The organism is Legionella bononiensis, assembly GCF_016786215.1.
Classification (GTDB): Bacteria; Pseudomonadota; Gammaproteobacteria; order Legionellales; family Legionellaceae; genus Legionella; species Legionella bononiensis.
In genome coordinates this window covers 287,494-402,836 of sequence record NZ_JADOBG010000002.1, presented here as the reverse complement: position 1 = coordinate 402,836, position 115,343 = coordinate 287,494, and the positions used below count along the sequence as shown (strand labels likewise).

The window sequence follows — 115,343 nt, the reverse complement described above, 5'->3', positions numbered from 1 at the left end:
CAACCAACAATGAATTCAATGCATGGAATTTAAAAAAGCAAGTAGCAACTGTTTTGACTTAAAAATTCAAGACAGTTACTACTCTAGCTATAGTGTAGATTTTCTATGTATCGAAAAAAGTTAATTATTGAGATAGATGGTGGTCAGCATAATGAGTGTAGGCAAAATGAATAGGATAATAGAAATATTAAATATTTTAATAATTTAGGCTATGAAGTTTGAAGGTTTTGGAATAATGAAGTAAAGCAGCAATTTAATTTAGTTATGGATGCTATCTATAACTATTTAATGAATGATGTTTGATCCCCTCATCCGCCTGTCGGCACCTTCTCCCTGAGGGAGAAGGCCATTTTTGCGAGATCTCGATAATGTTTGGTCTTTAGTCAAGAAAACATAAGGCTAGTTTCTCGAAGAGGGCGTATAAAAGGGATACGATGTGACACGTAGGTGTGAGGAACAAGGTAATAAACTATAGCCTTGTTTGACATATAAGTTCCAAGGTGTATTGATGTATAAAAGTGTACCAAGAAAAAACACTGTTTAATTTATGGTGGGTTAAAACCCACCAAAAATTACTTAATTAATTACCATTCGTAACTGTAATTTCAGAGGCTGCGCCTTGAGCTTTAATCATTGGGTTATACATTGACTCTGCAAAAGCTGGAGGAACGATGTATTTTCCAGGATTGACTGCCTTGATTTTGTATACGATTTCTTTGGCTGTAGAGTCGATACTTCCAAAGTAATTTACTCTATCTTCTCGGGCATCAGAATAATCCATAGTGTCGGTTTTGACAGAGTCTCTAACTACCTCAAATCCACCAGGCAGCAGATCTTCTATTACAATATTGGAGTGATAATTGTCATCCAGAGAGCGAATTTGAATATGAACCTCGATTTCACTGCCCAAAGCTGTTGACTGGATCACATTACCTTTATCATCTCGATATTCCCGATAGAGTTCCATGCCTTGTTTTACAGGTGTTGAAGGTAAGGATTTATCAAAACCCGCCTGTACCAGTTGATAAAAGAACGTGAGCTTATCAGGATTATTAAAACTGATTTGTTTGACGTCAGAGTCTATAGCCAGTTTTTGATAGTTAGCCTGTTCAGCCGGTATGGACTTGGTTTGATTATTTGTTAATAGCTCGCTGATCGTCAGGGTCGGTGTGGTGTTTGAATCTACCTGAGGATAAGCTGCCAAAGCCAGGCTTGCATAACCGGATAATACTGTATTGATGTCATCATTACTTATTGCCTGCACCAATTGCATTAATAGCTTATCGCCCACTTGTGACAACAGGTTGGGGAAGTGTTTTGCTACTATATATAAATATTGTGCGTCTGCAATATTGCTGTCATAGAAATCAGTATCATAAGGTTTCTTGTTTTGCGGTTGATACAGACTAATTAAGCGAGATGCATCATTGTAGCTTTTTAGTATTTGATAGGCTCCTGCAATATAGACTGCGGTAATGTCTTTTTTCCAGGCTTGAGAACTGTCCTTTTGTAAGTACAGTTGCAGATTCGCCAGATAATTGGTTGTAACAATCTCATTCCTGGTTAAAATGTAGATGGCATAGGCTTGAATTCGTGCCGCATCCATATCAGATACATTTTGACTGGCCAGTTCTTTCAGATAATTGATACCATTAAAGAATAGTTCATTCGGAACATTGAATCCTTGACCTCTAGCTTCAGTCAAAAAGTGCATGGCATAGACTGATGCAAAACTGTTGCCTTGATTATCGCCCAATCCTGGCCAATAACTAAATCCACCGCTGGACATTTGCCTTTGGCTCAACATCTGAATGGTTGTATTCACCTTTTCATTAATTTGACTGCTGTCCTTGGTAAACCAGCTCTGACTGTTCATTGCAATTAAAGGCAAGGCTTTGCTGGTTAACTGCTCAGTACAACCGTATGGGTAATTATCCAGATAGCGTTGCAATCCAAATACAAGAATTAAAGGACTAGTCGACATTGTCGCATCAACAGTGCGGTATTCTGGATATAGGGTTTGCATGATATCCAGAGTTTTTACAGCGTCTTTGGATTGACCGCTCTCTATATGTGTAAAAAATGGTGTTGCTGGTCTTACACTCAACGTTGCATCCATTGAGCTGGTTTTATCACCGGCACTGGCTGTAAAAGTAACCTTGGACGCGCCCAATGCTGATTTTGCACGCAATTTAAAGTGCACTGATTGTTCATGTCCTTCCCTGATTTCCAAGGTTTTTTGGGCGTCACCAATAATTTCCAGTTCAGGGGTAGCGGTTAAACTGACGGTAATTTTAGTATGATCACCTGAGTCCTTGATATTATTTGCAACACTGGAGCTGATTTCAAATTCGTCACCGGGTGCAACAAATGTAGGTACATTGGGATTGATAATAAAATCACCTCTGACTTCTGATGTAGCATCATTTGCTCCAACGGAATCCGCTGAAACGGCTACAGCCATAACTTTTATTGCCCCATTAAAATAATTGGGAACCTGATAAGTTAACTGACGACTGGTTGTGTCCGTATCAATTATTCCTGACCAGTAGACTACTGGTAAATCAGTTTTTCTTTTGAATGGATTGAGACGGCTGGCTAAATCAGCTTCGCCGTCATCTCCGCCTGCAGCAGACAACTCTCTATCTTGTATAAATTTAGGCAGGATTTGATCTACTGTTTGCTGAGTAAATACCTCCAACGCATGCTTTTGAAAAAAGAAAGACAGGGGATCAGGGGTAATGTATCTTCCAACCTGTAAAATGCCTTCATCAACAGCATAGACGATGATTTTGCCGGGTTTATCCGTATGATAGTCAATAGTTAAGGCTTCACCAGGACGAACTACCTTAGGGGTGTTCAGTTCTATTTTAATGTCATGATTATCATGGTTCACTGTGAAAGGTACTACGCTGTAGCTTAGCGGGCTGATAAATAATTCTGGAGATTCCCAGTCCCTAACAAATGCGACATTGATGTACCCATTTCCCTGGAAGTCTGCTGGAATATGAATGGTCTGCACTGAGTTTGTTGTTTCAGTTTTAAACCATTGTGTCGCATACACTTTATCTCGCTCAATGGTGATTAAGCCTGATCCCGTGTAGGGAGCAGTAATTTGAATTTCAATATCTTCATTAGCCAGATATTCATCTTTGTTCAGTTTTATTGATAACTCCGCATTTTTCGCAAGAGGTTGTTGGCTTGAGCCTACAATACTGAATTTTAATTGGCTCAGAACAGTATTGTCTTTATCAAGAATATTTAATGAATAATCACCGATCTGTTGTGTAGGCAAGGAATAATCTGTTCCTTGCTCATTTACAGTGAATGGTTCTGTGCTGACAACAGTCGACTGAATAATGGATTGATATTGATAGGTACCGTCTGCTTTTTTAACCAGGGTTGTAACTGGATGTAACGAAACGAGCTGAACTTTTAAATCCTTAACTTCTTCTTTGGTTAATTGAGGATTAATGGCTATATAATGTACCGTTCTGGTACCATTTTGTTTGATAAACGATAAGTCACCATCAGGTTTGTACCCAATAAAATAGGCGAGGGGGCTGATTAACGCTTTTGACTGAGTGGTTACACTTCGACCGCCTTCAGCTTCAAAACCTTCGGCAAAAAAGGTCAGTTTATAGGTTGCCTTGTCAAATCGTTCAAGATTTAAATCAAATTCTGCATCACCTTTATCATTGGTTGTTACATCAGGCAAGGATTCCGTAAAAACCTTTGGCGGTTTTTTGGGGTCGAATAGTGGATCTGCGAAGATATAGTCTGGATAGTCATCAAAATCAATTTCCTGTGGGGTCAACACAATTTTCGCACTGATTTTTCTATCAGTTGCAGGAGCACCATATAAATTCCAGAGGCTGACATGGGCTTTCAAATTATCGGGTGAACTCCAGCCATCCAGGGGTTTGGGTGTTAGCTCCGAGCTAATCCGCATCCTGTCAGGTTGAAACTCTGACACATTAATACTAGTTGAACCCAAAAGATTCTGTGGATGTCCGTCTTTTACGAGGAACAGATTAACCATATATTGTCCCGTAGGGGATGTTTGTGAGGTTGTGAAATCAAGTTCCATATACCCTGTATCATTCAGGATCAAGTGTTCATCTTTTATTGTTGTTCCCCGCGAGTCCACAATGGTTGCCTGTAAGGGAAGACCTGCTGGTTGTGCCTGAGCATAGGCTTGTTTGACTATCATGCCCACATGCACTGTGTCACCAGGTCTGTAAATACCTCTGTCTGAGAATAAATAAGCGCTTAAGCTTTGCAAATCCTGATTGTAGGTATAGATACCACCGATATCAAATTTCGAAAAATTCAATTGACGATTGTAATTATTGTATGGAATAAACGAAACATCGTTATTGAGGTTAGCAAGGTATACGATGGGTTCTCTGTCTTCCACAAAATCCTTCAAAGAGGGGAAGTTGACTCGTCCTTGATCATCACTAACCCGGGTCAAGATAGGTAAACCATTTTTACCTAATACCGTGACTGTGGCTCCAGCTACAGGAGTTCCTTGAGTGATGGAGTTAATAAACACATCATGAGTTCCATCGTTGTTATCTTTTACTATCATTCCCATATCAGTAATTAAGATTAAACGACTGGCTTTTACATCAAGGGCATATTTATTAGCAACATCCCATCCAGTTGCCTGTAATAAAAAGAGACCCTGTGGACCAGTAGCGTTGGTATCAACAGTTAAATACTTACTCAAATCAAGAGCGGTGTATTGTTGTTTGGTTAAATCGCTGCTATCAAATTGTTGAACTTCAGAAAAGATCTGGCTGATATTCTGCTGATTGAACGTTGGGTTAATGAAGTAGGGATTATTAAAATCACCTTGAGTTTGTGTCACTAATTGATTGATGTTGTCAGGTAATACTCGGGCAAAGTCAAACTTTACAGCGGGTACACCACGAATGAGGACGGATAATTTTTTCTCTCCTGCCAAGGCTAACAAAGATCCTTTATGAAGAAAACTGATTTCTTTAGGGTATTCTGGAACTGCGATAACGGCTGAATAGTCAGTGTTTAAGGTGAAATCACCAAATCCTTTCATTCCTTTATCTATTTTAATATAGATATATCGAGGGGTTTGCGCTGCAAATTTGAAACTGTGCAGGGTTGAGTAATTTTGCTCTGAAGGTATGGCTACTTTTGATAAAGGGGTTGCCAGAGAGAGGATGCTATTGGTTACTTCTCCTGGATTCTGCCATTGATAGTTGGGTTTGGACGCTTCTAAAGAGGTTGCTGGATAATCTTGTGGAAGCAAATACATGTGAACTGATTTATTGAAGTCATTTTCATTAACCCCCAGGCTTGTTTCTACCGTGAGGACCTGTTCAGGCCGATCTTTCTCATTTCTGATGATCGACGCTGATGCTGAAAGTACTTTGAGGAAGTTGCTTGCATCGGGAATAATCAGACTTGAGTCCAATTTAGATTCAAGTGTTGCTGAGTTGGTCGAAGAGGCTACTTTTTTATCTAAAGTTAAAATCACTAATTGTGCATTTTTTTTGATTTTAATATTTTCAGAATGCAGATAAGCTATGCGTTTGTGCTCATCATAAGTATAGGTGAATTTAAGGGGTTCACCACCTTTGACTGCAGAACCTTGTTGATTATCCTGAATTGTTAGAACAGTATTTTGTTCAAGACTTTCCGGGTTGACTGGAAAATTAAATTGCAGGGTCGCTTCTGCTGTTCTATGTTCGGAATTGACTGGATCCTGGTAAAATCTTAACTCGGAAATTGAAGCTTCAAAAGGTTTTGTTGAAAAAGATACATCATAGTGTTCCATTTTTGTATTGGTCGAGAAGAAGTTTTTAGCAAAATGGATGGTGTATTTTTGACCTGCAGGCCAGTCTTCTGATGGAATAAATACTAATTGACTGTCACTATTCCAACTCCATTCACCAGGCATTGCTGGAGTCATTTCTATACCTTCTGTAACTGTTTTTCCTATCAAGTTGATAGGTGCCACAGATTGGGTAATGAATTCATTGGTTTTGATACCGAAATCGATGATAAGATTATTAGGTACCAGTGTTTCTTCATTTGCAGTGATATCAGGTATCGTAATCGATGCAGTAGTATAAACGGGCTTAGGCAGGTTTTTATACCAATAAGTTGCATAGGCGCCTGTACCGATTAACGCGACAATGATGACGGTTGTTCCCCAAAACGACTTGGGTGATTTTTGGGCTTTTTGGTGTAGGTTGACCAACCATGGTGGACTATTCCAGTTCAATTTACCGAATACAGTCGTAAAAATTGAACCTATAACGTTCAAAACTGAAGAAATTGGATTTTTGTTCATGATTTAAGTTTTTCCCACTTGGTCTTTCTGGTCGTTGATTTGGTATAAGCAATGTGTATAAATTAATTCCCATTTGACTTTTATTTGGTCTAGCGGGGTTCTATTTCGTGTAATCGATATAAAAATTGATTATAATTCAACCTTTAAAATGCACAATATCAATTATGAAGAAAATAATCAAAATTATAAGCATAATCTTAGTTTCACTGTTTGTCAGTGGCTATTTGATATTATTTTTTTCACCCAAGCCTTTATTACTTGATGGAATCAGTTTTTCAAACGCGGTGTACGATGATCACCATCAATTATTGAGATTGACTTTGAGCAAAGATGATAAATATCGTCTGTTCACTCCTTTGTCTGATATCTCCAATGAATTAGTTGAGGCTACTTTATTACAGGAAGATCAGTATTTTCGCTGGCACCCTGGAATTAATCCGTTTTCATTATTCAAGGCTGTTTGGCAGACTTATGGTGTTCAATCGCGTCGAGTTGGCGCTTCAACGATAACCATGCAGGTAGCTCGAATGCGATTTGGAATCAACTCCAGAAACATTTCAGGTAAGTTAATGCAAATATTCAGGGCATTACAACTTGAAATGAACTACAGTAAGGATGAGCTGCTCGAAGCTTATCTGAATCTGGCTCCCTATGGAGGAAATATAGAAGGAGTAGGGGCGGCCAGTCTGGTTTATTTCAATAAGTCAGTAAACAAACTCAGTCTACCAGAAGCATTGACTTTAAGTATTATCCCTCAGAATCCAGGGAAAAGAACTCCCGATAATAAAAGCTTGAAAACTATTCGGGATCATTTATATGCCAGATGGCTGCTCAAACATCCAGAGGACGGTAATAAAAGAGAGACTTTTGGTCTGCCCCTGGTGATGCAGCAGTTAAGTAATTTACCATTCAGTGCTCCACATTTTGTAAATATGGTATTGAGTGATCCGTCAATACACCAACAAAGTATCGATACTTCTCTAGACTCAAGAGTACAAGTCATTATTAATCGAATTACCAAAAATTATTTGGCACGGAAAAAATCAATCGGTGCTTATAATGCCTCTGTATTATTAGTCGATACACGAGATATGACCGTTAAGGGCTTGCTGGGATCTGCTGATTTTTTTAATAAAAATATTAGTGGACAAATCAACGGTATCGACATTAAACGTTCACCAGGCTCCACATTAAAACCCTTTATTTATGGTTTGGCTTTAGATCAAGGATTAATTCATCCTGATACTGTTTTAAAAGATGTTCCTCACAGTTTTAATGGATATAATCCGGAAAATTTCGATTATGATTTTATGGGGCCAGTTAAAGCCAAAGATGCCCTGGTATTCAGCCGTAACATTCCTGCTGTTTATCTATCCAGTCAATTAACCAATCCAACCTTACACCAATTATTGGAAAAAGCGCAGGTAAGTCATTTAAAACCGGAGTCTTATTACGGCTTATCACTTAATCTCGGTGGTGTCGAATTAACTATGAGAGAGCTGGTAGGACTTTATGCCATGCTCGTAAATGATGGGGTGTGGTATCCAATTCGTTTTCACAATAAGGAGCAAAAAGGCTCTGGTCGTAGATTATTAAGTCCTGAAGCAAGTTTTCTGGTATTGGATATGTTAAAAAGTACTCCTCACGGAGATTTTGGCAATAAATCGGCTCTACATCTCCCTGTATCGTGGAAAACAGGTACCTCATCAGGGTATAGGGATGCCTGGGCTGTAGGTACCTTTGGACCTTATGTCCTGGCTGTATGGATAGGTAATTTTGATAATAAAGCCAATCCGGCATTTGTAGGTAAGGACATAGCGGCACCCTTATTTTTTGAGTTAATTGATGCAATCAAGCATGAGCGTGGTCCTTTATCCATCATTCCTAAAAATACGGCTTCGATGAATCTCGAGAAAGTAGAGGTGTGTAAAGCTTCGGGGATGTTACCTACACGTTATTGTCTCGATACGGAGTGGACCTGGTTCATTCCGGGGAAATCACCTATTAAAACAGATACAATTTTTAGAGAGGTGGCAATTAATAACAGAACCGGATTGCGTACTTGTCATATTGATGAAAATACGCGCTTTGAAATATTTGAATTCTGGCCTTCTGATTTATTAAAAATTTATAAACGGGCAGGCATACAACGTCGTACCCCTCCATTTTTTGAAGCAGATTGTGCTTTATCTGGCAACTCTGGAATTAATCCGCAAATCACATCACCGCAGGCTGGAATCAGTTATGTGATTCGCGCCAATTCGCAGTTAAATAATAAAATCCCCCTGTCAGCAGTTAGTGATGCGGGGATCGCTCATTTGTACTGGTTTATTAATGAAACATTTGTAGCCAAGACCAAAGCGGGACAAACTTATCTTTGGGATGCGAAGCCAGGTAAATATGTAGTGCGGGTTGTAGATGATCATGGTTTATCCGATGCGCGTGATATCCATGTTCTGTTGGATACATAAAATAGTCCTGGCAATTGCAAAAAACAAAGGTCTGATGATCTGAGTTTTGATATGCAGCTTCTTTTTGTTATCAAGAACGATCCCGATTCATTCTATAGCATAGGGCTTTCAATTGGGAGCAACGCTGTTTGAGCATAGGAGTATCTCACATTGAAATGCTCATTATGTTCATCGAACTCAATTGATTGTTCTGAGATCGTTTTAATGAATTCTACCATTGCAGTTGACAATGGAGTTGGTTTCGACATTGCATCAGTATGATTCTGAATGTCCTGAACAAGCGAATAGATCCCTTTAATTGTTAGTATAAAGGCTATAAAGTCCAGGACATAACCAAGTTTAGGTTCGATCATCGCAAAAAAAATGAACCAACGAGCCATTTCAATAAAAGCAAGAGTATCTATTGCTCGGCCAATATAACTTGCTGGAAGAGACTCTATTCGATGTCGAAAAAAGGACGACTGCTGAAGATACATTTTGTAATCTGACTTATCAGACTTTTTTGTAAGTAAATTTTGAGTCGTATTCAGTAGGTCTGTACACATTTTTAAACGGTGAGGGCGTTTATCGACGCGACGGAGCGCTTCTTCAACGATGGTTTGAGTATGAACCCGCAGTTTTGGATTAGTTTCTTCATCAATGTGAGTGTGTAATTGATTAACCAGGTTGGTAAAATGAGTGGTTATCGGACTGCTTTGCAGTTGCAGCACTTTATATCGTCTGGCAGCGTCAAATAAGGTGAGTGGCGTCAAAGTTACACCTGGAATTCTTAAAATGTAAGATGTCTCAATAAATCGTCCAAATTGAATTAGAGGTAAATCCAGTTTAATGCCCGCCAATTGTAGTGCGAAATGAGCCCCATTAGCGCAATTATGAGTCATCTTGCGATACATTTCAGGATCATTGAATTCTGAATCAGCAAATTGTTCGCAGAATGTTTTAAACGGTACTGAACTTTCAAAAGTGACGCAATTATCATTATCGTATTGGTGCTTCGGTAAAGTGCCCGGACTCAGACTGGGCTCGTCCTTATTATGCCATATTTTAACCATATCCAGATCGTTATATAATGGCTCTTTGGCATCGGCTTGAGCATAAATTTGTGCACAGGTACCCTGACTTACAACATTCAGCATAATATACAATGAATAAATCCTTCAGCTATGAAAATAAAGGGTCGCATAATACAAAAAAAGCTCAATTTAGTCAATTTTTGTAGATTTAAATGGGGTTCGTTGATTTAATGTTGAGTTGGAGATGAATTATTCTTCAGTACTTGGCTCTATCCGTTGAACTGATATGAGCCAAGTAGGTGCTTTATATTCAAGTTAAAATGGCTAAAGTCCATTGAACTTGATAATGATTATACTGCAGGCGCGGGCAATGGATCGTATGGTTCTTTGGAGAATTCACTCGGAAGCCAGCCGGCACCCAAGGTACCATCGTATAATACTTCCAAATACAATGCAGCCAAACACAGATCTCTATGAGATGATAATTCACAGGTTGTGCCATTAAAGAGTAGCGCGGTTTGAATCCCTAGTTCTGCGCCAGCTATAGCGAATTGTAAAATATGGATAACTTTTTCAGGAATTTTTGTATCAGCACGAAACAGGGAATAGAAGGAAGCGATGCATTGTCCTAATTTTGTAGCAATCATGGCATAGGGTTGCTTTTGAAAGGTGTATGACGCCAGCTGAGCACCCGCATTTACACGTTCTGCATTGCGATGACCAGTAGTTGAGGTATAGGGGTTAATCGACATAGCTCCTAAACAATCTGTTAACCATTGGGGCATATTAATCCTTAAATATGTATGTAAAACGAATTGGCACATTATCATATTGGAGTAAGTTTGCAAGATCAGATGATAGGTAACTTGTTTGTTTATTCAGTTCTTTTTAGAAAAGGAAATTGTGTATTTTCTATTGAGTCGGCGTGTACTTTTTAAGTAATTTATTCAGGTTGAAACGACGAATAACTTTAGGCTTTTCCAGATAAATAAGCCTGCTTACATAAATCGTAGCGATGAGTTGAATTATTCCCATAATAGTAAACAACATTTCGAAAGAGCTGTTCGCTATGATCAATCCCCCACAGAGCAGAGCAATACCTGTATAGATGCTTGCCAGTCCATTTGCCAGACCCCAGGTTAAGCCTTCGTGTGTTTTATCTTCGCAGCGAGCATATAAGGCATACCAGGTTGTCGTAGATAATCCCCCCGAAATTCCCAAACCAATTTGTAACAGAGCCAATTGATGTTTTGTACTCACAAAGACATAGCAAAAAGTAAAAATAGTTTGTAGCGCGTATCCAACAATTAACAGTTTTTCTTTATAAATAAAATCAGACACATAACCTAAAGCGATAACTACTATCCCGACTGAAATTAAATAGAGTGCCCATACCCAGGAAATATCCAATGGGGACGATTGAAATTTAGCACAGAAAATTCCAAAGAGTGGTCCTAACATTCCCTCGGATAAATACCAGAGATTATTAGCAAATAATAAGGTACGTTCTTTTTTATTAAACATGTGACTAAATCAAAATTATAGTTAATCTTAACATACAAGGTTCATTTCGTTTTTTATATAGTATTTTGAAATTAAATTCCGGCTCTATTGAGCCTGGCTTTTTATCTGATCTTTATAGTGATAATCTATTCATTTTTAACATGCTCAGGACTTGCGAAAAATTCTAAGGTCGAAGTAAAGATTATTTTTAATAAGGGAGGATAGGTTGACTCCGGTGTATTGACAATTACGAGATCGACGTCTTGCGATGTTGGAAACAATTAATCAATAGCCATATCCCTAAATGACCGAATTTAAATGTTCTCTTAACGAAGAGATCGGACTTTTTTCCCCAAGTATTGACTTTGATTAAACTGTAACGAGAGCTTATGACTGTCAAATCAACCTCAACGCATCGAATTGCATCCCTGGATGTGTTTCGTGGTCTCACGATTATTTTGATGATTTTAGTAAACAGTCAGGGAAATCAGTATCCGTACCCGATCCTTGAACATGCATCATGGAATGGTTGTACTTTGGCTGATCTAGTATTTCCCTCGTTTCTGTTTATCGTTGGTTTAACCAGTGTTATCAGTTTAAACAAGTATAGAGCGAATCAGGATAACCATGTGTATAGGGCTATAGTTCGGCGTAGTCTTTTATTGTTTGCGTTGGGCTTATTTTTAAATATTTTTCCGATTCATATTTATTTAAGTTCTCTCAGGGTGTATGGCATTTTACAGAGAATCGCCTTGTGTTATCTGGTGAGTAGTATGATTTATTTAAAAACCAGTACCAAAACACAAATTCTGATTTTCCTCGCAATTTTGTGGGGTTATTGGTTTATGATGACTCAGGTACCCGTACCCGGATATGGAGTGAATCAATTAACAGTAGAGGGGAATTGGGTTGCCTATTTGGATCAAATGATTTTTTCAAGTGCACACCTGCTTGGAAAGGTTTATGATCCAGAAGGTTTTTTTAGCACGATCCCATCAATTGCAACCACTTTATCCGGAGTGTTAACGGGCAGTTTGTTGCTCGCTTCAATGTCCAATCTAAAGAAGTTTTACTTGATGATGATGCTTGGCATTATTTCTTTACTGTTGGGATGGTTTTGGAGTTACAGCTTTCCAATTAATAAAAATTTATGGACCAGCTCTTTTGTTTTATGGACCAGTGGTTTTGCTCTTGTCGTTTTTGCATTATGTTTTTTGATTATCGACATTTTGAAATATAAGCGTTGGTCACTACCTTTTAAAATATTTGGCATGAATGCGTTATTTGCTTTTACTGTTCATGTTGTTTTATTAAAGCTCCAGTTTGTTTTTTATTTTCCTTTAAATGATGGCAGCAAAGGTAATATGAAAGCCATGCTTACAGAGTATTGGTTTGGTAGTTTCAGCAATCCCAATGCGGCATTATTTTATTCTATTCTGTTCTTATTTATTAATTTTCTGATGGTTTTATTTTTATATAAGAGAAAAATATTTATTCGTTTATAGGATCTGTTGGTTATTACGTTACTTCATCGATCTGGAACGGCTTGATACTGATACTTCCTTGAACACTATACAATAGTACATTTCAAAAATTCACGAAATCTCAGTAAAATTGCCTTCTCCCTCAGGGAGAAGGTGCCGTAAGGCGGATGAGGGGAGCAAACATCGTTCATTCAATAATGAGTCATAAATGCATGACTAAATTACTGTTGTACTCGATTGTGCTCTAAGTGAGTACATATTTTAATTTCCGTACGGGTATTGTTTTTACTCATGTTTTTTGCTTGGTCAAATAATTTCAAGCATTTAACTCTATGTTGGTGGGGTTAAACCTTTTAATGGTTTTAAGATCCCCTCATCCGCCTTCGGCACCTTCTCCCTGGGGGAGAAGGCAATTTTTATGAGCTTTGGATAATATTGTCGATGTCATATTGTACATTTTGCTAAGAACAACTTAAGACTAATAGCAAGGAGCCGTGAAGCGTTTCGTGAAGATGATAGGCTTATACAAATCGCAAATTAAGATTAATTAATGAGCATTTTTAATTAGTAACATTTTCTCCTGCTTGTTATGCCGCATGCAGAGAATGAATCTTGTGATTAAAATTATCACAAAATCACTTGTTTAGTTTAATTGTAGCGAAGACTGCTCGCTATCTGCATTCTCATCCTTTTTATCTATGCTTTGATTGGGAAAAAAGCCATCTTCCAGGTTGATAGTTGTTTGACTAGATGGTTTATTATCAGGCAATGGTTCCTTGGGGCTTGCGTTAATCTGTTCATAGAATTTAGCAATCAGAGGTTGCAGTCCATCAATATGTTCCTGAATTTGAATTTTATAAATGATTCCAAATATGGTGTCCAAATGGAAATTAATATTAACAGAAACCAAGCTTGAATTGGCCATTATCGCGTCGCCCAGCATTTTGAATTGTTCAATGTTGGTTTTCTGAACAAATCCGAGCTCCTCCAATTGACACTCAGGATCTTCTAAAAATGAACAAAGAGCGCTGATTGTTTCATTTGAAAGACCGTATCTGCAATTATGCGACATGCTGATGGAAGTAATTTGCCTGTTGGTTTTGAGTAGTTCGATAATTGATTGCAATCCTTCGTTTTCAATATAATTGTAATCAATAATCAATTTTTGGATCTTTTTATTATTGGCCAACGCTTCAGCCAGTTTTTTAGCATCACTGGCCATATACGTATTATGGGTCAGATCAAGTTCAACAAGATTTTCGGGAGCTTTGGTCAGATAGACGCATAAATCATCGATATTCAAACGACTCAGATTATTTTTTGATAAATCAAGATAAGCCAGATTAGTGCAGTATTTGAGTGAGTTAACGAGCTGAGGACTGGCAATTTGGCCAATATTGGTATTTGACAAAGCCAGTAGGGTCAAGTTTGCATTTGATTTGAATACATGTTCCAATAAGGGAATATCGCTTGCTTCAAATAACATGTCATCCAGTACCAAGACTCGTAGCGCCTGGGTACTTTGAAGGCACTGCACAATATCTTTGCCATACGACATACTCCGTAGCTTTAAATCAACCAAAGTAGTATTTGGAACTTTTTTATTCAGAATGGGCAGCTCTGCATTTTTATCCACTGCAAAGTTTAAATCCAAAAATTTTAACGGCGACTTTTGCAGATTTTTAGCGAAGTTATAACATTGGCTAGTACTTGCCGAAGTCTCAATTAATTCTAAATTAACAAATAGTGTTTCAAGCTGTGGTTTGTCCTTAACCATATTCACCAGTGCATCATAGACTATGCCGTTCATCGTTCTTACTTGGCTGTTACTAAAATAATTTAAAATACTAAGAATAAGATTATCACGAGATCTGAGATGAAATTCTGTGCCTTCTACAGTGAATTTAAGTTTGGTCAACTGAGTATTTTGACGGACTACCTTGCTTAACTCACTTAATCCACTTACGTTTTCTCCCGTTACATCCAGAGACAGATCAAGTTCAGTAAGCGGTGTAATTCTTAAATACTCAGATAAAAAAACCATATCATCATAAGTTAAGGGAGAGGCCAGTTTTAGATCAGATGTTTTGAACGAACCATTTTTAGTCGCATTGAGACACTTGGCAATTGAAATCGTTAACATAATTACTCCTCACAAATCCTTTTGAATTGAAATAATATAGAACAGATCTATCATCTACTTGGAAGGATGTGAATGTAAATAGCTGGTAAGTATTTTATCAGTATTTATTTTTTGAGAAGAGGAACTCTTTAAATAGAACGAAATCAGCCATGAGACTATAGATTGGGTGTTGAAAGGTGGCTGGTTTGTTGTGTTCAAATACAAAATGGCCTATCCAGGCCAATCCATAACCTGATATTGGACCTGCAATAAGCCATATAACATTTGAAGTGATTAAGAACATGATAAGACACAGAATAAATAAAGAAGTGCCGGTGTAATGAAGGGCTTTACACACCGGATTCTGGTGTTGGCTTAGATAGAAAGGATAGAATTCTGCAAAATTCTTAAATTTAGTCTGCTCAGGCGATGTTTTATTCATTTTCATCTCTTGCCTCGAGTAGCTCCTGAATTGGTTTTGGAAGTATGGTTCTTATTTTATGAGTTAGTATCTTTTCATTTTTTTGCCACAAAATGCCTAAATAAATAATTCCAAATCCTATTGCGGTTAAGGCGACTGGGAATAAATAACTCAAATTAAATACTTGAAAGGCAAGATATCCTAAATAAAAACAGAATCCTAAAGCTCCAAAAATAACGAATACTTTTCTGCTGAGTATGACGCCAATCAGAATCATGAGCACATTGATGCACATATATAAAAATTTTGACAATTCACTATCTGAGTGTTGGCAGGTAAGTCCACCCCAGAAAGTCATCACTCCAAAAATATAAAGCCAGAATGCATAGTCTGCTGTTTGACTGGATCGGACATCTACCCAAAAAGCGATTAATACGGTAATAATGCCAAAATACATAGAGACCATGGCACTGAGCTCATAAGTATAATGATCCCCACCAATCATACTGGTCAAATCCATAGTCATATACCAAAGCGTCACTGCTATGGGCATGATCATAAAAGGGTAGCGGTATATCCATGCCAGAATAACGCCGACAGCCAAAGTACCCAGTTCCATAAAAATCCAGTTCCATTTAATATAAACATTATAATCATGATAAACGCTATTATCAGGCCACCACCCCATGCCTTGTTGTAAACCGTATATAGCCAGCGGAGTAAGACAGATGACAAAGGTTGCGCATATACCGGCGGGTATATAATATTTTTTTTCATCCAATGAATGGGTTAATGCTATGCCCAGAATGGCATAAGATACAGATAAAAATAAAATTCCCCATCCTCCATACATTTCCCAGCCCAAGTTCATGAACAAGGTCATGGCTCCAATCGCTATGAGACCGCCAAAATAATACAGCACATTAGTCAGGTTAAATCCGGGGCTTTGTTCGGGAAGATTTTTTACGAATTCAATTAATTGTTCCGCTTGTTCCTTGCTGATAATATGGGCATCTACTGCTTTGTCCATCATAGTCCGTGATATTTTCATCGTAGCTCCGTAAGATGCAGTATCTAATGTATTAATTATATTATAGATGACACATTTGGAATTAGAGATCCTATCTTGTTGATATTGCACTCATTGTGCGTTGTTCATGCTTCCAACCAGCTGAATTTTTTTCTTTGAGTCCAGACAGGGATTAAAACGATGAGAATTAAAAATAACCCGCCAGAGAGCGCATAGATGAATTGAGATTGAAACTGTAAGGACGGAGGTGGTGTGAGGCTTACAATAAGGGCTATTATCACTCCGAACAATCCAAAACCAGCAGAACCAATTATTTTAATTTGTGAGGAGAGTTCTTTTGTAATGACCAATTTAATTGCGCTGATAAAAAGTAACAAATACATGAGTAAATTAACCTGAGTCGCCGCATTGAGCATGATCCAGTATGAGGCGTTCAGTGAAGGTACTATTAAAAATAAAGTACTGATAATCGAGACGCAAAGAGCCTGGATGATCAACAATCTCGCCGGTGCTTTATTTTTATTAACCTCTGTAAGCCTACTGTCCAGGAAGCCTTCTCCTGCAGCAAATCCTAAGCCTTTGATTGGAGCGATCAGCCAGTTGTTAGCCGCGCCTATGCAGCCTATCGCAATAAGTCCATTGATAATAACCGCCAGTTTGCCACAATGCATTTTAGTAAAAAATAATTGAATTAATTGGGGAATACTGCTGATGAAACTCAATTGTTGTGGTGGAATGATCATAGCCAGTATTATGGAGCCGAACAGCATGGAAAGGAATACCACAAAAACTGAAATAATTACTGCTTTGGGAAATGCACCTGGTTTACTGTCTTCGGCATGAACGGCCGCTAATTCTATGCCGCAAAATGAAAGAATTATAGCCGTTAAAGAGGTCCATGAGTATGAGGTATTCTGAGGAAGAATGGTTTGTTGAGGATGTGTTTGTGTTAACCACCAATACAATCCCATAATGATGATGATACTGAAAGGAACCAATAATCCCGTGATGGAACAAAACGAATTAAAGCGACTGGAGAGTTGAATCCCCTTTAAATTAATCCATGTTAATACCCATATAAGCGAAATAATAATGATAAAAAGTACGGTTTTATTATCAACCAACTCGGGGGAGATGCTGTAGAGCAGGGTACCTGCAATAAAGCTCAATAAAGTAGGATATATCAATACGTTTTGAATGCATTGAAACCATATGGCTAAAAAAGCCGAACGTTTTCCCAGACCCTTTTTAACCCAACCATAAACACCTTGTTGTGATTGATTTGAAAACCACATCGATACAATCGCGCAGGGAATTAAGAAAAAAATTAAAGCCAGAGTAAAGTAATTGACTAATTGACTGCCAGCCAGAGCGGCAGCTGGCAAATTTCGTATGCTATCAACAGAACATACGGTGATAAGCGTCAGGCTAAGTACCGATAATCTTTTCTTCATTAAAATCTCAAAGACAAACAGCTTAAACCACCATCAATTTTTTTGAATTCACTGACGTCGAGTTCAATACAGGGAAATCCAAGCGCATGGATTTGTTCTTTTGTTTTTGGATAACCTTGTGCCAACAGAACCGTCCCGTTAATCATGATGCAATTGGCGGCATAAGACTCATCTGGATCGATGATGATCTGTTTTAAATGATTGAAGGCAGGATGATTCACTAATTCACCACTGACCAGCAAATACCCCTGATCCAGGTAACTTACACCGGTTTTTAGATGAAGAAATTCAGTTAATTGTATGGTGGAAGCCGAATACCCTCGTTGGGTCAGCTCATGAATCATTTGACTGGCGCCATCTTTATTCGTTCTGGCTGACAATCCTATATAGAAATGATTATTCACATTGAGGATATCACCAGCTTCAAGTGTTCCTGGAGCTTCAATTCGAACACTGGCACTTTTGTAAAAGGCATTGATGGTTTGTTCTATTTCTTTCACTTCTCCTTGCCTCGACACAGCTCCTGGTCGTGTAAGAAACGCTGTTTGATGCGTTAACAAAGCAACATCTTCAACAAAACAACTATCCGGGAGGTGATCAATCGGAGGTAGCACGGTGACTTCAAGTCCACATTGAGCTAAAGCATTAATGTAGTTTTGGTGTTGAATGAGCGCTAACTCATAATCAGGGACTCCTAGTGTCGCGGAGGTTGTTAAACCATGAATCAATGACGCCGATGGGGTTCTGACAATAGCATTATGAAACATGATTAACTCCCGGAAGTAAAAAAAATATCTTATCATATTTTTTAATCGGTTAAACAGTGTGCTTAATAATTAGTTTAATTGCCAGTTAAAGAGCGAGAAATTGAGAATTCTTTGTTGAGTATGGATTTAGGTCTAAAAGATGGTTATGCTAATTTTTTTGCTGAATGGATTTCGTCAAATGACTGCCAGTGCTTATGATATTGTCTTGCTGACTCAAAGAGCGTACGTCGATCCTGTTGAAATAACACCTTATATTAATAATGTGCTCATTGAAGACAGGCTATTAACCGAAGCGCTCGAGCAAAGAGGCCTTCGGGTTACGCGAACTTTTTGGGATGATTCTGATTTTGATTGGAGTAATACTCAGTTTGCACTGTTCAGGGCTACATGGGATTATTTTCATCGATTCACGGAATTTCATCAGTGGTTGAATAAGCAGTCCAGGAATATTAAATTCATAAATCCCTATTCAATCATCGGTTGGAATATGGACAAACATTATCTGGGTCTATTGCACAGCAGAGGAATCAATATTCCTCCAACCATTTTTCTAGAGAAAGGAGATGCAACTTCGTTAAAACATCTGCTGCAAAAAACAGGTTGGGCTAAAGCCATTTTAAAACCCGCATCACTCGGTGCGATCTCCCGTCACTCGGTGCGATCTCCCGTCACTCGGTGCGATCTCCCGTCACTCGGTGCGATCTCCCGTCACTCGGTGCGATCTCCCGTCACTCGGTGCGATCTCCCGTCACCCGGTGCGATCTCCCGTCACCCTCCGCGAAGGCGGAGGGTCCATGAATGGTAAGTCCAATACTAAAAAACCAGAAACAAATATTCATACCAGTACATTGCAACATATAAAAAAGGGAACCTTATATTCTGGTATAACATCAAGTCTCATCAAAAGTGTTGGGGAACACACGAATAATGTGATTATGAAATTCACAAACAAAATAATAAAGATTGGACCCTCCGCCTTCGCGGACGGTGACGGGGATAGCATGCGGGACGTTGGGAATCATTTGATGAATTGTCGCCCCCTCTGGTATTCAATAATTTTAATTACATTATATTTTTATTGGAACCAGACAGTGATAACATCCTTTGCGTTAACGCTATAAATAGGGATATCAGATCACATGAATAAGGGAATGAATTCTTTTGTATTGGTCGTCGCCGTTATCGCTGGTTTTGGTGGCTTTTTATTTGGTTTTGACTCCAGTGTTATAGCTGATGTAAAAGATCAGGTGATGGGACAGCTGGCACTTTCTGAACTGCAATGGTCAGTGGTAGTGAGTATCAGTTTATTGGGTTGTATATTCGGGATTCCGTTAAGTGGGATTTTTGCGGATCGTGTGAGCAGGCGATCTTTATTAAAAACGGTGGCTTTGGGGTTTATTGCAGGAACCGCGATTTGTGCTTTAACGCATAGCCTTTATCCTTTATTAATCGGTCGCTTTATCATTGGCGTTTGTATCGGTATCGCTTCTTATATTGCTCCTTTATTTATTTCAGAAATTGCTCCACCTCATCGTAGAGGGACTTTGGTTTTAATCAATGGATTAACGATTACTTTTGGTCAGGCAGTAGCCTATTTAATCGGCTATCTACTCCATGATTATTCATCAGCCAGTTGGCGTTATTTATTTTGGATGGGTAGTATTCCCGCCCTGATCTTATTTCTTGGAATGTTTTGTGTACCCCACTCGCCACGATGGATTATGAAAAAACAGGGCAGGGATGAAACTTTGAAGGCGCTCAGTCGCATTAGACCAGCAGAGTACAACATTCATAAAGAGCTGGACGAAATCAATATCCATTTAGGTAGTAGTAAACCCAACTTCAGCCTCCTTTTTAAGGTTCCAATTGTATCTGTTTTATTAGTAGGCATAGGTCTTGGTATATTTCAACAGTTCTCCGGTATCAATGCAGTGATGTATTATGGCCCGGTTATTTTTGAATCCGCAGGTTTTTTTCCTGTTAAAAATGCAATCCTGGCAACTTTTTGTATGGGAGTAATTAATTTTCTGTTTACTCTAATTACCTTGTTTTGCATTGATAAATTAGGCAGAAGATTTTTACTTTTAAGCGGCACCTTTATTGCCGCTCTGAGTTTATTTGCGGTGAGCATTGTTTTTAATTACAGCTTACCGGGTCAAAAATTCTGGATACTCGGTTTATTCTCCACCTATGTTATCGGTTATTGCATCAGTGTTGGTTCTTTATTTTGGGTATTAATCTCCGAGATTTATCCTCTTCAGGTTCGGGGGATCGCTATGAGTATCGCAACAGTAGTGCAATGGGGCGCCAATTTTGTGATTTCTATTTCTTTTCTGGCGGTGTATCAATCGTTTGGTCAAGTTCTTACTTTTTCCATGTTTGGTTCGTTTTGCCTGCTTGCATTCGCGTTCGTTTATTATTTTGTACCCGAAACAACCGGTATTTCTCTGGAGAAAATCGAAGAACAACTGATGGCTGGCAAAAAAGTTAGAGACATTGGACAACCGGTGTCAGATAAAAGAAAAACCAAACAATTTGAACTACTTATGGATTAATAATGATGAATAATAAATTATGTCGTATTGGGATAATCGGGGCGGGAAGAATAGGTAAACTGCATGCTGAGCATATTAAGTATCATTTGCCACAATTTGATTTGAAAGTAATTGCTGACCCCTGTTTGGATAAACAGTGGGCTCAACGACTCTCTATCCCCAATTTATCCCATAAAGTAGAAGATGTTTTGTTTCATCCAGATCTGGATGCGGTTTTGATTGCATCACCGTCTACCATGCATTTGGAACACATCAAGGCGGCGAGTGAGTCCGGTAAAGCAATATTTTGCGAAAAGCCTATAGGTTTGGATGAGAATGAAATTATTGATGTGCTTCAGCTGGTCAAATCCAATAAAACTTTGTTGCAACTTGGTTTTAATCGTCGATTTGATCCCAGTTTTGCCAACTTGCAAAAAAGAGTCCATGCAGGTGAAATTGGAGCAACTCATATCGTCAAGATTACTTCGCGTGATCCGGCCTGCCCGCCCAAAGAATACGTTGCTACATCTGGCGGTATGTTTATGGACATGACCATTCATGATTTTGATATGGCGCGGTTTTTAGCTCAATCTGAGGTTACTGAAGTCTATGCAACAGGAGCTGTGCTGATAAACCCTGATTTTGCAGAATATGATGATGTCGATACTGCAATTATCCAGTTACGCTTTGCCAATGGCACGTTGGCCGTTATCGATAACAGCAGACAGGCTGTTTATGGTTATGACCAAAGAATAGAGGTTTTTGGTGAGAAAGGCATGTTATTAGCTGCCAATCAACTGGAACACTCTGTACATCATTATTCTAAAACGGATACAGGTCATGCTAATCCCCAGTATTTTTTCCTGGAGCGATACCATCAGGCGTTTATTGGTGAGCTGGCTTCATTTTATGATGCCTGGGCAAATAATAAACCAAGCCCAGTTTCTGGAGATGATGGCTTACAGACATTGCGTATTGCCAAAGCGGCAAAGCAATCATTGGAAACCCGATTGCCAGTATGTCTTGATTGAGGAAAAAAGATGTATAAGAATTTTTACTATGACTCAAAACGACCTGTAGACCTAATCTGCATGGGGCGCGTTGCGGTTGATCTTTATTCTGAACAAATTGGTAGTTCATTAAAAGATGCCAGCAGTTTTAAAAAGTATTTAGGTGGTTGTGCAGGGAATATTGCGGTAGGAACTTCGCGACTGGGGTTAAACACCATGATGTTTTCTTGTGTTGGCCAGGATGAAATGGGTGCTTTTTTAAAACAGGAGTTAAGCAAGGAGGGAGTGAATATCGACCTGCTGTATGAAACCGCACAGCATTTAACGGGACTGGTTCTTTTGGGTGTTAAACCACCGAATGATTTCCCGCTGATATTTTACCGTACTCAGTGCGCCGATATGCAGTTGATGCCACACCACATTTCCAAATCAGATTTGGAGAAATCCAAAGCGATTTTAATTACTGGAACAGGATTATCTACGGTCTCTATGCGAAAAACCACAAAACAGGTTATCAATCTCGCGAGAAATGCTGAAACCTTAGTGATCCTGGACCTGGATTATCGACCGGTTCTGTGGGGTTTAACCGCTTTAGGGAATGGCGAGACACGCTATTGTCATAGTCTTGAGGTAAGTAAAACCTATCAGGAGATACTGACTCATTGCGATTTGATTGTTGGAACTGAAGAGGAAATTTGCATCGCAGGAGGACACGATGATCTTACTGCTTCACTGAGTCACATCAGAACATTTACTCAGGCACCTGTCGTAATTAAACTGGGTGAACAGGGTGCCTCCGTGGATTTTGGCAGAGATTCCAAGGTTTTAAAATCGCGATCATTTCCGGTAGAGGTACTCAATGTACTCGGTGCTGGCGATGGATTTATGTCCGGCTTATTGTCAGGACTATTGCAAGGGAAATCCTGGGAAGAGGCAACTACTTTTGGTAACGCCTGTGGTGCATTGGTTGTTACTCGACATGGATGTGCTCCTGCCATACCTTTTAAAGAAGAGTTAGACTACTTCATTAAGGAATACGACAAGGATCCTTTCGTTTGGAAAAGCAGTTATTTATTGCAACTGCATGAACAGCATAACCCGGTGGAACCGTCCTCTTGCCTGATAAAAAAACCGCTTGGTTTTATCAATGGCCGAAATTCTATAGTGAGCATGGATCAGTCCCAACACAATACTGGAATGAATTTTAGTTCAGTCAAACTCACTATGGGGCAACAGTTTCATTTTAATAGTCACTATGAATTTGCCGCCTTATTGCTTACAGGCAGAGTACTATTTCAGTTTGATAATCAAAGTATCGAAGCAGAACGATCTGACTGTTTTTCACAGGCACCTATGGTCCTGCATTGCGCAACAGGTGAAATTGCTTCTGTTGTCGCGCTAAGTGATTGTGAAGTGTTACTGATTGAAACAATCAATAATCAATATTTTACACCAGTACTTTTTAATGAGACCAATCTATTGGAACTGGATGATAGAGGAAAAGATATTCTGGATGATACCTCGTATCGCATTGTCAGGACCGTATTTGATAAACGGAACAGACCTGATTCAAATCTTGTTGTTGGAGAAATTATTACATTTCAAGGGCGATGGTCGAGTTATCCTTCTCATTATCATGATCAGCCAGAAATATATCATTACCGATTTTCTGAACCACAAGGATATGCTTTTGGGGAAAATGGGAAAGAGGTATTGCGAATTGAGCACTATGATACATATCAAATCGCAAATGGTCAGGAGCACGCTCATTGTACTGCTCCAGGTTACGCTTTATATACCCTGTGGTTCATCCGCCATTTAAAAGATAATCCTTATGGTATACCTACTTTTAGAAAGGAACATGAATGGACCAGGACAAACAGAGCCAATCAAAGAGTATGGAACAATAAATAAGATTCAGGAGTTCAGATAATGAAAGTCAGATTAACTATGGCTCAAGCTTTATTGAAGTTTTTAGCGAATCAATATGTGGTTCTTGATGGAAATGAGTTTCAGTTCGTTAATGGAATGTTTGGTATTTTTGGTCATGGCAATGTAACAGGACTAGGTGAAGCGCTGGAATACGGTAATTATGGAATTACTTATTATCAAGGTCATAATGAACAGGGAATGGCCCATGTTGCAACTGCTTATGCCAAACAAAAAAATCGGTTGGGTATCATAGCCTGCACTTCTTCTATAGGTCCTGGCGCTACCAATATGATTACGGCTGCTGCCACAGCGACAACCAATAGAATTCCTTTATTATTATTACCTGGAGATGTGTTCAGTTGCAGACAGCCTGATCCGGTATTACAGCAATTGGAAGTTCCTCATGATTACACCGTTTCAGTGAATGACTGCTTTAAACCAGTGAGTAAATACTGGGACAGGATTACACGACCTGAGCAATTAATCACTGCGTGCATGAACGCAATGAGGGTGTTAACTGATTCAATAGAAACGGGGGCCGTAACCTTATGTCTACCTCAGGATGTGCAGGCTGAATCCTATGAATATGATAGTTCTTTCTTTGAAAAGCGACTTTGGCATATTGAACGAGAGAGCTTAAGTGAGCGAGCACTTGTTGAGGCGACCCAACTCCTATTGAACTCTAAAAGACCGCTGATTATCTCAGGTGGTGGAGTACATTATTCTCTGGCTACACAGACTCTATCTGAATTTGCCCTGCGCCATGCCATTCCTGTTGCTGAAACGCAGGCAGGTAAAAGCAGTTTATCAAGTGAGCATCCCATGAACGTAGGGGGTATCGGAGTAACCGGATCTGAAGTTGCAAATTTATTGGCTGCGCAGGCTGATGTTATTTTGGTAGTTGGTTCCCGCTTACAGGATTTTACTACCGCGTCAAAATGGGGATTTAAAAATACTCAGTGCCGATTGCTTCATTTAAATGTATCACGACTTGATGCGATGAAAATGAATGCATTAATGTTAAAAGGGGATGCCAGAACCGGATTGGAACAGTTAGACATCTCCATGGGCAATTATCAAACTCCTTCAGAATATCAACGAATAATTCAACAGTACAAGTCAGAATGGGAGCAAGAGCTGAAACGTCTGTGTACGCCACCTGATTCGGGCAGCAAAGGCTTACATCAAACTGCTGTGTTGGCTGAATTGAACCGTTTTGTCACGGAAGACGATGTCATTATAGGTGCAGCTGGAAGTTTACCAGGTGATTTGCATCGAATCTGGAAATCAAGGAAACCTAAAGACTATCATTTGGAATATGCTTATTCGTGTATGGGTTACGAAGTTGCGGCAGGTTTAGGCGTTTCATTAGCTAAAGAAAATTCACCTGGTGAGGTTTATGTATTAGTAGGTGATGGCAGTTTTATTATGATGCATTCTGAATTATTAACCTGTATTCAGGAGCAAAAGAAAATTACGATTATTATTTTTGATAATCATGGGTTTCAGTGCATCAGAAATTTACAGGAAGGTAATGGCAGTAATGGATTTGGTAATGAATTTCGTTACAGAAACTCAGAAACTAACAGTTTAACAGGTCAGTATTTACCTATCGATTTTTGTCAATATGCTGCCGGATTAGGCGCTAAAACGTATTTTGCAGATACCTATCAGCAGCTGGGAGAGTCTTTAAAAAAAGCAAAAGAAGAACCGGTCGCTACCGTTATTGTTTTACCGGTATTACCAAAGACTATGAGTCAGGGTTATCAAACCTGGTGGCGAGTTGGAGTTGCGGAAGTATCCAGTTCCGATGCTGTGACTAAAGCTCATCATCAAATGAATGAGCAGATCGATCGTGTTAGGTTCTATTGAAATTAATGCACGGAAATGGGTGGTTCAACCTGGAATGATCTGTATGGGTCACTCATGTCAGGTGAACGTTATATTATGGGTTGATAAACTGAATTTGTGAGCTCAGATCTCTATTGTTAAGGAATCTAGAATGAATATTAAATTAGGTATTGCTCCAATTAACTGGTGCAATGACGACGACCCCAATTTAGGTAAAGACATCAGCTTCGAGCAGTGTATCAGGGAAATGTCTTTGGCTGGATATGTTGGTACCGAATTGGGAAATAAATACCCACGAGACGTCACAATGTTAAAAAATGCTTTAACAGAGCAAGGACTTCAGTTATCGAGCGCATGGTTCAGTACCTTTTTTACCGAGCCTAATCAATACCAAAGTACCTTATCTCGATTTTTGGATCATTTGAGTTTTATGCGCGCTATGGGTGCGTCTTACATCAATGTGTGTGAATGCGGTCATGCAATACAGGGAACACAATTAGCAATAATGAGTCCTTATAAACCAGAATTCAGTCAGGAACAGTGGGGACATTTAATTAATGGACTTCATGCAATAGGTCGAATAGCCTATGATTTTAATATGAAAATTGTCTATCATTATCATGCCGGAACCGGTGTTTATAATGAACATGAGATAGATTACCTGATGCAGAATTCCAGTCCTCAATTGCTTTCTCTTTTACTGGATACGGGTCATGCTGTATTCGCAGGGGTAGATCCATTAAATTTAATCGCCAAATATGGAGACAGAATTCGCTATGTGCATCTTAAGGACATACGTCCAGAAGTATTAAAACAAACTGAAGTAGAACAGTTAACTTTTATGGATGCTGTCAGAGCAGGGGTATTTACGGTTCCGGGAGATGGATCTATTGATTTCGCTCCAATTTTTAGAGCATTGAATAGTATTCACTATGAGGGATGGATGATAGTTGAGGCAGAGCAGGATCCTGTGAAAGCACCGCCATTGGAATATGCCAGAAAAGCTTTTGACTATTTAAGCGCTATTCTATAACTTAAATACCGTAGTAACTTTATAAAGTTGTAAGGATTTTTTGATTCAGGTACAAAGAGGCATTATTAATTTAATCAGGAGGTTAGGGATGACACAGTTAGATAAAATTATTCATACAGCCATGGCAGCATTTTTTGTACTGGTCTCAGCAAATAATGCTTCGGCAGATAGTACAGCTGCGGCTCCAGCTACTGAAAAATGCTACGGAATCGTCAAGACCGGTATGAATGATTGCGCGACCGCTACAGCATCCTGTGCTGGGTCAGCAACGAAGGACAAACAAAAAGACGCGTTTTTACTCATGCCAAAAGGATTATGTGAAAAAATCGTTGGCGGCTCTCTTGAAGCTGGAAAATAAATCACATTCAATTTTATTTTAATAATATATAAGGAAATCCAAATGAAAAGATATCTGTCGTCTTTAATCCTTTCCATCCTATCTATGTGGACTTGTTTTAACGTAGCTTATGCAGCTCCAGAGACTTTTACTTTAGATAATCAACATACCTATATATTATGGACTATCAAACATTTGGGTTTTTCTACTCAAGCCGGCAAATGGTATGCTAGTGGGGAACTTGTTCTTGATAAGGAGCATCCCGATCAAAGCAAGGTTAATGTGACGGTCAACGTGGCTGATGTTGTTACGGGAATTCCTGAATTGGATAAACATTTGAAAGGGAAGTTATTCTTCGATGTGGCGCAATTTCCCAAGGCAACTTTTGTAAGTAATAAAGTAGATGTATTAAGTGATACAACAGCAAAAGTAGAGGGTACATTGACTTTACATGGAGTAAGTAAACCACTAACTCTTGATGTGACGCTTAATAAAGTCGGTGTGAATCCGATTAATAACAAAAATACAGTAGGGTTTACTGCAACGGGGACTATCAAACGTTCTGATTTTGGTATAAACACCTTACTGCCTGATCTGGGTGATGAAGTCACCTTGCAAATAGGAGCTGAGGCGTATCAGGATAAGAAATAAGGGAATGTTATGCACATTAAAAACACCAGTTCAGGTTTTGGAATAGTTGCGATCTCATTACACTGGATTATCGCATTTCTTATTATTGGATTATTGATATTGGGTTTGTATATGGTCAATCTTCCAATCAGTCTGGAAAAGCTGAAGCTCTATGGATGGCATAAGGAATATGGATTTCTGGTACTGTTCCTGGCAATAATCAGAATTATATGGCGTTTGAGCAATCAGATGCCTGAGTTAGCATTACCGTTATTGGAAAAAATAGCTGCACGAAGCATGCATTGGGCTTTTTATTGTTTTATGTTTGCCATGCCAATAACCGGATGGTTAATCACTTCTTCAGCTGGATTACCCGCATCATTTTTTGGTCTGTTTACTTTGCCAAATCTAGTAGCACCAGACGAGCACAATAGAGTATTGTTTGAATGGATACACGAATGGTTAGGGTATGCTCTTATCGGTGCGATAATGCTGCATACTGCCGCAGCTTTAAAACACCATTTTATAAACAAGGATGATATATTAAGGAGAATGTTGCCATGAAATCAGGTTTATATAGGCTTTTAGGACTATTGTTTGTTTGTTTCTCGTTTACTATTAAGGCAGCAACTCCACCTCAATGGGACATAATCCCCTCCGAAAGTGAGCTGACTTTTACTGGTACACAAAATAATGCTCCTGTGACAGGCTCATTTAAAAAGTTTACGGGCGAGATTTTCGTTGATCCTGATAATTATAAGGCAAGCTCAATTCATATCGTTATTGATATGACTTCAATCACTGCTTCATATGCTGATATTACTACCACCTTAACTGCTCCTGACTGGTTTGATGTGAAAGCGTTCCCTAAAGCGGAGTTTAAAGCGACCAAATTCAACAAGATTGGTGAGAAAACCTATGAAGCGGATGGTATCCTGACAATTAGGGATAAATCATCTCCAGTTACTTTAACATTCACTGCGGAAGAATCACCGAAAAACCATGCTGTGGTGAATGGTAGTACCTCTATAAAGCGAAGTACATTTGGTGTGGGGCAAGGTGAATGGGCCAGTACTGATCAAATCAAAGATGAAGTGACAGTAAAATTCAAAATAACTGCAAATCGTAAAAATTAGAGTATTGCTTGTATTGGGGACGTTGCCAATTCATTGCTCAATAGTTCATCTCAAAATGTATTGAGATCTTGCTACAATGTCCTTCTCCCTCTGGGAGAAGGACATTGTAATGGGATCTCGATGCATTTTGAACGAACCATTGCGTCTAAAACAACTTAAGGCTCATGGGAGATCTCTAGTTTTCTCACACCATAACCTGAAATCGCGCCACGCTGATCAATGTTCAATACACTACCCTATGAATTAGGAACTATTTAATTAAATAACTAAGCTAAACTTTAAGAAACAGAATGAGAACCAAGAGTGTTATTATGACTGTTGTAAATAAGCTTGGTGGAAGTTGCTTGCGTTCAGCAGAGGATTATCTAAAGGTTGACCAAATAACCACTTCTACGCCCTGCATCCTAGTGGTTTCGGCATCTAAAGGTACTACGGATGCTTTATTAGAGTGTCTTCGATTAGCTGCTACTGGCAAAAATTATCTGACCAAATTGCTCCAATTGATCACCTTTCATCAGTCACTAAACAAAAAAATAACCGATGACGTGACGATTCAGAATTTATTGTTAAAAGACAAAGAAGATATTGCGTCCTTACTGCATAGTGTATCTCTTTTAGGGGCTTATTCAGAAGAACAAAAAAACTGGTTATTGGGCTATGGCGAATACTGGTCAAGCAAAATAATTGCCGCTAAATTGGCTGCGCCATGGATTGATTTAGGACAAATTATAACGGTTGATTTTCATGAAGGGCTTATTAGCATTGATTGGGTAGAAACTAAAAAAAGACTGCATCGACTGATGAAAGGAACTGATGCACCCATCGTAGTAATGCCAGGATTTGTCGCTCGCACCCATAACGGGTTGAGGGCTTTGTTAGGTTTCAATGGTACTGATTTTAGCGCGGCGATTATTGCCAAACTGGTGATGGCAGAACGATTGTATAAATGGACGGATATTGATGGAATCTTTACCGCGGATCCTAAATGGGTAAAATCCGCATTTGCTATTCCTGATTTAAGCTATCAGGAAGCATCTGAATTAGCCTATTTTGGCGCAACGGTACTTCATCCTCAATCAGTTCAACCCGCTATTGAAGCCAATATTCCTATTCATATTAAAAATTTTTTTAAAGTAAACAGTCCTGGAACGATAATCAGTTCTTCTTCAGAGTGTTCTGAATATCTTATTAAAGGATTGAGTTCTATATCTGATTTGGCACTTATTAACATTGAGGGTACTGGGTTAGCCGGGTTGTGTGGCGTAGCGGGGCGCTTATTTCAATCTTTGGCTAAAGGCAATATTTCAGTAATCCTTATCAGTCAGGCAAGTTCTGAGCATTCAATCAGTATTGTTGTGAATGGAGCACATGGGAGTCACGCTGTTAAACTCATTCAACATGAATTTATATTTGAATTAGCTCATGGAGTAATGCAAAGCGTTGAATTAATCGAGCATTGTTCTGTGGTGTCAGCTGTAGGAGATCGGATGTCTGGTACTCCTGGAGTAGCAGCCAAATATTTTGAAATGTTAGCTAAGGCCAATATCAATGTTCTTGCGATTGCACAGGGGTCTTCTGAACGAAATATCTCAGCGGTAATTAAAGCAGAACAAACCCAAAAAGCCCTGCGTGTGTTACACGGCGGCTTCTATTTATCGAGTAAAACCTTATCGATTGGTTTAATCGGCCCCGGCGGAGTTGGAGCAGCCTTGTTAAGCCAGATAAAAAAAAACAGAGTGCGATTAAAAAGAGAAATAAATGTTGATTTGAAAGTCAGAGGTTTAATGAATTCCCAACATATGATAATTCATGAGCAATCCATAGACTTAAAAGATTGGGAGGAGCATTTAAAGTCACACTCGGTAACTAAAAATATAATCGACTTTGTGACTCACATAGCCAGTCCGGAGATTCCCCATGCGGTAATCGTTGATTGTACTTCATCAGCAGAGATAGCGAGTCAATATACTCGATTCATTGAATTTGGTTGTCATATTGTGACCCCAAATAAAAAAGCAAATTCCTCGGAATTACAGAACTACAAGCAGTTAAAAGACATAATTAAATCGAATAATCGACATTATTTATATGAAACAACAGTCTGTGCCGGGTTACCCATATTAAAAACCATTCAGGATTTGATCGCGACGGGTGACAATATTAAACGCATCGAAGGTATTGTATCGGGAACTTTATCCTATATATTTCATCAGTGTGCCAAAGGATTTTCTTTCGCGGACAGTGTGATTCAGGCTTATGAATTGGGATATACAGAACCCGATCCAAGAGAGGACTTAAATGGTCTTGATGTTGCCAGAAAATTTGTCTGTCTGGCTAGAGAGTTGGGCTATGATTTAGTCCTTGAGGATGTAAAATTATTGGATATGGTTCCCAATGCCTTAAAAAACGTATCAATACCCGATTTTTTAAAGAATTTGGCACTTCATCAAAAAACAATTGAAAACAAGATTAAAAGGCTGTTAAAAAATAATGCGGCCCTTGCTTATGTTGGCATAATTGAACATGGGAAAATAAGTATTCAATTAAATGCATATCCGGCTTCACATCCCTTTGCAAATACAACAGGAACAGATAATATTCTGTTAATTCAAAGCCGAAGATACAATAAACAACCTTTGATAATCCAAGGACCAGGGGCAGGTAAATATGTGACTGCAGCTGGAGTTTTTGCAGATTTGTTAAAACTGGCGTCAATGCTATGATGAATCAATTAAAGACCGTAAAAGTTTTTGCCCCTGCAACCTGTGCTAATGTGATTGTAGGATTTGATATCCTAGGATTTGCAGTGGATGGAGTAGGTGATGAACTTACTTTAAAAAAATCACACGTGCCTGGTCTTGAAATTGAATCGATCACTGGTATAAAAAACATTCCTTTTACAGTAAATAAAAATACAGCAACAGTTGCTTTGAATGCGATGCTGGAATTTTTAAAAATGGAACAAGGCTTTAAAATTAATATAAAGAAAGGCATTCCATTAAGCTCTGGCTTGGGAGGATCCGCCGCAAGCAGTGTTGCCGCATTGATAGCCTTAAATCGTTTCTTAATCAAACCTTTGCCGATTGAACAATTGGTTGAGTTTGCATTATTAGGTGAGCAAACGGCCTGTGGAGCGAAACATGCTGATAACGTGATACCTTGTCTTTATGGCGGGATGACCTTGATTGAATCTACTGATCCCCTGCGGTCTATAAATTTACCATTATTACCCTTGCATGTCGTGTTCATTCATCCTCACATTCAACTAGAAACACGTGATTCCAGAGCTGTCTTACCTGAGTCAATCAGTTTATCTTTATTTACAAAACAAAATGCGCGCATGGCATCATTTATTAGCGCTTTATATGAAGAACATTATGAACGATTAGAATTGTCCTTGGTTGATGAGTTAATTGAGCCGATGCGAGCTCATTTGATTCCTTGTTACTATGATGTTAAATCAGTGGCATACCAATATGGAGCATTGGCTTGTTCTATTTCAGGATCTGGACCAACACTTTTTGCCTTTGCTAGAACAAAACAAATTGCCCAAAAAGTAGCAGATAGAATGGTGTGGAAATTTAAAACAAATGGGGTTCAATGTGATTCCGTTATCACTTCCATAGCTAAAATTGGGGCTAGAGTAGTTGATGAAGAAGAATAATATGCGCAGTACCCGAAAAAAAGATCATGCAACAATTGACGAGGCCATTTTGTGTGGATTAGCTCGGGACGGAGGGTTATATGTACCAGAGCAATTTCCTAAAATACCCATTGAAGAGTTTTATGGATATTCTGATTTAATTGATTTTTCATTACATCTCTTGAGGCCATTTTTTGGGAATAGTGTACTTAACATAGACTATGAATTCTGTAAGGATGTTTTTTCATTTCCATTGCCACTTAAGGCATTAACAGAAACTCACTATGTACTTGAATTATTCCATGGTCCTACTCTTTCCTTTAAAGACTTTGGAGCACGATTTTTTGCTCAATGTTTGCAGTATCTTTCTCAAAACAAACCAACCAAGGTGCTGGTGGCTACCTCTGGTGATACCGGTAGTGCTGTAGCAAGTGCTTTACATGGAAGATCAGGAATAGAAGGTTATATTTTATTTCCAAAAGATAAAATCAGTCTAAGGCAACAGGCTCAAATTACGTGTTGGGGGGATAATATTCATGCTCTGGCCGTTAAGGGTACTTTCGATCAATGTCAACAATTAGTCAAAATGGCGTGTTTAAAATATGAGTTCAAGGGTGAATTGACTACAGCGAATAGCATTAATATAGCCAGACTACTACCACAAATTGTGTATTATGCTTACTCCAGTATAAATCTGGCGAAACGTCATCAAAAATCCGTAAATTATATTGTGCCAAGCGGTAATTTAGGAAATGTTACGGCTTGTTATTGGGCTAAGTTTTTAGGCTTTCCAATCGATGAAATATTGATAGCCAATAATGCGAATAGAGTGTTAACTGATTACTTGACTTCTGGGACATATAAGGCGAAACCGAGTATAAAAACTTTGGCAAATGCAATGGATGTAGGCGATCCAAGTAATTTAGAGCGTTTAATGGATTTATTTGGAGACTTTAATCAATTTAAAAAGAGCATCAATGTCCAATCCGTATTAGATAATGAAATTATACAAGCAATTGTGGACTGTTATAATCGGCATCAGTACATTCTTTGTCCTCACACAGCCACATCCTATTATCGATTGAATGAAGTTGATTCATCTAAAATATGGGTACTTGCAGGAACGGCACATCCAGTCAAGTTTAATGAATTGATTGAACCATTATTAAACATCAGTATCCCTGTTCCTGCTCAATTAAAGTCGATGCTTGAAAAAAAGCATTGTTTTAATGAAATACAGTTTGGCTTCGAGTCATTTTGCGAGATTTTAAATCAATAGTTCGTTACCATTATTCATTAATTAACTGTTTCAAGGTTTGGGTTTTGAATTCTGGATGCTGTCTTCGATTTCGTCCAGCTTTTTGGATGAGTCGGTTTGATGTACGGCCAAAAAGCTTTTATTATTTGCCAGATTGACGGCACCTTTTATAAGCAATCCAATCCCTAAAGTTGTGACCCCTATTGCTAAATTAACTAGAAACTCAGACCACCCTCTATGTTGATCGAGGACTGTTCGAGCGGTATTTATATGTTCTTTGCAGTTTTTTTCAAAATGCTCATAGCTTTCAGGTGTTATTTTTTTAAGGTATGTATTTTTTTCTTCATTCAATTTGTTGTAAAGCGTATTGGCACTGAATCTTGCATTCTCTAATAATCGGTAATCCTTTGAGTCAGGCTTATGGTGATCTCGTCGCGCTATAAGATTATCAATTTTATCCTTAAACAGATTCATTTTTTTGTTAAACTCTTCTAATACAGGGGACTCCAATGTACTTTCAGTCCTTTCTTGCAATAAAGAAGAGTTCGATGGGGTTGTAGTATTTAATACTACTTTTTCTTGACGCATAGTGGATAATATCGGGATGTTTCGTTGTAATTGCTCTATCAGAAATGTTCTGTGTCGATGATGTTCCACACAAGGAAGCAAGTGATCTATCATGTTTTTGTATGTCGTGTCCTTTTTATAGATATTTGCTCCACGATCGACAAGATTATTAATAATCGCACATGTTTTTTTTAATTCTTCTAAATCTTGTGTTGAACCTATTAGACGCGCTGCCTCAATCAGAGCGGTTGTTTGAGGTTGATTCCGTGAAGGAATACTTGGTCGGCCGGGTAAGTAGACATTATGTTCCTGATCTAAATTAACCCTTTTTCCAATAAGATAGTTTACGACATCGAGTCGATTATGTTGGACCGCTTCAACCAGGTAACTTTGAGCTTTAGAATTGAGTTTTGAGATATCTATAGAACCCCGCTGAATTATATTTTTAATTTCATTAATGTCTTTATTCAACTTAATTGCCAAAGATAACTCTAATTCTGGATCTGTTTGTGGAGCTGAGGTTGATTTAAGTGTTTGTTTAGAAGGAGAAGCATTGGTTGATTTATTTCTCACTACGTGTAATAAATAGTTTATTACTTGTGGATTTCCTTCGTTTAGGGCTTGCTCCTGTGCAGTGCGATTCAAGCTATCTTTCATCATGGGATCGGCTCCATGAAAAATTAAAATTTTGATCATATTTAAATCATCAACTTCAATGGCACGCATTAATGCGGTTGCACCATTCTCATATCGCTTGTTGATTATCTTGGCTTTTTCTGTTGAAGGGATTGACAATAAAACCTTAGACAATAGTTCATGATTTTTATCCAATAATGCCTTTAAAAATTGTTGTTCAAATTCACTCAAAACCGGTTTGCTTTGTGATTTTGTTTTAGGGAAGGGTGGAGTTATTGTGTTGTTTAATGGTGCCTTAGGGGCTTGTTGAAGGCTTTGTGGTGTAAGGGTAACTGAAGATGAAGAAATTGTATTCGACTTAGTGGTATGAACCGCAGTTTTAGCGACTGGTTGGGGTTTTACTAATATCTGGGGTAGTAGAGAATGCCCCGTATTATTTTTTTCTAATGCAGCGTGTTCTGCAGACATTAAAATACTTAAAATGTTTGAATGCTTTTTTGAGCTTGCCCATTCTGACGCTTTCAAGCTTGGTATTGGAGGCATACGAAGTTGCGCCTTATTTTTATGCAGAGGATCTGCTCCTGCTTTCAGAAGATCTCTGACCATGTGTTCATTTCCTATGACTGCAGCAGTAATTAATGCATTGAAACCTTTATTATCAACATGATTAACATTAACGTCCTTTGACATTAGTTTATCAAATAAGGCGTTATTATTTGCAGCAATTACAACCATTAAGAGAGAAATACCGTGATTTGAAACACTATTAATATCCGCTCCAGCATCAATGAGACTGTTAATTTTGTTTAAATCAAGAGGTTCTTTTACCATTTCCGTTCGCAGATCTTTATCGAGAATTTTTTGATTTTCTTCATTTGGTTTATTACTGTTTAGCCCGTTATAAAATTCTGAAGAGGTTTGATCGTTCGGCATTTCTCATTGCTCCTGATAGGAATCTTAGCACCTTTGTTTAGTAGGCCACCTTGGTTTTTGTGTTGCGTCTATGTATTTGATGTCAACAGTATCAGGATAAATTCTGCTGATTGACTGATGACTGCTCATACATCAGGCGTAAAAATTCAAGTTGCTATGACTCTTTGTTAATGAAGTCCTTATAAGAATTATAGACGTTTTGGTTTTATATTCGGGTCTGTTCACTCAAAATTTATTGCAGTAAGAACTGTCATGTAATTTAGCAACAAAAGTCCATTTGAGAGGATTTATAGATAAGGAATGATTGAGATTATTTTCGATGCAAGGAGAAAAGCTCAATAATAACCTATACTTTTTAATATCAGATCCCGTCATTTCAAAAATCTATGATGAGCTACAGGGAATTGTTGACATGAAGCGTACTGTTTTATGTATCATTTTTTGTTGTGTTATTAACGAAAATGGATGGACTGAAAAAAGAGTTCCGGAACTCAATGACCTTTATCGTATCGCTGATGTAAGCGAACCAGCTATTTCACCCGATGCCCAATGGGTGGCTTATAGCGTTTCTCAATTAAATGCGGAGACTGATTCGTCATTTAGTAATATATGGCGAGTATCTATAGATGGAAAATTCACGCAACAACTTACTGCGTCTCGCGAATACTCAAATTCTCTTCCTAAATGGAGTCCCGATGGTAACTGGCTTGCCTATCTTTCGGACGCAGGTGATCAAGAAACCAGCCAAGTTTGGTTAATGCCTGCAAAAGGGGGAAAGGGACATCAGTTAACTCATACTCAGGGTGAAATCAATGATTTTATCTGGTCACCGGATTCTAAAAGCATTGCTTTTGTTGGTAATGAATCTCAAAGTTCCGATGATGAGATAGTGGATAAACCGATTGTAGTTAACCGATTTCAATTTAAAGCCGATGGCAGTGGTTATCTCACGGATGTTTATGACCATTTATATGTAATCAATATTGCAACGGGAACTACAACACAACTTACTTCTGGAGAACATGATGAATACTTACCTTCCTGGTCTCCCGACGGTAAATACATCGCCTACGTAACTAAACGAGGAACAGATGCTGACAGGCATCTTAATTATGATATTTACATTATTGAACCGACTTCCCATGCAAAAGAGCGACAACTGACTCATTACATGGGTAGTGATATGGATCCCGATTTGGAGTCCAATTTATCATGGAGTCCTGATAGCACGAAAATTGCTTACCTACGTAGTAAAGAAGATAAATGGATTTATTATTCACCTACACAACTGGCTGTTGTTCGTGTCGCTGATGGGAGTGAATCGGTTATTGCACCTATGGATAAATGGTTTTATAAACCAAAATGGTCGCCAGATGGATTAACTATTTATGCCTTGATAGAAGAGAGTAGAACGACTTATTTGTATAAAATAGACAGTACAACAGGACAAGCAACCAAAATAACGCAAGGCCTACGTACCGATATCGATTTTGCATTAGGTAAAGATAAACTAATTGTGTTAAGTACTGATGATGTACATCCCGCGGAATTGTTCCTGGTCGGTACACGCCTGACTCCTTTAACTCAACACAATAAAAAACTATTGAGTGAAGTCACATTTCAACCAGCAGAGGACATCCAGTTCAAGAGTTTTGATGGAGTCCTTATTGAGGGTTTATTAGTAAAGCCTATTCAGTACCAACAAGGTAAATCCTATCCTGCACTTTTAAATCTTCATGGGGGTCCAGTATATCAATTCAGTCATGAGTTTAATTTTGAATTTCAATGGTTTGCTGCAAATGGGTATGCAGTTATTGCGCCTAATCCTCGTGGCAGTTCGGGTCGAGGATTTGATTTTGCCAAGGCTATATATGCTGATTGGGGGAATCTTGATGTTAAGGATGTTTTGGCAGCCGTAGATTATGTCGTTGCTTTAGGAGTTGCTGATCCGGCACGATTGGCGGTAGGTGGCTGGAGTTATGGTGGAATGCTAACTGATTATGTCATAGCCAGTGATACTCGTTTTAAAGCTGCATTTTCTGGTGCAGGAACTGCAAATATTTTATCGGGTTATGGGGTTGACCAATATACTTTGGAATACGAATTGGAATTAGGGAAGCCATGGGAACGTACGGATTTATATATGAAGTTAAGTTATCCTTTTATGAAGGCGTATCGGATTAAAACAGCTACCTTGTTTTTGTGCGCTAAGCTTGATTTTAACGTACCTTGTGAGGGTTCAGAACAATTATATCAGGCATTAAAATCATTAAATGTTCCTACCCAATTAGTTATTTATCCTAATGAATATCATTCTCTATCTGTTCCCAGTTATCTGATAGACAGACTGCAACGATATAACGATTGGATGAATAAGTATCTGAAATAGACATCATTTATTGTATTGATAACTTCGTAAAATGAGTGAATAGATGAACCCGGAGCAGCATTTAGAATGCCTGGCTTCTCAAGGAACAATGCTATGAATGGAAGTCGCGAGCCTCATAATACTGTTGGTTTGTAAACATTATGCAAAAAATAATAATGTGATCTAGACTAAATTATATACTTACAGGGATTGTGAGCATTGATATGGAAGAACTGCAAAATAAATATCATGAATTGAGCAAAACAGAATCTAATGTTCCCCACCATCATATTTTACCCTCATTATTCGAAGAACAGGTAACCAATAACCCAAATCATACTGCACTTATATTTAATAAAGAACATCTGACTTATTCTGAGTTGAATGCAAAAGCCAATCAACTCGCCCATCATCTACGTCAGCTGTGTGGTAATAAAAAATCAGTGATCGTCCTGTGCATGAAACCTTCCTTTGATTTGCTCATTAGTATATTGGCTATACTAAAAGCGGGCAGTACCTACGTGCCCTTAGATCCTGACAACCCCGTTTCACGCATCCGATTTATTTTGGAGGATACCAAGGCTGATGTGATTCTTACTCAATCCACTGAGAAAAATCTGTTTGATGACATTAATGCGCATATCTGGTGTTTTGATAAACAACGTTCCGAATTAAGTAATTATTCATTAAATAATCCGGTTCCTATTAATCAACCCGATGACTTGGCTTATATAATTTATACCTCTGGCTCAACTGGAGTTCCTAAAGGGGTCATGATTACACACAGTAATGTTTTGTACTTTATTCACTGGTTCAGTAAAGCATTGGGAGTACATCATGATGATATTTTTGATTTTTCTTCTTCCATTTCATTTGATTTTGCCGTAGCCAATACTCTTTTTCCCATGATGCAAGGGGCACAAATAGTAATATGTCCTTCTCAAACGAAAAAGGACCCGTATTTATATAGGGATCATTTAGCGCACCATCGTGTGACTATTATGAAAACGACTCCAGGTCATTTTAGAAATTTAAAAGAGGCCGTTTTAAATGAAAAAACACACTTGTTTTTAAGGTATATCGTATTTGGTGGCGACTCACTTTTTGTTAAAGATCTTGAAGATTGGTTACAACAATTTCCTGAACAAATCATGTTTTGTGAATATGGACCAACAGAGGCAACCGTTGCGACATCATGGCTTAAAGTCGACATAAACACTATTGATCAGTTTAAAGATAAAATACCTATCGGCAGGCCGGCTTTGAACACGCAACTGTATATTCTTGATGATCATCTCAATCCTGTTCCACCAGGTGAAATAGCGGAGCTGTATATTGGTGGAAAAGGTGTAGCAAAAGGGTATTTAAATCGTAAAGAGAGCACTGAACAAAATTTTATCAAAGATCCTTTTAGTGATAATAGTTCCGATCGCCTCTATAAAACAGGGGACTATTGTCACTTTTTGCCCGATGGAACTATTGAATTTATTGAACGTAAAGACAATCAAGTTAAAATTCGAGGTTTTAGAATTCAAACAGAGGAAATTGAAGCGTGTTTGATGACTTATCCGGGTATGAAGGAAGTAGCTGTTGTTGCAAGACAATTAGACAATACGCCAACCTCTGAAAAGCAATTGATAGCCTATTGTGTTCCGCAAAATTCAATCGAATTAAAGCAGAGCAGTTTACGACTTTACTTGAACGAACATCTTCCTGAATACATGGTTCCTTCATTCTTTGAGATTTTATCGGCGCTTCCATTGTCTTCCAATGGTAAAATAGAACGGCAAAAACTGCCGGAAATTAACTCAACAATCACTCATCAGAACTTGTTTACTGGTACCGAGTTAGAGTTCGGTCTTAAAACGATCTGGGAGCAGGCGCTTCATGTAACCAATATTCGTATTGATCATAATTTCTTCGATTTGGGTGGGAATTCGCTGGTTGCTGCACGTATTCTTACCAAGATAAGATCCAGCTTAAAAAAGGATATTACATTAAAGGATATTTACACGTTTCCAACCATTGCTGAATTAGCTCAGTGGATTGAAAAAGCAAATCCTACTTCTGACCCAGATGAGATCAGCGCTGATGCAGCATCAGATTATCACATCATTCCTTTAAGTGAATTACAGTTTTTATTTTGGTTAATGAGAGCATTTTATCCTAAAGCCAAAATACTCAACATTATTGATAGAAAACGTTTTCGAGGTGCACTCAATATAAATTGTTTGAATGCCGCTGTAGGTTTTGTATGTAAACATGATCCAATTCTTGGGTATCGTATTCCCCGTTTTGCTCCAATCCAGCAAGGACAACAATTGCCTCCTCCTAAAATTGAGGAAATTGATATCAAGGATTTGTCTCCAGAGCAACAGGAAGATGCCTTAATTCACTCTCTGGATGTATTGCAGCATTGTTCTTGGAAAAAAAATAATCATCTATTCAGACTTCGATTATTTCGATTGGGGGATGAACGTTTCGAACTGCAGATAGCGCTGTCGCATTTAATCAGTGACGAAGTATCTCCCGGAATATTTTTTAGTACTATGTCCAATTATTATTTAGCCTCGTTGCACAATAAAGAGATACCAATATATTCGGATAGAAGTCAGTTTAAAGATTATGTAGTGAAGGATATTCACAGAACCCAAAATGAAATGAAAAAAAATATGGACTTCTGGGAGCGCTATCTGGACGATATACCGTACTTATATTTTCCTGAAGAACACATCATTAAAAAAGGGAATTCGGTAAATACCTGTCAGTTTGAGATATCTGATGCACTGATTGAGCAACTGGAAGCATTCTGTTCTCAACATCGTCTGTGTCTGACGGATAGTTTGACTGCGGCCGCTTCTTTTTGTGTAAAACCTTATATATTAAAAAACAAGAACCAACTGGTATCTATTAATCTTGTTAAATCCACACGTGATAATGAAGAATATGATAGGGCTATAGGTCTTTTTGTCCGTTCAGATATCCTCAAGATCAATTTGAACCATGCCCCTGATTTTCTTGCATTATCACGGGAAGTACAACAAGCAATTACTGATACATCGCCTTATCAATCGTGCCCAATCATAGTAAAACTGGGGTGTTTATTAAAGAAAGGATGGAAAAATAATAAGATAAGCAATGCATTATCCAGTGGTTTATCCAGGATCTATACGCGATTTTTCTCAAAGTATCGATTGGATTATCGAGTATTGAGAATGTTCTTCAGAGTGTTCACAGCCAGTAAAGCGAATTGTTTTTTTATCAATGTTAATATTATGAATAATTTTATTGCAAATCAGAACGATACAAAAATATTTGCTTTAGATTTGGAACCAGTACAATCACATCAAGGTGATAGAATGGTCGATAAAAATATTTTAAACATTTGGTTCGAACGAGATAAAATGAATAAAGCACTTCTGATTATTTCAGGTAATCTTAGCGCTCCGTTTTTAGAAAGTCTGGGGCAGGATATTATTCAGATCATGACACATGCTAAGCTATAAAAGCATACTAAATGGTCAGGGAAGTTAAAATTCGGCGTTTGCCTTTAAAAGGTGCTCTGCCATGCATTGCAAGAATATTATCCAATACCATTACATCACCATTTTGCCAGGGATAGGCAACGGTTTTTTTATCTAAAACATCGAGAATATGATACAGATAATGACGAGGAATAGGGCTACCGTCTCCAAATCGTATTTCATGTAGTGATGTTGAGGGGCGACAATAGAGAATTTTCGCTCCAATATAATTCAACAAACCGAGTAATCTGGGATTGAAATCAAAAAGATGTGCCTGATTAAACCATACCGTTTCATGAGTGGTGGGATGAGCCATCACTGCTGGTCTATTTTGTTTTAACTCAATCCAGTCAGAACGTAACCATTGGAAGGAAACCTCATTATTACGACAGATGTCTTCAACCTCAGATTTATCATGTGTCTCAAATACCTCTACCCAAGATTTGTGTGAACGGGCAAATCGATTAATCGTTCTCATTAATCTGTCTTTGTAGTAGTAATGTGATACATAGGTTAAGCCCTTTTCCTGAAAGCACTGGATAATCTCTGGATTAAGGGACTTATAAACCTCTCGTGCATCGGCAATAATGGTCTCCCCCTGATGCTTTGGGGCAATTTGACAAAAAAAGTAAATATGTTTAGGAAACTTTTTAATATATGAAAGCTCTTGATGCAGGGGGAGATGGATTGCTGCCGGAGTTTCTGTAGAGGTGTAGACTTTGTTTATTACCTTATCGCGAGGGCTGTCCCCAAGGAGGTAATTTACAAACTTACCTAGTTTGAGTGTTTCTATAAAATGGGAAAACTGATCCGGAGTATTGAGTGGGAAGCCTCGAAAAAGTAATGCGCCATTCTTAAGAAGTAATTGTTCTATCTTAGGCTTATTGGCTTGAAGTTCCTCAATAAGGTCATTAAATTTTAAGTGTTTTCTAGGGGTAATAAGGGTTGGAAAAGATTCTTCGATCTGGAAATCACTCATTTAATTAATCCTTGTTCTTTTTCTTTTATTTGTTCATAAACTATGGTTCAAAAATTTCCATAAATCAAAGAGTGTTTTTACATAAGTTTGTGATTGTATTCAGATTATGAACATTTATCTACCCGTCGTGTAAGAGTCGTTTTTTCTAATAAATTTATTAATTCTATAGCTTAATTGTTGAGAACGTTACCATTTCATGAATTATTTAACCAGCAACATTCATTAAAATGCAGTGACTCAGTGATTATTATTAACACGTGTTGATGAAAATGAGGTCACATTGCCGATCTCCAGTCTATAATTATATTATCAGAGTGGGGAGACTAAAGAATGCCCGATACAGATGAAATAGGCACTTCGGATGATGTTGCTAAAACAGAACCAGGAGTCGATACAAATAAACCGGTTGATTCTCCTCCTGTAGTTTTAACATTGGCACAGAAAATTAATAAAGCCAGAAACTCATTACTTGTAACTTTGCAAAATCAATTAGAAACCTGCCTTGCCGACAAATTAATACCTCAGAAACAAGGTGCTCCCTTTATTAATTTTGCAGATGATCCCGGACAAATTGCTGCAATAAAAAAAGTCATTAATGCATTGTATCATGCTGAGGAAGCATTAAAAATCTGGGAACATACAGATAACTCTACTCTCTGGGCCAAAACAAAATCAGCTCCGAAGCATGCTAAAGCCTTGATTCAGGTATATAAGTCTTTAGCCTCTCTTAATGACGCCACCCCAGAAATTCAATCATTAATTGCTGAAAATTACAGTTTAATTGAACCGGTGTTTACGGCAACTTATGATGCAATAAAAAATTCGGGTTGGGCTGAACAATTTGTTGAAATGGAAGTTACTGAGCAAGCCAGTTACATTATCAATCAGGGAACAGAGTTAATCGGACCTGTTACAACAGGTACAGAGACAAAACCAAATCCACTTTTAGATGCATTGTCCAAATTTTCTCGAGTTATGAATTTTGCAGCTGATCCTAAAAAATCGCAATTAACTCCGCAAGAAAAGCAAGAAAGAGCTGATTTGGTGATGGCATTATTAAAGGATCTTGAAGGAAATCCATTTCTCCAGAAATTAAGCTTGACTTCGCTCAACGAATCAAAAGCTATTAATGATTTATTAGAATGGCTAAAAACAATCCAGGAGGATGATTTTGAATTCACAATGGATTCAATGCAAAAATACACTTCATGGGCAAATCATTATTTAGGTCAACTCATTACAAGTATTGATCAATTCGAACGTCAGAATTACTTGAAATCAGGTTTACTCAGTAATGCCTTATGTGAGTCAGCGGATCGGATCGCGAATGAAATAAACAAACAGTTATCTGAATCTTCTTTTGGCATTGATGATCGATTACAGACTATAGATTCTTTTGCACCAGTCAGAGAACAAATGATTGAAGCCAGTCAGGTTGAACATTTACAGGCAATTTCCGTTGCACGTAATAATATGGCATCAATTAGTCGGTTTTTTACAATTTTGGAGAACTACCAAGGAAAATCATTCTCTGATATTACAGAGGCTGATCGTATTGAATTAAGACAATTGTATCCCGACATTCAAATTGCGTTAGCTCACTCTAATCTGGATCTTGAAAATAAACTCACCGGTATTTTAAATTCGGTTGGCCCAACAACCACATCATGGTGGAGCATGGCCACCGGGGCTTTATCTAAAACAGCTGCAGCTGTTACATCTATAGCTGCTTCATCCTTTGTTTCCAATGCAATATCTAACGGAGAGGCCTCTTTTGGTGTTTTAGCTATTGGAGCTTTAGCTACAGGTGCAGCGGGTTATCTTGGAGGTTATTACGGAAAAGGCGATATTGATAGTCTATTTGCGCAAGAAGAGTCGATGCATCATTTTTTTATGGAGAAAATTCGAACAGAGCAATTAAAATTTACTGTGGCTGAATCTGCGCGTGCGACATTGGAGGCACAAGCAGGATTGACAACAGATACGACCCTTGCTGATCGAGTCCTGGCTCGAACTAATCATTTACAAGAACAGGTACATCAACCTCCAGTTAAAGACATGGTTCATCCTGGGGAATTGATTGCGTTCAAGGCAACCTCCTTGAACAATTTACGCGGCAATATTACTTACCTACAAGAGTTACATTTAGCTGAGAAGGTGGATTCTACCAGATCAAGCATCAGAACATTAATGAATCGCCATTTGTCTGAAGCAGATAGAGTATATTTTAGTGAGCAACCACCTCATACGATTAATCCTGATGAACCAGAATTGGTTGTACATATTAAAAAGCTTGAGAATGCATTATTCAATTTACACAGTTCATTGACAAACTTTGAACATGCGAACAACAATTTTGGGGTTGTGAGTCAGGCAAAATTATTTATTGCTATTACTAAAGCCGCCTATCAGTTAAAAAATACGGTAACAGCACTTTCACCGGCAGCACGCAGCGCTTTAGCTCCTGTTATTAGTCAAATTACTGCTTACAGTACTGTTTTATCGAATATCAATTCACGCTCTGCCGATATGTCTGAAGTAGGAAGATTAAATCAATTAGACAATACCTTGCCACAAGAACTCACCCAACCTGTTGCTACTCAGGATGATATAATTGAAGTAACTCCGATTGAGGCATCGTCAACTGAAGGAGCGCTAACAGAAGGAGCGCTAACAGAAGGAACGCTAACTGAAGGAGTAGCAACTGAAGGGGCACCAACTGAAGGAGCACTAGCTGAAGCGGAAGAACAGACACAGCTTCCGATCGCCGTAGATTATGCCAAACAAATTGCTGAAGCCAGAGCAACATTGTTAAATCATCTTAAATCTTCGTTATCAGCTCCATTGGCTCAATCTCTAAAACCTCAATCAACTGGGGTTCCCTTTGTTAATTTTGATAACGATCCCCCTCAGATAGCTGCAATTAAAAGAGTAATAAACAGTATGTATTATGCGGAATCCGCCATTCAAATTGTCAACAGGATGAATACTAAATCTGTTTCAACAATTGATAAAATGGTGTTGGCTCATCAAGGTATGTCTGCTGTATCACAGGTTTATAAGTCAGTGGAACTATTACGTGATGCCACTCCAGAAGTTAGCAGGATCATCCAGAATAATTATGACTATATTGTTCCAATGATAAAAGGAGCGGAGAATCTTGTCCAAAATACAGGCTGGATAAATCAATTTAATATTCAAGATGTGGTGAAAAAAACGGGTAGTTTTTTGGGTAGAGGTCTGAACTTATTACAATCCAATGATCCTAATGCATCTGATTCTTCTACTTTAATTAAAATGTTGTCTGAAGTGCCGATAATGTTAAACTCTTTATCGCGGACTTTGGATCCAAACATGATAAGAGATGAAAGTAAGGTTAAAATAACTCAATCTCAAATTGATTCGATTACCTTGGTTGCTGAGCGGTTATTCGAAAATAAGGGCAATCTAGTTAACTTTTATCGAGGTGCGCATGCCCTGGTTTCGTTTATTGAATTGGCTAAAAAATTAAATCATGAAGGAAATCGACTTCAAAAAAATACTATAGAAGCTTATCAACAATGGATGGAGAGAGACTATCCGCAATTTATATCACTACTTGATGAACTAGAGGTTCGTAATTATCTGAAGCCCGGTCTTCTTTCATCGACTATTGTGAAAGAAATTGATGCCATAAATCACAAAGTAAATGAGAAGATTGCTGCTATGGATGATCCCAATCTGAATAGTATTCCGCTTTCTTATGATTTATCCAGTGCACGAGATGAAAATCTACAAAGAATTAAAGAACAAATTTGGGTTGAACTCTTAAAAAATGAAAACCAACAGGGAGCTGCACGAAAATTTTTTGGAATCCTGCATCAATATGATGGGAAATCCTTAAACGATATTGACACAGAGGATCTTGCCAAACTAAGAGTAGCCTTTGCTGATATTCAAGAATCAATGTCTCATATCAACATGGAACTATCCAATGAGTTTGTTACTGTAATTAATCAGCTTGAAACTGGAACTATGGAGAGTGCTCAAGAGCATAAAATTTCCATTAAACAATTATTGGGACAGGAATCATTAGTACACAAATTTCTGGAAGATCAAAATAAACTACACGCTTTAAATGTTGAAGTTGCTAATGAAGCAATAGTTCAATTGAGACCGGATGTTAATCTGAAAGAGATTCTTAGAATAGATACCGAACAAAGACCTATAATTCAGGCACGTTATATTATTAATCAATCCGATCACTCCCCGCCGAAACCAGGTGAATTAAAACCAGTTCAATCTTCATCGATTAACTCTGTGCGTGGTATTTTTTCATCAGTACAGGAGTTGAAATTATCTTCATATGTAGGGTTGATGAAGGATAAGTTTACATCAATGACTAAAACTCAATTTTCATCTCGCGTGCAAAACTTTTTAATAAAACCCGATTCACAACCTTTGCATCACATCAAGGAAAGCGAACCGTTGATTGTTCGTCAGATTAAAAAGATCGAAAACGGTTTGTATCATTTCGAACACGCTTTAATTCGATTTGAGCAATTGAGCCAGAATGATAGTTTGGTATCTCAGATAAGACTGATAATGGAGATACAAAATGAAGTAAATCAACTTAAAGAAGTGTTGAGCAATAGTCCGCCAGAGATTAAAGCGCATTATGGTGCTTTAATCAATCAAATAGCAAATTTTAGTTCAGTAGTACAAACTATTGATTACGATAAAGCAGATACTGAAGAACTACAGGATGTATTGATGCGTGCCAAAGTAGAAATATTAAAACCAGCAGAGTCGAGTCTTCCTGAGGCGTCTGCTAGTACAAAGGAACAACAGGCACCAACAGAAGAAGTTGAACAAAGCATATCAACAGCGGTGAGAGGTCTAAAACTAGGAGCTAAATATTTACATGCCGCGTCACCGCAGTTAGAAAAAGCCAGAGCCTATTTGTCTGAAAAGTATAGTTTTACATTTGCTGGGCAACGAGCTGAACTGCGGAATTTTTCCAGAGCACAATTGGCAAATCCTGAATTCATGCAAAATGAAGCAACTCGTTTAAATGAATTATTGAATGACGAGAAACTGTTTACAGTGGAAAATTATAGAGTAATCAAAGAATTGTCAAAACAACTATTCAGAGTAGGAGCACAGACCGGCGAAATAGCGGGTATGCTGAATACACTCGTGACTCATGAATACAGGACAATTAAGGAAGTTGCTTATAAAGAGTATTTACTCAAATTATCTCAGGAAGAAGATTATTTATGTTTAAAACCAGGCACTTTATTGAACCAGGGAATCTTGACAGTTAATCAGTTTTTTTTATCTGTTGCTCTGGAGTTGAATATGTCTCTTGAGGACAAGCTTGCATTAGTAGATGAAGGGCACTTCCTCAATATCCTTTTGGAACAAACCCAAAAAGATCTGGAACACCTGGAGATGAAGATAAAATTAATGCCTTCGAGTCCAGAATTCGAAATAGAAATAGCGATTAAAAAAGACAAAATAGAACTATTGAAACAACAGATAGAGTCTTTTGAAGCCAGAGATCTCAAAGATATAGTCGGTACATTAGTTGATGAGCAATTTGAAGTTGAATTAAGGAAAATACTGGTGAATTCATTTTTGGATTCACCCATAATTCAGCAATATGAGCGAGCCATAAGAGCTTTTTATGACACTAATAAACCATCGATAATGGAGGTAAGCGATATTGGGACTGAACTTCATGATCGTTTACATGCTTTTGACCAACAATTGGTACAACATTATATGATCGTGTATCAAGCTCATTATCGATTAAATAAATTTAGTTCACAATTGCCTCCAGAAAATCAACATGTAAAAGATTATATTGAAGGTATTAATAATGACCTGACCAATGAACAGACTCCTATAGAGCAAAGATCTCAGTTAGTTAAATCCTTACCTACTAATCCTACATTTGTTGAAACCATTGGCTCTGCAGTAGAGGGAGAAGGTTTCTTAACCAAGTTTAAGCGATTTGTAGAAAGAGTGGTTGGCTCTGTCCGTGAAGGACTTGTCACCGGAGCGAACATTATCTCAAAATACCATGAGATAAAATTAGAACAACAAATGAGGCATATCGAAAAATCACTTTCATTTAAAGCCGGTTTAGCTGATATGAAAAATGATCGGACAGAACAAGTGCAGGAAATAAACAGTCAGCAGGAACAGGATTCTGAAGTTAATGCAGACCATGATATTGGTAGTAAGCTCACTTCCGGTTAATTATTTAATTGGTTCTATCTGGAGAAGATGACACACTTATAAATAACGCAGATCGTTCAGGATCAAGTTGCAGGACGTTGGAAATAGGTCGATCAATTGTTAACATACTCTGGATTATTTTATAAAAAAATGGAAAAAATTCCCATTAATAAGAAAATAAAAGCGGCAATGTAGTGAACTACTTTCATAGGGATTTTTGTGGCAAATTTATTTCCGATATATACAGCGGGTACGTCGGCCAGTAACATTCCCAAGGTAGTTCCAGCAATGACTAATAGCGGAGCACTATAATGAGCCGTTAGAGCAACAGTTGCAATCTGAGTTTTGTCTCCCATTTCAGCGAGAAAAAAGGTAATAAACGTCGCGCCTAAGACTCCCAGGCTATGACCTAAATGCGTTTCATTTTCTTCAATTTCATCTGGTATGAGCGTCCAAATTGCCATACCAATAAACGAAAGACCGAGTATCCAACGAAGAACGGACGGATCTACTAATAGAGTAATCCACATTCCAACAGCCCCCGCCAGCCCATGATTAATTAAGGTCGCAACCAATATCCCAAGAATTATTGGAACAGGTTGCTGGAAACGTGATGCTAATATCAAGGCAAGTAATTGAGTTTTATCGCCTATTTCAGCCAGAGCAACAACACCAATTGATACAAATAACGCTTCCATGTATGGGTTCTTATTGATTAAAAATTCCTTATTATACTGACATTTACTAATAAATGTGAAATTCCAGCCCCTCAATTGTTCATTTACCGGATAAAATCTGAAAAGAGTATATAATTATAGTATTGTTCGGAGGTAATTAATCACTTTTTTATGGAGATGAGTATGATTAATCCAATGCATTATACGCCTAAAGGCGATAAGGAAAACTCTGACTATTTTAATGAATATAAATCAAAAATTTATGAAAGACGTATCGCTACAGGGCTTGAGCAACTATTTGGTGATATGTGTGCCGTTGTAATTCAGGTACAAACGGGTGATGCGATTAAGTATTTAACCGAACTATACTCTATGACCCCATATCGTTATACAAAGAGTTACATCAGTGACACTCATAAAATATATTGTTTAACGAATACGAAAGACTCTCCCGCACTCTTGGTTCTAGAACCGCTCGATCCTAATTTCAAGGATGATATTACTCGTTTTAATAAAATGTATCCCAACTCAAGAGAAAAATTTAATGCTCGTTATGTTGGGGAAATCTATCAATGTAAGGATAAAAAGGAAACCATCCGTATATTAGGTTCACATGGATTCAGATTTCATGATCCAGCACTTACCGAAAATAAATTTTATAGTAATAAAAAAATGATTTTTACTCGAATGTCCGATTTTACTTACAATAGCGTAGGATACATTGAAGGTTCCATTTTTGATCTGGATAATTTAGAACTTGGTCAGCGTTTTTATTTAACAAAAGATCAGGAAAAAATATTAAATGACGCAGATCAAGTGAGTCAGGATAATGGCACAAAAGGTCTGATTAAGGGTATTGACCATATGGCAACGCGTATACTGGCGGGGGAAAGAGAAGATGCTATATTGGAGTTTTTATGCCTTTCCAAATATTATTTCTGGGGTGCTTATAATATCGCTGATATGAACTCTTCAACTAACGTCAATAGAATTCCCCACGAGGATGATATTAGATCACCTGCCAAGGTGTTTACAGCAAATAACATCTCATTTATGGTTAATTCCTTTCAAAATCTTCCTATGCCAACAGAGACTTTTGTACTTAATTATGGCAGAAGAATGCATCATATTGCGTATGAAGTTGTTGATGGTGATCACGTTTCAGGTAAAAAGAATATTGATTATGTTATAGATACCTTGCGCGATCAGAATCACATCCAGTTTTTAGCACAGGTTTTTGGTGCATGCACTGATGCACCTGATTTAAAACAGATATTCTCGAAACATTCACAATACTCATTGTTAATCACAGAGTATGTTGAACGATGTCATGGGTTTGATGGGTTTTTCACAAAAGAGAATGTTGCTGCATTAACAGAAGCAGCAAGTCTTGATGAGACTCTGGCGCAACATCATAAGAAGGAAAGCATTATTGGTGATTAAGGAATCTATTAACTGGAGTAGCGCATTATGACGATGTTGAATAACCGGTTTATCTTATTGATCATGTTATTTGTTATGACTGTTGCACGAGCTGAAACTCAACTGGATTTAAATAATGAGGCTTGTGAGGCGCTTCAGAAAGCGGATAATGAATTGAATCAGGTGTATCAAAATATTTTAGTGAAATACAAAACAGACCAGGTATTTATTGACAAGTTTGTAAACGCGCAACGTAAGTGGATTGAATTTAAGGATGCTTACGTTGATTCCATGTATATTCCTGAATATCAAGATACTTATGGCTCCGTATTACCGATGTGTAAATGTTACTTTATTGAAAACATTACTGAAGCGCGCACCAAACAGCTAAAAGTCTGGATTGATGGAATAGAGGAAGGGGATGTTTGTACTGGCAGTGTGAATCAATAAGAAAGATATCGATACATCCTGCGAAGCATTTGAGTTCCAGGGTATTTATTTTGTTTTATAATGCCAAAATTTGGGTAATGCATAACAGGACAGACTCACTCCAATAATACATAATATTCCACCTGAAATCAGGGCTGTACTGATACCAAAGCCTGCCGCTACAAGTCCTGCTCGTGTATCACCTAACCTTGGGCCGCTTAAGTAACTTATCATTTCAATTCCTGCCAGGCGCCCTCTAAGTTCTGGAGGGATGGTATTATTCCATAAAGTACTTCTGAAAATACCGCTAATTGCGTCAAAGGCGCCCGACAAAGCCAGAAAAAGTACTGCCATCCATAATGAGCTCGAAACCCCAAAACCAATGATTGCTAATCCCCAAAATGCCGCTGCTATAGCAATGGCTTTTCCATCATGAGTTATTCTGGAGGTCCATCCACTTACAAAAGAAATAATCAGAGAGCCAATTGCAGGCGCAGCATAAAGTAATCCAAGAGTTCTGGCACCGCCGTACGATTGTGCTATTGCAGGTAAAAGAGCGTTAGGCATGGCAAAAACCATGGCAAAAAAATCGACGAAATAACTGCCAATTAATTCTTGACGACTGAATGCGAATGAAATCCCTTGCTTTAACGAGGAGAAAATCGACGGATGATCCTGTTTGACAGGCTTGGGTATGCTGTGCATTAAACTTAAATTAATTATTGAGACAATAAAAGTCACTAAGTCAATAAGATAAGTAATGACGATTCCATATTGAGCAATGATGAGTCCAGCAATTGCGGGACCAACAATCATGCAAAAACTGAATTTGAAACTTCCAAGCGCACCTACATTTTTATAATCTTCCGGTTTAACTATTTGCTGTGTAATGCTGTCAAAAGCAGGGCGATGAAGACCTGTAATTGCTGACATCAGTGAAGCCACTATGAAAATAGTAATTAAATCCGGATTGCTGCTGTAGGAGTTCAATGCCAGACAACAGCATCCAGCAACAAGCAGTAATTCGCTAATAATCAGAAGGGCACGTCGGTTATAACGGTCAGCAAATACTCCACCAACAAGAGCTGTAAATAATAACGGTACGAGCTGAGCAAGACTTAAAAGTCCAACCATTAATGTAGATTCAGTTATTTGGTAAATTTGATAGGGCAGTGCAACAACTGTAATCATCGTTCCGATAAATGATATAAATTGTCCTAAATACAACAGTCTAAAATCGCGATTTCTTTTTAGCAGCGATAAATCGATTATATGGCTCATTTGAACATCCGTAACGACTGTGAAGGGAATCAAATTGGGTAATCAGAGATTCTATGTTTTTTTTATTATTTTGTATAGAACATGTACTGGTAAATTAAATGATACTAAGCTGTTCAGTGAATTTTTATTAATTGGCTTGCACGTCCCAGAAATTTTTGAATGCATAACGCTAAACTGAGCACTTAACGTTCATCTTGCCTCGATCAGCCCACTCTCCCGCGTAAGGAGTCAGAATTGCATGATAATCCCTGTTCGCGGGAAGAGGGTTGGGGAGAAAATATTGGTATGAAGACAACATGCAAATACTACAAGGACTTAGTCTATTGGTTTTGAGATAACCAATATCGAGCGATATCAATTCGTTTGGTTATCCATAGTCCTTCATAATCCTGAATATAACTCAGAAATTGTTTCACGGCACCACTTGGTCCCGGTTTACCGCTTATTCGTGGGTGCAGCCCAATAGTCATCAACGAGGGTTTATTTTCATGATAGAGAACATCAAAAGTACTTTTTAGCTGATTAAAAAAATCATTGGAAGTTGAGAAACCTGGAGTTGTTGTAAACCGAAAATCATTACAATCCAGAGAGTAAGGGATTACCAGGTGTTCTTTGATTTTATAAGGCAGATCATCTGCATAGCTGTCAGAGTCATAAATAAAACCACCCATATCCACTAATAAGTCGCGTGTATTTTTGCTTCTTCTACCTGTGTACCATCCTTGTGGTCTTTGTCCAGTAAGTTGCTCAAGCGTTTCGATGCATCGATAGATATGCTTTTGTTCAGTGTTTTTATTTATTTTGGAATAATCAATCCATCTCCATCCATGACCCGCGACCTCATGTATACTTTTTGCCAGATAATTAGAAAATAATGGATTTAGAATAAGTGCGTAACCCGTTACAAAGAACGTGAGAGGAATTTGGTGATGATCAAAAAGATCGGTTAATCGCCATATTCCCACACGACTACCGTATTCATAATATGACTCTACACTAAAGTTTCGTTTGCCTTTCGTTTTTTTACCAAAGGGAAAATCGCAACCGTATTGTTCCGCTTCATTGTCACCATTGACAGGACTTAATTCAGCCCCTTCTTCGTAGTTAATTACGAAATTAATAGCAAGCCTCGCTTTATCAGGCCATTCAAAAGCGAATTGTTTGTTCCCATAACCTACTAAATCACGCGTCATTGTTTACCCCAGCTCAAATGTGGTGATCCCATAAATGTGTTCCGCTGCTAATTGAGGTTCATTTTTTAAATACATTCTTGCGGTAGCAAAGATTTTGTTCATTTTATGTTCGTTTACCAGATCAATAGCTAATGGATTGTTTTCAGGAATATCTAAAAAAACTTCATTTCCTTGAGCGTATTGTGCCAGATTGAAAAATAATTGATGCGCTATTTCAGGTGTCTCAGCAAACAAGGGACCAATCTTATATCCTGATCTGCAGGCTCTTATGACTCCATAACCTTTGACTGTGTTATTTTGAACACATGCTAAAGCCAAACCATTTTTTTGATTGATCCAGCATTTTAGAAACTGAGGGCGCAAAGCTGGAAAATGTAGCCTGTCATAGGCGCATAATTGAGCAAAATTCAGAGTATTGGCTGATTTGAGAGTTTCATCCGATCTAACTGCCTTTAGAGGTTTATCCAATTTATACCGTGCATTATTGTGAGCAAATTGATAACCAATCTGTGCATATTTATCCTGCATATTTATGACACCATCAAGGCCGGCATTTCTATCCCCGATATAAGATAATCGAGCACGAGTTAGTTCCAATCCATAACCTTTAGATCTATAGTTCTTATCAACAATATAAAATCCACAAAATGCAAAATATTCATCATAAATTACAGCTGAACCTACGGCAATTATTTGTCCATCAAGTTTACCGGCAAAAAAACCGTGTGGATCCGTCTGATAAAAACATTCTGCATCGTTTAATCCAGGATTCCATTGCTCTTTTGCTGCCCATTCTATGGCAGTATTAACTTCTTCTCGACTCATTTGTTCAATTATGAATGGACCCATAATGAAACCTTTGGTTTTGGTATTTTATAGATAAGTATAGCAATTAAAATAAGCACATCAGGCAAAGTGATTTAGTATATAGAGTGATTCATTGATTATTAATCAGGCCTATTGAAATAGGATCTAATGCTTTAATTCCATTAATATTGAAACATGCCTGTAAATGATTTGCAGGTATGTTTCAATCGGAAGGAAAATTAGATCGACGCTCTAATTTACAGTTGGGAGTGGTTCGGGAACAACTCCTAGTATATTTAATACGAGCAGGACTACAAATATAACGATAAACAGGAAAAAGAGTATCTTTGCAATTCCTGTTGCAGTAGACGCTACTCCTCTAAAACCAAATAATCCTGCGATTATTGCAATGATGAGAAATACGAGTGCCCAGGTCAACATAACTAACTCCTTGTTTTTCAATAAATTCAATGATTATAGTGATTAATTTTAGTACTGGTTTAAGTATAGACCCTAATCAGTGACATTTTTTAAATCTTGATGCTACCTGTAACTTTATGAAGCGGTCTTGAATATTTTAATCTATTTATTTTATCCAGTGGAACTACTTCGGTAAATTCCGGATTATTTAGTATGTTCTCCGAGAAGTCAGTTTTAGTATTCATTTTTTTAATACCTGTTATTCATTATATTAATAGTTTGATAAAAATTATTATTTATCAATAGGTTGAACATTGTCCATCTGTCAATATTAGATTTCTATGATTCTGCCTTTTTTACAAAGCACAATAGTTTGTTGATATAAATTTTACATTGTGATAGATTTTCGTCCTGTTCTTGGTGTAGTAATTCATTGGCTTGTTAATGACATCAATAAATTAATAAAGAATTTTCAGGAGATTGATATACATTCTTTAATTCGACATAAACCTGTTCTTGTTTTTTTTCGAGTCACATTGAAATTCATTCAACTTGATGAGAGCGTGTAATGAGAATTATGATGGTACTCGATAGTTATCCGCCCGATTTAAATGGTGGCGCCTATTTTACTCATCGTTTAGCGCAATCCCTTCAAGACAGGGGGCATGAAGTCCTGGTTATTTGCCCATCAAGAACTTTGCGGCAAAATTATGGCGAATATCATGGAGTGAGACTGTATCGAGTCCGCTCATGGCCCATTCTTCTTTATAAAAATTTTCGAGTGTGTTGGCCTGTTTCTATTAAAAAAGGAATACAAAAGGCAATAGCAGAGTACAATCCTGAAGTGATGCACATCCAGGGGAAATTCTTCCTGGGTTCCATTTGTCACCGTACTTGTTTAAGTATGGGGATTCCGATGCTTGCTACCAATCATTTTATGCCTGAAAATTTCTTTCACTATACCTTTTTGCCAAAACGGTTTGAGAGCTGGTTTAAAAATTTGTGTTGGAAGAACATTGTTGCCATGCTGTCTACTGTTGATGTGGTCACTACACCGACTCAAACTGCAGTAAAACTCCTGGAACAAACGCAGTTAAAAAAAGAAATTTATCCGGTTTCCTGCGGAATCAATTTACAGAAATTCAAACCAGCACAAGACGCCGATTTCTTGCGTCAGCAATTCAATATACCCGTTAAACCCACACTTCTTTATACCGGCAGGCTGGATAAAGAGAAGAATCTTTTTGTTGTTATTCATGCTTTTTCTAAGGCCGTTCAACACATTGATTGTCATTTGGTATTAACCGGTAATGGAACAGAGAAAAAACGACTGGAAACTTTGGCGAAGGAACTGAATATTTCCCGGCATATAACTTTTACAGGCTATTTAACCGATGATGATTATCCCAAAATATATGGACTGGCTGATTGTTTTGTTCATGCGGGTACGGCTGAGTTACAGAGTATTGTTGGTTTGGAGGCGATAGCCTCTGGTCTTCCTCTATTGGGTGCACATGCTATGGCTCTGCCTGAATTGATACAGCACGGTGTCAATGGCTATCTTTTTAGACCTGATGATACGAATACACTTAGCAGATATATGATTGAATTGCTTGAAAATACAGATAAGTGTCGCGAGATGGGGATGAAAAGCAGAACACTGGCTTTAACTCATGACATTGGTAACACTGCAATACAGTATGAACAACTTTATCAGCGGATTTGTAAAAAATGAAAAATGTAGCGATTTCTTATGGTTCATTATTTCAGGAACGACGTTATGTGCAGGGACTGATTAGTGGTTTTTGTGTTTTGATCTTAAGCTTTATAGTAGCCAATATTGCCGGAACCTATGCTACGGAAGTTGCAGGAAATAGTGTTAATGACTTAATTCTGAATAACTTGAGAGTCCGTGATGTAACCTTTCTGCATGTGTATGCTAGCATGCTCTTTTGGTTTATATTCTCATTTTATCTTCTGCTTCGCCCTGAAACACTGCCTTTTGTTACAAAAACAGCAGCCTTATTTATCTTTGTACGAAGTGTCTTTATAAGTCTTACACATTTAGGCGCACCTGCGAATAATCTTACCATACCCGATAATTTCACTAATTTTTTTCTATTTAACGGGGATCTGTTTTTTTCTGGTCACGTTGGTGGGCCATTTTTACTATTGTTGATGTTCTGGAGCAACACCATAATCCGTTATATCTGCGGCAGTGCCAGTATTCTTTTTTCATACACTGTTCTCGTTGGCCACATCCATTACAGTATTGATGTGTTCGCGGCCCCGTTCATTACTTATGGAATCTATCAATTAAGTCGTTATTTTTTCGCCAGGGATTATGATTTTTTTGAAAAAAATCATAGGGCTTACCAATGACCAATTTTTTTAAAGTGAGACAGTCTATGCCTGCCATAAAAATCACAGGAACTGGTAATTATTTACCGTTGAAGACAGTATTGTCTACTGAACTGGATGAGCGCCTGGGATTATCTCCAGGTAGCGTAGAAAAAAAATCGGGACTTATTTCCAGACATTTTGCGTCTCCAGAGGAAACTACTTCTTATATGGGCGCTAAGGCAGCATTAGAAGCCATAAAACAGGCAGGGATTAATTTAAGTGATATAGACGCCATCATCAGCGCCAGTGGAGTAGGGGAACAGCCCATTCCATGCACCGCGGCATTGATCCAAAAACAATTGGGTCTTGAAGATTCAGGAATCAGTTGTTTTGATATCAATAGTACGTGTTTAAGTTTCATTACAGCTTTGGATATTGCTTCTTACCTCATCGAGGGTGGTCGTTATAATCGAATATTAATTGTTTCAAGCGATATCGCTTCTTCCGGTATTAACTGGGAGGATATGGAAACATGTACCATTTTTGGTGATGGAGCCGCGGCTTGTCTGGTGGAGCAAAGTGATGGTTCCCATCGTATTTTGAGTTCACATTTCATCACAAACAGTAGTGGTTCTACCTATTGTCAGATAAAAGCGGGCGGAACTCGAATTCCACCATTGCAATCCTGCCATGTTCCACTCTCTGGTTTGTTTTACATGGATGGTAAAAAAGTATTTAAATTAGCCAGTAAATTAGTAGGGCAGATGACCGATGAGTTAATGGCAAAAGCTCGTGTGACAATGGCTGATATTCACTGGGTTGTTCCCCATCAAGCCAGTTTGCTTGCGATGCATCATATTCGAAAACGACTTAATATTCCTGAACATAAATTTGTTGATATCTATTCTCGACATGGTAATCAAATAGCGGCCTCAATACCGACGGTATTGAATCACTTAGTGCGTTCTAAAAAAATTCAACGGGGCGAACTGGTTTTTTTACTGGGCACAGGCGCCGGATTGAGCGCAGGTGGAATTATTCTGGAGTTCTGATATGCGTTGTGTAGTCACAGGGAGTACTGGGTGTCTTGGGATGAATCTAACGCGACATTTGCTCGCTCTAGGTCATGATGTTATCGCGTTGGGACGAAATAAAGTGTTAGGCAAACTACTCAATCATATGGGCGCAGAATTTATTGCCCTGGATTTGAAAGAGCGAGATGCCCTTAAAACCATTACACGAAATACGGATGTTATTTTTCATTGTGCTGCCTTATCCAGTCCCTGGGGATCCTACAAAGATTTTTATGAAGCCAATGTATTGGCTACCCAACATGTAATTGAAGCCACACCATCTGAGGCTCGTCTTGTCTATGTCTCTTCACCCAGTATCTATTTTGATTTTAACCATCGTCATGATATTAAAGAACATGCACGATTACCTGAAACTCCAGCAAATCATTATGTCAGAACAAAATTAATAGCTGAGTCTGTAATTGATGAAGCGTATAAAACCAAACATCTGAAGGTGATTACATTACGTCCAAGGGCTATATTTGGACCTTATGATCGCTCAATCATCCCACGCATATTAAAATCAGAAAAAAACGGCGTGCTGCCCATTATAGGCTCTGGCGAAAACCTGATTGATATCACTTATGTGGATAATGTGGTGGATGCTTTGATTCTTGCGTCTCATGCTGATCCGCAGTTTTTTGGAAATAAATATAATATTACTAATGGTGAACCAAAAACGTTGATCGCCATACTTGAACTCTTGTTTAATGCCTTACAAAAACCATTAAATACTCGAATGATCTCTTATTCAAAGGCGAGAGTTTTTTCCCAATGTCTTGAATTAGTCTATGGCATTCCTTTCATTAAAAAAGAACCGCCCTTAACCCGGTACAGTGCGGGAGTCCTTCATTTCGGTCAAACATTAAACATTGATGCGGCGATCAGGGATTTAAATTACAGTCCCAAAATAAGTATTGAACAAGGCATCGCATTGTACACGAAATGGTGTAATCCATTATGATTGAATACCGTTTATTTGAAGCCGGTTATTGCCGTCACTGCGAGCGAATGACTTTAAAAAGTGGGCGTTTGAAACAGTCAGAGTATCCAGCACTCTGTGCTCTGATAAAACATCCTCGTCATGGGTATATATTATTTGATACAGGATACAGTGATCGTTTTTTTCATTTAACAAAAAAACTCCCTTTCTCTCTTTATCGTCATTTAACACCCGTAGTGTTACAAAAGTCTTTAAAAGAGCAACTGTTACAACACAATATTCTTCCTGAAGAAATCAATTATATTGTGATTTCTCATTTTCATGCGGATCATATTGGCGGAATAATTGATTTTCCTAATGCGCGATTTATGTGTCATCCTGCTGCAATTGAGGATATTAAAAATAAAAAAGGAATAAGGGCGTTACTACAAGGCTTTTTACCTAAACTATTACCAGATGATTTTTATCAGCGATTAATCGTGTTAAAAAATGAAATCCCTCTTGCTCCCAGTTTGTTTCCTTTTACTTCTGGCTTCGACTTGTTTGATGATGGTCAACTCATTGCAATAAGTTTACCTGGTCATGCAAAAGGTCAAATTGGTTTGTATTTTAACTCAATAAAAGAGACTTTTTTAGTTGCTGACAGTTGTTGGCATCAAGAAACATTTAAAGATTTGGATTATCCCTCAGAGTTGACCTATCTAATCCACCACGATAAAAAAGACTACCTTCAAACCATAAAGAATTTACATTCTTTAAGCAAAACAAATACGGAAATAGACATCATTCCATCCCATTGCAAAAAAATCGCTGGAGCATTACAAGGTAATTCTAAATGATATTGCGGATAGTGTATTACTATTTTAAAACGCTGATTTTGCAGCGGTCTTTTAAATCAAGAGAGCAACTGCTTCGTTACCAGCAAAAAAAATTTAAGGCACTGGTAAAAAACACATTATCAAAATCACCATTCTACAAAGATTATTTGGATAAACCCTTTGAGCAATGGCCTATTATTAATAAACAAATAATGATGGAACATTTTGATTCAATCAATACTGTTGGAATCAAAATGAATGATGCGCTCAATCTTGCTCTAAAAGCAGAACAGTCACGGGATTTTACCGCTCTGATTGATGATATTGCGGTAGGTTTGTCATCAGGAACAACCAGTCAAAGAGGTCTCTTTCTTGTAAGCAGCAAAGAACGAAGTATGTGGGCAGGGATATTGTTGGCTAAAGTACTTCCATCCGGTTTGAAGACCCATGAACGAATCGCATTCTTCCTTAGAGCAAATAATAAACTCTATATGACGCTGAACAAAAGCAAGAAAATTCAATTTACTTTTTTTGATTTACTTGAGGATTTTGATACTCAGATCGATCGATTAAACGCGCTACAGCCAACTATTCTTTCGGCGCCAGCTAGTGTTTTAGTTGCTTTATCAAAACAAATTAATCGTCTGACCATATCACCAAAAAAAATATACTCAGTAGCAGAGGTACTTGATCAATACGATGAAGCCATTATTAAAAATGCCTTCAAGTGTGACGTATCACAAGTGTATCAATGTACGGAAGGGTTCCTTGCTGTAAGCGATAAACGAACTAATCGTTTAACCATGAATGAAGAATATCTGATTATAGAAAAAGATTGGTTGGATGAGCATCGCTTTATTCCAATTATTACTGATTTGTTACGTACTACTCAGCCGATGATCCGATATCGACTGGATGATGTGTTGATTGATGCTCAATCGGGGCATCTATTTACTCAGTTATCCGCAATTGAAGGACGAGTGGGAGATATTTGTTATGGCGTGAAAGAAGACACGGTCATACCTGTTTTTGCTGATTTAATAAGACAACAAATGGCCAGTTTTCCTATTATTTTTGAGGACTATCGAATTACACAGAGTGGTTTGTATGAGTATAATATACAAACACTTCCTGAGCTAAAAGAGAAAGAAGCGCTTATCCTTCATCTGAATCAATTGTTTGTATCAAAAAACTGTACGCTTCCAGCGTGGACATGGAGTCAATTCGAACACAATCAAAAAGGAGTTAAGACTCGTCGCATACAGTGCATGATGGATGTTAAACCTCTTATGAGCGTTTAAAGTACATCAGAGTACAGTAAAAAATGAATAGTATTATGGAGTAACCTGTTATGCCTACAGCGCACTATCGAAGTGTTGTAAATGAAAGTCTTGAAAGTATTAATTCGTTACCTTTATGTGAAGCAAAATATTATTTATGGTTAACTGTTAAAACACTTCAAAATGAAGAAACAGAATTAAATTACCTGCTTTTAAAAGAACTTGTTCGTTTTAGTACGAGTTTGAGCAATTTAATACAGAACATGAATGACCCTGAACACATAGAGCAGCTGATTAGCAACACCATGCACACTTACAATCAAATGGTGAGTTTATCTCAAACCAGAACTCTAAACATTCAACTCGCTTATTATATTATTAATATTGGCTCCACTTTTTTAGCAATTTTAACAGGAATTATTGGTGGCTTAATCGGTGGGGTGGCTGGACTTGCAAGAGGAGTGTGGAATTTAGGTAACCCGCTCAGTTATTTTTTGCTTGGCATATTAACTGGCTTTTTAATTGGTGCTGCGATTGGATTCAGATTACCCAAAAAAATATTAATGGATGATTTAACTCGAAAATTGAAATTTTGTATGGATGGCATCGGTGAGTGTTTACAAAGTATCGATCGACAGATGATCAAACCAACAGCCGAATATGAACATAAAGTAAAAACCATGCTGTTGGAGCAGTATTTTGATGGGAATGAAGAACTATATCAATTGTTTATTTCACAAAATACTATTAAATACACCATTACAACCTTTAGCGCGTTATTTGTGGGTACAACTCTCAAGGGCTATTTGGGAAATCATGCGTGCATTATTATAAAAATTGATGAGGACAAGAAGCCAATTCTAATTGAATTTACCAATGGTCCTTCCGATCTGTCTCAAGTGCCAACCCAGGTAGAACACCGTACGGTCAGTGGATCACAAATTTTTGATATGCTCGTGTTACATGAGCAACTTCAAGAGACCAATGCCTGTGATCTGACCTTTACTTTTACGAAAGCCAAACCAGGAGATAATGATTGTTTTACCTATATCAATAAGCTATTAAAAGGAACTAACCAGGCCGTGACCGAATTGAAGCGATTTACCGAACAGGAAACCTGGGTTGGTAAGAATATTGTTGGCTATTCCATACAGAATCTCAGTTTATTCAGCCACAAGGAACTGACAACACAGAATATGGATGCTGGTAAGCATCATTCACTGAACTACTGCTAAGTAACTACTGTATTAATAATATTACAGAGCTGGCTTAGATCTGGCAAATCCCCTCATTGTTCTAGTGAGGATAAACAGTATTAATGTTCTTCTTTGCGAACGAGGTGCAGCATATCCAGAACATATATCCAATACAGCTCCGTTATGGATTGCTTTGTGTTGCTCAAGAAGACGGGTATTTATATGTCCATGGATGCATATATAAATACATTTTCAGTATATAAATTATGAGGGATTGCCCAGGGTTAAGACAGCACATATTATTCCTCAATGGAATCAGAGGGTTCTGATTTATTGTTCACGTTATGGCTTGTTTTATTTACTTTTTTTTCTTTTCTTTTTTCTTGCCAGCTCTCCAATAACACATAAAATACTGGAACGAAAACCACAGCAAGACAAGTTGACGCAATCATTCCACTCGATACAGCAATCCCTATAGATCGTCTTGCATTTGCTCCTGCGCCAGTTGCAAATACCAAGGGCATTACCCCCATTATGAAGGCAAAAGAGGTCATTAAAATGGGGCGAAAACGAGTTTTAGCTCCAAGAACCGCTGATTCAAATATCGACTTATGATGGATTTGGCGTTGCTCGTGAGCAACTTCTACAATCAATATTGCGTTTTTGGTTGCGAGAGCAATCAAGAGTAATAAGCCTATTTGGGTGTACATATTATTATCCATACCGAGACTGGATAAAGCCAGCACCGTTCCAATCAATGTGAGTGGTACACTTAAAATGATAGAGGTGGGTATGAGCCAGTTTTCATATTGGCCAGACAGGATTAAATATACAAGGACCAATGATAAGGCAAAAATAAAATAGCTCATGTTTCCTGCTATTTTTTCCTGATAGGCTGTACTGGTCCATTCATAAGACATACCAGGAGGCAGTTGATCCTTCGCGAGCTGCTCCATTGTTTGAATTCCTTGTCCTGAGCTGTATCCTTTTGCCGCAATCCCATTCACGTTACTCGAGGGATATAGATTGTATAATGAAATAATCGCTGGTCCTACGGCTGGAGATACATTCGTTAATGTACCTAATGAGACCATTGAGCCGGCCTGATTTTTTACATAGTAATTTCTCAGATTCTCGGCTGTACCTCGTGAAGCAGCATCAGCCTGGACATAAACTGGGAAAACTTGACCAAATTTTGTAAAAAGATTCACGTAAGAGGAGCCTAAATAGGTTTGTAAGGTATCAAACGCGTCACCTACATGAACTCCCAAAGCTTCAGCCTTGGTACGATCAATCGGGGCTGAAACCTGAGGTACATTAGAGCGAAAAGAAGTCATAAGATTTTGTATTTGAGGCTCTTGGGCTCCGTAATTGATAAACTGGTCAGTAACCTGCTGAAGCTTGTTATAATCAAAAGTGCCATCTTGTAATTCAATCTGCATTTGAAAGCCACCTGATAGTCCTAATCCCTGGATAGAGGGGGGAATCACTACCATTACTTTTGCATCCAGAGTTTCTTTGGCAATCGCATTCAATTTGGTGTATAGCGCTAAGAGATTTTCTGATTTTCCGCGTAAACTCCAATCTTTAAATATCAGATACATAACACCTGAGTTTGCAAGGCTGGAATTGTTATCCAGTAGAGATATGCCATCAATGGCGATCACATTTTCAATGCCATCAATACGTGAAACTTTCTTTGTCAATTCGTTTAACACGGCATCTGTACGCCCCAGGCTGGAGCCATCAGGTAATTGCACACTCAAGACGAGATATCCTTGGTCTTCAATTGGAATGAAGCCAGTCGGTATACGAGTCAAACCAAAAATTGCCAAGGCCACCAAAAGGGCTCCTATCAGGCAAACAGGACCACTATGATGTACTAATCGATTAATAAACTTGAGATAGGCAGCCTCTAAAGGATTGTAAATTCGATCAAATGTTTTAAAAAAAATATTTTTAGGTTTCGATTTATCGACAGGTTTTAGCCATAGGGCACATTGAGTGGGTTTCAAGGTCATGGCATTGATAGCACTGATAAATGCTGTTGCTGCGATTACCAGAGCAAACTGAGCATACATGGCTCCAGTCAAACCCGGCATAAAACCCGCCGGAACAAAGACTGCCATAAGAACCATGGTTATACCCAGAATGGGGCCAAAAAGTTCTTTCATGGCTTTGATTGATGCTTCTTTCGGAGGAATTCCATTTTCTATATGTTGCGTGACTCCTTCAACAATGACAATAGCATCATCAACTACAATACCTATCGCGAGTACCAATCCAAACAGCGTCAATAAGTTGATTGTATATCCCAATAATAATAAGGCGAAGAAGGTGCCAATAATGGTAACTGGTACTGTTGTCGCTGGCACCAGGGTTGCGCGAAAATTCTGTAAGAACACAACAATTACCAGCAAAACAAGTATGCCTGCTTCAATGAGCGTTTTATAAACTTCTGTTATTGATGCCCTGACAAACATGGTTGTATCGAAGGGGATGTCATATTGTAATCCCGGGGGGAAATTTTTGGCCATTTTTTCCACAGTTTTGCGCACTTTACTGGCAACATCCAAAGCATTGGCGCCAGGTAATTGATAAATACCAATGGCTGCGGTCGGTTTACCGTTAAATTTTGCGAGCTGACTGTAACTGGATGACCCTAATTCAACTCGTCCCACATCTCGTATTCGTACGATCTGAGCAGTACTGCTTGCAGACGCGTTAACATCTGGTGCGGTTGATATGGTTTTGATAATAATGTTGGCAAATTGATTGGGATCAGCGAGCTGACCAGGAACGTTCACTGTGAATTGATAGGATTGGTCGCCCACAGTTGGTGGAGCTCCTAGCTGACCTGCTGAAACTTCTTTGTTTTGATAACTTATCGCATTGATTACATCACTGGGATTAAGGGAGTATGCCTGCATTTTTCCTGGATCAAGCCAGATACGCATTGCATAACTTCCCGATCCAAAGACCAAAACATTTCCTACTCCTGGTAAACGTGATAATTCATCCTGCATATTAATTTCAGCATAGCTGTCAAGAAAAACACCATCATATTCATTATTTTTTGAGGTCAAAGTAATGAACTGCAGAATGGCTGTGGATTTTTGTTGAACAAGAACGCCTTGCTTTTGAACGGCATCCGGTAGTTGCGCCATTGCCGCTTGTACCCGGTTCTGAACCAGTACCTGGGCGTAATTAAGGTCTGTTCCAATCGCGAAGGTAACGATGAGATTATAATTACCACTATTGGTACTGGTAGATTGCATGTACAGCATATCTTCTACGCCATTGACTTGCTGTTCAATGGGCAGAGCAACCGTGCTAATCAGAGTTTTCGCGTCCGCACCTGGATAGTTTGTAGTCACCTGAATAGTTGGTGGAACTATAGCGGGGTATTGAGATACCGGTAAAACATAAATGGCAATTAATCCTATAAAAACAAGGAAGAGAGCAATTACATTCGCCAGGACAGGACGTTCTATGAAAAATTTCGAAATCATTTATGTTGCTACTCTCCCTGTATAACCCTGGTGATAAAATCGGAACGTGTGATTTTATCAAATCCGGTTATTTTAATTAGATCAATTGTCTTGCGTTTTAGGCGTTACTTGATGGCTCGGTGTCGCATTTTGAAGTCCTGAAACAATGACATTGTCCTGGGCATCAACTCCTTTAAGAATAGCGCGCATCCCGTTATTTAAACTACCAATAACCACCCGTTTCAGCACTACATTATTATTTTTATCTACCACCAGCAGGTAGGGGCCAATTTGATCGTATTGTACTGAAGTATCAGGTACAGTTAGTTTCTTAGACGGTTGAGAAATCGGTATCCGTACTTTAACAAAAAGCCCTGGAACCAGGTCAATTTGGTCATTAGCTAATAAAGCTCTGAACTCCATTGTACCTGTAGAGGAGTTCAATCCGGTATTCACAAAATCCATAGTGCCTTTGTGGGGAAAATCAGTCTCAGATTGCAGGCCTACATAAACTGGAATTTGAGAAATATCAGTAGAATTATATCCTTTCTTTCTTGCGGCTGCTCTTATTTTGATTAAATCCAACTCATTGAGATAGATATATACATATATAGGTTTTATCTGTTCAATAGTCGCGAGTTCTGTAGCTGTTCCATTTCCGACAAGGTTTCCTGGATCGACTAAATGACGCCCTATGCGACCATCAAATGGCGCGTTCACATGGGTATAGCTGTAATTAATCGCTGCTATTTTGGCATTGGCCTCAGCCTTATCAATTTCTGCTTTCACCTCATCTTTTTTGGATGCCCATTTTTCAACACTTTTTAAAGAAGTAGCATTTTGCTTGTACATGAGTTGTTGACGTTCGTATTCTGTTTTGGCATACACATAGGCTGCTTTTTGTGCTGCGACTGTAGCTTCAGCGGCCTTTAGTTGTTCATAATAAGGTTCAGGTTCGATTACAAATAGTTCTTGTCCCTTTTTCACAAATGAACCGTCGACGAACTTCTGTGAGTCCAGATAACCCTCGACTCTCGCAACCAAATCTACCGAGTTATAGGCAACGGTGTTTCCCGTTTGAGTGATGTATTCGGTGACTTCCATTAGTTTGGGTTTCTGGATGACAACAACCGGTGGAGGAAGTCCGGGTTTGGCACTATTATTATGTTGATGTGTCAACAGGTAAATTACGAACAGTACGGCAACGGCAATTGCTGCTCTTTTTATAAGTTGTATTTTTTTATCTGAATTCATAAACATTACCAGGTTGGTAGATAAAGTTGTTTTATTCTTTGCTTGTTTGTAGCCGGTTTTTGATGATTCGGTTGTTTTAACAAACTACCCCAATTGGTTCGTTCAGCCATTTCATTTTTTACCTGATTTGAAACAATATCATTACCATCTCGGATTTGCCAGCCTCCGCCAAGCGCTCGATAAAGAGCTACCAAAGATTGAGAAACATCACCTTTAGCATTGGTTAATGAAGTCTGGACACGAAGTTGCTGCTGCTCGGCATTCAAAACAGTGGTGTAATCAGACTCTCCCTCTTTATAACGCACAATGGCTAATTTGGTAGATTTGATTGCTGAGCTATTCGCTCTTGTAAGTAAATATTCTGTTTTTTGAGACTCAATGTATTGGGTAATGTTATCTTGTACTTCCTGTTGAACCTTAAGCACAAGGTTTAGGTACTTTAATAATGCCTGTTGAAATACAGCATCCTGCACACGAACAGAGTTTGTGATTTGCCCGTAATTCAAGAATGGCCAGACAACTGAAGGACCTGCGGTAATGGTTCGATTGGACCAGTTAAACAGATCGCTGATTGAGGAGCTGCCAATATTGTTGGAAGAAAATGAAAAAGTACCGTTTAGTGATAAAGAAGGGAATAGGTTTGCCTTGATTGCTCCTATGGCCTCTGATTGAGCAATCGCTTCCATTCTGGCTTGATAAATATCAGGTCTGCGCGCAACAGCTTCTTTGGGTATGCCCACAGCAACTTTGGTAGACGCTTTAGGGATTCCATGACTTTTTTGAAGCAGAGCATCTACTTCATTCGGTGTTGTTCCCAATAAAACACCCAGATTGTCTTTTTGATGCTGTAGCTGACTAACGAGTTGTGGCAGTTTTGATTGTGTTTCAGCCAGCTCTGTTTCGGCTTGCTCCACATCAAGTAAACTCGTTTGTCCTCCTTTATAACGTGCTTTTGCAATTCGTAGACTTGATGCCTGCACCTGGATGTTCGTATTGGTTATTCGAATCAACTCTTCCTGGGTACGGATGTTGATGAAGGTACTGGCAATATCGGCTGTAAGTGTTACCAGGGCTTGATCATAAGCTGCGAGCGAAGCCAAGAACGCTGCATCATTAGAAAGAATGGCTCTGCGGTATTTTCCCCAAAAATCAAGTTCCCAACTTGCGGAAAAACCTAGTGAGGCAGTCAGGAAATCGGGAGGTAAAATAGACTGCAGTTGGTTGCCCCCAATTCGCCAGTAGGTATAGCTCCCATTCAGAACCTGCTGTTGAGGATATAACTCACCGACTGATTGAGCGAGTTGTGCTCTGGCTTGTAATACGCGTACTCCTGCAATTTGCAATGACAGATTGTTTCTGTACCCTTTCTGTATTAAAGAAGTTAAAGTCTGATCATGAAAGACTTTCCACCAATTTGCATTTTGAATAGGGGTTTGTTTTACTGCAGCGTTATTTTGCAGCCAATGATCGGCAATGTTTTTTTGAGGCTCTTTATAATTAGGTCCAACCATACAAGAACTAAGTAAAAAGCAAATGATTACTGTTAGAGTCCTCAACATAAGTTCCTGAATTTCCCTATTTAATGATGGCTGTTGTCTAAATCAATTGATGCCAGTTTGTGTTAAAGTGATTTATTAGATAGATAATAACGATGAATGTTCCTCGGAACAAGTCATTTTAATCACTGAATTTTTATTTGTCACGAATTCCAAAAACTGATGTTAACCACTGACTTAACGTCTAAATTTTCGATCTATTCGATACGGCATTCTCAAAAGCTTTGAACACTTCAAGTTCAGTTTAAAAGAAACCGAATTTAGTATCCTGAAAAAACGTCACTTCACCCGTCGAAATATCATGACTGCCCCCAATGATTCCACAGGCGCCGGTCTCAATAAGTTCTTTTAATATAGGGCTGCGTTCCATAACAGCATGTACTGTTTTGTGTACATTTATCGTTGTAACTTTTTCCACAAACTCTTCGTTACTTGAAGTCCGGTTTTTCAATACTGTTTTTTCAGCACTTACTGCCGGTTGTATTTTAGTTAACAGGGCGGTCAGATTACCCATTTCTATATGATCACATGCACCTTTTATCGCCCCACATTTTGTATGGCCTAAAACAACAATGATCTTGGCTCCTGCTACTTTGCAGGCAAATTCCATACTGCCTAAAATATCTTCGTTGATAATGGTTCCTGCAATACGTACGCTAAATACATCACCTAAACCCTGGTCAAAAATCAACTCAACTGAGGTTCGTGAATCAATACAACTCAAAATGATTGCAAAGGGATGTTGTCCATCAGAGGTTTCATTCGCTTGTTGCAATAGGTTACGATTAACTTTCAAGTTATTTATAAATCTTTTGTTACCTTCTTGTAATAAATGCAATGCAAGTCCAGGTGTAATCGCTTCTTGCATCTCTTTAGTTAAAGTTTTCATTGTTCATTTTCCTGTATAGGGTGTGAGTGATATCTGGGTTCAATAAAATTAATGGTTCAACAGGACTATTGTTCAGTATTCTGCTCTTTGAACGTATTATATAGCCCTCACTGTGACTCTTTGACTTTTATCGAAAATCGTTTAAGGGTGTGAAGCACATAATTTTATTAATTTGATTCCTTAGCCTTATAAAGAACATCTGGGGTATGGCTCCAAATGGCTTTAACTTCCTTAACTGCTGAGCGGATGTTTTCATCTGATTCTAATCCTGCTTCAAGATAAGCTAGTCCTTGAAGGAGCCAATCTGCTAATTCTGGTTGAGCCAATTGATAAAATACCCTGTTTCCTTCTTTGCGTTGTCTGACTACTTTATGAGCTCTGAGTGTGGATAGATGTTGTGATACAACAGAATGACTTGTTCCCAAAATAGCTTGTAGGCTATTGACGTTTTGTTCACCTGTATGCAGTTCTTCGATAATTCTTATCCGGTGTTGATGTGCAATAGCACTTAAAAACTCTGCCATTTTTTCTGAAATTAGTTTTCTAGCGGGCATAGTAAGTTTCCGTGTAAGTATATTATTATATTTTAATATTCTAATTTAACTATGCAACTCAATTTTAAAACTTTATGTTGATGTTTCTCGTTGTTAAATTAAACGCATGCTCGTGAGGAGATGCTTTTCTTATGCTTAGGCTAGCTGACTTATTTTTTAAGAAGAGTGCGACAGCTGTTGTGTCGCACTAGTAGGGTTTATTGTAATGCTTTATTCATTATCTTTTGAAAGACTGGAGCAGTCACTAATCCACCATCATTTAACACTTCCTCGTGTTTTATAATTTTGTCGTCTTCAAGGACAACAACGACTCCTCATCCCACTCCCCGTCACCTCCGCAAAATTCGTCACCCTCCGCGTAGGCGGAGGGTCCAGGGATGTAACGTCTAATGATGGACAAAGAATTTCGGGTATGAAAAAGAAATTTGATTAAATCTGTCAATTCGGAATAGAGCGAATTGTAGTTCAGTCTAAAGAGTGGACCCTCCGCCTGCGCGGAGGGTGACGAGGTTGTGGTGAAGCGAGATAATCGTTATAAACGTCGTCATCAGCTAATTTCGTCCTCTTTAGTAATTTTCGTAACCCACCACAAAATTCGTCACCCACCGTAACCTTCGTCGCTCATCGCAATTTTCGTCACCCATCGCAAAATTCGTCGCTCATCGTAACCTTCGTCGCTCATCGCAATTTTCGTCACCCTCCGCGTAGGCGGAGGGTCCAGGAATGTAACGTCTAATGATGGACAAAGGACTTCGGGTATGAAAAAGAAATTTGATTAAATCTGTCAATTCGGAATGGAGCGAATTGTAGTTCAGCCTAAAGAGTGGACCCTCCGCCTGCGCGGAGGGTGACGAGGTTATGGCGAAGCGAGATAATCGTGATAAACGTCGTCATCAGCTAATTTCGTCTTCTTTAGTAATTTTCGTCACCCACCGCAAAATTCGTCACCCACCGTAACCTTCATCGCTCATTTCAATTTTCGTCGCCCTCCGCGTAGGCGGAGGGTCCAGGAATGTGAAGCCCGATTGTGAATAAATAGTTGTGAGTGCCGTCGTAATTGGGAAAGACCCAAAAAATGATTCCTCACTTTTTAAATATGCTGAATGACCTGATAAATAGTCCATTTAAAGTTTTGTCATCGCTTGGCAAAAAATTCTGTCAATGGAAGGAAGAGATAGTACGTATGTGGCGTTTTAGGAAGTCTAATGGGATTACAGAAGGGTTTCATAGAAAGATGAAGTTAATACAAAGAAGGGCTTATGGCTTTAGTAACTTTGAACATTATAAAACTCGTGTTAGGGTTCTTTGTTTTTTATTGTGAGTGCCCCGTAATTGGGAAAGAAACCTTTATTAATTATAAAATTTAAATGGCGCGCCCGGAAGGATTCGAACCTCCGACCCTTTGGTTCGTAGCCAAATACTCTATCCAACTGAGCTACGGGCGCGTTGATTGGCGGAGAGAGAGGGATTCGAACCCTCGATGGGATTTCTCCCATACTCCCTTAGCAGGGGAGCGCCTTCGACCACTCGGCCATCTCTCCAATCAATGGTTGCGGAGTATATCATGTATTTAGACGTCGTCAATAACTCTTTAGATATTAGTGAATAAATTTATGAGGAAGCATGCAAAATAAGCTATATGCTCATCTAGATCGCATGGCATTTTTTTTTACAAAGTTCTGTGATATTACATATGAATCACTCATTATTGTGCCTGAAATCATGTGGTATATTAAATTCCTCGAACAATTGGCAACAACTATTTGTGCTTCTGATGCAACTGCCGCAGTTGCCTTCATTAACCAACTAATGGCATTAGTAAAAAAGGAAATTTTTGGAGATGAAGACCTGGAGCCGTTATTTCTCCTTGGTTTGATAAAAGATCTATTTAAATATTCAAAAACCACTAAGGATAAAGACATCACCTTATCGGAATTTGCTCAAAAATGTATGGGTTTAGTTATTCTTCATGCTAAAAGTTCTGATGATGAATCCATATATTGCATTGATTTTATTGATATTTTAAAGGACAAAACAATATTCAACGCACTCAATATCAATAAAGATTTGGCTGTTTTAACGCAAGAGTGTCTTGATGGCAAAAGAAAAAGCGAATCGATAGTACCTAGTTCAGAATTAAAATCAGTTAATGATTATATTGCCAATAGAGTACAACTCACGACTTACACCCAAAATTACATGCTTAAACTCTTTGAACGAAAATCTTTCGCTGACTTAAATTATTTAGTTAAAGTTGATCTTGGATATTCGGTATACGTATTAACGGTGTTGTTAAATCAACAAAAAAATCCTTATTCATTATTAAAAAGCCTTCATTCATTTTTGTTGCCTTTACAATATAAAGACAAGAGATTTGACTTACTGATTAGTTCTATTGAAAAGGAAATTAATACCATGGAACAGTCGGAGAAAAGTTCGATACGATGCACTTTATCGTCAGTTTTTAATAAGTCTGCAGTAATAAAACGTTCACGATCTCTAAATTCAGAAAGTGAAAACAAGGAAAATCATTCTGTAAAATCCATCAATGTAAATAACTAAAGTTTATGTGAAATTAAAGTGCAAGGGATGATTTATAAAATAATAAAGAAATGGACATGAACCCAGTTAAATCAAAATCAAAAATTAATTTTTCTCATAATAATCAATGAAAAATTTCCAAATTTAGAGGTTTACTGCTACTCTTTGTGTCTATTAATTTATGTAAATACCTGTAATTCAGGCCCGGATAAGGAGGACTAATGAAACAGCAGTCGAATTTAAGTGGTCGAGATGTATACGTGGTTGATGGGAGTCGAACTCCGTTTCTCAAGGCCAAAGGAATTGGTTCATTTACAGGATCCGATCTGGCTGTGGCTGCCGGAACGACTTTGTTGAACAGACAACCTTTTTCTCCATCAGATTTGGATGAAGTCATCATTGGTAGTGCCATGCCCGGACCCGATGAAGCAAATATAGCTCGTGTTGTTGCATTACGGTTGGGATGTGGTGAGAAAGTTCCTGCCTTTACCGTAATGAGAAATTGTGCTTCCGGAATGCAAGCTATAGACAATGCCGCAATGCAAATTGCTAGTGGTCGTAGTCAATTGGTATTGGCTGGCGGCACAGAGGCCATGAGTCATGCTCCTTTACTTTTTAATCAAAAAATGGCTGGTTGGCTCGCTAATTGGTTTTCAGCAAAGACTTTGGGGCAAAAAGCTGGATTAATCACTCAGTTTAGACCGTCTTATTTAGCACCTGTAATTGCGTTGCTCAGAGGGTTAACTGATCCTATTGTTGGTCTCAATATGGGACAAACAGCTGAAAAAGTGGCCTACAGATTTAATATTACCCGAGAGCAAATGGATGAGTTTTCAGTTCAAAGTCATCTCAAACTGGCGAATGCTTATACTGAAAATAGAATGTCCGAAGTTTTGCCAATTATTGATTATAAAGGCAAAGTGTACTCCCAGGATGATGGGATTCGTGCTGATTCTACAGTTGAAAAATTAGCTCAATTAAAACCATTTTTTGATCGAAAATACGGTATGGTCACTGCGGGAAACAGTTCTCAAATAACCGATGGGGCCTGTTTACTCTTACTGGCAAGTGCTGATGCCGTTAAAAAATATAATTTAAAAGTTCTTGGCAAAATTGTGGATTCACAGTGGTCTGCTTTAGACCCATCACAAATGGGCTTGGGGCCTGTTCATGCAGTTACTCCTATATTGTTACGACACAAATTAAAACCTCAGGATATTGACTGTTGGGAAATAAATGAAGCATTTGCAGCACAGGTATTAGGATGTGTGGCTGCATGGAATGATGAAGAGTATTGCAAGACACAACTCGGATTAAATGAAGCCATTGGTGGCCCATCAATGGATAAATTGAATCGGGAAGGTGGCGCTATAGCTGCAGGTCATCCCATTGGAGCCAGTGGAGCTCGGATAGTTTTGCATGCATTAAAATCCATGGAACAAAGAAATGAGTCCAGGGGTATGGCTTCCATATGCATTGGCGGTGGTCAGGGTGGTGCTATGTATCTTGAACGAGTGACTGAGGTGAAAGGACATGAATAATTACAAACATTGGGATCTTCAACGCGATAAAGATGCCATTTTATGGTTAGGTATCAATAGAAAAGATGCCGCCGTTAACAGCATTAATGAAGAAGTATTGGATGAATTAAATAGCCTTTTACAAGAAATTGCCCAGGATAAAAAAGCCATCGGTTTGGTTATTTATTCATTAAAAGATAAAGGCTTTATTGCTGGTGCTGATGTTAACGCATTCTCTCAGTTTGAAAATGCTGCCCAGGCTGTAGATTTTTTACAAAAAGGTCAGGCTGTATTTTCTCGCTTACAAAATCTGGCAATTCCTACCGTTGCAATGATCGATGGTTTTTGTATGGGAGGTGGATTTGAATTGGCTCTTGCGTGTACCTACCGAATCGCAACAGATGAACAAGATACACGTATCGGTTTGCCTGAAGTGATGTTAGGTATACATCCAGGTTGGGGCGGAACTGTCAGATTACCTCAATTAATAGGTGGTTTTAAAGCGTTGTCACAAGTGATTCTCACCGGCAGTGGAATATCCGCTTCTCGGGCTAAAAGCCTGGGAATGGTTGATGAGGTAGTTCCTGTTCGACAATTGAAAAGAGCTGCAGTGTACTTTATCAAGAATAAACCCCCTAAACATAAACCTTCTTTTATTGATGGTTTAACGAACAGCTCCTGGTTGAGAAAACCCATTGCCTATTTACTGCGTTATAATGTCGCGAAACGTGTTCGTAAAGAACATTATCCAGCGCCTTATGCTGTAATTGATCTTTGGGAAAAAGAGGGTGGTTTTGGCGACAGGGCTTTTTTAAAAGAAGCAGACTCAGTAGAGCAACTCGTTTCCAATGGTGATACTTCTAAAAACTTGATTCGTGCGTTTCATTTGCGTGAACGGTTAAAAGGTTTTTCAAAGGACAGTAATTTCAGGGCTAAGCACGTACATGTTATAGGTGCTGGAGTTATGGGTGGTGATATTGCTGCCTGGTGTGCCTTACGCGGTATTCATGTGACTTTGCAAGATAAAACTTATGCACAAATAGCGCCAGCGATTGGTAGAGCACATGCATTATATAAGAAAAAATTACGCAAACCTCGTTTAATTCAAGCTGCAATGGATAATTTGATTCCCGATCCGGAAGGGCATGGGGTTGCCAAAGCAGATGTCATCATTGAGGCGGTTTTTGAAAATTTAGCTGTAAAACAGGACATTATGAAATCTGTTGAAAAGGCTGCCAAGAAAGACGCCATTATTGCTACGAATACATCCAGTATTCCATTGGATGAAATTAGTGCTGTAATGACGGATCCCAAACGGTTAGTAGGAATACATTTCTTCAATCCTGTGGCTAAAATGGATCTTGTTGAAATCGTGAGCAGTTCAACTACTGCTAAAAAGGTACAGAACAATTCCTGTGCTTTTGTTGGTCAAATCGGAAAACTCCCATTACCTGTTAAATCGAGCCCTGGCTTTTTGGTTAACAGAGTACTTATGCCTTACTTAATGGAATGCGTACAATTGTTAGATGAGGGTTATAGTGCGGAAACAATTGATGAAGCCGCTCTTGAATTTGGAATGTTCATGGGACCTGTGGAACTTGCTGATACTGTTGGCATGGATGTTTGCCTTGCGGTAGCGGAGAATCTGACCAGCCATTTTGGTGGTTCTGTTCCGCAGAAATTACGTGATATGGTTAAAGCAGGTAAACTGGGTCGTAAAACAGGTGAAGGGTTTTATCGCTATAAGAAAGGGAAAGCAGTTAAAAAACGTCCTGGTTCGAAAATTGATAAAACCATTGCCGACCGATTGATCCTGAGAATGGTAAATGAGTCCGCTGCCTGTTTACGTGAGGGTGTTGTTGCTGATTCTGATTTGCTTGACGCGGGAATGATCTTTGCCACTGGTTTTGCTCCTTTTCGAGGTGGCCCAATGAACTATGCCAATGATTTTGGTAAAGACAAATTGGAAACTTTATTTAAAACATTCGAATCTAAATTTGGTGAACGCTTTAAAGTGGATACCAGTTTGTGATCTTAGTCTTAAAGGCAAAGCATTGATGCTTTGCCTTGCTGTGTCCAAGAATTCCACGAACAGGTCTGGTTAAGAGTAGCCAATGTTGAACAAAAAATTTGTCCCATTAATTTTTTCCTTTATCGTTTTATCAGGTAATTATTCATACTCCGATACTTTTGTTTTGCCTGCTGCAGGGGATGTAGTAGGTGAAATTCAATATACTTATTCAAAGATTGATGAATCTATTGATGAAGTAGGGCGACGATTTAACGTTGGTTATTATCAAATGGTCAGAGCCAATCCTTTGGCGGATCCCGTTCACTCGTTACCTGAACATACTCGTTTAATTATCCCATCACAGTATATTCTTCCTGATGTACCCCGAAGAGGTATTGTAATTAATCTTGCTGAATATCGATTGTATTATTTTCCTGATGATGAAAATGTGGTCATTACTTTTCCTGTAGGAATAGGCAAAGAAGGGTGGAATACCCCATTAGGGCTTACCAAAGTTACAAGCAAAGTGGTTAATCCGATCTGGAGGCCGACTGCAAAAGTACGAGCCGCTGCAGAAGAGATTGGTGCGCCCTTACCAGAAGTATTTCCTGCTGGTGCTGATAATCCTCTTGGAAAACATGTTTTACGACTCGGATGGCCGACGTTTCTTATTCATGGAACGAATAGAGCAGATGGAGTCGGAGCGAGAGTCAGTGCCGGATGCATCCGTATGTTGCCAGGAGATATCGAGCATCTTTATGATCTGGTTACGATTGGCACACCAGTTCGCGTGATTAATGAACCTGTGAAGATTGGAACTCAGGATGGCAAGATGTTTATTCAAGTCCAACCACCATTAAAAGGTCAAACAAATTCAAGCCTCGAACGGTTAACCGAAGCCCTATTAATAAAAAAAAATCGGCATCAATTGAGTACTAATCAAGTAATTCAGAATGAGCTTTCAAAACCTACTGGAATGGTGAAAGAAATCAGTAGTCGTTAATAACCTGTTCCTTTTTATATTCGTCATCTCGAACGCAGTGAGAGATCTCCTATAATTAGCACGGTGTCTGCATTTTGAGATCTCTCGCTGCGTTCGAGATGACGATTTTTACACTGTTATTGAGAAATTTAAAGAAGATACTTGCTATTCACTCATTGAGACTTCGCAGGTCTTGATTTAGTCAGACTTAATAAATAATAACCTCCCGCAGCCAATATAAATCCTCCAAGGATATCTATGGGATAATGCCAGCCTAAAAGGACACATGAAGTAATTAATAGGACATTAATGACTAATAAAATAATGCAAGGGATGATCCATTCTTTAAGTAAATAGACACAAAATAGGGCCCAGACGGTATGGAATGAAGGTAATGCGATTAAACCTCCTTCGTTTGTTGTCGGATTAATATAACTATGAATTTGATTAAATTTATATCCTGTAGCGATTTGTTCAGGCGAAAACAATGAACTGGAAATAATGCTTGCGGGAGCCGTAGTTGGAAAGAAGTAATAAAATGCAAAACCAATAATTGCAGTAACGAGTAGTAGAAAATAATAGTCCCTAAGAAGATAAAATCTTCCTGTCGCAATGATAAGTAACGGTATTATACTCATTTGATAGTGTATGCTACTGTATATAACGTTCAGCAGGTATTTAAACCACGGGTAAGTATTTGTCCATTCCAATATCCGAACCATATTAATATTTAGTTTGGATTCAAAACGTACTATATATACATCAATCGGAGGAAACGGGGTCAGTTGTACTGCATTTGTGGCGAGGGCGATAAGACACATTACGCCAAAAAAATAGAGTAACTCTTTACCAGAATTACTTGCCCTTGTATTTGTTCCAAAGAAAACAATCAAACCTAAATAATTAATAAATAGAATTAAGGCAAGAAGGGGCGTGTCTTCCGGGAAATAATTATTCCCCGGAAATTTAAAAAAATAGCTGTTAATAAGCAATACACTTAATGACAAGCTTATTATTAAACCCGAGAGAATCGGTACGTATCGACTCGCATTATTCTGCATGGGTAAAATGTTATTCTACTGAATTTAATAATTCTTTTTGTTTAATAGCGTGGAAAATTTCTTCTCTATGTATATTAATGGTTCTTGGCGCTTCAACTCCAAACTTAATATTACCATGCTCTTGAGTTTTAAAAGCAAGAATTTTTACAACAGTATCTCCAATGCGTATTATTAAGGGTTCTTCAAATTGAAGAGATATAATATCCATTAAAAAACCTCATTATTTTATAATTAGTTATGTATTAAGGTTAACTGTAAATCTTTGGCTTTTGATATGTGGACGGTAACCTAATTCAGGGATGCTTGTCACTATAAATTCTTCCAAAATTAAAGAAATAATTACACTTCTGAATTTTAAAAAAACAAGTGATTTTTAAAAGAGCACAATAGTGTCTTCAAGTACACTTTATGTGCGTTAATAATCGCAGGTGAAGCTAATCATATAAAGAACAAGGAGTCTCTAACTGCTTAGTCAAAGTAGCCTGTATTAGACGAAGTCGTAATACAGGGTGTTTTCCCAAATGCGATGAACTCAAGCTATCATCAATCATTCTGTGTTTAATCAGTCGTTGTATACTCAAATAATTGTACCTAATATATGAGAACAGTGGAGTGTTGAAAAGATTGATCCTGTATTACGACTTCGTCTAATACAGGCTACTCCTGCTATGCTTGAAATTTGTGTGGATCGATCCGGACTTGTTAGCGGGACGTCGAGGTCTGCATGATTAACTCGCTTGTATCAAAATATTTGATCCATATTATCTATAAACGCGTTTAAGCGTTTCCCTGGAAATAATTTATTAATTGAACAATGAACTGTTTTAATTGTAACTAATACCTAAACCAGTTATAATTGGCAGCTTTTTAAAACCTTGCCTTACTGGTTCTAATCAGAATTAGAAGGCTTTATCCACAAGGAGAAACCATGAGACATTACGAAATTATGTTTCTTGTGCACCCAGATCAAAGCGAACAAGTACCAGCAATGGTTGAGCGCTATGAAGGGATCATAAGCAAGCACAATGGCATTATTCACCGCAAAGAAGACTTAGGTCGTCGCCAATTAGCATACTCTATAGATGATGTTCATAAAGCTCATTATATTCTGTTGAATGTAGAGTGTAATCTTGAAGCACTGGAAGAAATTAAAAATGCATTTAAATTCAATGATGCTATTTTAAGAAATTTAATCACTGTTCAAAAACAAGCGATTACAAGTGAATCCGTGTTGATGAAGAAAGAAAAAGAAACCAGAACAGCTTAAGAGGAGAACATTTATGTCAGCTTATTTCCGTAGAAAAAAAATGTGCCGCTTCAGTGCTGAAGGTGGAAATGAAATTGATTATAAAGATATTAATTTATTAAAAAATTATATTTCTGAAACAGGCAAGATTGTACCCAGTAGAATCACCGGTACTCAAACTCGTTTTCAAAGACAATTAGCCAAAGCAATCAAGCATGCTCGATTTATTGGTTTATTGCCTTATTGTGACAGCCATAGATAATATAATGATGCGTGCAGGCAATTTTATAGTTAGACAAAGTAAAATATTGCTCGAGAATAAGCAGCAGGCCATAATGTTTGCTGTTATCTTCTCTATTTTGCCATTTGCTTCCTGGCTATCCGTAGCTTTAGTATCTTTAGTTACCTTGAGAAAGGGAGTAAAACCTGGCTTTGAAGTAATGTTACCTGCGCTTGTAGTCCATTCTGTTCCGTTGATGATGCTGGTACCCGTAGAAAGCGCTTTGATAAATACCCTAATAACTTATATACCCTGTTTTATTGCAGCGTTAACACTACGCGCAACAACCAGTTGGCAATCAGTATTTGGGATGTTTTTTATACAGGCTTTTATTGGATTTGTAAGCCTCCAGCTTATAGCTCCCGATTTTGTTGTTGACCAATTCAATCAGTTTAAACATCTATTGGTTCAATTTCAGGAATACAATCAAGTTGTAAACAACAGCACAGATGGCTTGAGTTCATTTATTTTGGCTCAATTATTTTTTGGCTTGCAAATTCTGAGTGTGATTTTCTCCGCAGTGATCTCCTTATTATTTGCACGATCAATTCAATCAAAATTATTTTTGCCGGAAGGATTTAAAACAGAAGTACTGGAGTTTCGAAGCGGCAGATTGGCCTTTTTAATTATGGTCATAGTATCAATCGCATCCTATTTTGAAGTGTCTTATGCGATTAATTTGTTACCGCTTATTCTTGGATATTTTTTGTTATCAGGTTTTTCTTTGGCATATTTTGCTTTTGCACGCAAACGACAGGTTAGAGTTGTTATTTTATTATTACTAATAATATTATTAAAACCAACTTTTGTCCTGTTTGCATATATTGTTTTTGGCGCATTGGATAGTTTATTTAATTTTAGATTATATCTCCCAGCTAGGGTGAGAGAATCAACTTAAGGGGTTATTAAGATGGAAGTAATCTTATTAGAAAAAGTACGCAACCTGGGAAATCTGGGTGATAAAGTTAACGTGAAGTCTGGTTATGGTCGTAATTATTTAATTCCACAAAATAAAGCAGTATTTGCTACAGCTAAAAGTATTGAATTATTTGAAAAAAGACGTGCAGAACTGGAGAAAAAAGCGCAACAAGCTTTGGCTTTAGCAGAGCAACGCGCTGCAAAACTAAATGATATTACTTTAGTTATTAGCGCTATGGCGAGTGACGAAGGTAAATTATATGGTTCAGTCGGTGTTAACGAGATTAAAGATGCCTTGGTGGAAAAAGCAATAGAAATCAGTAAGCGTGAAATTGTAATGCCCGAAGGTCCATTGCACTCTATTGGTAATTACGTTGTAGAAATTCATGTTCACAGTGATGTAATTGCTAATTTACAGCTTGAAATTATTCCATCCAAATAATTGTCATTTATACGCTGACACTTAAATAGTGTCCTGTCGTCTTTCTACCATTCAAATCTAACTTGTGCGGTTTATACTGCACAAGTTACTTCTTAATACCTTAATTCAATATGTTTTACTATTTAACATATACACCTATATATCAGCACTCAATCTCTTTTTTTAACAATTAGGTGTGACTTTTTAAATAAATGTGTATATAATTAAGGCATATTAACTCTAGGTGTACTAATCATGCCATTAAACGACAAAACATTTAACGATAAACTATCTGAACTACGACAAGTAATATCGGATATTAACCGAGATCGTTATACACTTAGTACAAACAATGTTGATAAAGTTTTGAAACTTACTACCCGATTCACTGAGTTATCCTCATATTTCGACAAGTACGAACTCACTGAATTACAACAAAGAACTTTGCGGGAAGTTAAAGCAGCTTATCCAAAAGAAGAGCGCAGTCCTGTAAATAGAAAAATTCGTACTCTTATGAAAGAAAAAGAAACCGCTGCTCAAAAAGTTAAAGTTGAATTAGATGCTCGTGAAAACAGTGCGGCAGAGGCTAGGCAAACTGTTAACACTTTGTTTCCAGAAGTACGTCTCGCTGCAGATAAAGTACTAATGTCCAATACTACAACTATTACTCCTTTACTCGAGAGTTACCGATTACTGGCTGCTGAGCTGCGTAGGGCAATTAATTTATTACCGAAAACAGAGCGTGGAGAACAGACCAGAGCACTTGCTTCTCTTGCGGAGAAAGTGAACCTACATGAAGAAAAAATAAATGAACAGGATCGTCAGGTACGTAGCCAAATTGAACAGGCCATCAAGAAAGCACGAGAAACTGTTTCAAGCATGACGGTTCAGGATATGGTTGTTAGTCTTATCGGTGGCACTTCCAAACAAGAACTGACAAGTTTATTGGAAAGTACGCGCATCCAAGCCATTACCGATGGAACTGATGCTGGTACTTTAGTTGTAGCTGAGATGCCAGTAAAGGCTCAAACCGAACTCGTCCGAGTGCTGATGACTGAATTAGCTAATACCAAAGCAAGCAATACAGGTGCTTTAGGCCAAATTATTAAAGCAATGGAAAAAGATGTCGAGGCGTTAATGAATGGTAAGAAAACTCACTTATCCGTTCTATATGACAATGGTAAAGGTAACGTTGGCAGCGTTCATATTGATATTCGTGACTTCATCAGATCTCCGCAATCAACAATTAATGGGCTTTTCTTCCATTTATACAAACAAGGCGTAAGTGGAGGTTTGGTTATGTCTGTTACATCTCCTGATGAAGTTGGAGCCTTGTTGCAACTTCAGGGATTCGACATGCAGAGTGTGCCAGCAATAGAAAATCTGGAATCGTTAACTGCCCTAGTGATTCAGAATGCGAATAATCCACAAGCACTGTCTCGTATTATGAACAGAACTGTATCTGAAAATGCATTAGCTACATCGCTAAGTCAAACTCTAGAGGCAGCAAAAGGAAGAGCAGGCTTCAAGCCTCAAGAAGTAATCAGCTTCATTGGCGCTATGGCTGTCATGTTAGAAGCAGGTAAATTACTTGTTACAACTCCAACAAAACAGCAGCAACGGGAATTAGGATTGGTAGGACTTACTGGCACCATGCAAGGTTCTATTCAATATGTTCAGATTCCTTCACCTAAAACAGCTGCTGTTACGACTTCAATAGATCCAATGATTGAACCTTCCAAGCCAGATAATGTTGTTATGAGTATTCCACCAATACCTCGTGAAAAGAAACAATCGGTGGAATCGAAAATTGATTTGTCAAAAGAGCGCGATCAATTTAACAAATTATTAGATGATTTGGAGGCCATTCACGCTAAATTGGATAAGAAATTCAAAAGCGGTAACTCAAAATACGAAAATGCAGCTAACCTAACTGAATTAGCACACATCAATATTAAACATTTTGGTGAGCAGTTCTTTGCTAATCCCAATAAAGAAACGCTGCGAACATTAAATCAGGTGACAAATAATTTTGTTAAACAGCTTGATCCAGTGTTAAAAGAGCATCGCGGAAATTCCTTTGTACATGCTCTAGTAGCGACTCTTAAAGGTATCATGGGCGTTATTGCGGCATTGACTGTTATTCCCGCGTTGGTTGTTGAAGCTACAACCAAGAAAGGTTATACAGGAACATTCTTCTCAACTCCCGAAACTGCTTCTGCAAAAGCATTTAAACCTGTTGAAGAGGGTCTATTACAACAGGAAGATGAGATTGAGAAAAAGATGCAAGGTCCTAAATAACTTCTGATAAATCCAGAGAAGCTCGAATTTTTAATTCCAATTAAAATTCGAGCTTTTTTATTTGTACAAATAATTTCAAGTCTATTTAGAAATCTACTCGAACTACTGGATGCAGCGTTTTATGAGTGATAGATGCTAATAAAATCGTAGCATCATATTATTAGCGCTTACGTACCGCGCTTTATGCGCGGTATGTAGGTTTAATTCTTAAATATTCAATTGAATATGATTACGCCGATATATTCAAAAACCGCTCTAAGACTTTATGCACAGCATCTAACGAAAGGGAATTTAACTGTCTGTAAACCCTAGACTGCCTTCCATTTTATATTACATCCCAGGCTGGGTTTTTGTACGATATTTAAAGGTTTGTTTTCGATCAGGCAATTCAGTGCCATTCTAATAGAATCTCCAGTTACAGGAATCGCATTACCTGGTCTTGAATCATCTAATTGCCCTCTGTATATCAAAGACAGATTCTTATCAAATACAAAAAAGTCAGGTGTACATGCTGCATGATACGCGCTAGCAACTTCCTGAGTTTCATCGTAAAGATAAGGGAATGGATATTGCTGTGTCTTTGCTGTAATGATCATATTCTCAGGTGAATCGTCGGGATAGTTTTCAACATCATTTGAGCTTATAGCTAAAAATCGAACTCCCTTGGGTAGATAATCATTGGCTAATCGCGTTAATTCGGAATTGATATGTTTCACATAAGGGCAATGATTACATATAAACATAATCACTGAAGCTATGAAGTCAGGTGATTGGTCAAACTTGACCTGTTTGCCAGTGGATACATCCAATAGCTCAAAATTAGGTGCCACTGTTCCCAAGGCCAGCATGGTTGATTCTGTTCGGCTCATAATGATTCCAGATTAATAAAAAATTATCTTATACAATGCAATTAATGAAAATATGGTATTGAGTATTGCCCAGATGTAAGAAGCGTATTGACCTCTATATGCACTATAATAGGCATAAATCGCGACAAAAGAACTTCCTGAAAAAAAAATCCATTGATTGTTAAATGCAAAACCAAAAGAAAGGAGGGCGATGCCAATAATTCCAATTAACAATAAAAAAATATTTTCTTTACCAATCATTAAATAAATAATAAATAACTGGAGACATAAAAATATTGGAAGCGCAAATTGGGTATTGGGTCCTATGCCCAGTAATATCGCAGAATGACCTGCTGCCAGTATTAATTCTAAAGCAACGAAATATACCAGTCTGAAATGGATCGCGGTAAATAGCAAGGTCAGAGAGCCAAAAATATAGTAGGGCTGTGGGTAATTCTGATTGTGCCCATACAATATGATTAGCGCTCCGATTATTCCTGATGTGATGTAGTGATAATCATGGTTAATTTTAGACACTGATCACCATTTTAAATAAATACCTTTAGCTACAGAATCCTGGATTACTTCATTTTGAGTTTTATTTGAAGAAATCCAGTAGTTGCCCATATTACTCAGTGCAAATCTGACTCTTGGATACTGACAGACCTCAAGTACATCGCGACAATCAACTGTCGTAGTATTTTCTTCTATATGTTTATAACATTTAAAATTTAAATTTTTAACATCAGAGGCAAAAGCGGCCCAATTCAGTGGTTCTAGAGTTGCCTGTAAAGGTGGACTCATAAATACATCACCGGTTTCATGACGTTCCAGTTCAATTTTAGCGTCCGATCTGTTCTGAATTAAGTAATAGGATTGTTCTCCTGTTTCATTCAAAATCAAAAAATTTTGCTGGTACCCGAAACCAGATACCTCACATCCTCTTGGAAAAGCAGAAACAGCCTGAGCTGAATTGATAATTAATAAGGATATCAGTAGTATTTTATTAATTTGATTAAATAATGTCATAATTTCCTCTAGAAACAAACTTTAGTTGCTATTTTAATCATAATATAGCCAAAGTCTATCCTGGAATGAAAAAATAGAACTATAAATCTCTATTTGCTGATATTTTAGCTTTTATCATCGGTGAATAGGTTCTATAAAAACTCAAAAATAAATACATGGCTATATAACCCAGGGACAGTGTGAGCCAGATAGTACTGGTATTAGGATAATAAATAAGCAGGCAAGCTGAGCTGACGCCATAAATCGCTGAGCAGCAATGCATGAGAATTTTAAGTACTCTTGAATCAGTAAGGTAATCCAGCCGCGAAGGATAAACGTATTTGACTGGAACAAAAATAAGGACACAAAATATTGACAAGAGTATGGCATTTAAAGTCATTGAAGTATTGAATATAAACATATAAAAAACGGCAATATTCCAATAACAAGGGAACCCTTTAAAGAAATGATCCGGTGTTTTCGCATCATCCTGGCAAAATTGGTACGCTGAAGTGATGGTGATCGCTCCAATGATGAGTGCGGAATATTCCTGAGGGAGCATCCCTGGTTTAACCAATAAGAAAAAGCATGGTGTTATCACATAGTTCAGATAATCAACAATGTTATCCAGCAAGGCTCCATCAATTTTTGGTAAAACTGTTTTAACATGAGATAAACGAGCAAATGTTCCATCGACAGCATCGATAAAAACGGTTAATGCCATTAGCCATAATGCAAAGACGTATTCCTGTTGATAGATTTTGGCTAAAGTAAAAACCCCGATAAGCGCTCCACTGGCAGTAAATATATGCACAGCCCAGGCTGCCATATATTGCATAGGATTAAAAGGTGGTTTTATCTGCTTCATTAATTATCCCAGGGTTAATTAATTAAATTAACATCTTGATTTATAGTACTGTTCTTTACATCAAAACAGCATAGAATATAAAAATAGTATCAACAATCAAAAGTAAAGTGCAAGGAGAGTTGCAAACTTTAGCTAAAATAGTATCTAGTGAATGGTCCAAACTTATAATATTGTATCTTACACATGGTGATTAAATGAAAATACAGACTATTAATCCGGCAACAGAACAACTTTTGGCGGTATATGATTGCCTTAATGATGATGCTATAAATACTAAAATTGAAGCAGGACATAATGCTTATTTATCCTGGAAAAATTCTCCATTTATAAAACGACAGGGATTAATGCTGCAGTTGGCCCATATATTGGAACAAAATAAGGAAGAACTGGCTCATTTAATGAGTCAGGAAATGGGAAAACCTATTACATCCGGAAAAGCCGAAATTGATAAATGCTCCTGGGTATGTGAACATTACGCTGAACATGCTGAGTCGTACCTTGCTTCGCGAACAATAGAAACAGAAATGAAAACGGCAAAAGTATGTTATAGACCATTAGGGATCGTTTTTGGGATAATGCCCTGGAATTTTCCATTTTGGCAGGTTTTTCGTTTCGCGGTTCCAACATTAATGGCTGGAAATGCAGCATTGTTAAAGCATGCCCCCATATCATCCGGGACAGGAAATCGAATCGAACTCTTATTCAAAGAGGCTGATTTTCCACCGAATTTATTTCAGCATATCATTATTGACAATGAGGGAGCGGCAAAAGTTATTCAAAATCCTTATGTTTCCGGAGTAACTCTTACCGGAAGTGAACGTGCGGGTAGTTCAGTTGCATCACAGGCAGGTAAGTATTTAAAGAAATCAGTATTGGAACTGGGAGGCTCTGATCCTTATCTTATTCTTGAAGATGCTGATACCGATCTGGCCGCTCATTCAATAGTCGCTTCACGATTAAATAATTCCGGCCAGGTGTGTATTGCAGCAAAACGTGTCATTGTAGTGAAAGCCATTGAAAAAGAATTAACCCAGAAGATCATGGAACACATCTCTTCATATAAAATGGGCAATCCTCTAGACCCTAAAACCAATCTTGGACCTCTTGCTCGTAAGGATTTGCGTGATAATCTGCACAATCAAGTAGAAAAATCCATGAAACAAGGTGCTAAATTATTGCTTGGTGGTATAATTCCTGAGGGTAAGGGGTTTTATTATCCACCAACTGTATTAACAGATATTAAACCTGGCATGGCTGCTTTTGATGAAGAATTATTTGGTCCTGTGATTTCAATCTGCGCTGTTGAAAGCGAGGAAGAAGGGATTTCTTTTGCTAATAAAGGTAAGTATGGCCTAGGGGCTGCTGTATTTACTCGAAATGTGCAAAAGGGCGAACGGATTGCTTCAAATGAGATTGAAGCAGGAGTGTGCTTTGTAAATAGTTTTGTTGCATCCGACCCACGAGTACCGTTTGGAGGAATTAAACACTCCGGTTATGGTAGGGAGTTATCTCGTGAAGGAATTTTAGAGTTCGTTAATACTAAAACAATTGCGATCAGTGATTCATAATATGATAAATAACGACAAAACCCTCTTTATTTCTATTGCAGAACAGGAAATGAAGGGTTTCGAAAACGAAAGTTTGGCTTTTACTTACCAGGTATCTACTGGAAAAAATGGCGCTGGTGAAATTAAAAACAGCGAGTGCACTCCCAGAGGGTGGCATAGAGTCTATTCTATAATCGGATTAGAACATCAAGTTAATAGTGTTCTGGTTGCCAGAGAATGGACTGGTGAAATTTATTCAGAGCAACTGGCTGAACAATTTCCAGACAGAGACTGGATTTTAACGCGAATAATACAATTAGAGGGTTTGGAGCCAGGAAGAAATAAGGGCGGTAATGTAGATACTCTGGAACGATTTATCTACATACATGGCACTCCTGATTCCACGAAGTTAGGTATACCAGGTTCTCATGGTTGCATCCGGTTAAATAATAGATCGGTTATTGATCTGGCAAATTGGGTTACAACAGATACATTGGTATATATTCAATAATTTAAACAATAATGAATGCTGCAGAGCATATGAAAATCTGACGGGGTGAGCTAATGTCCTATAAATTTGAAGAGGGTAAAGACGTAATAATTGAAGCTGTTGTGGAAAAAATAAAACATTCTATGGCAGGTGAGCAAGCAGGATTTTGTGCCGAGTTTGCCAAACAATTATATGGAACTGTTGCCCTGGAAGATCTTCGTGAATGGGATGTCGATGATCTATATGGTGCGGTAGTTAATTTCTGGTCGTTAATCGTAGAACGTTCCCCACAGGAAACCAAGATCAGAATTTATAATCCAGATTTTGAACGCCATGGTTGGCAGACAACGCACACCGTTGTTGAAATTATTTGTGATGACATGCCCTTTATTGTTGACTCACTTCGTATGGTGATTAACCGTATGGGGCTGACTTCTCATCTGATAATTCATATGGGTGGTATTCGGGTAAAAAGAGACAGTCACAATCATGTCTGTGACATTTTACCGCGTAATGGAATGAGTTCTGAAGAAAACAACGTCCTGCATGAAGCTCCTATTTTTATGGAAATTGACCGGCAGACCGATCCTTTAATGCTCGAAGAATTACATAAAAACTTTGAACGTGTTTTAGAGGATAATAGAGCAGTTTTTGAAGATTGGGAAAAAATGAGGGCCGAAGTTCGAGAAGCAATAAAAGAACTGGACCATGTATCTAAGGTGGTTGACTCTAATGAGCTTGAAGAAACAAAGGCATTTTTGAACTGGATAGAAGATCATCATTTTACTTTTCTGGGAATTCGAGATTACGAATTGATACAGAAGGGAAAAGAAACCATCTTACAGGCCATTCCTGACACTGGATTGGGTGTTTTAAGGGAATCTTCAAATAAATCATCCACGCGAAGTATCTCTGCAATGACGCCAGAAGCCCGGGAACTAACCTTATCTCCCAGAATATTAGTCATGTCAAAAACAAATACATTGGCCAGCGTTCATAGAGATGCTTATACCGACTATATCGGTATTAAACGATTTAACTCTAAAGGACAAGTAATCGGTGAACGACGAATTATAGGACTATATACCTCAGCTGCATATCATACCAACCCGAAACATATTCCATTTTTGCGCCATAAAGTCGCGTTAATTATGGAGAATTCCAAGTTAAATCCTCGCAGCCACGCAGGAAAAGTACTACTCAATATACTTGAAACTTTACCAAGAGATGATTTGATTCAAGGTTCAGAAGATGAGCTCCTTGAAATTGCCATGGGCATTTTTTACATGCAGGACAGGAAGAGAATCCGTCTCTTTGCACGGATGGATGTGTACAGGCGATTTATTTCCTGTCTGGTCTATGTTCCTAAAGATCGCTTTAATACAGAATTACGACATGCCATGCAAAACATATTGGCAGAAAGTTTTAATGCCGAAGAAATCACGTTCTCTACCTTATTCTCTGAATCAGTTCTGGCGCGTATTCATTTTATTATTAAGGTGAATCCCCAGGATTGTCCTGAATATGATTTGAAAGAAATCGAGAAGAAACTTATTGATGTAGGGCGTTTATGGTCTGATGATCTACAACATTACTTACATGAAACATATGGCGAGGAACAGGCAAACGCTTTATTTGCGCATTATAAAAATGCGTTCCCTGTATCGTATTGTGATAATTTTTCTCCGCGCACTGCTGTGAATGATATCAAACACATTGAAGTCCTCACTCCGGAACATTCTTTGGGAATTAATTTTTACCGACCACTTGATGAATCTGAGAATAATTTTAGATTAAAAGTATATCAACATGATTCAACTATAGCATTATCAGATGTACTGCCTATATTGGAGAATCTTGGGTTAAGAGCCATTAGTGAACGCCCTTATGTTCTCAAGTTTGAAGACGGTAAAGTTACATGGATTAATGATTTTGCCATGCAATATACTAAGGAATTTGAATTCAATATTGATGAGATCAAGGAATTATTCCAAAATGCTTTCGCCAGAGTATGGTTTGGCGACGCCGAGAATGATGGATTTAATCAACTGGTTTTAGCGGCAGGGCTTGATTGGCGTGAAGTTGCTATTCTCAGAACTTATGCAAAATATTTTAAGCAGATTGGTTTTACATTCAGCCAGGACTATATGGAAACGGCGTTAAACAATAATGTAAAAATCGCGAAGAAATTGGTACGGTTGTTTGAAATTCGTTGTAATCCTTCTGAAAACAGTAAAAGAGAAGCACGTTTCAATGATTTGACGGCTGAAATATTAAATGATCTTGATAGTGTCTCCAATCTGGATGAAGACAAAATTATCAGGCAATACGTACAAGCCATTAATGCCACACTTCGCACTAATTTTTACCAGGTGGATTCGAATGGCAAACCTAAAAGCTATATATCCATCAAATTAAACAGCAAGATGATTCCAGGTGTACCTAAACCTCATCCAATGTTTGAGATATTCGTTTATTCTCCACGTTTTGAAGGGGTACATTTACGATGCGGCAAAGTGGCTCGAGGAGGGTTACGTTGGTCGGATCGCAGAGAAGATTTCCGTACTGAAATTCTTGGCTTGATGAAAGCGCAACAGGTTAAAAATTCCGTTATCGTACCAAGCGGTGCTAAAGGTGGTTTTGTACCAAAACATTTACCGGTTAATGGTACTCGTGAAGAAATTATGGCTGAAGGCATTAGTTGTTATCAACTATTTATCAGAGGGTTATTGGATATTACTGATAATTATAAAGACGGCCATATTGTTAAACCTCAAAACGTTGTGTTTTATGATGAAGACGATCCCTACCTGGTCGTTGCGGCTGATAAAGGTACGGCAACGTTTTCGGATATTGCAAACTCAATTTCCCTTGAATATGGTTTTTGGCTGGGAGATGCTTTTGCCTCAGGTGGCTCCATCGGATATGACCATAAAAAAATGGGGATTACAGCGAAAGGTGCTTGGGAATCTGTTAAACGTCATTTTTATGAATTGGATATTGATATTCTCAATAATGATTTTACCGTTGTGGGAATTGGCGATATGGCTGGTGATGTATTTGGTAATGGTATGTTGTTATCGAAACACATCAAGTTAGTTGGCGCCTTCAACCATATTCATATTTTTATTGATCCTAATCCTGATGCAGCGGCAAGTTATAAAGAGCGCAAACGATTATTTAACTTACCACGATCAAATTGGACTGATTATGATCCAAAATTAATTTCAAAAGGTGGTGGCGTATTCAATCGCAACGCAAAATCAATTCCGGTTAGCCCTGAAATGCAAAAAGTATTTGGCATCAAACAAACTGAAATTGAGCCTAATGAATTAATTAAAACCATTTTAAAAGCTAAAGTTGATTTACTTTGGAGTGGTGGTATCGGTACCTACGTCAAATCAAGTCTGGAATCGAATGCCAGCGTTGGCGATAGAACCAATGACTCAACTCGTGTTAATGCCAAGCAATTGCGTTGTAAAGTAATCGGTGAGGGTGGTAATTTGGGACTGACCCAGTTAGCTCGAGTAGAATATACCTTGCAAGGTGGAATGGTTTATACTGATTTTATTGATAATTCGGGTGGAGTTAACTGCTCTGACAAAGAAGTTAATATTAAAATTTTACTTAATACTATTGTTGCTTCAGGAGATTTAACTCCTAAACAACGAAATGAATTATTAAGTGAAATGACTGATGAAGTCTCTAAACTAGTTCTCAGAGATAACTTTTTACAAACTCGCGCCATTAGTTTATCCGCATCACAGGCAATTCGTTCATTGGAGTTACAGTCACGCTACATCAATGAGCTCGAGAGAACAGGTAAATTAGACCGTAGTCTTGAGTTTTTACCCGATGATAAGGCTCTGCTGGAGCGTAAATTGATGGGGCAGGGACTGGGTCGACCTGGTATTGCGGTATTGATGTGTTACAGCAAGACCTTGTTAAAGGAACAAATTCTTGCGTCTGATGTTCCTGAAGAAAGCTATATGAATGAGATACTGATTAATTCATTTCCCAAACCATTACAGGAACGATTCAGCAAGCAAATGCAGGATCACCCATTGAGACGAGAAATTATTGCTACACGATTAAGCAATATTATCGTCAATGAAATGGGGTTCACTTATGTTTACAGACTGCAAGATGAGACGGGGGCACCAGTTTCTGCTATCGTCAGAGCCTATATGATTGCGCGTACTGTTCTTGATTTGGAGTCCATCTGGAAACAAATTGAAGAGTTGGGTACCAAGATTAGTGCGCAACAACAGATTGACATGATGATGCTTTATGTTCGACTTTCAAGAAGAGTTACGCGATGGTTTTTACGTAACCAACGAAGAACATTAGATGTAGGTCATGCAATTAAACTGTATTCAAAAGGCGTTGTAGAATTTAAAAAATCAATGCCTGCTGTGTTTGGTGAGCAGGGTCGAGCTCAATATGAAGAGCAGTATGCAGAAAGGATCCGAGATGGAATTCCACCTGCCCTGGCACATGAATTAACGGTAACGCGCGGATTATTTGCAGCGACTGATATAATTGAATTGGCAAACATTAAAAATTTGAAAATTGCCCAGGTTGCAGAAATTTATTTTGGCATAGGTGAGTTCCTGGATCTGTCCTGGATTAGAACACAAGTTATTATCCATCCAACTGAAAATCACTGGGAGTCATTATCCAGAGAGGCTTTACGCGATGATTTGGACTGGCAACAGCGTCAACTAACTTCAGGAATAATGAGTTTTCAATCTAAAAATGGTGATCTTAAAGCCAGATTGGATTCCTGGGGAGAGGCTCATTTAGGCTTAATTGAGCGATGGCGTTTTATCCTGACTGATTTAAAATCCAGTACTGCTTTAAATTACACCATGTTCTTTGTTGCAATAAGGGAGCTGCTGGATTTAACACAGACCACGCTACAATCTTATGCAAAAACAGAGGAAGTGTATTAATCAATTGTCATCCCATGTTATAAACGTTTAAGTGATAACATGGGATTTTTATGGTCATCTGATTGATTCAATTGATAGTTCAAGGAGAGATTAAGTGGAAAAAAAAATTGATGCAGGTTATTCATCCATGTCCAAATGGTTTCATTGGATAATAGCTCTGGCTGTTATAGGAATGCTGTGTATGGGATTTTTCCTTGATGAAATTCCTGAGCAATACCAGGGCACTGCATACATGCTTCATAAGTCGACAGGTATTACCATATTATTTTTGATGCTCTTACGTTTTGTCTGGGTTCATGCCAAAGGAAAGCCTCCCTTACCTGATTCAGTTAAACCGTGGGAAAAAGTATTATCCCGCTTTGTACAATACAGTTTTTATGTTCTTTTACTTATTATGCCCCTGAGTGGCTGGATTATGTCAGTTGCGGCTGATTATGTTCCTACTTATTTCGGTTTATTTAAAATGCCATTACCCTGGATAACTCCTGACAAATCATTGGCTGAATTTATGGAGGAGTCACATGAAGTTATTGCATGGATCCTCATTGCATTTATTTGTCTGCATGTTCTTGGTGCTTTGAAACATCATTTTATTGACAAAAATAATGTATTAAAACGCATGCTACCTGGGCAAAAGCGATAGACTTTGCGATTGAAAACCCTTTTTTTTGTAATCAGTATTCAGCCTATTAAACCTGAAAGAGCTTGATAAAACTTGAGAATTTCTCAATTTGTCCAAAGATCAAGTCATGCTGAACGAACTAAGAGATCTCCTGAAACAGGCATGATGCCTGGAATTGGGAGATCCTCCACTTCGCTCAGGATGACGTTATTTTTGGACTTACTGCGATGCGATAGAACCCTCTTGTATTAGGCGTTCACTGATAGTCGGCACCCAAACTTTATTTTATCAATCAAATTATCTGTGTACAGAATTAAAGAACAGGTATTTCAAGGGCAACCTCTTCTTTTTGTCCTTCAAATCGAACAGACGCAATCGGCTCTTTAAGCAAGCTTACGGCAATCAGATATCGATTATTGCCTAATTTTGAATAGTCAATTAACTCACCAACTTCTATTTCTTCATTGCATTTAAATAGTTTTTGACCTGAATGGAGGTCGTGTTTTACTTCGATTACAAAAATTTTTAATTCATGCTTTATCGTTGCTCGGTATTGGGTTCTTGCTATAATTTCTTGTCCTTTATAACATCCCTTGTTAAAGCTGATGTATTTTGTGTCATGTAAACCCAGTCTATGGGGTAGAAACAATCCTCTGGATTCAGGATAGATATCGACCTGTTTCTGTATTAGTCTCAGTGTATGCCAAGGTAAAGAACCCAAATATTGATTTCGTGATTTAAATAACTCAGAACAACTTATTAAATCGTTTTCTGACACTATGAAAATGTAAAATCCATTGCCTAAATGGTAATAACAATAATTGGAATTAAACGAAAGAGCATACAAATCAGGTGAGAAAAACGTGGTATCAGGTAAAATATCTTTAGTATTTTGTAAATAAAACCCTAAAATTCTGAATTCAGTACGTTCTTGTAAAGTAACTTTTGATAACTGAGCTGTTTTGGTGAGTGAGTTAACGGTAGCCTCAATCATATCTTTGGGAAGAACTAATTTAACTCCTTGCCAGTTGATGATATCCAGAAGTGAAAGGATGCGTCCTTTCAAATTGCATTGAGCTCCCTGGATCATTTGTATATCCGATACTGCAGTTAAGTCACAGGTCAATTGACCTTGAAGAAAATCAACTGCTTTTTCGCCTTCCAATCCGATTATTCCGAGATAGGATAAATCAAAAAGATAGTTTTTGAGTGGTTCAGGTTTAAACTTAACAGTATTCAGATCAACTGTTGTTAACGTTCTGTTATTAATAGTATGTTGCTGATGTGTACTCATGGTCATATCAATGTTTCCGTTTATAATTTGACTAGTGTATCATCAGCACGGATGATTTTAGAGTCATTTTAGAGTTTAAGATTTTTATTATCTTATGATTCAACAATGATAAAATAATAATGACACACTAATTTTGAGATAATTCATGCTAGATGCGCGAGAAAAGGCCAGAATCACGTGGCATTGCCGACGTGGTATGCTCGAGTTGGATCTTATTCTGCAACGATTTTTGGAACAGGGGTTAGATCTTTTAAATGAGAATGAACTCAAATCCTTTGATTTGCTATTAAGTTGTACGGATCCTGAGTTGTTTTCGTGGTTAATGGGACATACTGAACCAGAAGATACTGAGCTGAATGAAATTGTCACTATTATCAGAAATAATACTTAAGCCTGCTAAATCAAAGGTATATTTTCGTTTGATTTTAGTTTTATACCTGCTAACCGTGGCTCTCATCAGTTATTCGTCCGTGATTATTCTGCTTAAACTGGTTTTGACTATAACAATTACTGTTTGTATGAGTTTGGAATTTAAGAATCAAAATCCATGTCACTTCATCGATGAGATGTCTTATCGAAACAAACAATGGTTTGTTGCGATGCGAAATGGAGCAACACATGACTGTGATGATCTCCGAATTATTGTTCATAACACAATATTTCACCTCATACAACTATCCATTCTGGATAAAAAAAAATTATTAGTACTCTTTAATGATCAGATTCCTGACAATCAAGTACGACAACTTCATCTTATATCTTCAAATAGATAGTATATAATTATACATAATGAATAAATTATGCCCCAATCTCAAATGGTACTGTTATTATTTTTCATGATATGCAGCAACGAATAATGGACTAAAGAGGACGTTATGAATAGAGACGGATCAGATACTGATGAGTATTTAGTGGAACTGGCTAGAGATGGGAATTCTGTTGCATACAATAAATTACTTGAGCGATACGATCATAAAGTGCAACGAATAATATATTTCTATATTAACGATCAAGCTTATGCTAAAGACTTAACACAGGAAGTGTTACTTAAGGTGTATCGTAATTTACATTTTTTTAAAGAAAAAAGTCAGTTTTCTACCTGGTTATATAAAATCACACAAAATACAATCAAAAATTATTACCGTTCAATCAGTTTACGTTTGGAGTCAGAGGCTCATTTTGTGGATGAGCAGTATTCCTCATTTTATAACTCACCTGAACATCAATTAATTAACATGGAATTCACTGATCAGATCGAGTCAGCAATTTCCAGATTATCAGAGGAATTAAGACTTTGTTATGGAATGCATATTTTTGAAGGCCGGACCTATGAGAACATCGCCCAGGAATTACACTGTCCCATTGGGACAGTGAGATCGAGAATTTATAGAGCAAGGAAGTTGGTGACACATTTTGTGGACAGACGTAATCAGGATTTAACGGGGTAATAAGTCATAACAGGGATACTCTTGTGTCCTTTATCAATTTCCCGTTAAACCGTTGCTGGGTAGAGGTCAAAGCCCAACGATTTAAGGGGAAATTAGGACAAAATATAATCAACTGTAATTATGGAGAAACATTCTGTTCACGTTTCTCAACAGAGAGAACGGATGTACAGTCCTGTTTCAATCAGGATTACTTTAATTTAGCGATAATTTTATGCATTCGAATCCAGGTCATGGTATTCCGAGTTTCCGCCAAATCGATCAGTTCATGAGTTAATAAATCAATCTCTGCCTGTGACGCGATGTGCAAATCGATCAGTTGAGGTGTCAGATCGTGTAGTGCCATTGAGTAGATTAATTTTTCCTGGGCTGTACGGAGAATCGGCTGATATAAAGAATGGTGGGTGACATTAAGATTACATGATGTAAATTCCTGTTCCAGTCGATGCGCAATTTCGAAGTCGCGATTATTCTTGGCAAAACAAGATCTGACCCATTGAGTGAACTGGTCATATGCTTTAGAGGGAGGATAGCAAAAAGTTGAGTCAAATATAGACGGCTCTTCACAAATGATCATGCCACCTGGTTTAAGGCAGCGGGTCATCTGTTGAATTACAGAATGAGCATCAGCAACATGATGAAGAACCATGCGACAGTAAATAAAATCGAATTGTTCGCCTAAGTCTGAAAGATGATTTACATCCCATAACTTGAATCGTATCGTACTGTAATCACTCGTTATATTCTGTACATGATCCAGTTGTGATTGACTTAAATCAATCGCGAGAAGAGAACCATCAATCCCAATAAGCTTGGCCAGTTCAAGAGTCATAGCGCCTGAACCGCAACCAATTTCGAGACCACTCATACCACTTTTGATTCCAGCTTCCTGTACCAGACTTCTGCTGCTTTGCGCATAGAGTTGATGTTGTAACGAAAGACGTTCTCTTGCTCTGTCGTTGGTATTTAGAATGTAAGTTGCTGTCATAATAGTCCTTTATTTCTGAGTCAATTATTCATTAATTTCAAACAGGGTTCTCTATAGTTTTTAAATGTGGGAACAAACTCTGCAAAGAGTGATTTAACTGTTGAGCCTGGAGTTTAAACATACTGTCTAAATTTTCTCGAGTAGAACTCCCCATGTGTGGTGATAAGACCACGTTATCCAGCTGTTGCAACTTTAGAGGTACTTCAGGCTCATTACTGTATACGTCCAATCCTGCTCCTGCGATAACTTTATTGGTTAGAGCATCAATAAGCGCGTTTTGATCGACGATGCTTCCCCTAGCGACATTAATGAGATATCCATAGGGACCTAAAAGTTCCAAAACCGATTTATCTACCAAGTGATGCGAATCCGCATTAGCCGAGCAACAGATTATAAGAAAGTCACTGTTACTGGCGAGTGTTTTAACATCAGGGAAGTAACGATAAGAACATTCTTTTTTATTACGTGCAGTGTATGAAACATTCATGTTCAACGCATCAGCAAATTTAGCAATGGTTAAGCCAATTTGACCCAATCCTACCAGTCCTAGTTGCTTTCCAAACAAATGGTTTCCAAGAAACTTGGGTTTATTTTCAATCCAATGATTATCGCGAGTATAACGATCGTTAACTAAAATCCTGCGAGCAAGAGTTAGCATTAAGGTAAGAGCTAGTTCTGCTGTATCATGAACACCTGCATTGGGTTGTGATAAAAGTGTAATATGGTGTTCTTTCAGATACTGTTTGTTAATGTTATCAGTACCTATTCCCAGATGACTGATTAATTTTAAATTGGGGAATTGGGATAAATAGGGTTCATCAATACGATCCCACACTGTGGTTGCTAAAGCTGAAACCTTTAATTTATCGAGATCAGCGGTTGAATCCCATCCTGGTATAATATGCCACTCTGGAAGTAACAGGGGAATAATCGGTTTAATAAATTGATTGGTTAGATAAACAGTTGGGGTCATTCAATATCCTATATTAATGAGTATTGTTTAAATAAAACTAATATGAACTAAAAAAACAGAACAGGCAATTCTATAATAGAAATAGAAATTAATTTTCAATAACCTGGAACTTCCCCATCCTGAACACAATAAAGGAGTGCCAAATGTAGACACCGCACCCTATTCAGGAGATCCCTCGTTACACTCGGGATGACGATTCAATTTCGTCATTCTGAAGGTAGTGAAAGAGCTCTAGATGCAAGCACCGCAATACTTTTAGGTACCGCACCCCATTCAGGAGATCCCTCGTTACACTCGGAATGACGGTTCAATTTCGTCATCTTGAACGTAGTGAAAGAGCTCTAGATGCAGGCACCGCAATACTTTTAGGTACCGCACCCCATTCAGGAGATCCCTCGTTACACTCGGGATGACGGTTCAATTTCGTTATCATGAACGTAGCGAAAGATCTCCAGATGCAGGCTCCGCAATACTTTTAGGTACCGCACCCCATTCAGGAGATCCCTCGTCACACTCGGGATGACGGTTCAAGCTCGTCATCCTGAACGTAGTGAAGGATCTCCAGATGTTGGCACAGTATCATTTGAGGAGATCGGCATGACGTTTCCTGGGTTGTTGAGAATCCCTTGATTATCTGATTCAATAAATCGAAACAGAGGTCTACCTCTCCAGAAAAAAGGAAATATAATGTGGCTAAGGATTATTTTTTTTCTAATTACGTTACTTGTTAACGGTACAGTGCACTGCGTGCACGCATCTTCAGATAGCCTGAAAGCGAATATTATTCAGCAAAGAATAAATCAATTATCGACATTTTTAAACAGCAATAAATGGATGACCCACCCGGTTAGTCCAATAAATTTACCAGAACCTTATAATGATTTACTGACACAACCGTTACTAACTCCAGCCATTGAGAACTATTATAAAAGAACAGCAATCATTCGTGTGATTCATACCCATCAAAGTTCAAATGAACATACCTATTCTCGCGTCATCACCATGCACCTGGATTCTAATAAAGAACGGAATGATGCAAAACTGGCGCAGAATATCAATGAAGATCTCATTGTAGAGCTGGCGCTTATAACCATATATTATAGGGAATTACCACAGCAGTTTATCAGAGATATCATCTATTCAAATATCCCGTTTGGTACGCTTTTAAAAAACAATCATATCAATACATACTCTACAAACCGATACTATTTTTCAACCTCATGTAATCCTGAATTAGTACAACACATTAAATGCCGTTTAAACACAACACTTTATGGTCGGCTCAATACTATTGTCAGGGTCGATAATCAACAACAGATTGCTCAGGTAGTTGAACTTCTGTCAGGACTTAAATGTACTAATCAACAGTGCGATTTAATATCAACAGAGCAATATTTTAAATAATTCCTAAAAGAAAGCTGATATTAAAAATACATATGTTAAAATGTTTTAAATTCGGGTGAATCTAATAAGACTCTTATGCTGGAAAGTGATCGCTTAATCAGTACCCAGAGTATTGTCTCTGAAGAAGCAATAGATCGGGCAATTCGTCCTTTAAGTCTCAATGAATATATTGGGCAGGATGCGGTAAGTTCTCAGATGCAAATATTCATTGATGCGGCTAGAAAAAGAAAAGATGCCTTGGATCATGTGCTCATCTTTGGGCCTCCAGGTTTAGGTAAAACGACCCTGGCAAACATTATCGCTCATGAGATGGGCGTTAATATTCGTCAGACCTCAGGGCCGGTTATAGAGCGTGCTGGAGATATAGCTGCCATCTTAACCAATCTTCAACAAAATGATGTCCTTTTTATTGATGAAATTCATCGACTTAGCCCAGTAATAGAAGAAATTCTCTATCCTGCCATGGAGGATTACAAACTCGATATAATGATTGGGGAGGGGCCGGCAGCCCGTTCCATTAAACTGGAATTACCGCCTTTTACGTTAATTGGAGCCACAACCAGGGCTGGTTTACTTACTTCTCCGTTAAGAGACAGGTTTGGTATTGTTCAACGACTTGAATATTACTCTATTGATTCGTTAACTCAAATTGTAACTCGATCGGCACAATTAATGAATGTAATGACTGAGCCAGAGGGCGCCAGAGAAATTGCTATGCGTTCAAGAGGGACTCCACGAATTGCCAATAGACTATTACGACGCGTACGGGATTATGCAGAAGTCAAAGGACGTGGCATAATTAGTCTCGATATTGCTCAAAAAGCATTGGTCATGTTGGAAGTCGATCAACATGGTTTTGATCTTATGGATAGAAAGCTGCTATTAGCAGTTATTGAACGTTTTAATGGCGGCCCAGTGGGTGTTGATAGCATTGCCGCGGCCATTGGTGAGGAAAAAGGAACTATTGAAGATGTTTTAGAGCCTTTTTTAATACAACAAGGATTCCTAATGCGCACTCCACGCGGTAGAATGGCTACTCCGAGGGCCTATCAGCATTTTGGCCTGGATGTTATTAAACAGGATTAATAAATGAAACTTACACCAAGTCATCAATCCAGTGTAAGAGTATATGCTGAAGACGTGGATTATATGGGCATCGTTTATCACGCAAATTATCTGCGTTATTTTGAACGAGCCAGAACGGAAATGTTGCGTTCTAAGGGATTATTATTAAGTAAATTGATGAATGAAAATGTTCTGTTTGCTATAAGTGAGCTGAATATAAAGCATCTTTTCCCGGCAAAACTGGATAATTTATTAACTATATCAACTCGGATTGGTGAGCAGAATAAGTGCAGCTTTGTGTTTAATCAAATGATGCACAATGAAAACAACAATTTAATTTGTGAAGCAAATATTAAAGTAGTCTGTGTTGATGGTCATTTAAAACCGAGACGACTACCTGAACTATTTGCAGCAGCAAATGAATAACAAAAAACTTCGATACTGGAGATAAAAAAGTGGGTAATCAAGCAAATGTATTGATGTATTTTATGCAGGCAGGTTTAGTCGTTAAATCAGTAATGCTGATATTACTGACTGCCTCAATAGTATCTTGGACTTTAATATTTCAAAGAGCATGGTTTTTTAACCGAAAAAAACAACTGACTGATGCATTCAACAGAAGATTCTGGGACAGCAGTGATTTAAGCAAACTCTATGCAGATGTGGACAGTAATTCTGAAGAAAATCAGGGTATGGCCGCAATATTTCATGCAGGATTCAAAGAATTTGTACGTGCCAGGAAGCAGGGGACTGTCACTCTTGAGCCTATCCAACGGGTCATGCAAATCAGTCATGCAAAAGAAGCGGAAAAACTAGAACAGCATTTACCATTTTTTGCCTCAGTTGGTTCCATTTCTCCCTATGTGGGGTTATTTGGTACAGTATGGGGTATAATGACCTCATTCCAGGCCTTAGGTCATGCGCAACAGGCAACTATTGCCATGGTTGCTCCAGGTATTTCTGAAGCCTTGGTTGCTACAGCACTCGGTTTATTTACGGCTATTCCTGCTGTAATTGCATACAATCGCTACACAACTCGAGCGAACACTCTCCTAAATCGATTTGATTTATTTCAGGAAGAGCTTATTTCCCTGATTGAACAACAAACATCGGGTACCTCAAGAGGATAATACTCAAATGATTAGAGCAAAAACCAAACGTGAGCGTCCAATTTCTGAAATCAATGTTGTGCCTTATATTGATGTTATGTTGGTTTTATTAGTTATTTTTATGATCACAGCGCCTATGTTGACCCAAGGAGTTACTGTTGATTTACCCAAAGCGGCAAGTCAAAATCTGCAACCAACAGACAGAGAACCCATTATTGTTTCTGTAAATCAACAAGGTACTTATTTTCTCAATATCAGCAGTACTCCCGCCGATCCAATAGAAGCGCAGGCATTGGTGGTGCGGGTTGCCGCAGAATTGGAGCTGGCGAAACAGTCGGGACAAAAGCTCAATGTGTTAGTAAAGGGCGATCAAGGAGTAGCTTATGGTAAAGTTGTCCAAGCGATGGCATTACTGAAGCAGGCGGGTGCAGAACAAGTAGGATTACTGACTGATTCATCGGATGAATCTTCAGAGGGTCAAGCATGATAAGTACAAACAGTTATCGTAAAGCATTTATTTCGGCAATAGCACTTCATCTTTGTTTGGTGATTTTGTTGCTGACTGATACTTCAACACAGCGTCCCGTATTGACTGCCGAGAGTAAAACTACTCCCGGCATGCAGCTTCCTGTAGCAAATGTACCCCAACAGGAAGTAGTTAAAGCAGTCAGTGTCGATAATAAACAAATAATGGATACAGTGAATCGATTAAAACAGGAACGTGAACAAAAGCAAAGAGCAGAAATTAATCATCAAAATGAACTGAAACGTCAGGCGGAAGCTGCAAAACAGCAACGTATCAAAGAACAACAACATATTGCCAAACTCAGAGAAGAGGCTAATAAAATAGCGATTGCACGCAAAAAACAAGCAGAAGAAGAAAAGAAACGTTTAAAAGAACTTGCAGAACAAAAGGCTCTTGAAGCGAAACGCATCGAGGAGTTAAAAAAACAAAAAGAAACGCTGGTTAAACAACAAGAGCTTGAGGCAAAAAAACTGGCTGAACTGAATAAGAAAAAACTGGAAGAAAAAGCTAAGGCAGATCAATTGAAATCAGAACAAGCCAAAGCAGAGAAACTTCGTGCGGATCAAGCACGTGCTGCACAGGCAAAAGCAGACATGGAACGAAAAAAACAAGCGGAGGCAGCTGCAGCGCAACAAGCAGCACAAAATGCAGAAAATCAGGCACGAATCGCAGGAGAGGTTGATAAGTACAAGGCGCTCATCGTTAATGCGATAGGTAGAAACTGGATTTTACCTGAAAACGCTGACAGTAGCTTATCCAGCCAATTCAGAATTCGCCTCGCTCCTGATGGAATGGTATTAGAAGTCACTTTAACTCGTAGTAGTGGGGATCCGCTTTTGGATAGATCAGCACAAACTGCAATCTATAAAGCTTCACCACTTCCTGTACCAACAGACGCAGAAACATTTAATTTGTTTCGTGAAATCAGTTTAACCGTTCGACCAGAACAAGTTAGGGGGTAAAACTCGTGATTAACCGAATTATTACACTTATATTGATGTTATGTACCAGCCAGATTTATGCTCTGGATCTGGAGCTTACTCAAGGCATTAATTCTGCCTTACCCATTGCAATCAATTCATTTGGCTCAGATGCTGGCGCAGTGGAAATAGCTCATGTTATTGAAAACGATTTGACGCTTTCTGGTCAATTTAAAATCGTTTCAGGCCCTCAGAGCGCAAATGCACAATCCTCTATTGGTGTTTTGCGTCAGCTTGGTGCTGACAGTGTCGTTACAGGACGTGTAAATCGTGTTGGCAATCGTTATGAAGTCAGCTTTACTCTCGCAGATGCTGTTGCTAATGGAACTATACTCCTTACCAAGACGTACCAGATAGGTGCAAATGAGATCAGGCCACTGGCTCATCATATCAGTGATGAAGTCTATCAGAAATTAACTGGTGAGCGCGGAATTTTTTCTACTCGTATCGCTTACATTTCGGTACAAAGAGGCGGTCCAAGAAATCGTTACTCACTTGAAGTGGCTGATGCAGATGGACATAATCCTCAAAGTTTACTGGTATCTTCAGAGCCAATCATGTCTCCTTCATGGTCTCCTGATGGCAAATCAATATCTTATGTGTCTTTTGAAAAGAAACGCGCACAGATATTTACTGTTTCTGTAGAGTCAGGTCAGCGTCGATTAATTACCAGTTTCCCTGGTATTAATGGTGCACCTGCATGGTCACCTGATGGACGTCAATTAGCGGTTGTGTTATCAAAGACAGGTACACCCAAAATTTATAATATCGATTTAAGTTCTGGCTCCATGAAACAAATAACATTTGGTGATGCCATTGATACAGAACCCAGATTTTCTCCTGATGGACGCAGCTTACTGTTTACATCTGGTAGAGGTGGATCACCTCAGGTTTATCGCTTATCACTCGCTGATGGTCAAGTCAGTAGAGTAACGTTCGAAGGAAACTATAATGCCCGAGCATCTTATACACCTGATATGAAAAATATTGTGATGCTGCATCGTGATGATCGCAATTTTACTATTGGTTTACAAAATGCTTCAGGTGGCCCAATTGCGAGCTTAACTTTCTCTGGTCTGGATGAGTCTCCTTCAGTGTCTCCAAACAGCCGTTTGGTTCTTTACGCAACACGAATTCAAGATAAAGGTGTTTTAGGTATCGTTTCTATAGACGGCAGAATACGTATGAAGCTTCCCGCGCGCGAAGGTGATGTACAAGAACCAGCTTGGTCTCCTTATTTGAGTTAACTATGATGCGATTTATTATTACATTTTTTTTGGTGTTAAGTAGTTTTACCAGTTTTGCATGGAATGCAATGGGACACCAATTGGTTGCTCAAATTGCTTATGATAATTTAACACCTGCTGCAAAAAAAATGTGTAATAAATACAATCACACTTATGATGCAGATTCTTCAGGCTCAAATTTTGTTGTGGCAGCTACATGGTTGGATGCTATTCGAGCAAATGACATCCATTGGTTTGATTCACTGCATTATATTGATATTCCTTTTTCATTTGATGAAACCCCGCTTCCCCCTGTACAGGAAATTAATGCCTTATGGGGGATTAAACAAGCAATTACAGTTTTGTCTTCCGAAAAATCAAGTTTGGCAGATAAAGGATTAAGCCTTCGTATACTGACTCATTTAGTTGGTGATGTACATCAACCATTGCACACTGTTACCAAAGTCAGTAAACAGTTACCACGAGGTGATTTGGGAGGGAACCTGTTTAAATTAGCCCACAATCCAATCGGTGATAATTTACACAAGTATTGGGATAATGGAGCCGGCATCTTAAACGGACAAAGTACGCAATTCCAGGTAAAAAATAAAGCCCGTCAATTGGAACAAAAATGGGCCTGTTCTGAAGCAAATAAAGAAAAAAATCCCAGGAAGTGGATTAATGCATCGCATAAACTTGCCTTAAACAAGGTATATAAGGTAGTTCAGAATAAAATTCCTGGCAAACGTTACCAAATGGAAGCGCAAAACATAACTCAAAAACAAATATTATTTGCTGGATGTCGTCTGGCCACAGTACTTAATGGTATTGCAGCGCAACAGAGGAATCATTTAGCGGATAACACTTAGAACTTCCTTTACGCCGGGATGAGTGTTGATTCATGCATTGAAAGGATGTCTACACGTTATTTTAGAACGTGATGCATAAAGCTAATACAAACACATAGAATATAACAAACACCACACAGTCATCAGAACTCTTGATGTTTGTTATTAAATTAATGACTTATTCTTGCAGCGGTATCCTTACCCTCAGTGTTATCTTTAACACTTTTACATTGTATGTCGTAAGTGTTTTCAATTGCGTCGCGTAATGTTGTTTCTTGGGCTTTATCTTTAGCACAATCAATCAGTTTTAAGGCATTTTCTGGTGTTAATAGGCGCACGGTCAGTAGGGCATTCAATCCATGAAAAATATTTCCGCCCAGGGATACCATTTTTTTAACCTCCTCAAAATGTTGTCCGGAGGCATATCCTTCAATTGCTGAATTTATTAAAGCCAGTTCAGAACTTGTTAAACCTGTTCTGGAAGCATGTGGATTAAATTGTAATTGTTCGAACAGTTTATTGACAAGATGGATGTGCTTGAATTTAGCGGCTTCTTTGATGGCTTCGTAATAAAATCGTGTACCTTTTATTAATGGCAATAACGCGGTATCATTACCTTCTTTTGCCAACGTAAGAATATCTTCTTTCATATTATAGTCCTGTGATTTATATACAAACATTATTTGTTCATTATATCCGAGTATTTATATCAATCAACGTGTCAAAGATTTGGAGTTCTCTGCTTCTTCCTCATGCGCTGTAACATGACCTGATTGTTCTAGAATAGATCTGACAGGAGCTTTAACAACAGTTGCACCTGTTGATAATGTACTTTCCTTTTCATCATTTAAATCTTGTGCCTTAGTTGTCGGCACAGATTTAACTCCAAGACCTATAACCAGCGCCGAAGGACCATTATTATTGGTGACCTTTGGCGATTCTTGTTCTTGAATTTCTCGACCCTTTTCGGACATCACAACACTGCCTTTAGTTGCACCACCAAATAATAGTTGTCCGAATGTCATATGACCATTCCACCAGGCACGAAGATTAGGGAATAAAATTCCTCTATTATCCATCCAGGCATTAAAATCAGCAAACAAGGAACGTTCTCCTCGGAATACAGCTCGTAACTTCTCAAAGGGGCGAGTATATAATACGGCTTTACCATCATGCGCTGGATCGTATTTGTCATAAACCACTGTCTTTAATGGAGCAATTTTTTCAGGACTAAATCCGGTCAATATTGTTTTTGCTTTCTCAGAAAGGGCCAATGGTCCAACATCCGCGTTCAATAGATCCGTAGGAGAATCCATTGTTTTACCTTTTAGATTCAGTACTTTTGTTTCATCTTTTAAATCATTCCATTTTGCTTGAACAATATTTTGATAATTATCAAGATGTTTATTAATGACTGCAACATCAGGATTAATATTATCCATTTCCCCTTTAATTGCCTGCCATGTTTCAGTCCATTTCTTATCAGTTTCATCAAAGAATTTTTTCCATGGCGTGCTTAATTGGGGCTGTTGGTGAGGAACAACTTCTTTAAATAATTGATCAAAATAATTATTTGTTAAATCGCGTCTGAAATCAGCAACAGTAAATTTAATCATCCTTTCTACCTGAGCTTTTCTATCCATAATGGCATGTTGTTGCTTAATGTAGGCTTCTGTAGCCGTATAAAAGCCATCATTGAGACTTGATTTTCCAAATTGTTTTTTCAAATCTACCTTATTGAGAATAAGACGTGTATCGCCTTCAGCGCCAAACCGACCGGCACGACCTATAATTTGATTGAGCTCACGCTCGCGAGGTAAATAATTTACAAGTACTTTCAATCCATGTTCTGCAGATCTACCTTGCAAGGGAATATCTGTTCCACGACCAATCATGCCTGTTGATACAGTAACCATTCCAGGTTGTCCAGCATGTTTTTCTATATGCTCCGCTTCATCATGGGAACTTGTTTGTGAACTAATACGTACAATATCGGGGTTATTGGCGTCAATGGGAAAAACCTTACTTAGGTAATCCATCATTGCCTGACTTTCTATATCATTTTCACAAATAATCGCGACAGGTTGATTTGCAGCACGAGCTTCTCGAATTTGTTGTGCAAAAAGTTCCTGTTGTGATTTTTTATCTGCGGCAAGGTAAATAGGGTAGTCAACTCGATTTAAACCTCTATGTCTTGGAACTGTAATGAAGCTCATTTCTTCATTATCTTTACTACTTCCATATAAAGCCTTTGCTTCCTCTTGCTCGCGGATTGAACCGGCAGTTCCTGTTACAGCACAAACAGTACCCTGTGCATACTCATCTAACATGGATTTACTGGTTGATGAATAGATAATTTGCTTTTCATTATCAATAAAAAAGTCGTTTTCACATTCCGATAATCGTGCTATTAATTTTTCATCTCCTGGTTTTGCAGTATCTGGTTTGTTTTTCAGCATATTCAAACGAGCATGCAAGCATTGATGTACACCAAAAGAAAACTTGGAGCTGCGATCTTCGCGGTTACCGATTAACAGACGAGCCTCACTGACCATCAATGGGCCTTTCGCTGTTTCAATCTCAATATCCGGTTTAATCACAAAGTCTTTATCCAGCTCCAGTACTAAAGCGGTTAAGGCTGATTGTTGCCAGGATTCCAGTTGAGATTGAGCAACCGATTCAAGACGTTTTGCATTTTCTGGTCCTACTTCTTTATAAGCATACTGAATTAATAATTTATTGCAGGCATCAATATCTTCTTGATATAACCTCATTATTTCGGGATTATCCTGTGAGAAAAATCCAACTAATACTTCATAGGCCCAAGGCATGTCGCGTATGGTTGCATCAGCCATCGCGGAATAGTTAAATCGTGTATCAGCCATATCGAAGTAGGTTCTGTCTGCCTCATCAAGCATCATGGCTCTTTGCTCAGGATTTTCAGCAATAACCAGATTTGCTCTACCTTCACTTCGTGCTTTATTACGGAATAAGCTTAAATTGGCAGCGTCGGAGAAATTAATACCATCCAGCGCATATTCATTTGCAGGCGTGTTTTGATAAATAATGTTTGTTTTAGCGCCTACAGATTGGAACAGTGATCTGAATGATAAGTAATCTCGCGTTGCGAGTTGGACATCAGCTGTTACAAAGTCAACTGTTTTTCCTTGAGCATACTGAGCCAGGATCATGAGCATCATAATTCGTGACTTACCTTCACCTGTGCCAATTTCACTTGTTACGTGAGTACCCGATTTCAGCATGGAGTGAATTGCTAAATATTGCGTCGTATGGATTTCAAAAGATCGCCCCAATTTTTGCTTGCCATTATCAAAGACAGCAGGCATTCCTTTGGTGCGATACATCAGTTCAGCGGATAATGCGACCAGACGTTCAGTACTTAATTCTTTTGTTTTATTTCTTAAATCAAGTAATTCATTTTTGATTTCATCGGTCGATAAATCTCGTACTGCTTTAACTTCTCTGTCAATTGACTCTAACTCTTCATTGCTGTAGGTTACACCACCCATTTTGGCTGCTTGATCTTTTGCAAAAGCCAGGTTAAATCCATTAACAGTTTCTCGTTTACAAGGTTTTTTATCAAATTTTGCATAGCATTCAGCAAGATGTTGTGCTAAATCACCATCCTCAGGACAACTGTTTTCCCATTTTTGAAATTTTTTAAGAGTCGGGTAGGGTGCTGATTTATAGATGTTTTTTAAGGTTTCAAGAAGAATTGGCCCCTTTTTCTCATCTTTGCATCGATTCATTAAATCGTTCAGTTCATTAAGCGTACAGGGCTTATCGTTGTTAATTAATGAAGTTAACAAATTTAAAAACAACTTTTTCTCATCTTTGGGAAATGCTGTATATTCCGGTGAAGACAATAACTTTAACAGCGACTCATGGGTAAATTCACCTTTATCACTGCTAAAATGATTGCATAAAGAACGAACAATATCTGGATCATCCAAAGCGATAAACTCATTTTTAATTAAGTTAATGTTATTCCATGAAAAAACAATTTGATCATCGCTTGAGTAATTATTAGAAAGAAAGTGTCTCAGGTAATTGATAATTGTAGTTTTATCACCCGGATAATGTTCCGCTGCTTGATTGATGCTTTTAAATAAATCAACAAAAACCTGATCGAATTGCTTTCTTTTTTCGATAACAGTTGATAGTTCGTTGCTGGCTTTAGTTAAATAGTCTGTCTCAAAATCTTTAGGTTTTTTGATGACCACAGTTATCGGTTGAGTTGATTCAGCTGCCGGGGAAACTTCAGTTTTGTTACCAATTAATTTACTGAAAAAACCACCAACGGCCTTGATTCCTCCACCAAGAGCAGCGCCTATCCTTCCTAATACGCCTGCATTTTCTGCTGGTTTAACCGGTTCAGGTTTATCGGCTACAGGTTCTGGGCTGTTCAACTCCTCTAAATGGTCCTTCAAATTCTTCAGTGCGGCAAGTTGATTTGCTCCAGGAACCTTTTCAATAAAGGATATAATTTGTGTTTCAAGAAGTTTGGGATCTACTTTATCCGGGTCTACTGTAAGTTGATCTCTAATCTGTAGAAAATCGTCATCATCTGGACGTTTTACATCGGGTGAAGAACCTAGTTTCTCGGGATTAGTTGTTAATAATAAATCGATAACCAGATTCAGAGAGTCCATTTTGGATACTACTTTGCTCTTCATTTGTTCCATTGAAGGCAGTATGGTATTCAAATAAACTTGGGTTTTTTGCATTAGACCATTAAGTTGACCTTGGAAATGTTCCGCTTTGTTAAGGAAGAATAAGAAATCATTGGGGGCTCCACTGTTTTTTATACCTTCCAATAGCTGATCTAAATTATTTATTGTTGTATGTTCGAGGAGAGCAGGTGAATTTATTTTTTGTAAAAACGTTTCGCGTTCTAATTTTGATAAATCGCGAGTAATGACTACGAGTTTTTTAATTACATCCAAATACTGTAAGGCGTCTCCAGGCTCAGTATAATGCGATACTAATTGTTCAATCAATTTACGTTCATTGTCACTAAATTTGGCGTTAAGTACCTGTTGCGCCTCAAGAGGCATACCTTCGGCTTGCAGAAATTTAAAGTAGTTATTTGGAAAGTAGTTTTCAAATCGGTCTTTGACCAGATTTTGGATTTTTGTAATTTCCCTTGAACTAATGTACTCATTACTAAATTGACTGATGAACTCATATAAATCGTTAGGAGTAAGTGGAGGTGGTCCATTTTTATCCATGGACTGCATTATATATAGGGCTTTATTAATGGCGGAGTTGCTTTTCATTAATGCGGCATCAAAGATAGTTCTTATTTTATAAGCAGTGGCTTGATTGTCTTCTTTATTACCATTTGCCAGCCCAAAGGTACTGATGAGAGACAGTATTTTTTTACCGTATTCATTATCGTCGAAGGCCCAGCCATTCGGTCCGTTTAAAAGAGCTACTGCGGTATCCAGATGTCTGTAGAATATTGATTCTCCTGGTTCTTTATAAGTATCCTCGGTATAAAATTTCATACCGGTATAGATTGAATCTCCCCAATTTCGGGTTATTTGCTCAAGAATACTACAGGTATGGTTGAGTCGCTGACCTTTCTCTTCCAATTCGCTTACAGCACGGAAGTAATTTTCAATTTTTAAAGCGTTGCCTATTAAATCCAGAAGTTTTCTCAACACGGGTAGTGCTGGTGCATTACCTAAATCAAATAAGCGATCGACTAATTGTTCTCTTATTTTACTTTCAAATAATTTTAGGGGCGCTGACAACGGTATATTATTCAATGAGTTAACAATATGATTCCAGTTTTCTTTTGAGTGCTCTATATCACTTGATAGTTCAGCATTGGTTAAACCAGTAGTACTATCCGCCAGCAGTGCAAACAATTTCGCTTTTTCTGTATCAGTACATTTTGACGATACAATTTTTGCATCCATTTCACGATAAAAATCCAGAGGTAACCTGTCTTTTTGGTGAGCAACAAAACGATAAAATTCTTTTCTTGTTTCAGCCAGAGTGTCTTGTTTCGCAATGGATTTCCATTTACCTTTTGCTGAATAATCAGTATTGTTGTATTCAAGTGGGGTAACTCTCATTTCAGGGATAACAAATACTTTTTGTACTGTTTGTTTTCCCTGCTGAACTGGTTGAGTAAATTCACGAACGGCGCCATTTGCCTCTAATGAAATGGCAGTAATCTCCTTCCATTGTGCTTCTCGGTCAACTGGAGCTGTATTTTGTAAAATGGTTAAAATTCGACCCAACACTGTGGGCATACTTTTAACATCCGTGAACGATACATTGGGATAAAATTTTAGCCCCATTTCCTCAATTTTTTTGACAAATGAATTAAAGGCACTTATGAGTTCTGGTAAACTGTCAGATCCTACAGCTGAAGAATGTTGCGCTAACAAGCTAGTCCACCAGGCGTATTTGCTCTTATCCTGACTTAATCCACTCAGAACTTTTAATGCATCCTGCATTTTTTCGTTCTTAATCATGGGTACAAATGAATCTGCTTGTTTAAATACGGTATTACTTAATTGTTTCAGCAGTTCACTATCAATATCCTTCCATACAGAAAATAATTTTGATAACCCTGCGCCAGAATACTCAGTGTATACCTGTAATAGCGCATTCATTTGTTTGTCATCAAAAGCAAGTTTTTTTGACCAACTTTCGACTTGCGTTTTAAGTTCAGGATTATCTGCTAATAAAGTCAGGAGAATATGTGTGCTTTTATCTGGTGTTGTAGTCGTGAGATTATGTGATAACTCAATAAAGCTTTTGGCTAAGTCTTCAGATCCATGAAATTGTTTTATAATACTGTCTAATGCAACAGAATTGTCGTCTGTTCTATCTGCGTTCCCTTTAAAAAGTGATTCAGTGCGTTGAGTGTTTTCCATGATGTAATGCAATATTTTTGCATTGAATGTTCCTTCTGAGTTGCATAGACTAAAAACCTGTTCGAGTTGATCTTTATTCAGAAGTAATAATTTGGAAAATTGACCTCGAAATTCAAAAGTATTTTCTCGTGAATAAGTTGAATCATTGATGAGATTCCATTGTTTTAATAATACTGCGTCCCGAGCATTATCATTGGGTTTTAATGAACTGATCATTTCACCAAAAACATCTGCTGATGGGGGTTTTTTGGAAATTTGTTCCTGCAGTTGAGGAGCTATATCAGTACTGGATGGAGCTACGTCTTTATCATAATGTAATACAAGGATTTCTGAATTTGAGCGATCGGGTACCAGAGCAAAGCCAGGTGGAAGAAAATCAGGATTAATTCCATACTGAAATTGTTCTCGATGGTCCATTAATTGTTGTACTGCTTCAATACTGATTTTCCCAAACTGGGTACCGCGTATAATGACCTCGTTTCCCTGGGGCACATTATCTGATTTTAGTGAGTCATAACGAACCCCATTACTTTCCACATAGACAATATCTCCCATCCATGTATGCCAGTTTTTCTTTAACTCACTTTTGGAGATCAATTGGGCTTCTGGATTAATCACCAACATGCCTTCTTGAGAAAAACGTCGCATCAATTCGTTTAAATCAAGGGCATTAATTTCGCCAAAACCAACTTCTTCCTCATTTGATTCACGAGTTTTTTGAACAGCTACGGCCACCTCAACCTGTTGTTCTTGTTGAAGTTCAATATCAATATTTATTCCTGCTCGAGCGTCTTTTAATGTGGGTCTCTTGCGAATCCCTTTATGTTCTAGATCCAGCGCTTTTCGTTCTTTTTGTTCCATACCCAGTTCATTCTGATTTTTCATGCGCTGGTTAACAGAAACAACATCATCAAGCTGGTGTTGTAATGTAGAGTTTAAGAACTCCTCTGGAAGAGTAATAGCGATTGGAATTTGTTTCTTTTCAACAAAGTTATAGATTTGTAACCAGTGTTCTTCTTTAAGAACTGTTCCTTTGTCGGCGATAACGAGTTCTGCTAAATTATTTTCTGAGAGGTTATTCAGTGCTAATTTTAATTTGGCGACAAAGACCTCTGGGTTGACTGATGGATCGAGATCGATTTTAAGTTTATCAACTCTTATTCCTGCATTTAATCCACAATACGCATTCAATCCATCTAACATCTCGGCATTGCAGGGCGTCAAAGTTAGTAATTTGAGATTAATGTCTAATCTATCCAGTTTTAGTTGAAGTTGAGTAAACAAATTTTCAAAATCTGTCGCGCTTAATGAAGGATCACTTGTCCCGGGAAATGAAAAAACGGATGAAAACCCATTTAGTTTATTAACAGCCTCACTTACTGCTGGATTAACCAAAAAGCTGGGATCCTCTGTAACAGTCGGTTGTTCCTGAGTTAGAATTTGTTTTAAAGCAGTGTTTTTAATACGCTTTTGATCATGATCTGATTCAAATAGTTTGCGTTGTTTGTGATTGATTGCATCATACACCGATGCGTCGATTACTAAATTCTCAAGTTGTGCTTCATAAAATTCTTTGACTAACGCGCTGCTTTCTTCAGGAGCAATACCCTCTTTACCTCTGATTTGTTTATAGCTTTTAGCTATTTCATTATCACCAACCAGTCCTTCGATTTGAAATAAATTATGCAGTGCCCTATACCCACAGGAAAAACCATCATTTTGATTTTGACTTATAACGTCTTTATCGGATCGTTTAATGGTCCAGCCTTCGTTTGCGGGAAAACCTTTAAATGAAATAAGATCGGGAGCGTTATTTTCCTGATAATTAATGGCATTTTCGATCAGTTTTTTATAAGCCTGTTCTTCGTTTGCCGACAATTTCATACTGTCTGTAATCTTATAAGAGACGGTACGAGCTGTTGGATCAACTACTATGTTTGCAGCAAGCCAATGTGATCCCTGATTAGAGGCATCACTTCCTTTATTGAGTAACATTGGAATCGAGTAAGGTAGACCGTCAGTATGCTTTTCTCGTTCAAAATGTAATGCTGTACCTATGGATTGTGGATCAAAAGTCAGGATATGAATTTTGTCCTGAGTTCCAGTTAATTCGAGCATTCGT

Annotated in this window: 83 protein-coding genes, 2 tRNA genes and 1 pseudogene (1 of these 86 running past the window's edge); 52 read left to right on the top strand and 34 right to left on the bottom strand. The window is 38.1% G+C overall.

The window, feature by feature from the left end:
• Nucleotides 1–580: 580 nt before the first annotated feature.
• Nucleotides 581–6,340 carry an alpha-2-macroglobulin gene (locus IZU94_RS02870; RefSeq protein WP_203107803.1) on the bottom strand — a complete coding sequence of 1,920 codons (5,760 nt, stop codon included), beginning with the start codon at nt 6,338–6,340 and terminating at the stop codon, nt 581–583.
• Between the two features lie 164 nt (nt 6,341–6,504).
• On the opposite strand from IZU94_RS02870, the gene pbpC reads away from it, so the two are divergent.
• Nucleotides 6,505–8,811 carry a penicillin-binding protein 1C gene (pbpC, locus tag IZU94_RS02865; RefSeq protein ID WP_203107801.1) on the top strand — a complete coding sequence of 769 codons (2,307 nt, stop codon included), beginning with the start codon at nt 6,505–6,507 and terminating at the stop codon, nt 8,809–8,811.
• 92 nt (nt 8,812–8,903) lie between these two features.
• Here the strand turns inward: pbpC and IZU94_RS02860 are convergent, their stop codons facing one another.
• The 3 genes from IZU94_RS02860 to IZU94_RS02850 all read right to left on the bottom strand — a co-directional run bounded on the left by IZU94_RS02860 (nt 8,904) and on the right by IZU94_RS02850 (nt 11,348).
• Nucleotides 8,904–9,947 carry a hypothetical protein gene (locus IZU94_RS02860; protein WP_203107799.1) on the bottom strand — a complete coding sequence of 348 codons (1,044 nt, stop codon included), beginning with the start codon at nt 9,945–9,947 and terminating at the stop codon, nt 8,904–8,906.
• Nucleotides 9,948–10,174: 227 nt separating this feature from the next.
• Nucleotides 10,175–10,609 carry a hypothetical protein gene (locus IZU94_RS02855; protein ID WP_203107797.1) on the bottom strand — a complete coding sequence of 145 codons (435 nt, stop codon included), beginning with the start codon at nt 10,607–10,609 and terminating at the stop codon, nt 10,175–10,177.
• Nucleotides 10,610–10,736: 127 nt separating this feature from the next.
• The gene (locus IZU94_RS02850; RefSeq protein WP_203107795.1) at nt 10,737–11,348 is read right to left on the bottom strand and encodes an MFS transporter; all 612 of its coding nucleotides are present in this window, start codon (nt 11,346–11,348) and stop codon (nt 10,737–10,739) included.
• A gap of 368 nt (nt 11,349–11,716) precedes the next feature.
• Between IZU94_RS02850 and IZU94_RS02845 the strand changes: the two genes are divergently transcribed.
• Nucleotides 11,717–12,832 (top strand): acyltransferase family protein, encoded by a 1,116-nt coding sequence (locus tag IZU94_RS02845; RefSeq protein ID WP_203107793.1) that lies wholly within the window; start codon nt 11,717–11,719, stop codon nt 12,830–12,832.
• A gap of 622 nt (nt 12,833–13,454) precedes the next feature.
• Here the strand turns inward: IZU94_RS02845 and IZU94_RS02840 are convergent.
• From IZU94_RS02840 to IZU94_RS02820, 5 genes are all read right to left on the bottom strand, one after another.
• Nucleotides 13,455–14,954: a leucine-rich repeat domain-containing protein gene (locus IZU94_RS02840; protein WP_203107791.1), complete on the bottom strand. Its 1,500-nt coding sequence runs from the start codon at nt 14,952–14,954 to the stop codon at nt 13,455–13,457.
• A 97-nt stretch (nt 14,955–15,051) separates the two neighbouring features.
• The gene (locus tag IZU94_RS02835) at nt 15,052–15,375 is read right to left on the bottom strand and encodes an Mpo1-like protein (RefSeq protein WP_203107789.1); all 324 of its coding nucleotides are present in this window, start codon (nt 15,373–15,375) and stop codon (nt 15,052–15,054) included.
• Entirely contained in the window at nt 15,368–16,405 is a 1,038-nt protein-coding gene (locus IZU94_RS02830; RefSeq protein WP_203107787.1) for a DUF2157 domain-containing protein, read from the bottom strand. Before IZU94_RS02830 ends, IZU94_RS02835 begins: the two co-directional genes overlap by 8 nt.
• A gap of 104 nt (nt 16,406–16,509) precedes the next feature.
• A complete protein-coding gene (locus tag IZU94_RS02825) occupies nt 16,510–17,838 on the bottom strand; it encodes an APC family permease (RefSeq protein WP_203107785.1) in 1,329 nt (442 codons plus the stop codon).
• Nucleotides 17,838–18,605: a dimethylarginine dimethylaminohydrolase family protein gene (locus IZU94_RS02820; protein WP_203107783.1), complete on the bottom strand. Its 768-nt coding sequence runs from the start codon at nt 18,603–18,605 to the stop codon at nt 17,838–17,840. Before IZU94_RS02820 ends, IZU94_RS02825 begins: the two co-directional genes overlap by 1 nt.
• A gap of 145 nt (nt 18,606–18,750) precedes the next feature.
• Here IZU94_RS02820 and IZU94_RS02815 point away from each other — a divergent pair, with 145 nt between their 5' ends.
• The 13 genes from IZU94_RS02815 to thrC all read left to right on the top strand — a co-directional run bounded on the left by IZU94_RS02815 (nt 18,751) and on the right by thrC (nt 33,990).
• Nucleotides 18,751–19,410, top strand: coding sequence for a DcsG N-terminal domain-containing protein (locus tag IZU94_RS02815; protein WP_203107781.1), 660 nt, complete (start codon nt 18,751–18,753; stop codon nt 19,408–19,410).
• Between the two features lie 334 nt (nt 19,411–19,744).
• Entirely contained in the window at nt 19,745–21,160 is a 1,416-nt protein-coding gene (locus IZU94_RS02810; RefSeq protein WP_203107779.1) for a sugar porter family MFS transporter, read from the top strand.
• A 5-nt stretch (nt 21,161–21,165) separates the two neighbouring features.
• Nucleotides 21,166–22,170 (top strand): inositol 2-dehydrogenase, encoded by a 1,005-nt coding sequence (gene iolG, locus IZU94_RS02805; protein ID WP_203107861.1) that lies wholly within the window; start codon nt 21,166–21,168, stop codon nt 22,168–22,170.
• Nucleotides 22,171–22,179: 9 nt separating this feature from the next.
• Nucleotides 22,180–24,063: a 5-dehydro-2-deoxygluconokinase gene (gene iolC, locus IZU94_RS02800; RefSeq protein WP_203107777.1), complete on the top strand. Its 1,884-nt coding sequence runs from the start codon at nt 22,180–22,182 to the stop codon at nt 24,061–24,063.
• An 18-nt stretch (nt 24,064–24,081) separates the two neighbouring features.
• Nucleotides 24,082–25,953, top strand: a complete 1,872-nt coding sequence (iolD, locus tag IZU94_RS02795) for a 3D-(3,5/4)-trihydroxycyclohexane-1,2-dione acylhydrolase (decyclizing) (protein ID WP_203107775.1) — start codon at nt 24,082–24,084, stop codon at nt 25,951–25,953.
• 130 nt (nt 25,954–26,083) lie between these two features.
• Nucleotides 26,084–26,965: a myo-inosose-2 dehydratase gene (iolE, locus tag IZU94_RS02790; RefSeq protein WP_203107773.1), complete on the top strand. Its 882-nt coding sequence runs from the start codon at nt 26,084–26,086 to the stop codon at nt 26,963–26,965.
• An 88-nt stretch (nt 26,966–27,053) separates the two neighbouring features.
• Complete coding sequence (locus IZU94_RS02785; protein ID WP_203107771.1) at nt 27,054–27,323, top strand: BufA1 family periplasmic bufferin-type metallophore; 270 nt, start codon at nt 27,054–27,056, stop codon at nt 27,321–27,323.
• Between the two features lie 42 nt (nt 27,324–27,365).
• A complete protein-coding gene (locus IZU94_RS02780; protein ID WP_203107769.1) occupies nt 27,366–27,953 on the top strand; it encodes a YceI family protein in 588 nt (195 codons plus the stop codon).
• Nucleotides 27,954–27,962: 9 nt separating this feature from the next.
• Entirely contained in the window at nt 27,963–28,496 is a 534-nt protein-coding gene (locus IZU94_RS02775) for a cytochrome b (protein WP_203107767.1), read from the top strand.
• Nucleotides 28,493–29,068: a YceI family protein gene (locus tag IZU94_RS02770; RefSeq protein ID WP_203107765.1), complete on the top strand. Its 576-nt coding sequence runs from the start codon at nt 28,493–28,495 to the stop codon at nt 29,066–29,068. The genes IZU94_RS02775 and IZU94_RS02770 overlap by 4 nt, the downstream gene beginning before the upstream one ends.
• A gap of 311 nt (nt 29,069–29,379) precedes the next feature.
• On the top strand, nt 29,380–31,791 hold the full coding sequence (gene thrA / locus IZU94_RS02765; protein WP_203107763.1) for a bifunctional aspartate kinase/homoserine dehydrogenase I: 2,412 nt from the start codon (nt 29,380–29,382) through the stop codon (nt 31,789–31,791).
• Nucleotides 31,788–32,732, top strand: coding sequence for a homoserine kinase (locus tag IZU94_RS02760; RefSeq protein ID WP_203107761.1), 945 nt, complete (start codon nt 31,788–31,790; stop codon nt 32,730–32,732). The genes thrA and IZU94_RS02760 overlap by 4 nt, the downstream gene beginning before the upstream one ends.
• A complete protein-coding gene (gene thrC / locus IZU94_RS02755; RefSeq protein WP_203107759.1) occupies nt 32,719–33,990 on the top strand; it encodes a threonine synthase in 1,272 nt (423 codons plus the stop codon). Before IZU94_RS02760 ends, thrC begins: the two co-directional genes overlap by 14 nt.
• Before the next feature lie 30 nt (nt 33,991–34,020).
• On the opposite strand, the gene IZU94_RS02750 is transcribed toward thrC, so the two are convergent.
• Nucleotides 34,021–36,105, bottom strand: a complete 2,085-nt coding sequence (locus IZU94_RS02750; protein WP_203107757.1) for an ankyrin repeat domain-containing protein — start codon at nt 36,103–36,105, stop codon at nt 34,021–34,023.
• A 412-nt stretch (nt 36,106–36,517) separates the two neighbouring features.
• Here IZU94_RS02750 and IZU94_RS02745 point away from each other — a divergent pair, with 412 nt between their 5' ends.
• On the top strand, nt 36,518–38,494 hold the full coding sequence (locus IZU94_RS02745) for a S9 family peptidase (RefSeq protein WP_203107756.1): 1,977 nt from the start codon (nt 36,518–36,520) through the stop codon (nt 38,492–38,494).
• A gap of 203 nt (nt 38,495–38,697) precedes the next feature.
• Nucleotides 38,698–41,979, top strand: a complete 3,282-nt coding sequence (locus tag IZU94_RS02740) for a non-ribosomal peptide synthetase (RefSeq protein ID WP_203107753.1) — start codon at nt 38,698–38,700, stop codon at nt 41,977–41,979.
• 7 nt (nt 41,980–41,986) lie between these two features.
• Here IZU94_RS02740 and IZU94_RS02735 read toward each other — a convergent pair whose 3' ends face one another.
• Nucleotides 41,987–42,976: a TauD/TfdA family dioxygenase gene (locus IZU94_RS02735; protein WP_203107751.1), complete on the bottom strand. Its 990-nt coding sequence runs from the start codon at nt 42,974–42,976 to the stop codon at nt 41,987–41,989.
• 330 nt (nt 42,977–43,306) lie between these two features.
• On the opposite strand from IZU94_RS02735, the gene IZU94_RS02730 reads away from it, so the two are divergent.
• The gene (locus IZU94_RS02730) at nt 43,307–49,222 is read left to right on the top strand and encodes an SdhB (RefSeq protein ID WP_203107749.1); all 5,916 of its coding nucleotides are present in this window, start codon (nt 43,307–43,309) and stop codon (nt 49,220–49,222) included.
• Between the two features lie 119 nt (nt 49,223–49,341).
• On the opposite strand, the gene IZU94_RS02725 is transcribed toward IZU94_RS02730, so the two are convergent.
• The gene (locus tag IZU94_RS02725) at nt 49,342–49,899 is read right to left on the bottom strand and encodes a TMEM165/GDT1 family protein (protein ID WP_203107747.1); all 558 of its coding nucleotides are present in this window, start codon (nt 49,897–49,899) and stop codon (nt 49,342–49,344) included.
• Between the two features lie 162 nt (nt 49,900–50,061).
• On the opposite strand from IZU94_RS02725, the gene IZU94_RS02720 reads away from it, so the two are divergent.
• Together IZU94_RS02720 and IZU94_RS02715 are read left to right on the top strand one after the other, a co-directional pair.
• Nucleotides 50,062–51,321 carry a hypothetical protein gene (locus IZU94_RS02720; RefSeq protein WP_203107745.1) on the top strand — a complete coding sequence of 420 codons (1,260 nt, stop codon included), beginning with the start codon at nt 50,062–50,064 and terminating at the stop codon, nt 51,319–51,321.
• Nucleotides 51,322–51,348: 27 nt separating this feature from the next.
• Nucleotides 51,349–51,750, top strand: a complete 402-nt coding sequence (locus tag IZU94_RS02715) for a lysozyme inhibitor LprI family protein (protein ID WP_203107742.1) — start codon at nt 51,349–51,351, stop codon at nt 51,748–51,750.
• 45 nt (nt 51,751–51,795) lie between these two features.
• On the opposite strand, the gene IZU94_RS02710 is transcribed toward IZU94_RS02715, so the two are convergent.
• The 4 genes from IZU94_RS02710 to IZU94_RS02695 form a co-directional block, all read right to left on the bottom strand.
• On the bottom strand, nt 51,796–53,010 hold the full coding sequence (locus tag IZU94_RS02710) for an MFS transporter (RefSeq protein WP_203107740.1): 1,215 nt from the start codon (nt 53,008–53,010) through the stop codon (nt 51,796–51,798).
• Between the two features lie 320 nt (nt 53,011–53,330).
• The gene (locus IZU94_RS02705) at nt 53,331–54,203 is read right to left on the bottom strand and encodes a polysaccharide deacetylase family protein (protein ID WP_203107739.1); all 873 of its coding nucleotides are present in this window, start codon (nt 54,201–54,203) and stop codon (nt 53,331–53,333) included.
• A gap of 3 nt (nt 54,204–54,206) precedes the next feature.
• Nucleotides 54,207–55,055 carry a GNAT family N-acetyltransferase gene (locus tag IZU94_RS02700; RefSeq protein WP_203107859.1) on the bottom strand — a complete coding sequence of 283 codons (849 nt, stop codon included), beginning with the start codon at nt 55,053–55,055 and terminating at the stop codon, nt 54,207–54,209.
• A gap of 207 nt (nt 55,056–55,262) precedes the next feature.
• Nucleotides 55,263–55,451: a DUF1328 domain-containing protein gene (locus tag IZU94_RS02695; protein ID WP_203107737.1), complete on the bottom strand. Its 189-nt coding sequence runs from the start codon at nt 55,449–55,451 to the stop codon at nt 55,263–55,265.
• 556 nt (nt 55,452–56,007) lie between these two features.
• On the opposite strand from IZU94_RS02695, the gene IZU94_RS02690 reads away from it, so the two are divergent.
• The 7 genes from IZU94_RS02690 to IZU94_RS02660 are packed head-to-tail and all read left to right on the top strand — an operon-like array spanning nt 56,008 to nt 63,122.
• On the top strand, nt 56,008–57,165 hold the full coding sequence (locus IZU94_RS02690; protein ID WP_238400474.1) for a glycosyltransferase: 1,158 nt from the start codon (nt 56,008–56,010) through the stop codon (nt 57,163–57,165).
• Nucleotides 57,162–57,812, top strand: a complete 651-nt coding sequence (locus tag IZU94_RS02685) for a phosphatase PAP2-related protein (RefSeq protein WP_203107733.1) — start codon at nt 57,162–57,164, stop codon at nt 57,810–57,812. Before IZU94_RS02690 ends, IZU94_RS02685 begins: the two co-directional genes overlap by 4 nt.
• A 26-nt stretch (nt 57,813–57,838) precedes the next feature.
• Nucleotides 57,839–58,825, top strand: coding sequence for a beta-ketoacyl-ACP synthase III (locus IZU94_RS02680; RefSeq protein WP_203107857.1), 987 nt, complete (start codon nt 57,839–57,841; stop codon nt 58,823–58,825).
• Nucleotide 58,826: 1 nt separating this feature from the next.
• Nucleotides 58,827–59,810, top strand: a complete 984-nt coding sequence (locus tag IZU94_RS02675; RefSeq protein WP_203107731.1) for an NAD-dependent epimerase/dehydratase family protein — start codon at nt 58,827–58,829, stop codon at nt 59,808–59,810.
• Nucleotides 59,807–60,628: an MBL fold metallo-hydrolase gene (locus IZU94_RS02670; protein WP_203107729.1), complete on the top strand. Its 822-nt coding sequence runs from the start codon at nt 59,807–59,809 to the stop codon at nt 60,626–60,628. The genes IZU94_RS02675 and IZU94_RS02670 overlap by 4 nt, the downstream gene beginning before the upstream one ends.
• A complete protein-coding gene (locus IZU94_RS02665; RefSeq protein WP_203107728.1) occupies nt 60,625–61,908 on the top strand; it encodes a F390 synthetase-related protein in 1,284 nt (427 codons plus the stop codon). Before IZU94_RS02670 ends, IZU94_RS02665 begins: the two co-directional genes overlap by 4 nt.
• Nucleotides 61,909–61,958: 50 nt before the next feature.
• Entirely contained in the window at nt 61,959–63,122 is a 1,164-nt protein-coding gene (locus IZU94_RS02660) for a hypothetical protein (protein ID WP_203107727.1), read from the top strand.
• 260 nt (nt 63,123–63,382) lie between these two features.
• Here IZU94_RS02660 and IZU94_RS02655 read toward each other — a convergent pair whose 3' ends face one another.
• The 5 genes from IZU94_RS02655 to IZU94_RS02635 all read right to left on the bottom strand — a co-directional run bounded on the left by IZU94_RS02655 (nt 63,383) and on the right by IZU94_RS02635 (nt 70,827).
• Entirely contained in the window at nt 63,383–66,595 is a 3,213-nt protein-coding gene (locus IZU94_RS02655; RefSeq protein ID WP_203107725.1) for an efflux RND transporter permease subunit, read from the bottom strand.
• 81 nt (nt 66,596–66,676) lie between these two features.
• The gene (locus tag IZU94_RS02650; protein ID WP_203107723.1) at nt 66,677–67,828 is read right to left on the bottom strand and encodes an efflux RND transporter periplasmic adaptor subunit; all 1,152 of its coding nucleotides are present in this window, start codon (nt 67,826–67,828) and stop codon (nt 66,677–66,679) included.
• 5 nt (nt 67,829–67,833) lie between these two features.
• Nucleotides 67,834–69,387, bottom strand: a complete 1,554-nt coding sequence (locus IZU94_RS02645; protein ID WP_203107721.1) for an efflux transporter outer membrane subunit — start codon at nt 69,385–69,387, stop codon at nt 67,834–67,836.
• A gap of 241 nt (nt 69,388–69,628) precedes the next feature.
• Nucleotides 69,629–70,273, bottom strand: coding sequence for a carbonic anhydrase family protein (locus IZU94_RS02640; protein ID WP_203107719.1), 645 nt, complete (start codon nt 70,271–70,273; stop codon nt 69,629–69,631).
• 167 nt (nt 70,274–70,440) lie between these two features.
• Nucleotides 70,441–70,827 (bottom strand): ArsR/SmtB family transcription factor, encoded by a 387-nt coding sequence (locus IZU94_RS02635; RefSeq protein WP_203107717.1) that lies wholly within the window; start codon nt 70,825–70,827, stop codon nt 70,441–70,443.
• A gap of 1,072 nt (nt 70,828–71,899) precedes the next feature.
• On the opposite strand from IZU94_RS02635, the pseudogene IZU94_RS02630 reads away from it, so the two are divergent.
• A pseudogene (locus IZU94_RS02630) lies at nt 71,900–72,148 on the top strand (transposase); the annotation flags it as partial.
• A 47-nt stretch (nt 72,149–72,195) separates the two neighbouring features.
• Here the strand turns inward: IZU94_RS02630 and IZU94_RS02625 are convergent.
• Both IZU94_RS02625 and IZU94_RS02620 read right to left on the bottom strand, forming a co-directional pair.
• Nucleotides 72,196–72,272 (bottom strand) — tRNA-Arg (locus IZU94_RS02625).
• Nucleotides 72,273–72,278: 6 nt separating this feature from the next.
• Nucleotides 72,279–72,368, bottom strand: a tRNA-Ser gene (locus IZU94_RS02620).
• Between the two features lie 82 nt (nt 72,369–72,450).
• Here IZU94_RS02620 and IZU94_RS02615 point away from each other — a divergent pair.
• The 4 genes from IZU94_RS02615 to IZU94_RS02600 all read left to right on the top strand — a co-directional run bounded on the left by IZU94_RS02615 (nt 72,451) and on the right by IZU94_RS02600 (nt 77,902).
• On the top strand, nt 72,451–73,389 hold the full coding sequence (locus IZU94_RS02615; protein WP_203107716.1) for a hypothetical protein: 939 nt from the start codon (nt 72,451–72,453) through the stop codon (nt 73,387–73,389).
• 200 nt (nt 73,390–73,589) lie between these two features.
• Complete coding sequence (locus IZU94_RS02610) at nt 73,590–74,909, top strand: acetyl-CoA C-acetyltransferase (protein WP_203107714.1); 1,320 nt, start codon at nt 73,590–73,592, stop codon at nt 74,907–74,909.
• Complete coding sequence (locus IZU94_RS02605) at nt 74,902–76,920, top strand: 3-hydroxyacyl-CoA dehydrogenase NAD-binding domain-containing protein (RefSeq protein ID WP_203107712.1); 2,019 nt, start codon at nt 74,902–74,904, stop codon at nt 76,918–76,920. The genes IZU94_RS02610 and IZU94_RS02605 overlap by 8 nt, the downstream gene beginning before the upstream one ends.
• An 82-nt stretch (nt 76,921–77,002) precedes the next feature.
• A complete protein-coding gene (locus IZU94_RS02600; protein ID WP_203107710.1) occupies nt 77,003–77,902 on the top strand; it encodes a L,D-transpeptidase family protein in 900 nt (299 codons plus the stop codon).
• Between the two features lie 152 nt (nt 77,903–78,054).
• On the opposite strand, the gene IZU94_RS02595 is transcribed toward IZU94_RS02600, so the two are convergent.
• Both IZU94_RS02595 and IZU94_RS02590 read right to left on the bottom strand, forming a co-directional pair.
• On the bottom strand, nt 78,055–78,942 hold the full coding sequence (locus tag IZU94_RS02595; RefSeq protein WP_203107708.1) for a phosphatase PAP2 family protein: 888 nt from the start codon (nt 78,940–78,942) through the stop codon (nt 78,055–78,057).
• Between the two features lie 10 nt (nt 78,943–78,952).
• Nucleotides 78,953–79,150: a carbon storage regulator gene (locus IZU94_RS02590; protein WP_058473403.1), complete on the bottom strand. Its 198-nt coding sequence runs from the start codon at nt 79,148–79,150 to the stop codon at nt 78,953–78,955.
• Between the two features lie 720 nt (nt 79,151–79,870).
• On the opposite strand from IZU94_RS02590, the gene rpsF reads away from it, so the two are divergent.
• The 5 genes from rpsF (at nt 79,871) to IZU94_RS02565 (ending at nt 84,108) form a co-directional block, all read left to right on the top strand.
• Nucleotides 79,871–80,209: a 30S ribosomal protein S6 gene (gene rpsF, locus IZU94_RS02585; protein ID WP_203107706.1), complete on the top strand. Its 339-nt coding sequence runs from the start codon at nt 79,871–79,873 to the stop codon at nt 80,207–80,209.
• Nucleotides 80,210–80,222: 13 nt separating this feature from the next.
• Nucleotides 80,223–80,450: a 30S ribosomal protein S18 gene (gene rpsR / locus IZU94_RS02580; RefSeq protein ID WP_018578206.1), complete on the top strand. Its 228-nt coding sequence runs from the start codon at nt 80,223–80,225 to the stop codon at nt 80,448–80,450.
• 4 nt (nt 80,451–80,454) lie between these two features.
• The gene (locus tag IZU94_RS02575; RefSeq protein WP_203107704.1) at nt 80,455–81,366 is read left to right on the top strand and encodes a hypothetical protein; all 912 of its coding nucleotides are present in this window, start codon (nt 80,455–80,457) and stop codon (nt 81,364–81,366) included.
• A 12-nt stretch (nt 81,367–81,378) separates the two neighbouring features.
• Complete coding sequence (gene rplI / locus IZU94_RS02570; protein ID WP_203107702.1) at nt 81,379–81,828, top strand: 50S ribosomal protein L9; 450 nt, start codon at nt 81,379–81,381, stop codon at nt 81,826–81,828.
• Nucleotides 81,829–82,062: 234 nt separating this feature from the next.
• A complete protein-coding gene (locus tag IZU94_RS02565) occupies nt 82,063–84,108 on the top strand; it encodes a hypothetical protein (RefSeq protein ID WP_203107700.1) in 2,046 nt (681 codons plus the stop codon).
• Nucleotides 84,109–84,416: 308 nt separating this feature from the next.
• On the opposite strand, the gene IZU94_RS02560 is transcribed toward IZU94_RS02565, so the two are convergent.
• The 4 genes from IZU94_RS02560 to pcsA form a co-directional block, all read right to left on the bottom strand.
• On the bottom strand, nt 84,417–84,977 hold the full coding sequence (locus tag IZU94_RS02560; protein ID WP_203107698.1) for a thioredoxin family protein: 561 nt from the start codon (nt 84,975–84,977) through the stop codon (nt 84,417–84,419).
• A 12-nt stretch (nt 84,978–84,989) separates the two neighbouring features.
• The gene (locus tag IZU94_RS02555; protein WP_203107696.1) at nt 84,990–85,493 is read right to left on the bottom strand and encodes a hypothetical protein; all 504 of its coding nucleotides are present in this window, start codon (nt 85,491–85,493) and stop codon (nt 84,990–84,992) included.
• Nucleotides 85,494–85,496: 3 nt separating this feature from the next.
• Nucleotides 85,497–85,985 carry an enhanced entry protein EnhB gene (locus IZU94_RS02550; protein WP_203107694.1) on the bottom strand — a complete coding sequence of 163 codons (489 nt, stop codon included), beginning with the start codon at nt 85,983–85,985 and terminating at the stop codon, nt 85,497–85,499.
• A 79-nt stretch (nt 85,986–86,064) separates the two neighbouring features.
• Nucleotides 86,065–86,832, bottom strand: coding sequence for a phosphatidylcholine synthase (gene pcsA, locus IZU94_RS02545; RefSeq protein ID WP_203107692.1), 768 nt, complete (start codon nt 86,830–86,832; stop codon nt 86,065–86,067).
• A gap of 194 nt (nt 86,833–87,026) precedes the next feature.
• Here pcsA and IZU94_RS02540 point away from each other — a divergent pair, with 194 nt between their 5' ends.
• The 4 genes from IZU94_RS02540 (at nt 87,027) to IZU94_RS02525 (ending at nt 94,467) form a co-directional block, all read left to right on the top strand.
• Nucleotides 87,027–88,400 carry an NAD-dependent succinate-semialdehyde dehydrogenase gene (locus IZU94_RS02540; protein WP_203107690.1) on the top strand — a complete coding sequence of 458 codons (1,374 nt, stop codon included), beginning with the start codon at nt 87,027–87,029 and terminating at the stop codon, nt 88,398–88,400.
• Nucleotide 88,401: 1 nt separating this feature from the next.
• Nucleotides 88,402–88,890 carry a L,D-transpeptidase gene (locus IZU94_RS02535; protein ID WP_203107688.1) on the top strand — a complete coding sequence of 163 codons (489 nt, stop codon included), beginning with the start codon at nt 88,402–88,404 and terminating at the stop codon, nt 88,888–88,890.
• A gap of 53 nt (nt 88,891–88,943) precedes the next feature.
• Nucleotides 88,944–93,824, top strand: a complete 4,881-nt coding sequence (locus IZU94_RS02530) for an NAD-glutamate dehydrogenase (protein WP_203107686.1) — start codon at nt 88,944–88,946, stop codon at nt 93,822–93,824.
• A gap of 94 nt (nt 93,825–93,918) precedes the next feature.
• Nucleotides 93,919–94,467: a cytochrome b gene (locus IZU94_RS02525; RefSeq protein WP_203107684.1), complete on the top strand. Its 549-nt coding sequence runs from the start codon at nt 93,919–93,921 to the stop codon at nt 94,465–94,467.
• A 292-nt stretch (nt 94,468–94,759) separates the two neighbouring features.
• On the opposite strand, the gene ygfZ is transcribed toward IZU94_RS02525, so the two are convergent.
• Nucleotides 94,760–95,740: a CAF17-like 4Fe-4S cluster assembly/insertion protein YgfZ gene (gene ygfZ, locus IZU94_RS02520; RefSeq protein WP_203107682.1), complete on the bottom strand. Its 981-nt coding sequence runs from the start codon at nt 95,738–95,740 to the stop codon at nt 94,760–94,762.
• 145 nt (nt 95,741–95,885) lie between these two features.
• Here ygfZ and IZU94_RS02515 point away from each other — a divergent pair, with 145 nt between their 5' ends.
• From IZU94_RS02515 to IZU94_RS02505, 3 genes are all read left to right on the top strand, one after another.
• Nucleotides 95,886–96,131: an FAD assembly factor SdhE gene (locus IZU94_RS02515; RefSeq protein WP_203107680.1), complete on the top strand. Its 246-nt coding sequence runs from the start codon at nt 95,886–95,888 to the stop codon at nt 96,129–96,131.
• A gap of 127 nt (nt 96,132–96,258) precedes the next feature.
• On the top strand, nt 96,259–96,513 hold the full coding sequence (locus IZU94_RS18110; protein WP_203162714.1) for a hypothetical protein: 255 nt from the start codon (nt 96,259–96,261) through the stop codon (nt 96,511–96,513).
• 102 nt (nt 96,514–96,615) lie between these two features.
• On the top strand, nt 96,616–97,188 hold the full coding sequence (locus tag IZU94_RS02505; protein ID WP_203107676.1) for a sigma-70 family RNA polymerase sigma factor: 573 nt from the start codon (nt 96,616–96,618) through the stop codon (nt 97,186–97,188).
• A gap of 187 nt (nt 97,189–97,375) precedes the next feature.
• Here IZU94_RS02505 and IZU94_RS02500 read toward each other — a convergent pair whose 3' ends face one another.
• Both IZU94_RS02500 and IZU94_RS02495 read right to left on the bottom strand, forming a co-directional pair.
• Nucleotides 97,376–98,173, bottom strand: a complete 798-nt coding sequence (locus IZU94_RS02500; protein WP_203107674.1) for a class I SAM-dependent methyltransferase — start codon at nt 98,171–98,173, stop codon at nt 97,376–97,378.
• A gap of 37 nt (nt 98,174–98,210) precedes the next feature.
• Nucleotides 98,211–99,146, bottom strand: a complete 936-nt coding sequence (locus IZU94_RS02495) for an NAD(P)-dependent oxidoreductase (RefSeq protein ID WP_203107672.1) — start codon at nt 99,144–99,146, stop codon at nt 98,211–98,213.
• A gap of 687 nt (nt 99,147–99,833) precedes the next feature.
• Between IZU94_RS02495 and IZU94_RS02490 the strand changes: the two genes are divergently transcribed.
• The 8 genes from IZU94_RS02490 (at nt 99,834) to IZU94_RS02455 (ending at nt 106,325) form a co-directional block, all read left to right on the top strand.
• Nucleotides 99,834–100,550, top strand: a complete 717-nt coding sequence (locus IZU94_RS02490) for a hypothetical protein (RefSeq protein ID WP_203107670.1) — start codon at nt 99,834–99,836, stop codon at nt 100,548–100,550.
• A 75-nt stretch (nt 100,551–100,625) separates the two neighbouring features.
• On the top strand, nt 100,626–101,636 hold the full coding sequence (ruvB, locus tag IZU94_RS02485; protein ID WP_203107668.1) for a Holliday junction branch migration DNA helicase RuvB: 1,011 nt from the start codon (nt 100,626–100,628) through the stop codon (nt 101,634–101,636).
• A 3-nt stretch (nt 101,637–101,639) separates the two neighbouring features.
• Nucleotides 101,640–102,041 carry a YbgC/FadM family acyl-CoA thioesterase gene (locus IZU94_RS02480; RefSeq protein ID WP_203107666.1) on the top strand — a complete coding sequence of 134 codons (402 nt, stop codon included), beginning with the start codon at nt 101,640–101,642 and terminating at the stop codon, nt 102,039–102,041.
• A gap of 29 nt (nt 102,042–102,070) precedes the next feature.
• Nucleotides 102,071–102,745 carry a protein TolQ gene (gene tolQ / locus IZU94_RS02475; protein WP_058473384.1) on the top strand — a complete coding sequence of 225 codons (675 nt, stop codon included), beginning with the start codon at nt 102,071–102,073 and terminating at the stop codon, nt 102,743–102,745.
• A 7-nt stretch (nt 102,746–102,752) separates the two neighbouring features.
• Nucleotides 102,753–103,211: a protein TolR gene (tolR, locus tag IZU94_RS02470; RefSeq protein ID WP_203107664.1), complete on the top strand. Its 459-nt coding sequence runs from the start codon at nt 102,753–102,755 to the stop codon at nt 103,209–103,211.
• Nucleotides 103,208–104,212 (top strand): cell envelope integrity protein TolA, encoded by a 1,005-nt coding sequence (gene tolA / locus IZU94_RS02465; protein ID WP_203107662.1) that lies wholly within the window; start codon nt 103,208–103,210, stop codon nt 104,210–104,212. Before tolR ends, tolA begins: the two co-directional genes overlap by 4 nt.
• 5 nt (nt 104,213–104,217) lie before the next feature.
• Nucleotides 104,218–105,477, top strand: coding sequence for a Tol-Pal system beta propeller repeat protein TolB (tolB, locus tag IZU94_RS02460; protein WP_203107660.1), 1,260 nt, complete (start codon nt 104,218–104,220; stop codon nt 105,475–105,477).
• Nucleotides 105,478–105,479: 2 nt separating this feature from the next.
• A complete protein-coding gene (locus tag IZU94_RS02455) occupies nt 105,480–106,325 on the top strand; it encodes a S1/P1 nuclease (RefSeq protein WP_203107658.1) in 846 nt (281 codons plus the stop codon).
• Between the two features lie 149 nt (nt 106,326–106,474).
• Here the strand turns inward: IZU94_RS02455 and IZU94_RS02450 are convergent, their stop codons facing one another.
• Together IZU94_RS02450 and IZU94_RS02445 are read right to left on the bottom strand one after the other, a co-directional pair.
• Entirely contained in the window at nt 106,475–106,954 is a 480-nt protein-coding gene (locus IZU94_RS02450; protein WP_203107656.1) for a hypothetical protein, read from the bottom strand.
• Nucleotides 106,955–107,017: 63 nt separating this feature from the next.
• Nucleotides 107,018–115,343, bottom strand: partial view of a preprotein translocase subunit SecA gene (locus tag IZU94_RS02445; RefSeq protein ID WP_203107654.1) — the 3' portion only. Its footprint extends 422 nt past the window's final position; only the last 8,326 of its 8,748 coding nucleotides appear in the window; the start codon falls outside the window, past its right edge; the stop codon is at nt 107,018–107,020.

Excerpts from the sequence above, each read along its gene's own strand:
- IZU94_RS02870 (WP_203107803.1), bottom strand. The coding sequence starts at position 6,340 with ATGAACAAAAATCCAATTTCTTCAGTTTTGAACGTTATAGGTTCAATT.
- pbpC (WP_203107801.1), top strand. The coding sequence starts at position 6,505 with ATGAAGAAAATAATCAAAATTATAAGCATAATCTTAGTTTCACTGTTT.
- IZU94_RS02860 (WP_203107799.1), bottom strand. The coding sequence starts at position 9,947 with ATGCTGAATGTTGTAAGTCAGGGTACCTGTGCACAAATTTATGCTCAA.
- IZU94_RS02855 (WP_203107797.1), bottom strand. The coding sequence starts at position 10,609 with ATGCCCCAATGGTTAACAGATTGTTTAGGAGCTATGTCGATTAACCCC.
- IZU94_RS02850 (WP_203107795.1), bottom strand. The coding sequence starts at position 11,348 with ATGTTTAATAAAAAAGAACGTACCTTATTATTTGCTAATAATCTCTGG.
- IZU94_RS02845 (WP_203107793.1), top strand. The coding sequence starts at position 11,717 with ATGACTGTCAAATCAACCTCAACGCATCGAATTGCATCCCTGGATGTG.
- IZU94_RS02840 (WP_203107791.1), bottom strand. The coding sequence starts at position 14,954 with ATGTTAACGATTTCAATTGCCAAGTGTCTCAATGCGACTAAAAATGGT.
- IZU94_RS02835 (WP_203107789.1), bottom strand. The coding sequence starts at position 15,375 with ATGAATAAAACATCGCCTGAGCAGACTAAATTTAAGAATTTTGCAGAA.
- IZU94_RS02830 (WP_203107787.1), bottom strand. The coding sequence starts at position 16,405 with ATGAAAATATCACGGACTATGATGGACAAAGCAGTAGATGCCCATATT.
- IZU94_RS02825 (WP_203107785.1), bottom strand. The coding sequence starts at position 17,838 with ATGAAGAAAAGATTATCGGTACTTAGCCTGACGCTTATCACCGTATGT.
- IZU94_RS02820 (WP_203107783.1), bottom strand. The coding sequence starts at position 18,605 with ATGTTTCATAATGCTATTGTCAGAACCCCATCGGCGTCATTGATTCAT.
- IZU94_RS02815 (WP_203107781.1), top strand. The coding sequence starts at position 18,751 with ATGCTAATTTTTTTGCTGAATGGATTTCGTCAAATGACTGCCAGTGCT.
- IZU94_RS02810 (WP_203107779.1), top strand. The coding sequence starts at position 19,745 with ATGAATAAGGGAATGAATTCTTTTGTATTGGTCGTCGCCGTTATCGCT.
- iolG (WP_203107861.1), top strand. The coding sequence starts at position 21,166 with ATGAATAATAAATTATGTCGTATTGGGATAATCGGGGCGGGAAGAATA.
- iolC (WP_203107777.1), top strand. The coding sequence starts at position 22,180 with ATGTATAAGAATTTTTACTATGACTCAAAACGACCTGTAGACCTAATC.
- iolD (WP_203107775.1), top strand. The coding sequence starts at position 24,082 with ATGAAAGTCAGATTAACTATGGCTCAAGCTTTATTGAAGTTTTTAGCG.
- iolE (WP_203107773.1), top strand. The coding sequence starts at position 26,084 with ATGAATATTAAATTAGGTATTGCTCCAATTAACTGGTGCAATGACGAC.
- IZU94_RS02785 (WP_203107771.1), top strand. The coding sequence starts at position 27,054 with ATGACACAGTTAGATAAAATTATTCATACAGCCATGGCAGCATTTTTT.
- IZU94_RS02780 (WP_203107769.1), top strand. The coding sequence starts at position 27,366 with ATGAAAAGATATCTGTCGTCTTTAATCCTTTCCATCCTATCTATGTGG.
- IZU94_RS02775 (WP_203107767.1), top strand. The coding sequence starts at position 27,963 with ATGCACATTAAAAACACCAGTTCAGGTTTTGGAATAGTTGCGATCTCA.
- IZU94_RS02770 (WP_203107765.1), top strand. The coding sequence starts at position 28,493 with ATGAAATCAGGTTTATATAGGCTTTTAGGACTATTGTTTGTTTGTTTC.
- thrA (WP_203107763.1), top strand. The coding sequence starts at position 29,380 with ATGACTGTTGTAAATAAGCTTGGTGGAAGTTGCTTGCGTTCAGCAGAG.
- IZU94_RS02760 (WP_203107761.1), top strand. The coding sequence starts at position 31,788 with ATGATGAATCAATTAAAGACCGTAAAAGTTTTTGCCCCTGCAACCTGT.
- thrC (WP_203107759.1), top strand. The coding sequence starts at position 32,719 with ATGAAGAAGAATAATATGCGCAGTACCCGAAAAAAAGATCATGCAACA.
- IZU94_RS02750 (WP_203107757.1), bottom strand. The coding sequence starts at position 36,105 with ATGCCGAACGATCAAACCTCTTCAGAATTTTATAACGGGCTAAACAGT.
- IZU94_RS02745 (WP_203107756.1), top strand. The coding sequence starts at position 36,518 with ATGAAGCGTACTGTTTTATGTATCATTTTTTGTTGTGTTATTAACGAA.
- IZU94_RS02740 (WP_203107753.1), top strand. The coding sequence starts at position 38,698 with ATGGAAGAACTGCAAAATAAATATCATGAATTGAGCAAAACAGAATCT.
- IZU94_RS02735 (WP_203107751.1), bottom strand. The coding sequence starts at position 42,976 with ATGAGTGATTTCCAGATCGAAGAATCTTTTCCAACCCTTATTACCCCT.
- IZU94_RS02730 (WP_203107749.1), top strand. The coding sequence starts at position 43,307 with ATGCCCGATACAGATGAAATAGGCACTTCGGATGATGTTGCTAAAACA.
- IZU94_RS02725 (WP_203107747.1), bottom strand. The coding sequence starts at position 49,899 with ATGGAAGCGTTATTTGTATCAATTGGTGTTGTTGCTCTGGCTGAAATA.
- IZU94_RS02720 (WP_203107745.1), top strand. The coding sequence starts at position 50,062 with ATGATTAATCCAATGCATTATACGCCTAAAGGCGATAAGGAAAACTCT.
- IZU94_RS02715 (WP_203107742.1), top strand. The coding sequence starts at position 51,349 with ATGACGATGTTGAATAACCGGTTTATCTTATTGATCATGTTATTTGTT.
- IZU94_RS02710 (WP_203107740.1), bottom strand. The coding sequence starts at position 53,010 with ATGAGCCATATAATCGATTTATCGCTGCTAAAAAGAAATCGCGATTTT.
- IZU94_RS02705 (WP_203107739.1), bottom strand. The coding sequence starts at position 54,203 with ATGACGCGTGATTTAGTAGGTTATGGGAACAAACAATTCGCTTTTGAA.
- IZU94_RS02695 (WP_203107737.1), bottom strand. The coding sequence starts at position 55,451 with ATGTTGACCTGGGCACTCGTATTTCTCATCATTGCAATAATCGCAGGA.
- IZU94_RS02690 (WP_238400474.1), top strand. The coding sequence starts at position 56,008 with ATGATGGTACTCGATAGTTATCCGCCCGATTTAAATGGTGGCGCCTAT.
- IZU94_RS02685 (WP_203107733.1), top strand. The coding sequence starts at position 57,162 with ATGAAAAATGTAGCGATTTCTTATGGTTCATTATTTCAGGAACGACGT.
- IZU94_RS02680 (WP_203107857.1), top strand. The coding sequence starts at position 57,839 with ATGCCTGCCATAAAAATCACAGGAACTGGTAATTATTTACCGTTGAAG.
- IZU94_RS02675 (WP_203107731.1), top strand. The coding sequence starts at position 58,827 with ATGCGTTGTGTAGTCACAGGGAGTACTGGGTGTCTTGGGATGAATCTA.
- IZU94_RS02670 (WP_203107729.1), top strand. The coding sequence starts at position 59,807 with ATGATTGAATACCGTTTATTTGAAGCCGGTTATTGCCGTCACTGCGAG.
- IZU94_RS02665 (WP_203107728.1), top strand. The coding sequence starts at position 60,625 with ATGATATTGCGGATAGTGTATTACTATTTTAAAACGCTGATTTTGCAG.
- IZU94_RS02660 (WP_203107727.1), top strand. The coding sequence starts at position 61,959 with ATGCCTACAGCGCACTATCGAAGTGTTGTAAATGAAAGTCTTGAAAGT.
- IZU94_RS02655 (WP_203107725.1), bottom strand. The coding sequence starts at position 66,595 with ATGATTTCGAAATTTTTCATAGAACGTCCTGTCCTGGCGAATGTAATT.
- IZU94_RS02650 (WP_203107723.1), bottom strand. The coding sequence starts at position 67,828 with ATGAATTCAGATAAAAAAATACAACTTATAAAAAGAGCAGCAATTGCC.
- IZU94_RS02645 (WP_203107721.1), bottom strand. The coding sequence starts at position 69,387 with ATGTTGAGGACTCTAACAGTAATCATTTGCTTTTTACTTAGTTCTTGT.
- IZU94_RS02640 (WP_203107719.1), bottom strand. The coding sequence starts at position 70,273 with ATGAAAACTTTAACTAAAGAGATGCAAGAAGCGATTACACCTGGACTT.
- IZU94_RS02635 (WP_203107717.1), bottom strand. The coding sequence starts at position 70,827 with ATGCCCGCTAGAAAACTAATTTCAGAAAAAATGGCAGAGTTTTTAAGT.
- IZU94_RS02615 (WP_203107716.1), top strand. The coding sequence starts at position 72,451 with ATGCAAAATAAGCTATATGCTCATCTAGATCGCATGGCATTTTTTTTT.
- IZU94_RS02610 (WP_203107714.1), top strand. The coding sequence starts at position 73,590 with ATGAAACAGCAGTCGAATTTAAGTGGTCGAGATGTATACGTGGTTGAT.
- IZU94_RS02605 (WP_203107712.1), top strand. The coding sequence starts at position 74,902 with ATGAATAATTACAAACATTGGGATCTTCAACGCGATAAAGATGCCATT.
- IZU94_RS02600 (WP_203107710.1), top strand. The coding sequence starts at position 77,003 with ATGTTGAACAAAAAATTTGTCCCATTAATTTTTTCCTTTATCGTTTTA.
- IZU94_RS02595 (WP_203107708.1), bottom strand. The coding sequence starts at position 78,942 with ATGCAGAATAATGCGAGTCGATACGTACCGATTCTCTCGGGTTTAATA.
- IZU94_RS02590 (WP_058473403.1), bottom strand. The coding sequence starts at position 79,150 with ATGGATATTATATCTCTTCAATTTGAAGAACCCTTAATAATACGCATT.
- rpsF (WP_203107706.1), top strand. The coding sequence starts at position 79,871 with ATGAGACATTACGAAATTATGTTTCTTGTGCACCCAGATCAAAGCGAA.
- rpsR (WP_018578206.1), top strand. The coding sequence starts at position 80,223 with ATGTCAGCTTATTTCCGTAGAAAAAAAATGTGCCGCTTCAGTGCTGAA.
- IZU94_RS02575 (WP_203107704.1), top strand. The coding sequence starts at position 80,455 with ATGATGCGTGCAGGCAATTTTATAGTTAGACAAAGTAAAATATTGCTC.
- rplI (WP_203107702.1), top strand. The coding sequence starts at position 81,379 with ATGGAAGTAATCTTATTAGAAAAAGTACGCAACCTGGGAAATCTGGGT.
- IZU94_RS02565 (WP_203107700.1), top strand. The coding sequence starts at position 82,063 with ATGCCATTAAACGACAAAACATTTAACGATAAACTATCTGAACTACGA.
- IZU94_RS02560 (WP_203107698.1), bottom strand. The coding sequence starts at position 84,977 with ATGAGCCGAACAGAATCAACCATGCTGGCCTTGGGAACAGTGGCACCT.
- IZU94_RS02550 (WP_203107694.1), bottom strand. The coding sequence starts at position 85,985 with ATGACATTATTTAATCAAATTAATAAAATACTACTGATATCCTTATTA.
- pcsA (WP_203107692.1), bottom strand. The coding sequence starts at position 86,832 with ATGAAGCAGATAAAACCACCTTTTAATCCTATGCAATATATGGCAGCC.
- IZU94_RS02540 (WP_203107690.1), top strand. The coding sequence starts at position 87,027 with ATGAAAATACAGACTATTAATCCGGCAACAGAACAACTTTTGGCGGTA.
- IZU94_RS02535 (WP_203107688.1), top strand. The coding sequence starts at position 88,402 with ATGATAAATAACGACAAAACCCTCTTTATTTCTATTGCAGAACAGGAA.
- IZU94_RS02530 (WP_203107686.1), top strand. The coding sequence starts at position 88,944 with ATGTCCTATAAATTTGAAGAGGGTAAAGACGTAATAATTGAAGCTGTT.
- ygfZ (WP_203107682.1), bottom strand. The coding sequence starts at position 95,740 with ATGAGTACACATCAGCAACATACTATTAATAACAGAACGTTAACAACA.
- IZU94_RS02515 (WP_203107680.1), top strand. The coding sequence starts at position 95,886 with ATGCTAGATGCGCGAGAAAAGGCCAGAATCACGTGGCATTGCCGACGT.
- IZU94_RS18110 (WP_203162714.1), top strand. The coding sequence starts at position 96,259 with ATGAGTTTGGAATTTAAGAATCAAAATCCATGTCACTTCATCGATGAG.
- IZU94_RS02505 (WP_203107676.1), top strand. The coding sequence starts at position 96,616 with ATGAATAGAGACGGATCAGATACTGATGAGTATTTAGTGGAACTGGCT.
- IZU94_RS02500 (WP_203107674.1), bottom strand. The coding sequence starts at position 98,173 with ATGACAGCAACTTACATTCTAAATACCAACGACAGAGCAAGAGAACGT.
- IZU94_RS02495 (WP_203107672.1), bottom strand. The coding sequence starts at position 99,146 with ATGACCCCAACTGTTTATCTAACCAATCAATTTATTAAACCGATTATT.
- IZU94_RS02490 (WP_203107670.1), top strand. The coding sequence starts at position 99,834 with ATGTGGCTAAGGATTATTTTTTTTCTAATTACGTTACTTGTTAACGGT.
- ruvB (WP_203107668.1), top strand. The coding sequence starts at position 100,626 with ATGCTGGAAAGTGATCGCTTAATCAGTACCCAGAGTATTGTCTCTGAA.
- IZU94_RS02480 (WP_203107666.1), top strand. The coding sequence starts at position 101,640 with ATGAAACTTACACCAAGTCATCAATCCAGTGTAAGAGTATATGCTGAA.
- tolR (WP_203107664.1), top strand. The coding sequence starts at position 102,753 with ATGATTAGAGCAAAAACCAAACGTGAGCGTCCAATTTCTGAAATCAAT.
- tolA (WP_203107662.1), top strand. The coding sequence starts at position 103,208 with ATGATAAGTACAAACAGTTATCGTAAAGCATTTATTTCGGCAATAGCA.
- IZU94_RS02455 (WP_203107658.1), top strand. The coding sequence starts at position 105,480 with ATGATGCGATTTATTATTACATTTTTTTTGGTGTTAAGTAGTTTTACC.
- IZU94_RS02450 (WP_203107656.1), bottom strand. The coding sequence starts at position 106,954 with ATGAAAGAAGATATTCTTACGTTGGCAAAAGAAGGTAATGATACCGCG.